General features: G+C 70.2%; 99 protein-coding genes, 2 tRNA genes and 2 pseudogenes (1 of these 103 only partly in view). 58 read left to right on the top strand and 45 right to left on the bottom strand.

The genetic code is table 11. The features are described 5' to 3' along the window. Positions 1-939, top strand: the 3' portion of a protein-coding gene (locus tag AB0I69_RS42335; RefSeq protein ID WP_363101127.1) for an aldehyde dehydrogenase family protein. Its footprint begins 525 nt before the window's first position; 939 of the gene's 1,464 nt are visible here — the last part of the coding sequence; its start codon lies beyond the left edge, outside the window; it ends in the stop codon at positions 937-939. Between the two features lie 13 nt (positions 940-952). Here AB0I69_RS42335 and AB0I69_RS42330 read toward each other — a convergent pair whose 3' ends face one another. Then, positions 953-1,390 (bottom strand): SMI1/KNR4 family protein, encoded by a 438-nt coding sequence (locus tag AB0I69_RS42330; protein ID WP_363101126.1) that lies wholly within the window; start codon positions 1,388-1,390, stop codon positions 953-955. Between the two features lie 20 nt (positions 1,391-1,410). After that, positions 1,411-1,803, bottom strand: coding sequence for a nitroreductase/quinone reductase family protein (locus tag AB0I69_RS42325; RefSeq protein WP_363101125.1), 393 nt, complete (start codon positions 1,801-1,803; stop codon positions 1,411-1,413). A gap of 51 nt (positions 1,804-1,854) precedes the next feature. Between AB0I69_RS42325 and AB0I69_RS42320 the strand changes: the two genes are divergently transcribed. Then, positions 1,855-2,676, top strand: coding sequence for an endonuclease/exonuclease/phosphatase family protein (locus tag AB0I69_RS42320; RefSeq protein WP_363101124.1), 822 nt, complete (start codon positions 1,855-1,857; stop codon positions 2,674-2,676). Between the two features lie 35 nt (positions 2,677-2,711). On the opposite strand, the gene AB0I69_RS42315 is transcribed toward AB0I69_RS42320, so the two are convergent. Beyond that, entirely contained in the window at positions 2,712-4,241 is a 1,530-nt protein-coding gene (locus AB0I69_RS42315) for a CehA/McbA family metallohydrolase (protein ID WP_363101123.1), read from the bottom strand. Positions 4,242-4,513: 272 nt separating this feature from the next. On the opposite strand from AB0I69_RS42315, the gene AB0I69_RS42310 reads away from it, so the two are divergent. Both AB0I69_RS42310 and AB0I69_RS42305 read left to right on the top strand, forming a co-directional pair. Further along, positions 4,514-7,099, top strand: coding sequence for a bifunctional FO biosynthesis protein CofGH (locus AB0I69_RS42310; protein WP_363101122.1), 2,586 nt, complete (start codon positions 4,514-4,516; stop codon positions 7,097-7,099). An 80-nt stretch (positions 7,100-7,179) separates the two neighbouring features. Next, positions 7,180-7,740: a hypothetical protein gene (locus AB0I69_RS42305; RefSeq protein ID WP_363101121.1), complete on the top strand. Its 561-nt coding sequence runs from the start codon at positions 7,180-7,182 to the stop codon at positions 7,738-7,740. Here AB0I69_RS42305 and AB0I69_RS42300 read toward each other — a convergent pair. Continuing rightward, the gene (locus AB0I69_RS42300) at positions 7,733-8,233 is read right to left on the bottom strand and encodes a DUF2165 domain-containing protein (RefSeq protein ID WP_363101120.1); all 501 of its coding nucleotides are present in this window, start codon (positions 8,231-8,233) and stop codon (positions 7,733-7,735) included. The two genes, AB0I69_RS42305 and AB0I69_RS42300, sit on opposite strands and share 8 nt — an antisense overlap. After that, the gene (locus tag AB0I69_RS42295) at positions 8,230-8,946 is read right to left on the bottom strand and encodes a class I SAM-dependent methyltransferase (RefSeq protein WP_363101119.1); all 717 of its coding nucleotides are present in this window, start codon (positions 8,944-8,946) and stop codon (positions 8,230-8,232) included. Before AB0I69_RS42295 ends, AB0I69_RS42300 begins: the two co-directional genes overlap by 4 nt. 60 nt (positions 8,947-9,006) lie before the next feature. Between AB0I69_RS42295 and AB0I69_RS42290 the strand changes: the two are divergent. Further along, a pseudogene (locus AB0I69_RS42290) lies at positions 9,007-9,353 on the top strand (ATP-binding protein); the annotation flags it as partial. Between the two features lie 857 nt (positions 9,354-10,210). Continuing rightward, a complete protein-coding gene (locus AB0I69_RS42285; RefSeq protein WP_363101118.1) occupies positions 10,211-11,329 on the top strand; it encodes an ADP-ribosylglycohydrolase family protein in 1,119 nt (372 codons plus the stop codon). Positions 11,330-11,346: 17 nt separating this feature from the next. Here AB0I69_RS42285 and AB0I69_RS42280 read toward each other — a convergent pair whose 3' ends face one another. Continuing rightward, positions 11,347-12,930: a sodium:solute symporter family protein gene (locus AB0I69_RS42280; protein WP_363101117.1), complete on the bottom strand. Its 1,584-nt coding sequence runs from the start codon at positions 12,928-12,930 to the stop codon at positions 11,347-11,349. 135 nt (positions 12,931-13,065) lie between these two features. Beyond that, positions 13,066-13,854: an SDR family oxidoreductase gene (locus tag AB0I69_RS42275; RefSeq protein ID WP_363101116.1), complete on the bottom strand. Its 789-nt coding sequence runs from the start codon at positions 13,852-13,854 to the stop codon at positions 13,066-13,068. A gap of 81 nt (positions 13,855-13,935) precedes the next feature. On the opposite strand from AB0I69_RS42275, the gene AB0I69_RS42270 reads away from it, so the two are divergent. Beyond that, positions 13,936-14,775, top strand: coding sequence for a hypothetical protein (locus tag AB0I69_RS42270; protein WP_363101115.1), 840 nt, complete (start codon positions 13,936-13,938; stop codon positions 14,773-14,775). On the opposite strand, the gene AB0I69_RS42265 is transcribed toward AB0I69_RS42270, so the two are convergent. Further along, positions 14,776-16,632, bottom strand: coding sequence for an MFS transporter (locus tag AB0I69_RS42265; RefSeq protein ID WP_363101114.1), 1,857 nt, complete (start codon positions 16,630-16,632; stop codon positions 14,776-14,778). A 186-nt stretch (positions 16,633-16,818) separates the two neighbouring features. Beyond that, a complete protein-coding gene (locus tag AB0I69_RS42260) occupies positions 16,819-19,446 on the bottom strand; it encodes a D-alanyl-D-alanine carboxypeptidase (protein WP_363101153.1) in 2,628 nt (875 codons plus the stop codon). Positions 19,447-19,725: 279 nt separating this feature from the next. Between AB0I69_RS42260 and AB0I69_RS42255 the strand changes: the two genes are divergently transcribed. From AB0I69_RS42255 to AB0I69_RS42245, 3 genes are all read left to right on the top strand, one after another. Further along, positions 19,726-20,478: a GPP34 family phosphoprotein gene (locus AB0I69_RS42255; protein WP_317880987.1), complete on the top strand. Its 753-nt coding sequence runs from the start codon at positions 19,726-19,728 to the stop codon at positions 20,476-20,478. 378 nt (positions 20,479-20,856) lie between these two features. Beyond that, entirely contained in the window at positions 20,857-21,714 is an 858-nt protein-coding gene (locus tag AB0I69_RS42250) for a helix-turn-helix transcriptional regulator (protein ID WP_363101113.1), read from the top strand. 243 nt (positions 21,715-21,957) lie between these two features. Next, positions 21,958-22,167, top strand: a complete 210-nt coding sequence (locus AB0I69_RS42245; protein ID WP_363101112.1) for a DUF397 domain-containing protein — start codon at positions 21,958-21,960, stop codon at positions 22,165-22,167. A 179-nt stretch (positions 22,168-22,346) separates the two neighbouring features. Here the strand turns inward: AB0I69_RS42245 and AB0I69_RS42240 are convergent, their stop codons facing one another. The 3 genes from AB0I69_RS42240 to AB0I69_RS42230 form a co-directional block, all read right to left on the bottom strand. Further along, positions 22,347-23,207 carry a MerR family transcriptional regulator gene (locus tag AB0I69_RS42240; RefSeq protein WP_363101111.1) on the bottom strand — a complete coding sequence of 287 codons (861 nt, stop codon included), beginning with the start codon at positions 23,205-23,207 and terminating at the stop codon, positions 22,347-22,349. An 80-nt stretch (positions 23,208-23,287) separates the two neighbouring features. Continuing rightward, entirely contained in the window at positions 23,288-23,791 is a 504-nt protein-coding gene (locus AB0I69_RS42235) for a glutathione peroxidase (protein ID WP_363101110.1), read from the bottom strand. Positions 23,792-23,861: 70 nt separating this feature from the next. Next, positions 23,862-24,827, bottom strand: coding sequence for a winged helix-turn-helix domain-containing protein (locus AB0I69_RS42230; RefSeq protein WP_363101109.1), 966 nt, complete (start codon positions 24,825-24,827; stop codon positions 23,862-23,864). A gap of 73 nt (positions 24,828-24,900) precedes the next feature. Between AB0I69_RS42230 and AB0I69_RS42225 the strand changes: the two genes are divergently transcribed. From AB0I69_RS42225 to AB0I69_RS42195, 7 genes are all read left to right on the top strand, one after another. After that, on the top strand, positions 24,901-26,094 hold the full coding sequence (locus AB0I69_RS42225; protein WP_363101108.1) for an MFS transporter: 1,194 nt from the start codon (positions 24,901-24,903) through the stop codon (positions 26,092-26,094). Positions 26,095-26,256: 162 nt separating this feature from the next. Next, a complete protein-coding gene (locus tag AB0I69_RS42220; RefSeq protein WP_363101107.1) occupies positions 26,257-27,462 on the top strand; it encodes a M23 family metallopeptidase in 1,206 nt (401 codons plus the stop codon). A 140-nt stretch (positions 27,463-27,602) separates the two neighbouring features. Next, on the top strand, positions 27,603-28,733 hold the full coding sequence (locus AB0I69_RS42215; RefSeq protein WP_363101106.1) for a GNAT family N-acetyltransferase: 1,131 nt from the start codon (positions 27,603-27,605) through the stop codon (positions 28,731-28,733). 539 nt (positions 28,734-29,272) lie between these two features. After that, positions 29,273-30,382: a DUF475 domain-containing protein gene (locus AB0I69_RS42210; RefSeq protein WP_363101105.1), complete on the top strand. Its 1,110-nt coding sequence runs from the start codon at positions 29,273-29,275 to the stop codon at positions 30,380-30,382. 240 nt (positions 30,383-30,622) lie between these two features. After that, on the top strand, positions 30,623-30,991 hold the full coding sequence (locus tag AB0I69_RS42205) for a type II toxin-antitoxin system RelE/ParE family toxin (protein ID WP_363101104.1): 369 nt from the start codon (positions 30,623-30,625) through the stop codon (positions 30,989-30,991). Further along, on the top strand, positions 30,991-31,314 hold the full coding sequence (locus AB0I69_RS42200) for a helix-turn-helix transcriptional regulator (protein WP_363101103.1): 324 nt from the start codon (positions 30,991-30,993) through the stop codon (positions 31,312-31,314). The genes AB0I69_RS42205 and AB0I69_RS42200 overlap by 1 nt, the downstream gene beginning before the upstream one ends. A gap of 288 nt (positions 31,315-31,602) precedes the next feature. Further along, positions 31,603-32,115 carry a DUF6087 family protein gene (locus AB0I69_RS42195; RefSeq protein ID WP_363101102.1) on the top strand — a complete coding sequence of 171 codons (513 nt, stop codon included), beginning with the start codon at positions 31,603-31,605 and terminating at the stop codon, positions 32,113-32,115. A 59-nt stretch (positions 32,116-32,174) separates the two neighbouring features. Here AB0I69_RS42195 and AB0I69_RS42190 read toward each other — a convergent pair whose 3' ends face one another. The 4 genes from AB0I69_RS42190 to AB0I69_RS42175 form a co-directional block, all read right to left on the bottom strand. Next, the gene (locus AB0I69_RS42190) at positions 32,175-32,435 is read right to left on the bottom strand and encodes a hypothetical protein (protein ID WP_363101101.1); all 261 of its coding nucleotides are present in this window, start codon (positions 32,433-32,435) and stop codon (positions 32,175-32,177) included. A 147-nt stretch (positions 32,436-32,582) separates the two neighbouring features. Beyond that, positions 32,583-32,658 (bottom strand) — tRNA-Arg (locus AB0I69_RS42185). A 178-nt stretch (positions 32,659-32,836) separates the two neighbouring features. Further along, a complete protein-coding gene (locus tag AB0I69_RS42180; protein WP_363101100.1) occupies positions 32,837-34,525 on the bottom strand; it encodes an IclR family transcriptional regulator C-terminal domain-containing protein in 1,689 nt (562 codons plus the stop codon). A gap of 111 nt (positions 34,526-34,636) precedes the next feature. Then, on the bottom strand, positions 34,637-35,920 hold the full coding sequence (locus AB0I69_RS42175) for a M6 family metalloprotease domain-containing protein (protein ID WP_363101099.1): 1,284 nt from the start codon (positions 35,918-35,920) through the stop codon (positions 34,637-34,639). 284 nt (positions 35,921-36,204) lie between these two features. Here AB0I69_RS42175 and AB0I69_RS42170 point away from each other — a divergent pair, with 284 nt between their 5' ends. Together AB0I69_RS42170 and AB0I69_RS42165 are read left to right on the top strand one after the other, a co-directional pair. Then, a complete protein-coding gene (locus AB0I69_RS42170; protein WP_363101098.1) occupies positions 36,205-36,852 on the top strand; it encodes a TetR/AcrR family transcriptional regulator in 648 nt (215 codons plus the stop codon). Between the two features lie 131 nt (positions 36,853-36,983). After that, complete coding sequence (locus AB0I69_RS42165; RefSeq protein ID WP_363101097.1) at positions 36,984-38,573, top strand: MFS transporter; 1,590 nt, start codon at positions 36,984-36,986, stop codon at positions 38,571-38,573. A gap of 112 nt (positions 38,574-38,685) precedes the next feature. Here the strand turns inward: AB0I69_RS42165 and AB0I69_RS42160 are convergent, their stop codons facing one another. Continuing rightward, positions 38,686-39,213 (bottom strand): MarR family transcriptional regulator, encoded by a 528-nt coding sequence (locus tag AB0I69_RS42160; protein WP_363101096.1) that lies wholly within the window; start codon positions 39,211-39,213, stop codon positions 38,686-38,688. A 97-nt stretch (positions 39,214-39,310) separates the two neighbouring features. Here AB0I69_RS42160 and AB0I69_RS42155 point away from each other — a divergent pair, with 97 nt between their 5' ends. Next, on the top strand, positions 39,311-40,114 hold the full coding sequence (locus tag AB0I69_RS42155; RefSeq protein ID WP_363101095.1) for a class III extradiol ring-cleavage dioxygenase: 804 nt from the start codon (positions 39,311-39,313) through the stop codon (positions 40,112-40,114). Between the two features lie 21 nt (positions 40,115-40,135). On the opposite strand, the gene AB0I69_RS42150 is transcribed toward AB0I69_RS42155, so the two are convergent. After that, positions 40,136-40,666, bottom strand: a complete 531-nt coding sequence (locus tag AB0I69_RS42150; RefSeq protein ID WP_363101094.1) for an N-acetyltransferase family protein — start codon at positions 40,664-40,666, stop codon at positions 40,136-40,138. 193 nt (positions 40,667-40,859) lie between these two features. Here AB0I69_RS42150 and AB0I69_RS42145 point away from each other — a divergent pair, with 193 nt between their 5' ends. Continuing rightward, positions 40,860-41,858 (top strand): sigma-70 family RNA polymerase sigma factor, encoded by a 999-nt coding sequence (locus AB0I69_RS42145; protein ID WP_363101093.1) that lies wholly within the window; start codon positions 40,860-40,862, stop codon positions 41,856-41,858. Positions 41,859-42,456: 598 nt separating this feature from the next. Further along, entirely contained in the window at positions 42,457-43,092 is a 636-nt protein-coding gene (locus tag AB0I69_RS42140; protein ID WP_363101152.1) for a TetR family transcriptional regulator, read from the top strand. Between the two features lie 43 nt (positions 43,093-43,135). Here the strand turns inward: AB0I69_RS42140 and AB0I69_RS42135 are convergent, their stop codons facing one another. Beyond that, positions 43,136-44,104, bottom strand: coding sequence for a YafY family protein (locus AB0I69_RS42135; RefSeq protein WP_363101092.1), 969 nt, complete (start codon positions 44,102-44,104; stop codon positions 43,136-43,138). Positions 44,105-44,166: 62 nt separating this feature from the next. On the opposite strand from AB0I69_RS42135, the gene AB0I69_RS42130 reads away from it, so the two are divergent. The 6 genes from AB0I69_RS42130 (at position 44,167) to AB0I69_RS42105 (ending at position 50,380) form a co-directional block, all read left to right on the top strand. Then, the gene (locus AB0I69_RS42130) at positions 44,167-45,747 is read left to right on the top strand and encodes an MFS transporter (RefSeq protein ID WP_363101091.1); all 1,581 of its coding nucleotides are present in this window, start codon (positions 44,167-44,169) and stop codon (positions 45,745-45,747) included. After that, positions 45,744-45,875, top strand: coding sequence for a hypothetical protein (locus tag AB0I69_RS42125; protein ID WP_363101090.1), 132 nt, complete (start codon positions 45,744-45,746; stop codon positions 45,873-45,875). The genes AB0I69_RS42130 and AB0I69_RS42125 overlap by 4 nt, the downstream gene beginning before the upstream one ends. A 152-nt stretch (positions 45,876-46,027) precedes the next feature. After that, on the top strand, positions 46,028-46,789 hold the full coding sequence (locus AB0I69_RS42120) for a DeoR/GlpR family DNA-binding transcription regulator (RefSeq protein WP_363101089.1): 762 nt from the start codon (positions 46,028-46,030) through the stop codon (positions 46,787-46,789). Continuing rightward, positions 46,786-47,733, top strand: coding sequence for a 1-phosphofructokinase (gene pfkB / locus AB0I69_RS42115; protein ID WP_363101088.1), 948 nt, complete (start codon positions 46,786-46,788; stop codon positions 47,731-47,733). The genes AB0I69_RS42120 and pfkB overlap by 4 nt, the downstream gene beginning before the upstream one ends. A 265-nt stretch (positions 47,734-47,998) precedes the next feature. Then, entirely contained in the window at positions 47,999-50,032 is a 2,034-nt protein-coding gene (locus AB0I69_RS42110; RefSeq protein WP_363101087.1) for a fructose-specific PTS transporter subunit EIIC, read from the top strand. Positions 50,033-50,125: 93 nt separating this feature from the next. Next, complete coding sequence (locus tag AB0I69_RS42105) at positions 50,126-50,380, top strand: hypothetical protein (RefSeq protein ID WP_363101086.1); 255 nt, start codon at positions 50,126-50,128, stop codon at positions 50,378-50,380. A gap of 22 nt (positions 50,381-50,402) precedes the next feature. On the opposite strand, the gene AB0I69_RS42100 is transcribed toward AB0I69_RS42105, so the two are convergent. From AB0I69_RS42100 to AB0I69_RS42085, 4 genes are all read right to left on the bottom strand, one after another. Next, a complete protein-coding gene (locus AB0I69_RS42100) occupies positions 50,403-51,149 on the bottom strand; it encodes a DUF6227 family protein (protein WP_363101085.1) in 747 nt (248 codons plus the stop codon). A gap of 157 nt (positions 51,150-51,306) precedes the next feature. Further along, positions 51,307-52,533: an Ig-like domain-containing protein gene (locus AB0I69_RS42095; protein ID WP_363101084.1), complete on the bottom strand. Its 1,227-nt coding sequence runs from the start codon at positions 52,531-52,533 to the stop codon at positions 51,307-51,309. Positions 52,534-52,741: 208 nt separating this feature from the next. After that, positions 52,742-53,770: a P1 family peptidase gene (locus AB0I69_RS42090; RefSeq protein WP_363101083.1), complete on the bottom strand. Its 1,029-nt coding sequence runs from the start codon at positions 53,768-53,770 to the stop codon at positions 52,742-52,744. Positions 53,771-53,898: 128 nt separating this feature from the next. Next, complete coding sequence (locus tag AB0I69_RS42085; protein WP_363101082.1) at positions 53,899-55,122, bottom strand: low temperature requirement protein A; 1,224 nt, start codon at positions 55,120-55,122, stop codon at positions 53,899-53,901. Between the two features lie 49 nt (positions 55,123-55,171). Here AB0I69_RS42085 and AB0I69_RS42080 point away from each other — a divergent pair, with 49 nt between their 5' ends. Next, positions 55,172-55,351 carry a hypothetical protein gene (locus tag AB0I69_RS42080; protein ID WP_363101081.1) on the top strand — a complete coding sequence of 60 codons (180 nt, stop codon included), beginning with the start codon at positions 55,172-55,174 and terminating at the stop codon, positions 55,349-55,351. A gap of 26 nt (positions 55,352-55,377) precedes the next feature. Here the strand turns inward: AB0I69_RS42080 and mscL are convergent, their stop codons facing one another. The 6 genes from mscL to AB0I69_RS42050 all read right to left on the bottom strand — a co-directional run bounded on the left by mscL (position 55,378) and on the right by AB0I69_RS42050 (position 61,139). Then, positions 55,378-55,839, bottom strand: a complete 462-nt coding sequence (gene mscL / locus AB0I69_RS42075) for a large conductance mechanosensitive channel protein MscL (RefSeq protein WP_363101080.1) — start codon at positions 55,837-55,839, stop codon at positions 55,378-55,380. Between the two features lie 159 nt (positions 55,840-55,998). Further along, positions 55,999-56,544, bottom strand: coding sequence for a hypothetical protein (locus tag AB0I69_RS42070; RefSeq protein ID WP_363101079.1), 546 nt, complete (start codon positions 56,542-56,544; stop codon positions 55,999-56,001). A 147-nt stretch (positions 56,545-56,691) separates the two neighbouring features. Beyond that, complete coding sequence (locus tag AB0I69_RS42065; RefSeq protein ID WP_363101078.1) at positions 56,692-57,525, bottom strand: S-methyl-5'-thioadenosine phosphorylase; 834 nt, start codon at positions 57,523-57,525, stop codon at positions 56,692-56,694. A 99-nt stretch (positions 57,526-57,624) separates the two neighbouring features. Continuing rightward, positions 57,625-57,951: an FmdB family zinc ribbon protein gene (locus AB0I69_RS42060; protein WP_363101077.1), complete on the bottom strand. Its 327-nt coding sequence runs from the start codon at positions 57,949-57,951 to the stop codon at positions 57,625-57,627. 69 nt (positions 57,952-58,020) lie between these two features. Further along, the gene (locus tag AB0I69_RS42055) at positions 58,021-59,286 is read right to left on the bottom strand and encodes an MFS transporter (protein ID WP_363101076.1); all 1,266 of its coding nucleotides are present in this window, start codon (positions 59,284-59,286) and stop codon (positions 58,021-58,023) included. A 272-nt stretch (positions 59,287-59,558) separates the two neighbouring features. After that, a complete protein-coding gene (locus AB0I69_RS42050; RefSeq protein ID WP_363101075.1) occupies positions 59,559-61,139 on the bottom strand; it encodes a potassium/proton antiporter in 1,581 nt (526 codons plus the stop codon). A gap of 194 nt (positions 61,140-61,333) precedes the next feature. Here AB0I69_RS42050 and AB0I69_RS42045 point away from each other — a divergent pair, with 194 nt between their 5' ends. Further along, on the top strand, positions 61,334-64,084 hold the full coding sequence (locus AB0I69_RS42045; protein WP_363101074.1) for a penicillin acylase family protein: 2,751 nt from the start codon (positions 61,334-61,336) through the stop codon (positions 64,082-64,084). A 48-nt stretch (positions 64,085-64,132) separates the two neighbouring features. Here the strand turns inward: AB0I69_RS42045 and AB0I69_RS42040 are convergent, their stop codons facing one another. After that, entirely contained in the window at positions 64,133-64,753 is a 621-nt protein-coding gene (locus AB0I69_RS42040) for a 5-formyltetrahydrofolate cyclo-ligase (RefSeq protein ID WP_363101073.1), read from the bottom strand. Positions 64,754-64,846: 93 nt separating this feature from the next. Here AB0I69_RS42040 and galU point away from each other — a divergent pair, with 93 nt between their 5' ends. From galU to AB0I69_RS42005, 7 genes are all read left to right on the top strand, one after another. Continuing rightward, positions 64,847-65,749, top strand: coding sequence for a UTP--glucose-1-phosphate uridylyltransferase GalU (gene galU / locus AB0I69_RS42035; RefSeq protein ID WP_363101072.1), 903 nt, complete (start codon positions 64,847-64,849; stop codon positions 65,747-65,749). A gap of 5 nt (positions 65,750-65,754) precedes the next feature. Continuing rightward, positions 65,755-67,077 (top strand): gephyrin-like molybdotransferase Glp, encoded by a 1,323-nt coding sequence (glp, locus tag AB0I69_RS42030; RefSeq protein WP_363101071.1) that lies wholly within the window; start codon positions 65,755-65,757, stop codon positions 67,075-67,077. A 62-nt stretch (positions 67,078-67,139) separates the two neighbouring features. Next, complete coding sequence (gene moaC / locus AB0I69_RS42025; RefSeq protein WP_363101070.1) at positions 67,140-67,652, top strand: cyclic pyranopterin monophosphate synthase MoaC; 513 nt, start codon at positions 67,140-67,142, stop codon at positions 67,650-67,652. Beyond that, positions 67,649-68,179, top strand: coding sequence for a MogA/MoaB family molybdenum cofactor biosynthesis protein (locus AB0I69_RS42020; protein WP_363101069.1), 531 nt, complete (start codon positions 67,649-67,651; stop codon positions 68,177-68,179). Before moaC ends, AB0I69_RS42020 begins: the two co-directional genes overlap by 4 nt. A gap of 20 nt (positions 68,180-68,199) precedes the next feature. Then, on the top strand, positions 68,200-68,814 hold the full coding sequence (locus AB0I69_RS42015; RefSeq protein WP_363101068.1) for a GNAT family protein: 615 nt from the start codon (positions 68,200-68,202) through the stop codon (positions 68,812-68,814). 192 nt (positions 68,815-69,006) lie between these two features. Beyond that, positions 69,007-70,260, top strand: coding sequence for a gephyrin-like molybdotransferase receptor GlpR (gene glpR / locus AB0I69_RS42010; RefSeq protein ID WP_363101067.1), 1,254 nt, complete (start codon positions 69,007-69,009; stop codon positions 70,258-70,260). A gap of 61 nt (positions 70,261-70,321) precedes the next feature. Beyond that, positions 70,322-70,398: transfer RNA gene (locus AB0I69_RS42005), tRNA-Ala, on the top strand. A 228-nt stretch (positions 70,399-70,626) separates the two neighbouring features. Here the strand turns inward: AB0I69_RS42005 and AB0I69_RS42000 are convergent. Together AB0I69_RS42000 and AB0I69_RS41995 are read right to left on the bottom strand one after the other, a co-directional pair. Further along, on the bottom strand, positions 70,627-72,453 hold the full coding sequence (locus AB0I69_RS42000; protein ID WP_363101066.1) for a hypothetical protein: 1,827 nt from the start codon (positions 72,451-72,453) through the stop codon (positions 70,627-70,629). Continuing rightward, positions 72,450-73,376, bottom strand: a complete 927-nt coding sequence (locus tag AB0I69_RS41995; protein WP_363101065.1) for a hypothetical protein — start codon at positions 73,374-73,376, stop codon at positions 72,450-72,452. Before AB0I69_RS41995 ends, AB0I69_RS42000 begins: the two co-directional genes overlap by 4 nt. Positions 73,377-73,451: 75 nt before the next feature. Between AB0I69_RS41995 and AB0I69_RS41990 the strand changes: the two genes are divergently transcribed. Next, positions 73,452-73,814, top strand: a complete 363-nt coding sequence (locus tag AB0I69_RS41990) for a helix-turn-helix transcriptional regulator (protein WP_363101064.1) — start codon at positions 73,452-73,454, stop codon at positions 73,812-73,814. 170 nt (positions 73,815-73,984) lie between these two features. Here the strand turns inward: AB0I69_RS41990 and AB0I69_RS41985 are convergent, their stop codons facing one another. Beyond that, positions 73,985-74,524 (bottom strand): hypothetical protein, encoded by a 540-nt coding sequence (locus AB0I69_RS41985; RefSeq protein ID WP_363101063.1) that lies wholly within the window; start codon positions 74,522-74,524, stop codon positions 73,985-73,987. A gap of 326 nt (positions 74,525-74,850) precedes the next feature. On the opposite strand from AB0I69_RS41985, the gene AB0I69_RS41980 reads away from it, so the two are divergent. Together AB0I69_RS41980 and AB0I69_RS41975 are read left to right on the top strand one after the other, a co-directional pair. Then, the gene (locus AB0I69_RS41980) at positions 74,851-75,198 is read left to right on the top strand and encodes a hypothetical protein (RefSeq protein ID WP_363101062.1); all 348 of its coding nucleotides are present in this window, start codon (positions 74,851-74,853) and stop codon (positions 75,196-75,198) included. Continuing rightward, complete coding sequence (locus AB0I69_RS41975) at positions 75,191-77,797, top strand: caspase family protein (RefSeq protein WP_363101061.1); 2,607 nt, start codon at positions 75,191-75,193, stop codon at positions 77,795-77,797. The genes AB0I69_RS41980 and AB0I69_RS41975 overlap by 8 nt, the downstream gene beginning before the upstream one ends. A 420-nt stretch (positions 77,798-78,217) precedes the next feature. Here the strand turns inward: AB0I69_RS41975 and AB0I69_RS41970 are convergent, their stop codons facing one another. Continuing rightward, complete coding sequence (locus AB0I69_RS41970) at positions 78,218-79,057, bottom strand: AAC(3) family N-acetyltransferase (RefSeq protein ID WP_363101060.1); 840 nt, start codon at positions 79,055-79,057, stop codon at positions 78,218-78,220. Continuing rightward, positions 79,054-80,208, bottom strand: a complete 1,155-nt coding sequence (locus tag AB0I69_RS41965) for a hypothetical protein (RefSeq protein WP_363101059.1) — start codon at positions 80,206-80,208, stop codon at positions 79,054-79,056. The genes AB0I69_RS41970 and AB0I69_RS41965 overlap by 4 nt, the downstream gene beginning before the upstream one ends. Positions 80,209-80,349: 141 nt before the next feature. Between AB0I69_RS41965 and AB0I69_RS41960 the strand changes: the two genes are divergently transcribed. The 5 genes from AB0I69_RS41960 to AB0I69_RS41940 all read left to right on the top strand — a co-directional run bounded on the left by AB0I69_RS41960 (position 80,350) and on the right by AB0I69_RS41940 (position 87,138). Beyond that, on the top strand, positions 80,350-80,775 hold the full coding sequence (locus AB0I69_RS41960; protein WP_363101058.1) for a hypothetical protein: 426 nt from the start codon (positions 80,350-80,352) through the stop codon (positions 80,773-80,775). Positions 80,776-80,923: 148 nt separating this feature from the next. Then, on the top strand, positions 80,924-81,832 hold the full coding sequence (locus AB0I69_RS41955; protein WP_363101057.1) for a MoxR family ATPase: 909 nt from the start codon (positions 80,924-80,926) through the stop codon (positions 81,830-81,832). Then, positions 81,829-83,031: a hypothetical protein gene (locus AB0I69_RS41950; RefSeq protein ID WP_363101056.1), complete on the top strand. Its 1,203-nt coding sequence runs from the start codon at positions 81,829-81,831 to the stop codon at positions 83,029-83,031. Before AB0I69_RS41955 ends, AB0I69_RS41950 begins: the two co-directional genes overlap by 4 nt. Further along, positions 83,028-85,892, top strand: coding sequence for a hypothetical protein (locus AB0I69_RS41945; RefSeq protein ID WP_363101055.1), 2,865 nt, complete (start codon positions 83,028-83,030; stop codon positions 85,890-85,892). The genes AB0I69_RS41950 and AB0I69_RS41945 overlap by 4 nt, the downstream gene beginning before the upstream one ends. 28 nt (positions 85,893-85,920) lie before the next feature. After that, positions 85,921-87,138 (top strand): toll/interleukin-1 receptor domain-containing protein, encoded by a 1,218-nt coding sequence (locus AB0I69_RS41940; RefSeq protein ID WP_363101054.1) that lies wholly within the window; start codon positions 85,921-85,923, stop codon positions 87,136-87,138. A gap of 57 nt (positions 87,139-87,195) precedes the next feature. Here the strand turns inward: AB0I69_RS41940 and fxsT are convergent, their stop codons facing one another. The 6 genes from fxsT to fxsA form a co-directional block, all read right to left on the bottom strand. After that, entirely contained in the window at positions 87,196-91,188 is a 3,993-nt protein-coding gene (fxsT, locus tag AB0I69_RS41935) for an FxSxx-COOH system tetratricopeptide repeat protein (RefSeq protein ID WP_363101053.1), read from the bottom strand. Then, positions 91,185-92,354, bottom strand: a complete 1,170-nt coding sequence (gene fsxC / locus AB0I69_RS41930; protein ID WP_363101052.1) for an FxsC protein — start codon at positions 92,352-92,354, stop codon at positions 91,185-91,187. The genes fxsT and fsxC overlap by 4 nt, the downstream gene beginning before the upstream one ends. Positions 92,355-92,594: 240 nt before the next feature. Next, on the bottom strand, positions 92,595-93,368 hold the full coding sequence (locus AB0I69_RS41925) for an HEXXH motif-containing putative peptide modification protein (protein ID WP_363101051.1): 774 nt from the start codon (positions 93,366-93,368) through the stop codon (positions 92,595-92,597). Then, the gene (locus tag AB0I69_RS41920) at positions 93,346-93,939 is read right to left on the bottom strand and encodes a hypothetical protein (RefSeq protein WP_363101050.1); all 594 of its coding nucleotides are present in this window, start codon (positions 93,937-93,939) and stop codon (positions 93,346-93,348) included. The genes AB0I69_RS41925 and AB0I69_RS41920 overlap by 23 nt, the downstream gene beginning before the upstream one ends. Beyond that, positions 93,936-95,084 carry an FxsB family cyclophane-forming radical SAM/SPASM peptide maturase gene (locus AB0I69_RS41915; protein WP_363101049.1) on the bottom strand — a complete coding sequence of 383 codons (1,149 nt, stop codon included), beginning with the start codon at positions 95,082-95,084 and terminating at the stop codon, positions 93,936-93,938. The genes AB0I69_RS41920 and AB0I69_RS41915 overlap by 4 nt, the downstream gene beginning before the upstream one ends. Positions 95,085-95,127: 43 nt before the next feature. After that, the gene (gene fxsA, locus AB0I69_RS41910) at positions 95,128-95,307 is read right to left on the bottom strand and encodes an FxSxx-COOH cyclophane-containing RiPP peptide (RefSeq protein WP_363101048.1); all 180 of its coding nucleotides are present in this window, start codon (positions 95,305-95,307) and stop codon (positions 95,128-95,130) included. A 372-nt stretch (positions 95,308-95,679) separates the two neighbouring features. On the opposite strand from fxsA, the gene AB0I69_RS41905 reads away from it, so the two are divergent. The 3 genes from AB0I69_RS41905 to AB0I69_RS41895 all read left to right on the top strand — a co-directional run bounded on the left by AB0I69_RS41905 (position 95,680) and on the right by AB0I69_RS41895 (position 98,688). Then, on the top strand, positions 95,680-96,615 hold the full coding sequence (locus AB0I69_RS41905) for a DUF4231 domain-containing protein (protein ID WP_363101047.1): 936 nt from the start codon (positions 95,680-95,682) through the stop codon (positions 96,613-96,615). A 127-nt stretch (positions 96,616-96,742) separates the two neighbouring features. Further along, entirely contained in the window at positions 96,743-98,017 is a 1,275-nt protein-coding gene (locus AB0I69_RS41900; RefSeq protein WP_363101046.1) for a sensor domain-containing protein, read from the top strand. Continuing rightward, positions 98,017-98,688, top strand: a complete 672-nt coding sequence (locus tag AB0I69_RS41895) for a response regulator transcription factor (RefSeq protein WP_363101045.1) — start codon at positions 98,017-98,019, stop codon at positions 98,686-98,688. The genes AB0I69_RS41900 and AB0I69_RS41895 overlap by 1 nt, the downstream gene beginning before the upstream one ends. Positions 98,689-98,701: 13 nt before the next feature. On the opposite strand, the gene AB0I69_RS41890 is transcribed toward AB0I69_RS41895, so the two are convergent. Beyond that, positions 98,702-99,178, bottom strand: coding sequence for a GNAT family N-acetyltransferase (locus AB0I69_RS41890; RefSeq protein WP_363101044.1), 477 nt, complete (start codon positions 99,176-99,178; stop codon positions 98,702-98,704). Positions 99,179-99,246: 68 nt separating this feature from the next. On the opposite strand from AB0I69_RS41890, the gene AB0I69_RS41885 reads away from it, so the two are divergent. After that, positions 99,247-100,050, top strand: coding sequence for an exodeoxyribonuclease III (locus AB0I69_RS41885; RefSeq protein WP_363101043.1), 804 nt, complete (start codon positions 99,247-99,249; stop codon positions 100,048-100,050). Here AB0I69_RS41885 and AB0I69_RS41880 read toward each other — a convergent pair. After that, positions 100,038-100,682, bottom strand: a complete 645-nt coding sequence (locus AB0I69_RS41880; RefSeq protein ID WP_363101151.1) for a MerR family transcriptional regulator — start codon at positions 100,680-100,682, stop codon at positions 100,038-100,040. The two genes, AB0I69_RS41885 and AB0I69_RS41880, sit on opposite strands and share 13 nt — an antisense overlap. 183 nt (positions 100,683-100,865) lie before the next feature. Between AB0I69_RS41880 and AB0I69_RS41875 the strand changes: the two genes are divergently transcribed. The 4 genes from AB0I69_RS41875 (at position 100,866) to AB0I69_RS41860 (ending at position 104,461) form a co-directional block, all read left to right on the top strand. Further along, complete coding sequence (locus AB0I69_RS41875) at positions 100,866-102,386, top strand: NAD(P)/FAD-dependent oxidoreductase (protein WP_363101042.1); 1,521 nt, start codon at positions 100,866-100,868, stop codon at positions 102,384-102,386. Then, positions 102,383-103,318: an alpha/beta hydrolase gene (locus AB0I69_RS41870; protein ID WP_363101041.1), complete on the top strand. Its 936-nt coding sequence runs from the start codon at positions 102,383-102,385 to the stop codon at positions 103,316-103,318. The genes AB0I69_RS41875 and AB0I69_RS41870 overlap by 4 nt, the downstream gene beginning before the upstream one ends. Next, complete coding sequence (locus tag AB0I69_RS41865; RefSeq protein ID WP_363101040.1) at positions 103,315-104,202, top strand: SDR family oxidoreductase; 888 nt, start codon at positions 103,315-103,317, stop codon at positions 104,200-104,202. Before AB0I69_RS41870 ends, AB0I69_RS41865 begins: the two co-directional genes overlap by 4 nt. Before the next feature lie 88 nt (positions 104,203-104,290). Beyond that, positions 104,291-104,461 (top strand): hypothetical protein, encoded by a 171-nt coding sequence (locus tag AB0I69_RS41860; protein ID WP_363101039.1) that lies wholly within the window; start codon positions 104,291-104,293, stop codon positions 104,459-104,461. A gap of 125 nt (positions 104,462-104,586) precedes the next feature. Here the strand turns inward: AB0I69_RS41860 and AB0I69_RS41855 are convergent, their stop codons facing one another. Next, complete coding sequence (locus AB0I69_RS41855; protein ID WP_363101038.1) at positions 104,587-107,838, bottom strand: S41 family peptidase; 3,252 nt, start codon at positions 107,836-107,838, stop codon at positions 104,587-104,589. Between the two features lie 166 nt (positions 107,839-108,004). Here AB0I69_RS41855 and AB0I69_RS41850 point away from each other — a divergent pair, with 166 nt between their 5' ends. Together AB0I69_RS41850 and AB0I69_RS41845 are read left to right on the top strand one after the other, a co-directional pair. Beyond that, positions 108,005-108,613 (top strand): TetR/AcrR family transcriptional regulator, encoded by a 609-nt coding sequence (locus AB0I69_RS41850; protein ID WP_363101037.1) that lies wholly within the window; start codon positions 108,005-108,007, stop codon positions 108,611-108,613. Between the two features lie 122 nt (positions 108,614-108,735). After that, complete coding sequence (locus AB0I69_RS41845; RefSeq protein WP_363101036.1) at positions 108,736-110,958, top strand: MMPL family transporter; 2,223 nt, start codon at positions 108,736-108,738, stop codon at positions 110,956-110,958. Between the two features lie 84 nt (positions 110,959-111,042). Here AB0I69_RS41845 and AB0I69_RS41840 read toward each other — a convergent pair. Then, positions 111,043-111,462 (bottom strand): annotated as a pseudogene (locus AB0I69_RS41840) (amino acid ABC transporter substrate-binding protein); the annotation flags it as partial. A 76-nt stretch (positions 111,463-111,538) separates the two neighbouring features. Between AB0I69_RS41840 and AB0I69_RS41835 the strand changes: the two are divergent. From AB0I69_RS41835 to AB0I69_RS41825, 3 genes are all read left to right on the top strand, one after another. Beyond that, positions 111,539-112,093: an isochorismatase family protein gene (locus AB0I69_RS41835; RefSeq protein ID WP_363101035.1), complete on the top strand. Its 555-nt coding sequence runs from the start codon at positions 111,539-111,541 to the stop codon at positions 112,091-112,093. Between the two features lie 846 nt (positions 112,094-112,939). Beyond that, entirely contained in the window at positions 112,940-113,446 is a 507-nt protein-coding gene (locus AB0I69_RS41830; protein WP_363101150.1) for a YbaK/EbsC family protein, read from the top strand. Then, positions 113,443-114,222 carry a DMT family transporter gene (locus AB0I69_RS41825; RefSeq protein ID WP_363101034.1) on the top strand — a complete coding sequence of 260 codons (780 nt, stop codon included), beginning with the start codon at positions 113,443-113,445 and terminating at the stop codon, positions 114,220-114,222. Before AB0I69_RS41830 ends, AB0I69_RS41825 begins: the two co-directional genes overlap by 4 nt. Positions 114,223-114,441 lie beyond the last annotated feature (219 nt).

Genomic DNA, 114,441 nt, shown 5'->3' with positions numbered 1-114,441 from the left:
CTCGCCATGGGCAACACGGTGGTGGTGAAACCGGCCCCGCAGGATCCGCTGTCCGTCTACCGCATGGCGGAGGCGCTGGAGGCGGCCGGGGTGCCGCGCGGGGTCGTGAACGTCGTCAACGGGCAGTCCGTGGAGGTCGGTGAGGCGGCGGTCGAGTCCGGTGACGTCGACATGGTCAGCTTCACCGGGTCCACGGCTGTCGGGCAGCGGATCGCCGAGGTGTGCGGGCGCGGTATGAAGCGGCAGTTGATGGAGCTGGGCGGGAAGGGGGCAGCTGTTGTCTTCGACGACGCGGATGTCGCCTCCGCCGTGTCCGGGATCGGGACGACCTTCTCCTTCTACAGCGGGCAGATCTGTACGGCGCCGACGCGGGTGCTGGCGCAGCGCGGTGTGTATGAGCGGGTCGTCGAGCAACTCGCCGGATACGCACGGGCGTTGAAGGTCGGTGATCCGCGCTCGCCGGACACGGTGGTCGGGCCGGTGATCTCCGCCGCGCACCGGGAGCGCGTCGAGTCGTACGTCGAACTCGGCCGGAAGGAAGGGGCGATCGTCGTCGCGGGTGGCGAACGGCCCTCCGACGGACCGGGGTTCCTCGTCGCGCCCACCGTCCTGGCCGACTGCGGCGCCGATATGCGGGTCGTCCGTGAGGAGATCTTCGGGCCGGTGGTCGTGGTCGTCCCCTTCGACGAGGAGGAGGAAGGGGTGGCCCTCGCCAACGACAGCGACTACGGCCTCATCGACTACGTCTGGTCGGGGGACGTGGCCCGGGCGTTCCGGGTGGCGCGGCTGCTGCGGGCCGGCGGGGTGGGGGTCAACACCGTGGGCCGCAACATGGAGGCGCCGTTCGGGGGGTTCAAGAAGAGCGGGGTCGGGCGGGACGTCGGGTCGTACGCGCTGCACGCGTACAGCGAGGTGCAGGCGATCGTGTGGCCGGGGTGAGACGCCGGGCCGGCTATCGGTACCAGTCGTCCCCCTCCGCCGTGAGCGAGCGGTCGAGGTAGTCCCGCAGGTCCCCGGCCACCCACCGGCGGCTGTCGTCCTCGTGCTCCCATACGAAGACGTCGGGCCGCTCGTCGGGAACGCGCACGAACGCGAACTGGTCGCCGCCGCCGTTGTCACCGAAGAACAGCAGCGGCTCGAACGGCATGTAGAGGTCGGCGAACGTCGGGTCCGACCAGAAGTGCAGGTTGTCCTCGACGATCCGTTCCAGGGGCCAGACGGTGTCGAGTCCGTAGGGGCCGCTGATGCCGTTCGTCTCCCCGAGCAGGTCCGCGAGCGCGGCGGGGAGTCGCCGCCCGAGCCTCCGCTCCGCCGCGCGGAGGGTCGGTGGGGCGACAGGTACGCCGAACTCGGTCTCGGAACAGGCCTGTTGGGCGGCGGCTTTCCACATGGGTGCAGGGTAGGCCGGGCTCAGTGCCGGAGATCCACCCGCACCGTCAACAGGCTCGACCCCATCGCCTTCACCGCCGCGCTGTTGAAGCGGGGCAGGGTGCGCAGGCGGGCCTGGGGGTCGTCGTCGGGGAGCAGGTGCGCGGTGCCGGTGTGCCAGCGGCCCATGATCCGTACCCGTACCTCCGGGTTCGCCTTGATGTTGCGGACGTACTGGGAGAGCTCCCCGAACTCCGAGACCAGCCAGAAGGTGTCGCCGACCCGGCGTCCGCCGAGCGGGGTGCGGCGCGGCTTGCCGGAGACGCGGCCGGTGGTCTCCAGGACGGTCTGGGTGGGGAGGCGTCGCGTGACCGAGTTCAGCAGGCGCTGGAATCTCGTGACATTGCGGTACTTGGACTCGGGGGTGTTCGGCATCGGTTTCCGGATCTCCTGTCGGCTGGCCGCGTCGTGGACTTCAATGATCCCGTGCGCGTCGTGACGTGGAACCTGTGGTGGCGGTACGGGCCCTGGGAGGCCCGGCAGAAGGCGATTCTTGCCGTGTTGCGGGAACTGCGCCCCGATGTCGTCGGGTTGCAGGAGGTGTGGGACACCGGGGGCGCCGGCGGTGAGAACCTCGCCGCGTGGCTCGCCTCGGAACTCGGTATGCACTGGACCTGGGGAGCCTCTCACGATCCCGGGTTCTGGCAGCGGCGCCTCGGCGACCCCACCGTCGGCATCGGCAACGCCGTCCTCAGCCGCTGGCCCATCGCCGAGCAGGCCGTGCTGCCGCTGCCGCCGGGTGATGGAGACGGCGGTCGGCTCGCGCTCTACGCGGGGCTGGACGCGCCGGGCCACCGAATCCCCTTCTTCACCGTCCACCTCTCCTCCGCCACCGACGCCTCGGCCGTACGGTGCCAACAGGTCACCGCACTCGCGGAGTTCGTCGCCGAGCACCGTGGCGACGGCCCCTTCCCGTCCGTCGTCACCGGCGACTTCAACGCCTGGCCCGACTCGGACGAGGTGCGGCTCTTCGGGGGGTACAGGACCGCGCCGGCCGTGGGTGGTCAAGTCCTCATCGACGCCTGGGACTTCGCCGAGCCGGGGGCGCCCTCAGCTACCTGGGACCTCGCGAATCCCTACGTGGCGGGCACGTTCGGGCCGAGTGTTCGTATCGACTACGTCTTCGTCGAGCCGACCGGGAAGGGCGGGCTCGGCCATGTACGGGGCGTACGGCGGGCCGGGTACGGGCCGGTCGACGGGGTGTGGCCGACCGACCACGCGGCCGTTGTCGTCGATCTGAGCGCCTAGTTCACCGGTTCACCGCTCGGCTTCACGGCTCGGCTTCACCGCTTGGCTTCGCCCAGGAAGATCGGGTTCGTGAACGCGGCCAGCGCCCCCGGCACCGGTCCCGCCGCCGTCTCGTGCCTCAACTCGGCCCGTACGTAAGCCGCGTAGGAGGCGGTCGTGTGCCACTCGACGGCCCCCGCCCCGGAGACGGACAGCGGATCGCTGGTGAACAGCACCCCCTGGTCGGTCACGAAGCGGACCGTGCAGCGCGGGGCGCCGGTGGCTTCCAGCCGTACCGTGACCGGCGTGTCCGCATCCACCTTCAACCGCTCGCCGATTCCCGCGTGTTCGGCCCGCCCGCCGGATGCGGTGAAGGAGAGGGTGAGGTTCCTGGACTCGGCGACGTAGGAACGGCCCGCGCGGATGCCGTCCTGGATCGCCTCCCTCGTCAAGTCCTCGGCCAGGACCACGGTTTGGGGCAGGCCGATCGCGTCCGGGTCGCGGTGGGCGTCGCTGTTGCCCATCGCCGGAAGCCACTCCCGGTTCTCCCGCACGGACGCCACCAGCGTCGCGTCCCAGGACGCCAGGGCGACCTCGTCGTCGGGCGTGTAGGGGCCGTTCCACACCTCCACGGCGTCCGCCTCGCCGAAGCCGAACTTCCAGGCGCAGCCGATGCAGGTGGCGTGCGGATGGGCGGGCACGACCAGGCCGCCGGCCCGCCGGATCTCGCGGGCGAACCGTCCGAAGCGGTTGTCGCGCGCCCGGTAGCGCCAGTCGACGAAGGTGCCGGGCTCGGTGCCGAGGGCGACGACGTGACCGTTCCTCGTCGTCACCTCCTCGCCCAGCATGATCAGCAGGTCGTCGCCCGCCTCCGAGGCCCAATGGGCGTGCGAGGACTGGGTGTTGTGCTCGGACGAGTTGATGAAGTCCAGGCCGGCCGCGCGCGCCAGCGCCGCGATCTCGGCGGGGGTGCGGCGCCCGTCCGAGTACCAGGAGTGCATGTGGCAGTCACCCCGGTACCAGGCCCGCCCCCGCCCCTTCGCCCGCTCCGGCGGGTACACCGGCGTCGGGGCGACGCCCGGTTCGCCGTAGGTGAGCGTGATCGTGAGCTCGTACGACAGTCCCTGCGGGGACACCGTGTAGGGGCCCAGCGCGATGTGCCACGTGCCTTCGCGCACCGGGCCGGGGAGGTAGCCGGGCGTCGCGTCGTCGACCCGGATGAAGAACTCCGTGCGCGCCCCGCCCGACCAGCCCCGGAAACCCCGGCCGCCCAGGCCCGTGCCGTGCTGGTCGAAGACGCCGATGTCGAGGGCGTTGCCCTGGGTGCCGGCCGGGACGGACGGCCTGTCGTACGTGTACGCCACCTTGAGCTCGCGGACCCCCGAGGGCACCTCGACAGGCACATACACATAGTCGGGCGAACCGGTCGGGAGCGTGCCCCGTACCGTCCGCGTCTCCTGGGCGCCGCTCGCCGGGGTCGCCGCACCGCTCGCGAAGGTCACGCTTCCCAAGGTAAGCGCGGCGGTGGCGCCCGTCACGATCAGTGCGCGTCTGCTGGTGCTGTTTCCGTGATCGTCGTCGCACATGCTGCTGCTCCCGGGGTGTCGTGAGTGACAGGGATGGCGCGGAGGTGAGCGGAGGTGACCTGTACGACTCTGATAGTCGGCTGTGAACTCCCGTGCAAGGAAAGGGAATCGGCGGGTGTCGGGAAACCGGAGTCGGCATGGGAGGAGGGCGGAACTGGTACGGGCGAGGAGGGAGTGCTCCCACTGCCAGTGACACCGTGTAACGACCTGCCCGGCCGGAACGAATCGGGCGCCCCTCTTTGGCCTGATCAGACCGATCGTATGCTCGAAGGATGACGACTCCCGCGAGCTCCGGAACCGGCCCGACCGAGAACTCCATGCGTCGCGCCCTCAAACGCGCCCGTGACGGCGTCGCCCTCGACGTGACGGAAGCGGCGGTGCTGCTTCAAGCCCGCGGCGAGGCCCTCGACGACCTCACCGCCTCGGCCGCCCGGGTGCGCGACGCGGGCCTGGAGGCGGCCGGCCGCCCCGGCGTGATCACGTACTCGAAGAGCGTCTTCATCCCCCTCACCCGCCTCTGCCGCGACAAGTGCCACTACTGCACCTTCGTCACCGTCCCCGGCAAGCTCCGCCGCGCCGGCCACGGCATGTTCATGTCCCCGGACGAGGTCCTCGACATCGCGCGCAAGGGCGCCGAACTCGGCTGCAAGGAAGCCCTGATCACCCTCGGCGACAAGCCCGAGGACCGCTGGCCGGAGGCGCGCGAGTGGCTCGACGCGCACGGCTACGACGACACGATCGCCTACGTCCGCGCCATCTCCATCCGCATCCTGGAGGAGACGGGCCTGCTGCCCCACCTCAACCCCGGCGTGATGACCTGGACGGACTTCCAGCGCCTCAAGCCGGTCGCCCCGTCCATGGGCATGATGCTGGAGACGACCGCGACCCGCCTCTGGTCCGAGCCGGGCGGCCCGCACTACGGCTCGCCGGACAAGGAGCCCGCCGTACGCCTGCGCGTGCTGGAGGACGCGGGCCGGTCCTCGGTCCCCTTCACCTCGGGCATCCTGATCGGCATCGGCGAGACGTACGAGGAGCGCGCGGACTCCCTCTTCGCACTCCGCAAGATCTCGCGGTCCTACCACGGCATCCAGGAACTGATCATCCAGAACTTCCGCGCCAAGCCGGACACGGCGATGCGCGGCATGCCGGACGCGGAACTGGACGAACTGGTGGCGACGGTCGCGGTGGCGCGCCACATCATGGGCCCGGCGGCCTGCATCCAGGCACCCCCCAACCTCGTCGACTCCGAGTACAAGCGCCTGATCGGCGCGGGCATCGACGACTGGGGCGGGGTGTCGCCGCTGACGATCGACCACGTGAACCCCGAACGCCCCTGGCCGCAGATCGAGTTGCTGCGCGAACAGTCGGCAGAGGCGGGCTTCGAACTACGCGAACGCCTCTGCGTGTACCCGGAGTTCGTGGGCCGCGGCGAACCCTGGCTGGACCCACGCCTGCTGCCGCACGTACGGGCACTGGCGGACCCGGAGACAGGCCTGGCCCTCCCCGATGCGGTTGTGGAGGGCCACGCGTGGCAGGAACCGGAGGAGGCGTTCGTAGCGACGGGCCGGACGGATCTGCATGTGTCCATCGACACGGAGGGCCGTACGTCCGACCGCCGTGACGACTTCGACGAGGTCTACGGCGACTGGGCCGCCCTGCGCGAGGCGGCGGCACCCGGCATGGTCCCCGAGCGCATCGACACGGACGTACGGCAGGCACTGGCGACGGCGGCCGACGACCCCACTCGCCTCACCGACGCGGAGGCCCTCGCCCTGCTGCACGCGGACGGCCCGGCGCTGGACGCGCTGACGCGGATCGCGGACGACGTACGGAAGTCGGCGGTCGGCGACGACGTCACCTACATCGTCACTCGCAACATCAACTTCACCAACGTCTGCTACACGGGCTGCCGTTTCTGCGCCTTCGCGCAGCGCCGTACGGACGCGGACGCGTACACGCTCTCCCTGGACCAGGTGGCGGACCGCGCCCAACAGGCCTGGGAAGTCGGGGCAGTCGAGGTCTGCATGCAGGGCGGCATCCACCCCGACCTGCCCGGCACGGCGTACTTCGACATCGCGAAGGCGGTGAAGGAACGCGTGCCCGGCATGCACGTTCACGCCTTCTCCCCGATGGAAGTGGTCAACGGCGCGACGCGCACGGGCCTTTCCATCCGCGAGTGGCTGACGGCGGCGAAGGAAGCGGGCCTTGACACCATCCCCGGCACGGCGGCGGAGATCCTGGACGACGAGGTCCGCTGGGTCCTCACGAAGGGCAAGCTGCCGACGGCGACGTGGATCGAAGTCGTCACGACGGCACACGAGTTGGGCATCAGGTCGAGCTCGACGATGATGTACGGCCACGTGGACCAGCCGAGGCACTGGCTGGGCCACCTGCGGACGCTGGCGTCCATCCAGCAACAGACGGGCGGTTTCACCGAGTTCGTGACGCTGCCGTTCATCCACACGAACGCGCCGGTGTACTTGGCGGGGATCGCTCGCCCGGGCCCGACGATGCGGGACAACAGGGCGGTAGTGGCGATGGCGAGGTTGCTGCTCCACCCCCACATCCCCAACATCCAGACGAGCTGGGTGAAGTTGGGCTCGGAGGGCGCGGCGGAGATGCTGCGCTCCGGTGCGAACGACCTCGGCGGCACGCTGATGGAGGAGACGATCTCGCGGATGGCGGGTTCGTCGTACGGCTCGTACAAGTCGGTACGGGACCTGGTCGCCGTAGCGGAGCTGGCGGGCCGCCCGGCGCGACCGCGCACCACGCTGTACGGCGAGGTGTCGGAGGAGCGCCAGCGGGCGGCGGCGGTCTCGGACGGGCACCTGCCGGAGCTGCTGCCCGTGCTGGACTGAGGTCAGGGTGTGCGGATGGGGGCCGGTACGATGATCCGACCCCTGTTCGATAGGGATGTGGGGGCTGTGTAGCTGAGGAGATGCGTGCCGTGCCTGCCTCGAAGGTCTGGGTGACCGGTCTGACGGTGGGAGCGGTCGCCGCGGTCACGGTTCTGGCCGTCCAGGCCAACAAGGGGCCGCACCCGAAGGCGTCCGCCGCCCGCCCGAGCGCCTCGGTGTCCGCGCACGCGTCCACGTCCCCGAAGCCGCACGCGACGACGGCCGCGGTACCGGCCTCCTCCGGTACCGGCCGACGCATCGTCTACGCCGTCGGCCAGAAACGCGTCTGGCTGGTCGACGCGAGCGACAAGGCGGCCCGCACATTCCCGGTCTGGCCGGGCACGGTGAGCCCCGACCCCGGCAAGTACACGGTGTCCGTCCGCAAGGACGCCACGACGGGCTCCGACGGCGTCCAGATCGAGAACATCGTCTACTTCGCCACCAAGTCCGGCCTCAACATCGCCTTCTCCAACGCGGTGGACGGCTCCTCGCCCCCGCCGGCGGCCGGAAAGCAGACCGGCGGAGTACGGATGGGCAAGGCGGACGGGGCGGCGCTGTGGACGTTCGGCACGACGAGCACCAAAGTCATAGTGGTCAAGTAGCGGACCGGTCCGCCGTCAGCTGCACGACGACCAGCACGACCCCGCTGAGCAGGAACACCCGCGTCGCCGCCTCCAGACCGTTCCAGTCCTTCGACTGCCACATCGAGAACCACTCACCGCCGATCGCGATGAACCCGGCCCCGAACAACACCATGAGCATGAGCAGCCCGTACGTGGAGAAGCGCCGCGCCCGCTCGTCGTCACGCCGAACCCACAGCCAGGTCCCGTAGACCAGCACGAGCGCGGCAAGCGTCTCCCACACGATGAGCACGACGTAGGCGGCGTCCTGCAGCCCCTTACTGGTCACCGCCCGCCACATCAGATCGTCGTCCTTGAACGTCGTGTCCATGGCCAACACATGCTGCACGAACTGCTGGTTGGTCCCGAAGTCGGTGATGTTCCCGAAGGCGACGAGGGCGATGTAGAGGGCGACGGTGGCGGTGAGGAGGGTGGCGGCGAGGGTGGCTGCGGTGCGGGGCGTGGGGGTGGTCATGACAGTTTCCTTCCCCGCGTGTGGGGGATGCTCACCGCTCGAATCAACAGGGTGTCCGCGGTGCGCGGCCCCTCGGTGGTCGACGGCAGCACGTCGACGCTGATGCCCGTGAACCCGGCCTCGCCAAGGATCTTCCCCCAGACGTGCTCCTGGAGCACCCAGCGGCGCAACGTGCTCGCTTGCCCCTCCGGGGTCTTCGCCGGAACGGCGACGGCCACGACGTCCGGCTGCGCGGGGGCGCCGCCCAGGTAGTGCGCGAGAGTGGAGAACACCAGTCGTCCGCCCGGCCTGAGGGCGGCGGCCACCGTCGACAGCAGCTCGGGCGGATCGGTGAAGTCGAGTGCGCCGAAGACGCTGTACAGCACGTCGTAGGTGCCGGCCGTCGCCCGCAGATGCGACACGGCGTCGGACGACACGATGCGCAGGCGCGGGGCGAGGTGGTCGAACAGATCGAGAGCCATCTCGCACTGCGCCGGGGAAGCATCGACAGCGACGACCTGTGCGGGCCGGTGATGCACGGTGAGGTGGGCGGCATGCCGGGCGGCCCCGGCGCCGAGGTCTCCGACGGTCAGTCCGGATAGCCCACCCAGCACTTCCGGGCCGGGACCGCTGTCCTGGCTCCAGTTCCAGTGGAAGGTGCCGGGGACCGCGCGGTCGTGCTCGGCGCGGGTGCGGCCGTAATGGTGCCAGAGGTCTGAGGGGGTGGTCGTCACCCGGACCATCCTGGCGAGCAGAGTCCGGCGTTGTGCCGATTCAGGGGGACTCTCACCCACGTCGCCGAACTTGGCGCGAACGCCGTCGTGCACGGGCGGGTGTTGGGCCGCGACTTCAGGCTGGCGCTACGGCTCGACGCCTATGCACGCTCCGTATCGAGGTGACGGACGCTCGGGGCGACCAGGTCCCCCATGTCTCGAACTCGGCCTCGGTGTACGCGGAATCTGGGCGCGGGCTGCTGCTCGTGGCCGCGTATGCAGACCGTTGGGGTGTTGATGATGAGGTCTGTCACCGGTTGCCGTTGGGCCACTCGCTTCTTTGTCAGTGTCGGGCTTCCGCGGCCCGAGTAAAGGGCGCTCCCTGCGGTCGCGTCGGCTGCGCCGATTGCGCTGCGCTCCACCCTTGACTCGGTCCGCTCCAGCCCGTTGGAGAAGCGAGCGAGCGGCCCGGAGGAACGGGTGGCCGAGGCATGAATTCCCTTGCCTGTACTGCGTTGCGGGCCGGGGTGGAGGGACGCGTCAGCCTCTCGCCTGCACGCCGCCTCGGCTCAGCGGCCAACCGCGAGTGGGCGGGTGAGTGAGTGCGTGCGTGGGTGGGTGGGGGTGCTGGAAGGTGTGTGGGTCAGACTAACCACTGACCTGTCCCATGACTGGTTAGAAATGACCCCAGCCTTTCAGGTCTGTAGGGAGAGGGGCTGGGGTGGGGTGGTCCGGAAAGTGTGACACTTCCGCTTCGACTGTCACACTTCCACGGACCGGGTACCCCGGGGGGCGCCTCAGGGCCGGGGGAGCGGGGATGTGATCGTGTCCTGTCCGTCGGCGCCCGCCACCCGCCGGGCCTCCAGCCACCCCTCTTCACTCCCCACGCCCCACTCGCCGTTGGCCGCTGAGCCGGCCCGGCGTGCTGGCGAGACGCTGACGCGCCCCCGAACACCGGCCAAGAACGCAGTACAGGCAAGGGAGTTCATGGCTGGGCCCCCCATTCCTCCGGGCCGCTCGCTCGCTTCTGAAACGGGCTGGAGCGGACCGAGTCAAGGGTGGAGCGCAGCGCAATCGGCGTAGCCGACGCGACCGTAGGGAGCGCCCTTTACTCGGGCCGTGGAAGCCCGACACTGGCCAAGAAGCGAGTGGCCCAACGGTGCTGTCGAAAACGCAGGCCGGTCCAACTCCCCGCATACCGATCCACCCCCTCAACCCACCGTCCCCGTTCGATTACAGTGCTGAACTGACTCGTACGTACGGACGGAGCCCTGAGGAGGTCTTGGTGAGTACGGCAGCCGGGGCCGTCTGGGGCCGGGTCGAGCAGCAGGACTTTCGGAGTCGGGTGCGGGGGACCCTGCTGGGGGCCGCCGTGGGGGATGCTCTCGGCGCGCCCGTCGACCTGTTGGCGATCGACGAGATCCGGGAGGGCTACGGCGCGGAAGGCGTCGTAGATCTCGTCTTCGGGTATGGGCGGCGCGGCGCCGTCACGCATCTCACGCAGCTCACCCTCTTCACCGTCGACGGGCTGATCCGGGCGCAGGTCAGACGGGATACCGGTGCCTGGCATCCGCCCACCGACCTGCACCGGGCGTATCTGCGGTGGGCCGCGACCCAGCACGACTGGGGGCCCGACGAGCGTCGTAAGGATGACGGGTGGCTTGCGCGGGAGGAGTGGCTCTATGCGCGGCGCGATCCAACTCGGGCCTGTTTGTTGGGGTTTGGGGACGAGCGGATGGGGACCCTCGACGCTCCCAAGAATCCCGGTGAGGCGGGGGGCGAGGCCGTCGCCCGGTCCGCGCCGTTCGGGCTGCTCGTGGGGTGGGAGCCGCAGCTGGTGATGCAGCTTGCCGTGGAGTGTGCCGCGCAGACTCATGGGCATCCGGTCGGGTATCTGTCCGCCGGTGCCTACGCCGTCATCGTGCACGGGCTGGCCCGGGGGGAGAGTCTCGACGGCGCTGTGCAGCGGGCGCTCGCCCTGCTTGCCGTCCGGCCCGGGCATCAGCCGGTCTCCGACGGGCTGCAGCGTGCTCTCGGTGCCGTACGGCAGGGGATGCCCACCTCCGGCCGGGTCGAGGAACTCGTGGGGGAGGGGACCGCGGAAGGAGCGCTCGCGGGTGCCGTCTACTGCGCGCTCGTCGGCGAGGACGTACGGCACGGGTTGTGTCTGGCCGTGAACCAGGGCGGGCCCTCCGGTGTCGCCGGGGCGCTCACCGGTGGGCTGCTCGGGGCCCTGCACGGCGAGACGGCCCTCCCGCCGGCCTGGTTGGCCGAACTGGAGGGCCGTCCCACGTTGCTCGTTCTCGCGGACGACTTCGCGGTGGAGATGACCCAGGGGCCCGCGTTGCACGGGCCGGCCGGGTCGTCCCCGGGCTGGATCGCCCGGTATCCGCGAGGCGCCTAGCCGCAGTGGGCAGTCGGCTATGGCTGGCTGCCCACCACGTCGTCGCCCGCGCCCGCCTGTGCCTGCGCGGGTACCGCGGCTGCCGCTGCCTCGCCGTCGTCGTCTCCGCCGCCGTTGATCTTCTCGATCAGCGCGTCTCGTTCCGGGGTGTCCTCGGGCTTCACGTAGCCGATGAGGATGTAGAGGACGAGGGAGACCGCGAGCGGTATCGATACCTGGTACTGGAGTGGGACTCCGCCGTCGACCTCCCAGTTGATCGGGTAGTTGACCAGCCAGAAGGCGAACAGGCCCGCCGCCCAGCTTGTCAGTGCCGCCGTGGGGCCGGACTTGCGGAAGGGGCGGAGCAGACCCAGCATCATCGGGATCGCGATCGGGCCCATGAGACCCGCGACCCATTTGATGACGACGGTGATGATGTCCTTGAACGTGGGCGAGTTGATCTGCGTCGCCACCGCCATCGACAGGCCGAGGAAGACGACCGTCGTCACGCGGGCCGCGATGAGCCCCGAACGGTCGTTCCAGGCACGGGCTTTGGAGGATACGACCGGTGCCACGTCACGGGTGAAGACGGCCGCGATCGCGTTGGCGTCCGACGAGCACATCGCCATCGTGTGGGAGAAGAAGCCGACGACCACCAGGCCCAACAGGCCGTGCGGCAGCAGTTGTTCGGTCATCAGGCCGTACGCGTCGGAGCCGTCCGGCTTCTGTGCGTGGACCAGGAGCGGTGACATCCACATGGGGAAGAACAGGACCGTGGGCCAGATGAGCCACAGCGCCGCCGACAGGCGGGCCGAACGCTCGGCCTCGTAGGGGCTCTTGGTGGCCATGTAGCGCTGGGCCTGGTTGAGCATGCCGCCGTTGTACTCGAAGAGCTTGATGAAGAGGAACGCGAGGAGGAAGACCGTGCCGTAGGGGCCGACGAGCGGTTTGCCGTGGCCCTGGAGGGCCGGTTCGTCCCAGGCGCCGAGGAAGCTGATGCCCTTGTCGTTCAACTTCAGTACGACGGCGACGAACATGGAGACGCCGGCCAGCAACTGGATGATGAACTGGCCGAGTTCGGTCAGCGCGTCCGCCCACAGGCCGCCGATCGTGCAGTAGACGGCCGTGATCGCGCCGGTGATGAGGATGCCCTGGTTCAGGGACACACCTGTGAAGACGGACAACAGGGTTGCGATCGCTGCCCACTTGGCTGCCACGTCCACGATCTTCAGCAGCATCCCGGACCAGGCGAGTGCCTGTTGGGTCTTCAGGTTGTAGCGGTTCTTCAAGTACTCAAGGGGGGACGCCACATGGAGCCGTGAGCGCAGCCGGTTGATGCGCGGCGCGAACAGCTTGGAGCCGATGGCGATGCCCAGCGCGATCGGGAACGACCAGGTGATGAAGGACGTGACGCCGTAGGTGTAGGCGATGCCCGCGTACCCGGTGAACATCACCGCGCTGTAGCCCGACATGTGGTGCGAGATGCCGGACAGCCACCAGGGCATCTTTCCGCCGGCCGTGAAGAAGTCGCTCACGTTGTCGACGCGCTTGTGCGACCACACGCCGATCGCCACCATCACGCCGAAATAGCCGATGAGCACGGCCCAGTCGAGCCCGTTCATATGCGCCCTCCCACGATTGAGCCGGTTCAGCCCGGGGCTCATCGTGGGCGGTCGCGCGTGAGCACGACAAGTAAGCGCACGGTCAAGGGGGAGTAAAATCGTTCGGATTGATGTTCTTGGTTCATCTATGTGAACTCATCGCATCAGCTCCCCGGCGTTGACCAGCAACGACTGTCCCGTGATCGCTCGTGCCCGTTCCGACGCCAGGAACACCGCCGCGTCCGCCACGTCCCCGTCCGTCGCCAGCTCCGGAAGCGCCATCCGGTCCGACAGCCGCTTCAGGACCTCCGCCTCCGGCACCTTCTCCGTGTGCGCGGTGAACTGCACGTACGCCTCCACCGGCGGGCCCCACATCCACCCCGGCAGCACGGTGTTCACCCGGATCCGGTACGGCCCCAACTCCCTTGCCAGCGAGTACATCGCGCTCGTCAGCGCCCCCTTCGACGCCGCGTACGCAGCCTGCCGCACCTGTGAGGGCGCGGCGACGGCCGACTGCGTCCCGATGAAGACGACCGAGCCGCCGCCCACCTCCTTCAGCGCCGGCAGACAGGCCCGCGTCATCTTCAGCGTCCCCAGCAGGTTCACGTCGATCACCGACTGCCAGGTGGCGAAGTCCGCGTCCTCGACCCCGCCGAAGTAGCTGTCCCACGCGGCGACTTGGACCACCGCGTCGACCCGCCCGAACCGCTCCCGCGCCACCGCCACGAGCGCCTCGCACTGCCCCTCGTCCGTGATGTCCGTCGCCCGGTACGCCGTATGCGCCCCGTCCGGATCGATCTCGGCGGCCGACTTGGCGAGATTCGCCTCCGTCCGCGCGCCGAGGACGGCGTTTCCCCCATCCCGTACGACGGCCGCGGCGACCTGGTGGCCGAGTCCGGCCCCGACCCCCGAGACGACGACGGTCTTGCCCGCGAGCAGTGACATCCGATCCCTCCCGGGGTCTGGCGGTTTATCTGACGGGGCGTCAGAGTATGGGCGACCGGCGGAGGACGGAAGGGGAGCGACGTGAGCGAGGAAACCCGAAGCGACGAGTACGCCGAACTGGCCGCCGTAGGACCGTACGGAGTCCGGCCAGGACACGCGCTCATCACCATGGTCGAACCGCATCCGGGCCACGAGTACGCCTACAACCGCTGGTACGAGGACGACCACTACTACGCCGGCGCGATGGCCATGCCCTGGATGTACGCCGGCCGCCGCTGGGTCGCCACCCGTGACCTCCAACTCCTGCGCTCTCCCGAGAAGTCGGCGGTCGCCCAGCCCGTCACCGCCGGCTGCTACCTCTCCACGTACTGGGTCACCGAGGGCCGCTACGACGACCACATGAAGTGGACCGTCGGCATCAACAAGCGGCTCAACCGCGACGGCCGGGTCTATCAGGACCGCACGCACGTCTTCACCGCGTTCCAGGACCACGAGGCGACCGTCTACCGCGACGGCGCGGCCGGGCCGAGGGACTTCCACGCCCTCGACCACCCTTACGCCGGGCTGGTGTTGGAGGTCATCGACAGCGAATCGGCCGGGCAGCGCGCCGAGTTGCTGGAGTGGCTGCGCTCCCGGCACCTGCCCAAGCGGCTCGTCGGGTCTCCGGCCGCGATGGTGACCGTGTTCCGGCCGACCCCGCTGCCGGGCGACCGTATGACCTACGTCAAGCAGGTCGAGGGGGTCGATACGCGGCTGACCTTGCTGTGGTTCCTGGAGGCGGATCCGCGCGACTGCTGGGAGCAGTACTTCACGGACATGGAAGCGCCGGTGAGTGAATCGGGCCTGGGGCGGGTGGAGTTGGTGGCGCCGTTCATCCCCACGGTGCCGGGCACGGACAAGTACGTGGACCGGCTCCGCTGACTACTTCAGTTCATCCGGACACGGAGTGCCCCGCGGCAACTGGTACGGCGCCGCCAGCCGATACGTCCCCGTCTTCGGGGCCAGCAGCATCGTCCACTTGTCGCCCTTGGAGTCCTCTTCCGTCTCCATCAGGCACCCGTTGAGGTTGTCGTACGTCTTCGGCGTGCCCTCGGCACGATGCTTGGACGCGTCGGTCTCCTGGGGAGCCTTGAGGCTCTTGCCCTTCGCGTCGACGATGCTCAGCCACGGCGAGTACGGGATGCGGATGAGGATCCGGCCCTTCTTCTTCACCTCGATGGTCAACTCGCCCTGCTCGGCCCGGTCCACGACCGCGTTCGGCTCGGCGAGCGGCGCCGGGTCGGTGACCTGGAACAGTTGCCAGTTGGCGTCGCCCCAGACCTGCTTCAGATACGGCATCCCCCGCTGCACCAGGGCCCGTTCGCGCTCGCCGCCGTCGCCGTCCGGTTCGTCCTTGGGCAGGACGACGTAGTGCACGGCCCAACGCTGGAGCCACTCGTGGTAGTTGGCCGAGTTGAGCGTGTCGTCGTAGAAGAGGGGGTTGCGCTCCATGTCGGCCTGGCGGTTCCAGCCGCGCGCGAGGTTGACGTACGGCGCGAGTGCGGAGGCCTCGATGTGGGAGCGGGCCGGGACGACCTCGACCCGGCCGCGCTCGGCGCCGACCTCCTGGAGTTCGTTGACGAGCGGGGCGAGTTCGTGCGACCAGGACGCGGCCGGGGCGGTGTTGATGACGTCGTCGACCGACTTGAAGCCGATCCACCCGGTGAAGCCGACGAAGGCCAGCACGATCGTGTACCACTTGCGCGAGCGCGGCACCGCGAAGGGGAGCGCGGCGATCAGGGCCACCCCGGCGAACAGCATCGCCAGCCGGCTGATGTTCGAGCCGATCTGCGAGCTGACCAGCCAGACCAGGATGACCCCGATGCTGTACACGGCCGCCGTGATCCGTACGGTCGTCCAGTCGCGCGGCACCAGGAAGTAGACGAGGACCCCGGACATCAGCGGCAGGATCACCGAGCCGAACGTCATCGGCTGCGTGCCGGAGAACGGGAACAGCCAGGCCGACACGGCCACCACGGCCGCGGGCGCGAGGCCGAGAGCCCAGGCGCCGGGGCGGCGCTTCTGCAGGAACAGGGCTACGGCGACCAGGCCCACGAACAGTCCGGCCACCGGCGACGACATGGTCGCGAGCGCCGCCAGCGGGGCCGCGCACAGGGCCTTCGCCCAGCGTTTGTAGCGCCAGCGGTAGGGCCAGCAGAAGACGACGGCCACCGCGCCGAGCCCGAACACCATGCCCAGGCCGTACGTCACCCGGCCCGACGCCGCGTTGCACAGCAGCGCGAAGACACCCGCGAGCGAGGCCCACAGTGGGTTCCGCACCGAGCGGCTGCGGATCAGGATCATGGTGAGCAGGCCCGCCGAGATCGTCCCGGCGATCATCATCGTCGTACGGACACCGAGCACCGACATCAGATACGGCGACACCACGCTGTACGACACCGGGTGCATGCCCCCGTACCAGGCGAGGTTGTACGCCGAGTCCGGGTGCCGGCCGACGAACTCCGCCCAGGCGTCCTGCGCCGCGAGATCGCCACCACTGTTCGCGAACGTGAAGAACCAGACGATGTGGAGGACGCCGGAGAGGAGCGTGAGGCCGATGACCGGGTGGCGGAGGAAGGGGGCGCGGAGACGGTCGACGAGCTGAGCCCACCGAGCGCTGCGGGAGCCTGCGCTAGCTGTCTCGTCGTCGTCCGTGCAGTGTGCGGGCAGCTGTATTCGCGGGCCGGCTACCGGGCCCGGATCGGCATCGTCGGCACGTGTCGGCTCCGCTGTGGCCACCTGAAGGCACTCCCCGTGTCCCGTCTTCTGTTCTCGGCCGCGTCCTGTCCCGTTCCCGGCCTGTTCGACGCCGCGTCTCCCTGACCGGCGACGTGCCCCGATTCGCGACGCTAGCACGCGTCCCGCCGGCGGGCTCCCGGGTGGGGGCCCGCAGACGGGACGCGGTGACGTGCATCGCCTTGTGGGTCAGCCGAGGCGGGTCAGCTTGGCGGTCAGGGCCGGTTCCGCGAGGTCCTTCTGGAGGGCTACCGGCACCTTGACCGCATCGCCCGAACCGTCGCCCACGGTGAGCGTGCCCACCTTGGTGCCGGCCTTCGCGGTGTGCGGTACGGAGTCGGAGGCGAAGGACAGCTTCACCCTGAGGCCGGCCCAGCCGACCGCCGCGACGTCCTTGGTGACGACGACCGGCGTGTGACCGCCGAGCTGGTCGTCGACGTACCCGACCACGGTCCCCTTCTTCAGGATCTTCGCCGAGGTCATCGCGTCCTGCGCCGCGAGCATCGCCGTCTTGCTGACCGCGTTGACCGTGTCGATGATCGGCGCAGTGTGCTGGCCGAGGATCGCGCCGACGACGACGGCCGTCTCACCGCCGACCTCCTTGGTGGCCGCGAACAACAGGTTGCCGCCGGCCGCGGTGGTGGTGCCGGTCTTGATGCCGAGCGAGTTGTTGTACGGCACCAGGCGGTTGTAGTTGGTCCACTTCTTGCCGGACGGGTCGACCCAGCTCGGCAGCTTGGTGATGTCCATCAGGGCCTGGATCTTGACCAGTTGGTTGCCCAGCTTCACCTGGTCCTCGGCGGAGGAGACCGTGGTCTCCTTCAGGCCCGAGGCGTCGGTGTACGTCGTGTTCGTCATCCCCAGCGCCTTGGCGGTGTCGTTCATCTTCTTGATGAACGCCGCCTCGGAGCCCGCGTCCCAACGGGCAAGCAGACGCGCGATGTTGTTCGCCGACGGGATCATGATCGCCGAGAGCGCCTGCTTCTCGGTGAGGACGTCGCCCGCCTTCACGGTGTTGAGGGTGGACTCGCCGTCCTTGTCGTAGCCGCCCTCCTTCTCGGCGGTCGCGTCGACGGTGATCTTCTCGCCCTCCGCGCCCGACTTCAGCGGGTGGTCCTTGAGGACGATGTACGCCGTCATCGCCTTGGCTACGGACCCGATCGCGACCGGCGTCTGCTTGCCGAAGTTGCCCATCGTGCCGATGCCGTTGACGTCCATCCAGCCCTGGCCCTCGCTGGGCCACGGGAGGTCCACCTTGCTGCCGTCGAAGGTGTACGAGTCGTCGGCGGTGAGGGCGAGAGAGGGCGCGGGGAGCGGCCGTACGGCCTGTACTACTGCAAACACGATCGCCAGGAGGATGACCAGCGGGGTCCAGATCTTGACCCTGCGGATCGCCGTGCGGACCGGGGTCTCCGGGGGCGGCGGGGTGTTGGTCAGCTCGGCGAGGAGGTCCAGCGGGGGCTTCGGGGGGAGCGGTACCTGGGTGGTGCGCTCGGGGCCGACCTGGGCGACGGGGCGGGTGGCGTCCCGGCGGGGCTCGTCGAGGGGCTTCAGCGCGACGAATCTGCTGGTGCGCTCGGCCTCGGACTCGGGGGTCTTGGTGGCACCGCCGAGTTTGAGCATGGTGGTGGGCTGGTCGACCGCGGGCTTGGGCGGACGTGGGGCCTTGAAGACGGCGGTGGGCTGATCGACGGCCTCGGCTTCGCCGTCGGCCGCCTTCGTGTCCCCACCCGCACCGCCGGTGCGGGTCTCGTCGTCGGGTGCGGGTGGCCCCTTTGGGGCGGGCTCGTCGTCGGCGGCTTTCGGTTGTTCGTCGGTGTCGGTGTCGGCGATCTCCGCGTCCGCGTCCGCGTCGGCGGCGATCTCCGCGTCCGTGTCGCCTTCGGCGGCGGCTTCGGGCCCGGCGGCGGCCTCGGGTTCGGTGTCGTCGACCGCCTCACCCTCGGTCGCATCGTCGTCACCGTCGACCTCGACCTCGACCTCGGCCTCGGCCTCGGCGTCAGCCGCGTCAGCGGCCTCGTCGCCGCTCTCGGGCTGCTCGCCCGCGTCGGTCGCCTCGTCGGTCTCCTCGGCCGTCTCAGCGTCCGGAACGTCGGTCGCGGAGGTTTCCCCCGCATCCTCGGCTTCTGTGCCCTCAGTGGGCTCCTCAGCGTCCTCGTCCGCGGAAACTTCTCCTGTGCCGCCAGCGGACTCCTCGGCTTCTCCGGTTTCCTCGGCTTCCTCGGGGTCATCGGCGTCGGCAACCCGCTCAGAGTCGTCAGAACTCTCAGGGCTCTCAGAGCCCTCGGCTTCCGCAGCTTCCGCAGCCTCCGCAGCCTCCTCTGAGCCCTGGACCTCCTCCCCGTCCTGCTCGTTGGGCTCGCCCGACTCATCCTGCTCGCCCGGCTCATCCGACGTGGACACCCAAGCCGCCACAGCCGCCCGCAACCGCGCATCGCCCTCTTTGCCGCCCTTGGCGGAAGGGTTCTGCTCAGCGGTGGGCTCGGAATCACCGGAGTCGCTGCCCTCGGCGGACCCGCTGGACCCGCTGGACCCGCCGACCTCGCCGGCTCCACTCGACCTGTCGGCTCCACCCGCCCCGTCCGCCTCAGCCGTCTCCGACTTCAACTCCCGGATCGAGAAGACCTTCGTCGCCGTATCGACGCCCCCGCGCTGGGCCGTGGCCGGTGTCGTGTCCTCCCGGGCCACCGCCAACCGGGGATCGCGCGCGCCCCGGGCCTCGGGAACCGGACTCGCGCTCCCCGACGTCGGTTCTGCCGACGACTCGCGCTGCTTCGACCTGTCGGGGGACTCGCCCGCCACCGATGCCTCCTCCATGCGCCGCACGCGCTCAGCGTGCGTCAACCGAACCGACCGAGATAACCGAGTTAGTTACAAAATCAGCTGGAAAATCAGCTGGAAAATCTCTTACCCGCCGGCCGGACAGCGCATCAACACCACTGTCCGAACCATGTACCAGTGTCCTGTGTGCGGGCTTAACCCCTGCGGTAGACGAGAACGACATACCTGCTGGTTCCATCACGAAGCGGTCACGCACCCTCGACAGACCAATGTGAGAGGGGTCACCCTGTCATTCATCCACGCGGGGAGGCATGGATGGGCAGGAGCCGCAGAACTCTTCCGGAAGAGCTTCTACTGCTGGCATTGGACCCGGCCACGGGTACCACTGCACAGCCGCAGTCGCTCGACCTCGGTCTGGCCGGAGCGCAGCTAGTGGAGCTGGCGCTGGCCGGACGGATAGCCCCAGACGGGGATCGTATCGCCGTGGTGGTACCACGGCCGACCGGAGATCCGACTTTGGACTGCGCGTTGGAGTTGCTGCGAAGGCGTGGCGCTCCTGTACGTGCAGTGAACTGGATTGGCGGGCCCCGACTGGGACTTCGCCAGACCTACCTCTCGCATCTGGAGCGGTGCGGCATGGTGCATGCCGTGGCGGGACAGATGTGCGGGGTGCTGCCGACGACTCGCTATCAGGCGACGGACAACGAGATCAGCCGTGAGATCAGGGGCCGACTCGATTCCGCGATCCGCACCGGCGTACCGCCGGACCCGCGGACAGCCGCGCTCGCCGCACTGGCGCACGCGGTCGGTCTGGGCAAACACCTGTATCCGGGTAATGAGGGACGCTCGTCCCGCTCCCGGCTGCGGGACCTGATCAGGCACGACCCCATGGGCGGTCTCGTGGCGCACGCCGTGATGGACGTCCAGAACGGTGTGGCGGCACAGCCACGTCGTAGCCCGGCCCCGGCCGGCCGTCAGGCCGTGCCCGGATCCAGGCCACCGGAACCGGCTCGTGGTGTTCCGATGCAGCCGCACCGCGGCACCATGGCGCGCGCCGTGGCTCACTGAGCCGCAGTCCCACGGCACACGCCCGCATCAGTCACGACAGGACCGCACCACCGCACCATCGAAGTACCGCACCACCGCAGTACCGGCACCACACGCAGTACCGCCGCACCGCCAGTCCCCAAGACCCGGTTCGGGAGCCGCTGGTCCGAGCGGGGTGGAGTAGACGTAACGTCTCTCCACCCCGCTCGGCCGCATCTACGGACGCTTTCGGCAACCGGAATCTGGCTCGTACCTGCCGCATATCCACCGTTTCCCAGCGGTAGAAACCACCTTGGTGGCAGTCTGCTCAACAGCAGATACGCAAAGTGGCAAGCAGTGAGCGGCAAGTAGCAGTAAGCAGTGGCAAGTAGAGGCATGCAGCCGGAGGTGCACGTTCCCGTGGCGTCAAGTGTCAATCCCACCGTCAGGCGACGCCGGTTGGGCCAGGAGTTGCGTCGGCTCCGAGAGCTCAAGGGCATGACGGCCGAAGAGGTCGCAGAGCGGCTGCTGGTGTCGCAGTCGAAGATCAGCCGGCTGGAGAACGGCCGGCGCAGCATCAGCCAGCGTGACGTCCGCGACCTGTGCGGGGTCTACGAGGTCGAGGACGTCCGGATCGTCGACTCGCTGATGCAGATGGCCAAGGACTCGCGCCAGCAGGGCTGGTGGCACTCCTTCGGCGACATCCCGTACAGCGTCTACATCGGGCTGGAGACGGACGCGGCGAGTCTGCGCGTCTACGATCCGCAGGTCGTCCCGGGCCTGTTGCAGACCCGGCAGTACGCCGAGGCGCTGATCGCGGGGGCGTTGCCGGAGACCGCCTCGGCCGATGTGGAGAAGCGGGTCCAGGTGCGGCTGCGCCGGCAGGAGCGCATCTCCGCCCCGGAGAACCCGTTGCGGCTGTGGACGGTGATGGACGAGTCCGCGGTGCGCCGGGTGGTCGGCAACCGGTCCCTGATGCGGGACCAGTTGGAGCATCTCGTCGAGCAGTCCCAACTGCCGCACGTGACCGTGCAGGTGATCCCGTTCGACATGGGCGCCCATCCCGGGCTCAACGGGCAGTACGCGATCCTGGAGTTCCCCGACGCGGCGGACTCCAGCGTCGTCTACATCGAGGGCGTCACCAGCGACCTGTACCTGGAGAAGGCGAACGACGTCCAGAAGTACAGCGTGATGTACGAGCACTTGAGGGCGCAGGCCCTGAACGTGGACCAGTCGCGGCAGTTCATCGCGGACATCGCGAAGGAATACGCGCGCTGAAGAGGCCCCTCCGGCGGAAGGCGCCGCAGACTACACCTTCCGCCGGGCGGGATGGAAGACACCAGGGGTATATGCCACCCGGTCGAGTGAATGGCCGCTTCGCCCACCGATGTTGGCGAGTAGCGTCGATCACGCCATCGAGCAACGCACGTTGGCGCAAACCGTGTTGTGCGTCCGAAGGGTTCGTGGTCGGACGTGACGCGCGGTGACAGCAACTCATCAACTGGCATAACCGGAGCAAAAATGGCAATTCGTCAGGGCGCCACGGACACGTGGACCAAGTCCTCGTACTCCACCGGGAACGGCGCGTGCGTCGAGATCAAGTCACCGGTTCTCGCGGCCATGGCTGTGCGGGACTCCAAGGTTTCCGGGGGACCGACGCTGGCCTTCCCCGCGGACTCGTGGAACGCCTTCGTGGCGGACGTCGCCCGGGGGGCGCACGACCTTCACTGATGCGGCTGAGTCACCTTTTACAACTCCATAAGCAGCACATGCAGTTCAGGCATGACACGCAGTTCACGCACCCCATGCGGTGCGTGCGGCAGAAGCACCAAAGGAAGAGCCCTCTCGACTGGCCCGCCGTCCTGGCCGAGGGGGCTCGGCTTCTGCCCGCAACTCCCGCTCGCGGCGCCTCACTCCACCGGGAACGCCACGTCGCACACCGGGTCCTCGGGCCCCGCCGCCTCCCAGTCCGCGAAGTACACCTCACGGCACGGCCCGGCATACCGCAGCCCCTGCCCGGCGACCCACCGCTCCACCGCCTCGAACGCGGCCAGGATCTGCGGATGCGCCACCTGCGCCTTGGTGATCCGGGCGTACGCCAGCCGCCGGGCCGGTTCCACCCGCACCGCCGTCTGCCAGGCCCGCCCCTGCCGCGCCGCCCAGGCGCGTGCCGCCGCCTCGTCCGCGACCGGTACGCAGGACTCGGCAGGACCGTCGCTCTCCATGGACACCTCGGAGTGGTAGACGACGAACGGCGCGGCGCTCACGCCCCCGCACTCCTTCGCCGCCGCCTCCAGGCGCCCCAGCGAGGCCCCGATCCAGGCCGGCAACTCGTCCGCGAGGGTGTGCCGGGTCTCGGTGATCAGCACCTGTTCCGGTACCTCGACCGTCTCGACCACGAACTTTCCGTACATCTCGGAGCTCCTCCCCGACAGTCGTGCACGGAGGTACTCGGCGAGCGTGCGCTGCCCGGCGAACCGGGTCTCGACATCCGTCCAGTACGCGGCGAGGAGATCGGCGGCGTCCGTCCCGTCGGCCTCCACCACCGAGGCGATCCGGGCCAGCGGCATGTCCAACTGCCGTAGCAGCGCCACGAGTCGGGCCCGCTCGACCTGGTCGGCGCGGTAGTAGCGGTAGCCGCTGACCTCGTCGACGTGAGCCGGGCACAGCAGCCCGAGCCGGTCGTACAGCCGCAGCGCCTTGGCCGAAAGCCGTGCCCGCGCCGCGAACGCGCCGATGGTCAGCAGGTCGTCGTCGTCCATCTCGGCCATCCTCCGTCACCGGGCGGTCTCTGTCCGCCCGGCGACAAGGACGCTCAGCCCTGCCCCAGGGGCAAGGTCAACAGCCGTGGTCAGGCGACGGCGGTCTCCACCGCCGCCACGACCTCCGCCGACTCCGGCTCGGTCTGCGGGGAGAAGCGGGCCACGACCGTGCCGTCACGGCCGATCAGGAACTTCTCGAAGTTCCAGCGGATGTCACCGGTGTGGCCCTCGCCGTCCGCGAAGCCGACGAGACGGTCGTACAGCTCGTGCCGGCCGTCCCCGTTGACCTCGACCTTCTCGGTCAGCGGGAAGGTCACGCCGTACGTCGCCGAGCAGAACTCGGCGATCTCCTCGGCGCTGCCGGGCTCCTGCCCGAGGAACTGGTTGCAGGGCACGCCCAGCACGGTGAAGCCCTGCTCCGCGTACCGCTCCTGGAGCCGCTCAAGGCCCGTGTACTGGGGGGTCAGCCCGCACTTGGAGGCCACGTTCACCACGAGGACGGCCTTGCCCGCGTACTGCGAGAGGTCCGCCGAGCCGCCCTTGAGCGACCCGATCTCGACACCGAGGGGACCCGTGTTCTCTGTAGTCGTCATAACCGGATGCTAACTCCGGTAAATGTCGTTCTCCCCACGGGCCCATGAGCCTTCGCACTTGCAGGTGTGCTTACAGGCCGACGGCCTTCACCACGACCTCCCCGGCCGCCGTCCGCGAGTACAGCACCGAACGCCCCGCCCGGCGCCGCTCCACCAGCCCCGCGTCCAGCAGCACCCGCAGATGTCGGCCCACCGAACCGAGCCCCTGCCCGGTCACGGCGGTCAGTTGGCTGGTGCTCATCGGGGCGCCGAGCAGCATCAGCACGCCCGCCCGCGCGGGACCCAGCAGCGCCCCCAGGCTCGCGGGGACGGCCCGTGAGTCGTGGTCGGCGAGGGCACCCGAACACGTGTAGACGATGGCGTAGCGGTCCGGCTCCTCCCACGACAGCCACCCGCCCTTGGGCGTGACCGGCACGAAGACCAGTTCCGCGCCGGAGATCTCCCGCGGCGGATACTCGTGCAGATTGACCTGGAGCCGGTTCTCCCCGAGCCACCGCGTCCGCCCCGGCCGCAGCGCGTCCACCACGGCCGCCCAGCCGCCCTGGCTCACCTGTGCGGTCCGCGCGACGACATCGGCCTCCAGCACGCGCCGGCGCCGCTCCCAGGACGGCCGTACGGTCTCCTCCCACACGTACTCCAGGAGCCGGGCCGCCCGCTCGGGCAGGTCGTCGCGCTCCAGGGCGGCGGGGAGCGGTCCGGCGAGGGAGACCACGAGGTGCGCCCGCGCGTCGGCGGGAGGCACCGCCCGCACCCGTGCGACGGCCGCTTCGAACGGCTCCCGGTCCCTCGGTGTGGGCGAGAGGAAGTCGGCTATCCAGGACCGCCCGAGCCCCGACCGCACCAGCAGCCCGGTGACCGGATCGTCCGCCAACAGCCCCCGGTATCCCGGGAGATGCTCCTGCAGCCACACCTGTTCACCGGGATGCGCGGCCACCCCCAGGTGGAGCAGTTTGAGTGCGGCGAAGGTCTCGGCGAACGGCGACAGCACGAACCGGCTCCGGGCGAGGGTGTCGGCGTTGAGCTGCCACCACCCCATGACCGTCACCCCCGATGTTTCGCGTCCACGCGAAAGAATACGACCCCCGCGCGGACCCCCGCAGACTCCGCTGATGCGCAGCTACCGCGAGCTCTTCCGCACCCCTGAGTACACCCCGTTCTTCTTCTCCTTCGCCGCCCAGACCGCGGCCCTGACGATCAGCGGGCTGGCGCTCGCCACGCTGGTCTACCGGGCGACCGCCTCGCCCCTGCTGTCGGCCGTGAGCATGTTCGGGCCGCAGCTCGCCCAGATGCTCGGCGCGACCTTCTTCCTGTCGGGCGCCGACCGCCTGCCCCCACGGGTCACCCTGTCGGGCATCAACTCCGCGTTCGCCGTCTGTACGGCCCTGCTGGCACTGCCCGGCCTGCCGCTCGGGGCGGTCTTCGGCATCGTGTTCCTGCAGGGCCTGATCGCCTCGATGGGCGGCGGGGTGAGCGGCGGTCTGCTGAACGAGATCCTGACCAAGGACGGCTACCTGCTGGGCCGTTCGGTGTTCAACATGGCCTCCGGGCTGATGCAGGTCACCGGTTTCGCGCTGGGCGGCGCCCTGCTGACCCTCCTGTCCCCGCGCGTCTGCCTGCTCCTGTCGGCGGCGCTGTACGCGATCACGGCCCTCGTCATCCGCCTGGGCCTGACCGCCCGCCCGCCCCGCTCCGCGGGCCGCCCGTCCGTCGCCGCGACCTGGCGCACGAACGCCCTCCTGTGGTCCTCCCGCCCCCGCCGCCTCACCTACCTGGGCCTGTGGGTCCCCAACGGCCTGGTCGTCGGCTGCGAATCCCTCTACGTCTCCTACGACTCCGGGTCCGCCGGCGCGCTGTTCGCGAGCGCGGCGCTGGGCATGTTCGTCGGCGACCTGACCCTCGGCCGCTTCGTACCGCCCGCCCTGCGCTCCCGCCTGGACATCCCGCTCCGGCTCCTGTTGGCCACGCCGTACCTGTTCTTCGCGCTGCGGCCCGGGATGCCCTGGGCGGCGATCGCCGCGTGCGTCGCCTCTATCGGCTTCGGCGCCTCCCTCGTCCTTCAGGAACGCCTGATGGAACTCACCCCCGACGAACTCGCGGGCCACGCCCAGGGGTTGCGCTCCGCAGGCATGCTCACCATGCAGGGCCTGAGCGCGGCCGTCGCGGGCACGCTGGCCCAACTGACCTCGCCGGGAACGGCGATGACCCTGATGGCGGCGGCATCGGCCGCGGTGACACTGACGCTGGCGGCGCTCGCCCGAGAGGGACGACGGAAGGTCCCCGAGGTGCAAACGGCCCAGGGCTGAGGTGAGTCGGGGCGCCCGGCCGGGCGGACGACAGCCGACCGTGCCGGGTGGCTGAGAACCGTGCCGGTCGGGCGAACCGTGCCGGGCGTCCTCCCGTCTTCCCTACGCCGGCCGCGTCCCCGCGTCGGCCGTCGCATCGGCACGCACGCCGAGGGAGCCCCGTTGACGCCTGAGACGCCAGAGACGCCTGAGCCGTCGCCACCCCAACCGCCCGAGACCCACGCCCTGTTGAGGTTCCTCACGGCAGCCCCGGAGGAGCGGCCCCGGCTCGCCCCGCGCGTGGCGGAGGCGGTCGGCGCCGACACCCTGGAACGGATCGTCCGGGCGACACTGGCCCGGACCGGCCGGCCCGTCACGGTGGCGGACAGCCCCGACGGCCTGATCGTGACCGGCGAAGAAGGCGGTCAGGTGCGCGCCTGGGCCCGCACGGCGCCGGACGGCGAACTCACCGCCCTGTACCTCGAAGGCACCCGCTACACCCCGCCTCGCAGGCGCCGCCCGCCGTACGCCCTGCTGCTCCCTCTCCTCGTCCTCTGGAACGCCGTCGCCCTCTGGACGGCCCCCGACCGCACCGCCTGGCTCACCGACCTGACGATCCTCGCCGTCTGCTGCGTCCTCGCCGAGGGCCTCGGTGCCCCCGCCCAACAGCCACGCCTCCCGCGCCGCACGGTCGAGGCGGCAGTCGTCGTAGCCGCCCTCGTCTCCGCGCCCCGGCTGTCCGAACTACCGCCGGGCCACGGCCTGTTGGGCCTTGCGGGCGCAGCCGTACTCCTCCTGGCGCTCGTCGTGGTGGTCGCCGTCGCGCGGACGCACACCTGGCGCGCGCCGCTCTCCCAGCCGTTGAGGTTCCCGCTGGAGGGCGTGTGGTACGTCGTCCAGGGCGGTGGCCGGCCCCTCAACCACCACGTCCGGATCCCCGAACAGCGGGGCGCGGTCGACCTGGTGGGGCTGGGCCGCTACGGCACCCGTACGCGTGCCGACCACGAGCCGACCGCGTACGCCGCCTACGGTCGCGCCGTACGTTCCCCGTGCGACGGACGCGTGATCTCCGCCGAGGACTCGATCGAGGACCAGCGGCCGGACGCGGGTGGCCGCCTCCGCTACCAACCCCTGTACGGGAACCACGTGTTCATCGACACCGGCCGGGAGATCGTCAAACTGGCCCATCTGCGGGCCGGTTCACTGACGGTGAGCCGGGGGGACGTTGTCCACGCGGGTCAACTCCTCGGTGAGACGGGCAATTCGGGCAACACCTCCGAGCCGCATCTCCATCTCCATGCGGAACGCGACGGGGTTGGCCTGGACCTTCGCTTCTCGGGAGTCGCGGGACGGCTGTACCGGGGACGGGTGATCCGTACTTTTCCGTAGCCGGAGGCATCCTTGACAGCGTGCGTACTGTTTCGCGACGTTTGAGCCCTGCCGAACTGTTCGTGTCTCGTCGTACCTTGGGATACGTAGGCAGGACGCGGACGACGCGTCGTGGGGGAAATGTGGGGGGACGGTCGCCCATGCGATCCATGCGATCCGCCGGCAAGGCGGACATCACGATCCACAGACCGGAGGAGCTCACCACCACGCTCCGCCAGGCCTGGCACAAGGCGATGGACGAGTCGCCGGACTACGCGAACCCTTTTCTGGCACCGGAGTTCGCGGACGGCGTCGGCCGCCACCGCGGCGGCGCGCAGGTGGCGGTTCTGCACGAGGGCGGGGAGCCGGTCGGCTTCTTCCCGTACGAGCGCAACCACGTCGGCGTCGGCCGGGCCATCGGCCTCGGCCTCTCCGACTGCCAGGCCCTGGTCCACCGCCCCGGAGTCACCTGGGACGTCCAGCAACTCCTGCGGGCCTGCGGCCTGTCGGTCTTCGAGTTCGACCATCTCGTCGAGGAACAACAGCCGTTCGGCCGCCACGTCACCGGCACCTTCGGGTCCCCGGTGATCGACCTCAAGGACGGCGACGGCGAGGTCCCCTACGCCGAGTGGCTGCGCGCCGCCTACCCGGGCATCGCCAAGACGACCCTGAAGAAGGAACGCCGCCTCGGCCGCGACCTCGGCGAGATGCGCTTCGTCTACGACGAGCGCGACCCCGAGGTGCTGCACACGCTGATGCGCTGGAAGTCCGCCCAGTACCGCAGGACCGGCCGCATGGACCGCTTCGCGCGCCCCTGGATCGTGGACCTGGTGGACCACCTCTTCCATGTCCGCGAGGAACACTTCACCGGCATCCTGTCGGTCCTCTACGCCGGTGACCGCCCGGTGGCGGCCCACTTCGGACCGACGTCCCGCACCCTGTTCGCGGCCTGGTTCACGGCATACGACCCCGAACTCCGGTATTACTCACCGGGGTTGATCATGCACCTCAGGATGGCCGAGGAGGCGGGCCGGCACGGCGTACGCCTCATGGACCTGGGCCGCGGCGACAAGGAGTGGAAGGACTGGCTCAAGACCCGCGAACTGCGCGTCGGCGAGGGCTTCGCCACCCGCCCCCACCCGGTGGCGGCGGCCCACCGCCTGTGGCGCCGCCCGGTCCGCGGCCTGCGCAACACGGTCCTGGCCCACCCGTCCCTGCGCGACCCGGCGGACCGCCTCCTCAAAACGGTGGGCACGCTGCGTACGACGGGCCGGACGACACCGAAGAAGTGACGATGCGGCAACATCCCCTCGGTCGCGTGATCCGGCGGGCGTAGTACTGGACGCAGTACTCGATCCCGTACCGAAGGGGCCGTCGCCGGATGCAGGGGAGCGACGGGGGAGCCGTCGGCCAAAGCCCTTCCGCGTCCGCGAGTTCGACGCCGCCCCACCCGGTCGTGAGCCTCGGCGCGGACGCCGACGAACGCGGGCTGCTGCCCGGCGGCCCACCGTTCCCCCTCCGCGGGGTGGACCTCCGCGCGGACGCGGACCGAGCCCGTCACCATCACCGCGGAGACGATGCCGACGAAGGAGAGCACGCACGCCCACGCGACGGCGTCCGCGTCCAGCTCTCCCTGACCCGCGGGACGCCTCCCGCGAACCTACGGCGACGGTCACCGCCCCCGACTGTCCCGCCGCCCCGACGGATACCCGCCCCGATGACGCCCCCGACACCCGCACGACAGGCGACCGTGGTAGACAACGCCGATGATGGTCAGGGCTGTTGATGCCCGGCCCGCGGGCGACCGCGCGACAACAGGAAGGGGCAACCCGTGCTTCTGAAGACCTTCCGCTGGTCGTTCGCGGTCACCGCGCTCGGCCTGGCCCTGGGAGTCTGGTACGGCGGCTGGACGGCGTTCGGAGTCATCGCGATCCTGGCCGTCCTGGAGATCTCGCTGTCCTTCGACAACGCGGTGGTCAACGCCGGGATCCTGAAGAAGATGTCCGCCTTCTGGCAGAAGATCTTCCTCACGGTGGGCGTCCTGATCGCCGTCTTCGGCATGCGCCTCGCCTTCCCGGTCGTGATCGTCGCGATCACGGCGAAGAAGAACCCGATCGACGCGGTCGACCTGGCGCTGACCGACAAGGACCGCTACGAACAGCTGGTCACCGACGCCCACCCGTCGATCGCGGCCTTCGGCGGCATGTTCCTCCTCATGATCTTCCTGGACTTCATCTTCGAGGACCGTGACATCAAGTGGCTGGGCTGGCTGGAACGCCCCCTGGCCAGACTCGGCAAGGTCGACATGCTGTCGGTCTGCATCGCCCTGATCGTCCTGCTGATCACGTCGTTCACCTTCGCCACCCACGCCCACCAGCACGGCGGAGCGCACGCGGACAAGGCCCAGACGGTTCTGATCTCCGGCATCGCGGGCCTGATCACGTACATGATCGTCGGCGGACTCTCCGGCTACTTCGAGGACCGCCTGGAGGCGGAGGAGGAACAGGAACGGGAGAGCAACCGCTCGGCGGTAGTCCTGGCGGGCCAGGCGGCATTCTTCATGTTCCTGTACCTGGAAGTCCTGGACGCCTCGTTCTCCTTCGACGGCGTGATCGGCGCGTTCGCCATCACCAACGACATCGTGCTGATGGCACTGGGCCTGGGCATCGGCGCGATGTACGTCCGCTCCCTGACGGTCTACCTGGTCCGCCAGGGCACGCTCGACGACTACGTGTACCTGGAGCACGGCGCCCACTACGCGATCGGCGCCCTGGCCGTGATCCTCATGGTCACCATCCAGTACCAGATCAACGAGGTCATCACCGGCCTGGTCGGCGTGGTCCTGATCGGCTGGTCGTTCTGGTCGTCGGTGCGGCGGAACCGGGCGGTTGCGGAGGCGGAGGGGGCGGCTGCGCCTGCGGATACGGCGAGGGTTCCCTAGCTGGCGGGCTGCCGGACCAGCACGTCGAGTTGCCGCGCGACCCGGTCCAGGGGCTCTATGCCCCCGCTCGGTGCGCCACAGGGCGGTGACACCTTCGAAGGACGCCACGACGAGGTCCGCGAGCCTTGCTCCCTGGCGGACCGCACGGTTCCGCGGGGCGCACTCTCCGATACGCCGACCTTGGCCCTGAGAGGCCCGTGAAGTTGCCGTATGTAATTGGAGGCATATACCGTTGATTGCATGACGGAGCGGTGGGAGATTGAGATCGAACCCGAGGTTCGGGACTGGCTGGAACTGCTCCCGTTCCGCCTCTACCGGCGGGTGGAGGACAAGACGGACCGTCTCTTGGACGAGCCGACGACGCTTGGTGAGCCGTACTCGCGTCACCTGGGTGGCAAGCTGCGTGAGCTGCGCTTCGAGTTGGATGGTGAGGCCGTGCGCATCCCGTACTGGCTCGCCTCCGGGCAGCGGATTGTTCTGTTGACGGTGTTCCGTAAGACGAGGATGCGTGAGGCTGCGGAAGTCGAGCGTGCGCATCAGGCACAGAAGGTCTGCGAGACGGAGCACGGCCGGGCCGAGCACACCTACGATCGGGGCAAGGAGAATTGATGAATCACAGCACGTGGAGGACACGCCGGACCCGGCAGCTCGCGGGTGAGACGGTGGAGTACGACCAGGAGTACGTCGACGCGCGGTTGGCCGGCGATCTCGGGCAGGCGGTCTACGACCGTCGGATCGAACTCGCACTCTCCCAGGCCGTACTGGCCGAACGGGCCGGGATGACGCAGCCTCAGGTGTCCCGAATGGAGGGCGGCGACACCGTGCCCACTCTCCCGCTGTTGCGACGCCTGGCCAAGGCTCTGGACGGCACGCTGAACCTTGCCATCGACGAGGGTGACTCCCGCGTCACCTTCACCCCGCACGCCGCCTGAAACCGAGCCGCCGGTTGACGCCGGTCCGGCCGGCACGTTCGTACTGGACAACGTCACTGGTTCCTGCGCTGTACTTGTTCCCGCAGACAACCACTGGCAGGTCCGGGCGACCCGCGCCATCCTTGGGACGCGGTCGAGTCGGCAGTCGCCACCGCGGGGCGTACGGCTCACCGAACCGCGCGGCATGCGGCGTCACGGTCTCCCGCGACGAACAGGCGATCTGGCTCGACAACCCGGACGGACGCCCGTCGTGGCCGCTGCCCTCCTGAAACGGCCACCGCCGACGATATGGACGACGAACCGCTGAAGGACTGGGCGGAACGCCGTGACGCGAAGATCGGCTGGCTTCGTGCCGTGCCCGTAGTCTCCGGCGACGGCCCGAGAGCTTCCCATCTACATCCCGAGGCAACGGCGATCCTCTCCCCGCAAGCATCGCAAGCCCCCGGCGCTCAGGTAATACAACGACGACGGCTCCGGGGCCGCAGCTTCGCCGGGCCCGTGATTCACCGTAATCCAGTGACTGCCCGTCACTGGGCGAGCGACGAGTCTGGATGTGTTGCGGCAGGTCACCGAGACGCCGGGTGTACCCGGGGTGTGGGGGACTGCCGTGACGTCATCAGCGGTCGGCGCTCGTCCGCAGACAGGGGGCTGCGGCCTTCACCGAGGACGCTACGTTCACCGACTCGTCCATCGGCTCCACCGGCGACATGGTGGTGGTGCAGTTGGCGCTGCAGGGAACGCACCTCGGCCCGCAGGCACGCTGCCGCCGACCGGCAAGCGGATCGACGCACCGTGCTGTGATGTCTTCGAGCTGGTCGACGGCAAGATCAGGCGGTTCGACTGCTCCCCCGAAGGCGCGATCATCCCGGCGCCGCGCTGGAGCACTGAGCGCATCTGCGAGTGCACGGGGCAGCCCGCGTGACCGCGTACGAAGTCCCCGCGATTCCCGTACGGCGGCCCGCGTGCGTCCTGAGTACGCGGAGGAACACATGCGAGCGGCAGTACTCCGTGAGCTGACCGGCGGCCTCGGGCGCAGTGAGTTCGTGCAGGTAGTCGATGACCAGGACGAGGTTGTCGTGGGATTCGTCGAGTTCGGACAGCAGCATGTCCACCAGGGGCATAGAGGTCCGACGTCCAGACCTGCGCACACAGACCCGCTACCGGCCGAGCCGTCCCCGTCGCTCACGCAAAACGGCCCCGGACACGCGGTCCGAGGCCGAACAGAGCGCTTTCCTGGGGGAGAAACCCCAGGTCAGCAGCATAATGCATGGTGCCCCCGGCAGGATTCGAACCTGCGACACCCGCTTTAGGAGAGCGGTGCTCTATCCCCTGAGCTACGAAGGCGGGACGGATCGCCCCGGAAGGCGGTCCAGGACAGGGTAGCGGATTTGCGGAGTCGGTTCGGTGGGGGAGGGCAAGGCAGAGGCGGACAAGGCAGAGCGAGGCAAGGCAGAGCGAGGCAAGGCAGAGCCAGGCAAGGCAGAGCCAGGGGAGCCAGGGGAGACAGGGGCGGGCGCCGAGCTCAGACCCCCGACACCCGTGTGAAGCGCCCCGCCACCCTCAGATCCCCCTCGATGTCGCTCGCCGTCGCCGTCAGTTCGGGGAGGGTGTCCCGGACGTACTCCTCGGCCGTGCGGCCGGCCACATGTGTTGCCGTGTTCAGGGCGGCGACCACCCGGCCCGTGCGGTCGCGGATCGGGACGGCGATCGAGCGGAGGCCCGCCTCCAACTCCTCGTCCACCAGGGCGTAGCCCTGCGAGCGGACCGTCTCCAGGGCGTTCGCCAGCGCCGTTGGATCCGTCAGGGTGTGCGGGGTCAGGGGGTGCGGATCGGCGAGGGCCTGCCGTACCGGTGTCGGGTCGGCGTCGGACAGGAGTGCGCGGCCCAGTGCCGTCGCGTACGCCGGGAAGCGGGTGCCGACCGCGATGTTCACGCTCATCACGTGGCTCGTGGCGACCCGGGCCGTGTACTGGATGTCCCGGCCCACCAGGATCGCCAGGGACGCCGACTCGTGGATGCGGGCCGCGAGGGCGGTGAGGTGCGGGGTCGCGAGGGACGGCAGCGAGGTGCGCGACAGGGGTGGGAAGCCCAGGGACAGGACCCGGGGGGTCAGTGCGAAGCGGCGGTCGCCGGACGGGGTCACCAGGCCCAGGTGTTCGTACGTGATCAGGGCTCTGCGGGCCGTTGCCCGCGCCAGCCCCGTCGCCTGGGCGACCTCCGTCAGGGTCAGTTCGGCGCGGCCCTCGCCGAAGGCGGTCAGGACCGTCAGTCCGCGGGCCAGGGACTCGACGAACTCCCGGCCCAGTTCCTGCTTCGACGCCCCCGTCCAGGTCGCGAGTCCGGAGGGGGCGGCGACGGACTCGACCCGTAGGGCCTCGCGCAGATCGTCCGCCAGGTCCTCCTCCATCGTCCGTACCGCCGAACGCAGCCTGGGCAGAAGGGAGTTCCGCAGATCCTCCGCCGTGTGCCGGCTCGTATGGCTCACGACGCTCGCCACGCACGCGATCCCGCCGGTACGGGGGTCCCGTACGGGCACGGACACCGCCACCAGCCCCGGTTCGATCAACTGGTCGTCCAGCGCCCAGCCGTCCTGGCGTGCCTGTACGGCGCGCCGCTCGAAGTCGGGCGGCTCCGGCGACGGACGTACGGGAACGGCCGGAAAGCCCTCGTCCGTCGGGTCCGCCGAGCGGCGTTCCCGCCAGCGTCGCCAGTCCGCGTCCGTCCACTCCGTCGCGAACAGCGGTCCTGGCGCGGTGCGTTCGGCCGGCAGCAGGTCGCCGATGCGGAAGCTGAGGGACATGGCGCGGCGGCGGGTCGCCTGGTGGATGAAGCGGATGCCGTCCCGGTCGGGCACCGCCAACGACACCGACTCGTCCAGCTCGTCGGCGAGGGCGTCCGCGCGGGCGTCCAGTACGGACGGCAGGCGCAGGGCGGCCAGGTAGGCGTTGCCCAGTTCCATGATCCGCGGGGTGAGAACCGTGTCCCGGCCGTCGAGACGGACGTACCCCATGCGGGCGAGCGTCGCGGTGATCCGGTCGACGGTGGAACGGGCGAGGCCGGTGGCCCGTTCGAGTCCGCTGAGGCTCAACGTGCCGCCCGCGTCGGTCAGTTGCCGCAGCACCGCGACCCCGCGGATCAGCGGGGCGACCGCCTCGGCGGGTACGGCGGCGGCAGGGTCGACCAGCGTGGTGTCAGGGGCGTCAGTGGGCATCGATTCTCCGGTACGGCGATCTCGGCAGCCCTACGGTAAGCCCGCGCCCACCGTCCCCTCTGCCCGGCGAGTGCCCTTCGGCCAGGCTCTCCTGGCGCGTCCGGGTCACCCCTAGCGCGTCCGCGTCACCGTCACCCGGTAGTTCCCCGCGGCGTCCGTCCCGGTGACCGCGACCCGGATTCCCTTCCCCGGGTCGTTGAAGCTCTCGCCCGCCGTGAACGGCGCGTCCGACAGTTCCGCTTGGACGTTGGGGCTCCGGGTGCAGCCCCCGCTGTCGCGGTGCGCGTCGTACACCTTCACCGGGCCCAGGCCCGTGTCCACGTCGGCCTCGACCTTGTAGATGAGGACGCCCGGGCGGCACACCGCCTCGTCGTTGCCCTCGTGCGTCCGCACCTCCAGGGCGTAGCCCGTCCGTCGGGAGAGCGGGACGAAGATCAGCCTCGCGCCGTCGGTGCCGGGCCGTTCCAGCGGGGTCAGGGTGTACTCCGAAGTGCCCCTGGTCATCGCGCAGTTCACCTGGGACGGGTCCAGCCAGCCGAGCTTCCACTTGTGCCAGCCGAGGAGGTCGTTGTCGGCGCCCCAGTCCTCGCTCATGATGTCCCAGTGGCCGACCGCGCCGCCGCCCTCCTGGGTGTAGAGGTCGGGCAGGCCGAAGACGTGGCCGTTCTCGTGGGGGAGGACGCGGTAGCCGGTCTGGGAGTAGGTGCCGGAGCCGTCGTCCTGACGGGAGTACACGAAGGAGGCGTTCGAGACCGGGACGCCGTCCGCCACCGGGGCTTCCGTGTTGCCGGCGAACGTCACCGACAGGACCGTGTCCAGGGCGGAGGGGCCCGCGTTCGGGGTGACCAGGACGTTCAGGAGGTCGTACTGGCGGAAGTCCACGGTCGGGTCCGCCGCGGTCACGATGTCCTGGACGAGCTGCCGGTACCCGGGGTCGAAGGGCGCGCCGCGCTCTATGCCGTAGGACCTGAAGGGCTTGGGCATGCGCAGCCAGTGGTCGATCGGGGTTTCGGGGCGGTAGTCGAGGCGGCCGTAGGAGCTGGCGGCGAACCACTCCTGGGTCTTGGGGAAGAACTCGTGGTAGCGGTCCACGGCGGTGCCCTGGCCGGGGGCGTCGGAGAAGTCGACCATCAGGGTCAGGGCGTGGACCGTGCCGGTGGAGCGGGAGTAGCCGCCGGGGGTGGGGATGCCCTCGGACATCTGGACGTCGAGGGGGCCGTTGATCATGCAGGGGCCGAGTGCGGAGGTGCGGGCGAGCGCGACCGGGCCCGCCGCCGTCATGGCGCCCGGGGTGAGGTGTCCGGTGCCGGCCGAGGTGCTGACCGCGAGGGTCAGGACGGTCACGGACGCGAGGGCGGCCACGCGGCGCGGGCGTATCCGACGGCTGGGCTGCATGCAGGGACCCTTCGCGCCAACGGCAGCCGCCGGTCTCCGGCTGCACCCTTTCGATCACCCTGTGTCGTGCGGTGCGAGGGCGCGCGCTGGAGGAGACCGACCGTGTGGTTCTGGTCGGTGGGCGCTGGCGAAGGGCCCAAACGGGATGTGACCCAGGTCACATCAAATAGGTCGTCGGGCGGGAAATAACCGGGGACCGTTTCCCCGTTTAGCCATGTGTCCGAGCGAAACGGGGAGTCCGTCCCCGGATCGCCACCCGTAACCCGTGACTCAAGGAGTTCGCCGTGACGACCGCGATGACCCCCGTACAGCGAAAGGTGACCCGGCCGCGCGCCGACGCTTTGCGCAACCGGGAGCGGATCGTCACCGCCGCCCGCGAGATGTTCGTCGAGTTCGGCCCCGATGTGCCGCTCGACGAGATCGCCCGCCGGGCCGGCGTCGGCAACGCCACGCTCTACCGCAACTTCCCGGACCGCGACGCCCTCGTCCGCGAGGTCGTGGTCTCGGTCATGGACCGTACGGCGGAGGCCGCGGAGCAGGCGCTCGCGGAGACCGGCGACGCCTTCGCCGCTCTGGAGCGCTTCGTGCACGTGTCCGCCGACGAGCGGATCAGCGCACTGTGCCCGATGATCTCCAGCACCTTCGACCAGTTCCACCCGGATCTGGAAGCCTCGCGCGAGAGGGTCGAGCAGCTCATCGACGAGATCATGGAGCGGGCCAGGAGGGCCGGACAGCTCCGGACCGACGTGGGTGTCGGCGATCTGATGGTCGCCGTGGCCCAGCTCAGCCGGCCCCCGGCCGGCACCGGTTGCCTCAGCGCCGACCGCTTCGTACACCGACACCTGCAGCTGTTCCTGGACGGACTGCGGGCCCCGGCCCGCTCGGTCCTGCCCGGCACGGCCGCGACCATGGAGGATCTCCGGCAGCCCTGACCGATTAGTTCAGCGCCGATTAGTTCCGAGCGTCACGCCAGTCCCAACAACAAGCTCCGGCTCTCGTCGTCGTAGACGAGCCGTCCCCGATCACGTTCTTCTTCCGTGTTTTTCCGTCACGAAGTCCCGAAGTGGGTACCACCATGTCTGAATCAGCCCGAAGCGCCCCAGGCGCTCTCGACAAGGGCGACAAGGCCACGCAGGCCGCCGCCGAGCACGAAGCCCATTCCAACCGCTGGAAGGCGCTCGCGTTCATCGCGCTCGCCCAGCTGATGGTCGTGCTCGACGCGACCATCGTGAACATCGCCCTTCCGTCCGCCCAGACCGACCTGGGCATCTCCGACGGCAACCGGCAGTGGGTCGTCACGGCCTACGCCCTCGCCTTCGGTGGACTCCTCCTCTTCGGCGGCCGTATAGCCGACCTGTGGGGGCGCAAGCGCGCCTTCGTCGTCGGTCTGACCGGCTTCGCCGCCGCATCCGCGCTCGGCGGTCTCGCCACCTCCGGCGCCATGATGTTCGGCGCCCGTGCCCTCCAGGGTGCGTTCGGCGCCCTGCTCGCGCCCGCCGCGCTCTCCCTGCTCGCCGTGATGTTCACGGACGCCAAGGAGCGTGCCAAGGCGTTCGGTATCTACGGCGCGATCGCCGGTGGCGGCGGCGCCGTCGGCTTCATCCTCGGCGGTGTGCTGACCGAGTACCTGGACTGGCGCTGGACGTTCTTCGTGAACATCCCGTTCGCGATCATCGCCGCGCTCGGCGCGTACTTCGTCATCCGCGAGCCGGCGGGCGGCCGCAACCGCAACCCGCTCGACATCCCGGGCGTGCTCCTGTCGACCCTCGGCCTGGTCTCGCTCGTCTACGGCTTCACCCGCGCCGAGTCCAACGGCTGGGGCGACTCCTCGACCATCGCGCTCTTCATCGCGTCGGCCGTCCTGCTGGTCTCGTTCGTCATCGTCGAGGCCAAGGTCAAGGCCCCGCTGCTGCCGCTGCGCGTGATCACCGACCGCAACCGCGGCGGTATCTACCTCTCGCTCGGCATCGCCATCATCGCGATGTTCGGCACGTTCCTGTTCCTCACCTACTACCTGCAGGTCGTGAAGGGCTTCTCGCCCATCAAGACCGGCTTCGCCTTCATGCCGATGATCGTGGGCATGATGGTCGGCTCGACCCAGATCGGCACCCGCCTGATGACCCGCCTGCCGGCCCGCCTGCTCATGGGCCCCGGCTTCCTGGTCGCCGCGGTCGGCATGCTCCTGATGACGCAGCTGGAGATCGGCTCGTCGTACGCCTCGATCATCCTGCCCGCGATGCTGCTGCTCGGTCTCGGCATGGGTACGGCGTTCATGCCCGCCATGTCCCTGGCCACCCTGGGCGTCGAGCCCCGAGACGCGGGTGTCGCCTCCGCGATGGTCAACACCTCGCAGCAGGTGGGCGGCGCGATCGGTACGGCCCTGCTGAACACGATCGCCGCGTCCGCGACGACCGCGTACATCAAGGACCACATCGCCGGTGCGGGTACCTCCAAGACCCAGCAGCAGCTCGTCGCGCTGCAGGGCCAGGTGCACGGCTACACCAACGCCATCTGGTTCGCCGTCGGCATGCTGGTGGCGGCCTCGGTGATCGTCGGGGTCCTCGTCAACGCCGGCAAGCAGGGTTCCGACCCGGTCACCGCCTCCGGTGACGACGTCGAGGACGAGTTCAAGATCCCGGTCGTCGCCCACTGACGACGCCCGATCCGGTCGTACCCCCTTCGCACCATCCGTACGTACGGGGAAGGGGACGCCCCGTACGTACGACTCCCAGGAACTGCCCTGGTTCTCGCCTGAGTTGAGCGGCTCAGCGGAGCCAGGGCAGGTCCGCACCCGCTTCGTTCGGCTGAAGTCCCTCGGCGACGATCTCCATGATCTCGCCGAGGGACTTCTGCTGTTCCGGGCTCAGCCGCTCGAACAACGCCTGCCGTACGGCGGCCACATGGCCCGGCGCGGTCCGGCTGAGCACGCCGTAGCCCTCGTCGGTCAGCACCGCGAACTGGCCGCGCTTGTCGGAGGGGCAGTCCTCGCGGCGCACCCACCCGTTCTTCTCCAGCCGCGCGATCGCGTGCGAGAGACGGGAGCGGGTGATCTTCGCGTTCATGGCCAGCTCGGTCATCCGCAGCCGGCGGCGCGGGGCCTCGGCGAGCTGGACGAGAAGGCCGTAGTAGATGTGCGGCATGCCCGCGTCGCGCTGGAGCTGGCGGTCGAGGTGGTCCTCCAGCAGGGTGCTGGCGTGCATGTAGAAGCGCCAGACGCGCTGTTCCTCGATGGTGAGCCAGCGGGCTTCGTCAGCGGGTGCCGCTTCGTCAGCGGGCGCGGGTGCCGTGTTCATGCGTTCCACTGTACGAGAGCTCTCCTTGAAGGTTAAACAAGTGAGGCGTAAGCTCTTCACAGGGAATTTGAGAGTTCAAGCATGGGGAGTGACCGTCATGTCCACCGCCGCACCGGAGCGCATGCCCGCCCTCTACCTCAGCCACGGCGCCCCGCCCCTCGCGGACGACCCGATCTGGCCCGGCGAGCTCGCCGCCTGGTCCGCCGACCTCCCCCGCCCCAAGGCGATCCTCATGGTCTCCGCCCACTGGGAGGAGGCCCCCCTCGCCCTCGGCGCGGTCGACCCCGTCCCCCTGGTCTACGACTTCTGGGGCTTCCCCGAGCACTACTACCAGGTCCGCTACGACGCCCCGGGCGCCCCCGAACTCGCCGAGTCCGTACGGAAGTTGCTGCGCGCCCCGGGCATCCCCGTGCAGGACGTCCCGGACCGCGGCCTCGACCACGGGGCGTACGTTCCGCTCGTCGAGATGTTCCCGGCCGCCGACGTCCCGGTCCTCCAGGTCTCCATGCCGACCCTCGACCCGGCCAAGCTGATGGACATCGGCCGCAAGCTCGCCCCGCTGCGCGACGAGGGCGTACTGATCGTCGGCTCCGGCTTCTTCACCCACAACCTGGCCGCACTGCGCCACACCGGCGGGGGAGTGCCCACCTGGTCCTCCGAGTTCGACGACTGGGGCAGGCAGGCGCTGGAGTCCCGCGACTGGGACGGCCTGCTGGACTTCCTCCACAAGGCCCCGGCCGGGCGCTACGCCCACCCGCGCACCGAGCACTTCGCCCCGCTGTTCGTCACCCTGGGCGCGGCGGACGCGGGCGGCGAGCTGGACACTCCCGAGGCCCTGAACCCCTCCGTGATCGACGGGTTCTGGATGGGGATGGCGAAGCGCTCGGTGCAGTTCGGCTGAGGCTCTCCGCTGTTCGCGGAGCTACAACTCCTTCTCGTACCAGGCGACGTCCCAGTAGCGGCCGAACTTGCGGCCCACCTCGCGGAGGGTGCCGACATGCCGGAAGCCGAAGCGTTCATGCAGCCGCGTGGACGCTTCGTTGGGCTGTGCGATACCCGCGTACGCCCGGTGCACGTCCTCGGCCGCCAGCGCCTCGAACAGGGCCCTGTAGAGCAGCGTTCCGATGCCGCGGCCGCCCGCGTCCGGGGCGAGGTAGATCGTGACCGCGACGGAGGTCGAGTAGGCGGGCCTGTCCCGGTAAGGGCTGGATGTGGCGTAGCCGAGGATTCGCTGTGAGTTCCCTTGGAAGGTCCCGTCCACGGCAACCTTCAGGCGGTATGGCCCGTCTTCAGGGTGGGAGAGCAGCCAAGGGCGGCGCTCCTCCGGCGAGAAGACGGCGGTGTCGAAGGTGATCGGGGTCTCGCGTACGTAGTGGTTGTAGATGTCCGTGAGGGCGTCGAGGTCACTCTCGACTCCCGGCCTGACCTGCACCTCTGTATGTTCCGACAGCATCGTTACCCCCTTGTGGCCGGACAGGGTACTGCAAGATCAGAAAAATAGGGGAGCGGGTTGGGAATTCTGTCCGGATTCCAGTCGTTGTTTCCATCAGATGCAGGGCACACGAGAAGAGTCACAAGACGAGTGCCGAAGCATCACAGGAACACCTGACGAACACCTGCTGACCCACCATCGCAAGGGAGCACGCATGGCAACCCGTGCCGTCGCCCGTCGTAAGTCCGCCTCCGGCGAGACCTCCGGCGTGGCGCGCAGTGTTCGCGCCCATGGCGGCGAGATCGCCGACCGCGACCTGGTCGGCATGTATCTCGACGAAATAGCGCGCACACCGCTGCTCGACGCCGCCAAGGAAGTCGAGCTTTCGCAGACCATCGAAGCGGGCGTGTTCGCGCGCCAGGTCCTTGAGGGCGAGGAGGAGTCCCAGGCGGACGCCACCCGCGCCGAGCTTGAGGCCCTGGTCGCCGAAGGGGAGCGTGCCAAGGACGTCTTCATCCGGTCCAACCTCCGTCTGGTCGTGGCCGTGGCCCGCCGCTACCCCCGTAGCGGACTGCCCCTCCTCGACCTGATCCAGGAGGGCAACGCGGGCCTGGTGCGCGCGGTCGAGAAGTTCGACTACCGCAAGGGCTTCAAGTTCTCGACGTACGCGACCTGGTGGATCCGCCAGGCCATCACCCGGTCGATCGCCGACCAGTCCCGGACCATCCGGCTGCCCGTCCACCTGGTGGAGGAGCTGGGCCGGATCCGCCGGGTGCAGCGCGAGTTCAACCGCAAGAACGGGCGGGAGCCCGAGCACGCGGAGATCGCCGCCGAGCTGGACACCACCCCGGAGCGCGTGACGAACGTCCTGGACTGGGCCCGCGACCCGGTCTCGCTGAACATGTCGGTGGACGACGACGGGGACACCCAGTTCGGCGACCTGCTCGAAGACACCTCCGCGGTCTCTCCCGAACAGTCCGTCATGACCCTGCTGCGCAGCGAGGAACTGGACGACCTGATCGGCCGCCTCGACCAGCGCACGGCCTCCATCATCAAGATGCGGTACGGCATGGAGGACGGCCGGGAGCGCACGCTCACCGAGGTCGGCAAGGAGCACGGTCTGACGCGCGAGCGGATCCGCCAGATCGAGAAGCACGCACTGCTGGAACTGAAGAAGCTGGCCAGCCAGACCGGCTTCGACGCGGCGGCGTAGGCGGCAGTGAGCGCGGCGGGAGCGTTGCCGGGGACGTGAGTCCCCGGCCTCCGACCCGATGGACTCGGTGCACCCCGTGTGCCCCGGTGGACGCGGGGGCGCATACGGCTTTGGTATGTGCGGGCGGCGTACGCCGGGTGGCGGGAGGCCGCGCAAACATGGCCGTGGAACGCCGCTTCAACCTGACAGGCCCTGGGAACAAGACTTCAGGGCCCAGGAGTTCGGGTCCGCGGCCATGCCCGAGACCCCCCTGAGCCAAGTCCCGACGCAAATCCCCCCCCCGGCGCCGGGACTTTCCCGAGCCGGGCTTCGGTGCCTGTCCCCCCAGGCGCCGGGGCCCGGCTCCTTTTCGTCCGCGGGACGGGAATCCGTTGCGGGGATGATGGAGGCGGCCGTGCGCTGGGTGTGGGCAGGCTGGGATGGCGGGGCACCCCGTACCTGAACCCCGGGGTGGCCCGCCGAATGGCAGATTGTGCCACAGAGGCATAGCCTGCCGGGTGTGAGCAGCCCCACCCCAGCACCGGATTCCCGTCCCGCCTCTCCCTCTGCCCCCTCCGCACCGCTCTCGCTGACCGAGCGGCGCAAGGCCGAGACCCGGATGGAGATCGCCCGGGCGGCGGCCGGACTCTTCGCGAAACACGGGCTACGGGCCACCCGCGCCGAGGACATCGCCCAGACCGTCGGCATCGCCCCCCGCACCTTCTACCGCTACTTCGCGACCAAGGAAGAGGCCGTCGCCCCGCTCTACGCGGCCGGTGCCGAGCGCTGGGCGGAGGCGGTGCGCGCGGCCCCGCCCGCACTGTCGGTGCCGGAGGCCCTGGAACACGGGGTGCGCCACACGCTGACCCCCGGGGTGGGCGTCTCCATGAACTCCTGGGCGTGGGTCCGTACCCTGATCGGCCTGGCGGAGTCCAGCCCCGGCCTGCGGAGGGTGTGGGCGGAGGTCTGCCAGGCGTCGGAACGGACCCTGGGCGAGGTGCTGGTGGAACGGATGATCAAGGGCGACCACACCCTCGCCGACCAGACCCTGTCCGTGGCCTCCCTGACCTCCCCGGAGCTGCGCTTCGCCGCCGCCGTTGCAAGTGCCGCCGTACGCACGGCTGTTGAGGGATGGGCGTCCGGGAAGGAACAGCCGGGCTCGGTGGCCGGACCGGCGGAGTCGGCACTGCGGAACCTGCGGGTGCTGCGGGACTTTCCCTGGGGGGAGTTGGGGGCGGCGCGGGGCGCGGTGTGAGGTGCGTGGGGTGCGAGGGGTGTGTCCCTGAGGGTGATGGGGCTCACGCGCCGCCGGCCGCCCGACTGAGCCGTTCCCCCAACTCCCTTACGCACCGCACCAGTTCCTCCGGCTCCTGCACCGTGAACTCGTACTCCAGCATGGCCAGCCGGACGGCCAGCCAGTGCACCGCGTCGCCGGTCGTGGCCCGCAGCCGGCAGGTGTGCGTGTCGAGGGGCTCGGGTGTGCCGAGCCAGGCGGGGATGCGGGCCGCGACGACATCGGCGGGCGCGGCGAAGGTCACGGTGAACTCGTATGTCTCCTGCCGCCGGTACATCGACTGCCGCAGGTACTCCGCGGCGCTTCCCGTGGGCAACTCGCGCGGGGTGAACCGCGCTCCCGTGGCGACGGGCCGGCTCACCCGGTCGACCCGGAACGTCCGCCAGTCCTCGCGGTCGAGGTCGTAGGCGACGAGGTACCAGCGCCGCCCGGTCGACACGAGCCGGTACGGCTCCGTCACGCGCCGGGACTCGGTGCCGTCGCCGGCGCGGTAGGCGAACCGCAGCCGCTCCCGCCCGGCCACCGTCGAGGCCATCACGGTCAGCGTCTCGGGCGCGATGCTCGCCCCGTCGCCACTGGTCAGCGGGGTCGTGGCGGCCTGGAGCGTGGCGACCCGGTGCCGCAGGCGCGACGGCAGCACCTGTTCCAGCTTGGCCAACGCCCGTACGGACGCCTCGTCCACGCCCTCGACCGCGTGCCCGGCGCCCGCGCGCAGCCCGACCGCGATGGCCACCGCCTCCTCGTCGTCCAGCACCAGCGGCGGCATCGCCTTGCCCGCGACGAGCCGGTAGCCGCCGTCGGCCCCCAGCGTCGCCTGCACCGGGTAGCCGAGTTCGCGCAGCCGGTCGATGTCCCGCCGGACGGTACGCCGGGACACCCCGAGCCGGTCGGCCAGCTCGCCGCCGGGCCACTCGCGGGGCGTCTGGAGGAGGGAGAGGAGCTGGAGGAGCCGGGCCGGGGTGTCCGTCGTCATGGGTTCGAGGATGCCGTAGAACTAGGACACGATCTGACCTAATGGGGTCGTAGCTTCAAGCCATGACCTCCACCGAAACCCTTGTGGACAGCCCGGCCCCCGCAGTCCCCGTGACCGCCGCGGCCGACCGGCGGCGCTGGTTCGCCCTCGCGATCGTGATGACCGCGGCCTTCATGGACCTCGTCGACGTCACGATCGTCAACGTCGCGATCCCGTCGATCCAGCGGGACGCGGGCGCATCCTTCAGCCAGATCCAGTGGATAACGGCCGGTTACGCGCTCGCCTTCGCCGCCGGACTCATCACCGGCGGGCGGCTCGGCGACATCCACGGCCGCAAGCGGCTGTTCCTCGTCGGGATCGGCGGCTTCACGCTCGCGTCGGCGCTGTGCGGCTTCGCCGCGAACCCGGAGATGCTGGTCGCCTCGCGCATCCTGCAGGGCGGGATGGCGGCCATGATGGTGCCGCAGGTCCTCTCCATCGTGCACGCGACCTTCCCGGCGCACGAGCGGGGCAAGGTGTTCGGCCTGTTCGGCGCGATCGTGGGGCTCGGGGCCGTCTCCGGACCGCTGCTCGGCGCCCTGCTGACGGAGTGGAACCTGTTCGGTCTCGAATGGCGCCCGATCTTCCTCATCAACCTGCCCGTCGGCATCGCGGGCCTGATCCTCGGCAGCCGCTTCATCACCGAGTCGAAGGCCCCGCGCGCCCTGAAACTGGACCTGGTGGGCGTCGCCCTGGTCACGCTCGGCCTGCTGATGCTGCTCTACCCGCTCACCCGAGGTGACGAACTGGGCTGGCCCGCCTGGGGGTTCGTGTCGATGTCCGGATCGATCGGTGTCTTCGTCGGGCTGGTGGCGTACGAGAAGCGGAAGGCCGCGCAGGACGGTTCCCCGCTCGTCGAACTGTCCCTGTTCGAGGTGAAGAGCTTCGCGGCCGGTATCGCCGTGCAGACCGTCTTCGGCATCGCGCTCGGCATCTTCTTCCTCGTCTGGACGCTGTACATGCAGATCGGGCTGGGCTGGAGCCCGCTGCGGGCGGGGCTGACCGGCGTACCGTTCTCGATCGCCGTCTCGGTGGCGGCCGGCCTGTCCGTGCAGAAGCTGGTGCCGCGCCTCGGCGGACGCAACGTGCTCCAGACCGGTGCGCTGGTGATGGCCGCGGGCGTGCTGCTCTACCTCTGGGAGGCGGACCGGTACCAACTGGCCATCGCCTCCTGGCAGATGGCACTGCCGCTCGTCGTGATGGGCGTCGGCATGGGCCTGATCTTCGCCCCGCTGACCGACACGATCCTCTCCGAGGTACCACGCGAACACGCGGGCTCCGCGTCCGGCCTCATCAACACCGTCCAGCAGATGGGCAACGCGCTGGGGCTCGGGCTGGTGTCGGTGGTCTTCTTCGGGTCGATCGGCGACCGGTTGACGCCGGCCGAGGTGGGGCCGGCGTTCGTGAACGCGTTTCAGCATGCGCTGGGATGGGTGGCGGCGGTGATGGGCGTGATCTTCCTGCTGATGTTCGCGCTGCCGGGGCGGGCGGCGGGGCGGGTGACCGAGGTGGCGACCGAGAATGCGGCCAAGGAGACAGCCAAGGAGACAGCCAAGGAGACAGCCAAGGAGACAGCCAAGGAGGCTGCCCTGAACGGGAGTTGACGCCCTCCGTCGACGTACGACAGCGCCCCGCCCTAAAGCAGTACGGGGGCGGGGCGCTCGACGCGAAGCGCCGGATGATGGCGTACGCCGGTGGTCACGGGGAGGTGAAGGACCTGCGCCACAGCTGACCGCACACCGCACACCACAAGCCACCCTCCCCAAAAAGATCCATCTGCCCGTTCATGTCCACCTGATGCCCGAACCTGTTTACTTTCCGGAAATCCGGGCGTAGCCTCCGAGCGAAACCACAAGTTCGGGCACTGGTCGGAGGCGAACGGACATGTACGCACCGGAGCGGCAGCAGGAGATTCTCCGGCTGGCCCGTGACGGCGGCCGGGTGGACGTGGTGTCGCTGGCCGAGGAGTTCCAGGTCACGGCGGAGACGATCCGCCGGGATCTGAAGACCCTCGACCGAGCGGGCCTGCTGCGCCGGGTGCACGGCGGGGCCATACCGGCCGGGCGGCTCGACTTCGAGCCGGACCTCGCCGAGCGCGAGTCGACGGCGGCCGACGAGAAGGACCGCATCGCCAAGGCGGCCCTCGCCGAGCTGCCGATCCAGGGCACGGTGATCCTCGACGCCGGTACGACGATCGCCCGCCTCGCGGGCATCATCCCGCTGGAGGCCGAGCTGACCGTCGTCACGCACTCCCTGCCCATCGCGGCCCGCCTCGCGGACCACCCGGGCATGCAGCTCCACCTCGTCGGGGGGCGCGTGCGGCACCGTACGCGCGCCGCCGTCGACGCCTGGGCGCTGCGGGCGTACGGCGAGATCCGCGCCGACGTCGTGTTCGTGGCGGCCAACGGCTTCTCCGCCGAGCACGGGCTGACCACGCCCGACCTCGCCGAGGCCGCGGTGAAGCGCGCGGCGATGACCGCCGCTCGCCGGGTGGTGCTGCTGGCCGACTCCGCCAAGCACGGCCAGGAACACTTCGCCCGCTTCGGCGCCCTGAGCGATGTGGACCTCCTGATCACCGACAGCGGGCTGAGCCCAGAAGACGCCACCGCCATGGAGCGCGGCGGCATGGAAGTAGTGCGCGCATGATCCTCACGGTCACCCCGAACCCGTCCCTCGACCGCACTTACGAGGTCCCCTCCCTCGACCGCGGCGAGGTCATACGGGCCACCGGCGAACGCATGGACCCGGGCGGCAAGGGCGTCAACGTCTCCCGAGCGGTCGCCGCCGCGGGCCGTCGTACCGTTGCCGTCCTGCCCTTGGGCGGCGCTCCGGGCGCGCTGGTCGCCAGCCTCCTCGACGCGCAGGGCATCGAGGTCGCGCCGGTCCCGGTCGCCGGGGCCACCCGCTCGAACATCGCCCTCGCCGAGGCGGACGGCGTCCTGACGAAGATCAACGCACCCGGTCCCGAACTGACCGCCGCCGAACAGGAGTTGCTCCTGGAGACCGTGCGGCAGCAGTCCCGTGACGCCGACTGGATCGCCTGCTGCGGCAGCCTGCCGCGCGGCCTCGCGCCGTCCTGGTACGCCGAGTTGGTCGCCCGCGCGCATGCTGCCGGCGTCCGCATCGCACTGGACACCTCCGGCCCCGCGCTCATCGAGGCCCTGCGCGAACGCCCGGACGTGGTGAAGCCCAACGCCGAGGAACTCGCGGAGGCCGTCTCCCGCCCCCTCGCGACCGTCGGCGACGCGGTCAAAGCAGCGGAAGAACTACGGGAGTTGGGCGCCGGCGCGGTGCTCGCCAGTCTGGGCGCCGACGGGCAACTGCTGGTGGACGGCTCCGGTGCCTGGTACGGCAGGGCGCGCGTCGACGTCGTACGCAGCAATGTCGGCGCGGGGGACTCCTCGCTGGCCGGCTTCCTGATCGCCGGCGGCAGCGGCCCGGAGGCGCTCGCCTCGGCGGTCGCCCACGGCGCGGCGGCCGTCCAGCTGCCCGGCAGCGTGATGCCCACCCCGGCCGACCTCGACCCGGCCGCGGTGACCGTCACGGCCGACGTCCCGGTGGACCTCGTACTGACGGAGCCGGTGGCATGAACGTTTCCACGGCCTCCAAGGCGCCCCCGGAACCGGCCATGAAGCGGCGGAACTGCCCGTTAACCGCCGCGGCCGAAGGGAGGCGGGGCATCCCGAGCCGCCCTGTCGCCCGGTGGGGGCGAGGTTTCCCCGGCCTCGCCTCCACCACCTTCATCACCTCCACCAGCTCCACCACCTGCAGTCCCTGCGAAATATCCCGCTTCACCCCCGTCCCCACCCCCGCCCACGGCACCACCCGGGCGATACGCGTGCGAAGGAGCCCGCGATGAGCGAGATGATCACCGCGGACCTGGTCGACCTCGACCTGTCCGCCGATACCAAAGAGGCGGCGGCACGTGCCCTCGCCGAGCGCATGGTCGCCCAGGGCCGGGTCACCGACCTCGACGGCTTCCTCGCCGACGTGGCCGCCCGCGAGGCGCAGATGCCGACCGGCCTGGACGGCGGCATCGGCATCCCGCACTGCCGCAGCGAGTACGTCACCGAGCCGTCGCTCGCCTTCGGGCGCAGCGCCGAGGGTGTCGACTTCGGCGCCCCCGACGGCCCCGCCGACCTGATCTTCCTGATCGCCGCTCCGGCCGGCGCCGACGACGCGCATCTGACGATCCTCTCCGCACTGGCCCGGCAGCTGATGAACGCCGAGTTCACGTCCGCACTGCGGTCGGTGGGCGACGCGGAGAGCGCGGCGGCGCTGATCCGCGGCGACGAGCCCGAGGGCGGCACAGACTCCGCCGCGACGCCGGTGGCGGCCTCCGCCGGCGCCGCGGCGGGCAGTACCGCGGCGGACGACGGTGACGCGCAGCCGTTCCGTATCGTCGCCGTCACCTCCTGCCCGACCGGCATCGCGCACACCTACATGGCGGCCGAGTCGCTGGAGAACGCGGGCCGCGAGGCCGGTGTCGACCTCGTCGTGGAGACGCAGGGCTCGGCCGGTTTCACCCGGCTCGACCCGGCGGTGATCGCGGCGGCGGACGCCGTGATCTTCGCGCACGACGTGCCCGTACGGGACAAGGACCGCTTCGCCGGCAAGCCGACCGTCGACGTCGGCGTGAAGGCGGGCATCAACCGCCCCGCCGAGCTGATCACCGAGGTCCGCGGCAAGGCGGAGCGCGGCGAGGTGACAGCCGGTTCGGGCGCCGCCACCCCCGTCGAGCGCGGTGGTGACGCGGGCGAGGGCTACGGCTCCATGCTCCGCAAGTGGCTGATGTCCGGCGTCAGTTACATGGTCCCGTTCGTCGCGGCCGGCGGTCTGCTGATCGCCCTCGGCTTCGCGATCGGCGGCTACGAGATCAAGTCCGCGCCCTCGGTCATGCAGCACTTCGTGTGGACGCAGACCGACAGCTGGGCCGCGCTGATGTTCCAGATCGGCGCCGTCGCCTTCGGCTTCCTGGTCCCGGTCCTTGCCGGCTACATCGCCTACGGCATGGCGGACCGGCCCGGTCTGGTGCCCGGCTTCGTCGGCGGCATGATCGCCTCCACCATCAACGCGGGCTTCCTCGGCGGCCTGGCCGCCGGTCTGCTCGCCGGTGGTGTGGTGCTGGCGATCCAGAAGGTGAAGATCCCCAAGGCGGTTCGCGGGATCATGCCCGTGGTGGTGATCCCCCTGATCTCCTCGGCGATCGTCGGGTTCCTGATGTTCGTGGTCATCGGCAAACCGATCGCCTCCGCGCAGAAGGGCATGACCGACTGGCTCAACGGCCTCAGCGGCTCGAACGCCATCCTGCTGGGCGCCCTGCTCGGCCTGATGATGTGCTTCGACCTCGGCGGCCCGGTCAACAAGGTCGCGTACACCTTCGCCACCGCCGGTATCGCGGTCGCGAGCCCCAGTGACTCCGCGATGAAGATCATGGCGGCGGTCATGGCGGCCGGTATGGTCCCGCCGCTGGCGATGGCCCTGGCCACGACCGTGCGCGGCAAGCTCTTCACCGAGACCGAGCGCGAGAACGGCAAGGCCGCCTGGGTCCTGGGCGCCTCCTTCATCTCCGAGGGCGCGATCCCGTTCGCGGCGGCCGACCCGCTGCGCGTCATCCCGTCCTCGATGGTGGGCGGCGCGATCACCGGCGCCCTGTCGATGGCCTTCGGCGCGACCCTGCGCGCCCCGCACGGCGGCATCTTCGTGGTCCCGCTGATCGGCAACCCGTTCCTCTACCTGATCGCCATCGCGGTCGGCATGTGCGTCACCACCACCCTGGTCGTCGTACTGAAGGGAATGCGCAAGCTGGCCGCCGGCACTACGGCCCCCGGGGCGCCGGAGGACATATCCGCGCCGACGGCGGACGCGAAGCAGCCCGTCGCCGCCTAGCCTCTTTTGGGCCGCCGTGAGTTGTTCACGGCAACTGCGAGATACGTCACGGTCCGGGACCACGGTCCCGGACCGTGGTGTCTACTGGAACGCATGCCTGAGCACGTCACGATCCTCCAGCTGACCGGTGTGGCCGTCCTCGCCCTGGCGAGCGTCGCCTGGGTGTTCGGCCTGACGCGGATCCTGCGCCGCTCCCTCGCCGAGCCCACCGTGTGGCACGCGGCCCACCCGATGTACGGCCTCCCGTACCAGCGTGACACCGCCCCTCACCTGGAGTCCGTCGAACTGACCCCGGCGGAGAGGGACGCCTTCGCGGGTCTGGTACGACAGCTCAGCGACGGGCGCTGAGGCGGGTCTTGGGGTTCAGGCCTCAGAAGACCTGCGCCGCGCGGCGCTCCATCGCATCCCGGGCCGCGTCCTCGCTGACGTACACCTCACACATGTGACGGCCGTCCGGTGTCGCCGTGTGCTCGACCTCCCACAGGGAGATCTCCGCGCCGTCGTGCAGCAGGAACGCGTGCTCGTAGAGCGAGAAGCACAACGCGGCACGGCCCGCTCGGAACGGGCGGCCGAAGGCCTGCGTGATCTGGTGCGCGAACGCCGTCTCCAGCAGCGCGGTCGTCTCCGCGTCCGGCCGGTCGCTGTTCTCCGCCCGGCGCAATAAGCGGCGCGCGTGGTCCGCGGAGTCGTCCGACAGATACGCGTGCCGGGGCTCCGGGACCGGCGACAGGTGCACCATCACCGGGAGTTCGAAGTCCGGGGTGTCCGGCGGCAGCGGCAGACGCGCGGTCGCGGTGCGCAACTCGTCCTCGTCGACGTACACCTCGTGCTGGGTGTCACGGCCCAGCACGGTGTTGTGGACGAGCTCCCAGAGGGTGAGCGCCGAGCCGTCGGCGAGCAGCCACGTGTGCCGGTACGTCTCCCGGTGCAGGCCCGCGCTGTGGTGCGCGGAGTGCAGCGAACTGTCGTGCGCCAGCGCGCAGTCGAGACGCCGTATCGTCTCGTCCGGCAGCTCGAAGGAGTTCAGGGCACGGCCGAGGAGTCGCGCGAGGTGCTCCTCCGGAGACTCGGGCGACTCGGGTTGTTCGTACGCTGCCGTGTCGTACGGAACGCTCAAGGCTTCTCCCGGCGTTGCTGCATGTCACCTTGTGGGTGCATACCGTAGCCCCTCGGTCGGACATCATTCCTGTGAACCGAGAAAACGTATGCCCGGAAAACGCGCGGGCCGCGCAAGATGTTCCCGCGCGGCCCGAAGTTCCGTCAAAACCCGCCGGTCAGGCGGCACTTCCGGCGGTCCACTCGCTCCACCCGAGGTTCCAGCCGTTGAGCCCGTTGTCCGGGGCGACCGTCTTGTCGGGGGAGTTCTTCACGATCACGACGTCCCCGATGAGCGAATTGTCGTAGAACCACTTGGCGTTCGTCGCGCCCTGCGCGCCCTGTACGTCCGCGAGCCCGACACAGCCGTGGCTGGTGCCCGTCTGACCGAAGGGCGGGTTGGACTTGCTGTACCAGTAGTTGCCGTGGATGAACGTCCCCGACGTGGTCAGCCGCATCGCGTGCGGCACGTCCGGGATGTCGTACTCGCCGCCCAGGCCGACCGTCTGGCTGTTCATCCGCGTCTGCGTGAACTTCTCCGAGATCACCATCTGGCCGTTGTACGTGGTGTGTTCCGGGCTGCCCGAGGAGATCGGCAGCGACTTGAAGGTCTGTCCGTCCCGTACGACCGTCATGGTCTGCGTGTTGACGTCGACAGTGGACACCTGCGACCGGCCGATGGTGAACGTCACGGTCTTCTTCTGCACGCCGTAGACGCCGTTCGCGCCCTGCACGCCGTCCAGGTCGATCTTCATCGTGACCTTGGAACCGGCCTTCCAGTAGTCCTGGGGCCGGAAGTCGAGCCGCTGCGCGCCGAACCAGTGCCCCACGACCTGCTGCCCGCTGCTGGACGTGACCGTGATGTGCGACTGGACGGCCTTCTTGTCGCTGATCACCTTGTCGAAGTTGAACGACACCGGCATCCCCACGCCGACCGTCGTCCCGTTGTCCGGGGTGTACGTCCCGATGAAGCTGTTGCTCGAAGTCACCGTCGTGAAGATGGAGTTGGCGGCGGCGGTCTTGCCGCTGGAGTCCTTGGCGGTGGCCGATATCTGGTACTTGGTCCCGCGCTCCAGCTGCTCCTTCGGCTTCCAGTTGCCCCCGTCGGCGGATATCGCGCCGTCCACGGCCTGCCCCGACCCGGCGACCGTCATCTTCACGTCGGTCAGCTTGCCGTCGCTGACCTGCACGCCGGTCGCGTTGATGGACGCGTTCGTCGAGCCGTCCTTGGCGGAGATGGTGATCTTCGCGGTGGACGTCTTGGCGGTCGTGTTGCTGCCGCCCTTGTTGTCGGTGTTGGCATCCGCGCTGGCGTTGCCGCCGCACGCGCTGAGGGTGAGGGTGCCGACCACCAGGGCGGCGATGGCCCCCAGTACGCGCCGCGCTGCTATGTCCGGCGTTGTCACGGGCTGCTCCAGGTTCGTGTGGTGTGCGTGATCCGCTGTGATGCGTGGACAAAGAGGGGCCTCGGCCCTGCGCGGGTTCCCCGCGTTCCCCATGGACGCCGTCCGGTGACAGAACCGGGACATATGCGGGGGTGGGCTGCGTTCCGGGCCAGGGTGGAGGGGTGCGCCGGCGTCTCTGGTCAGGAATGGCCCCCGTTCCAGAGGGTGCCTACCGTCTCCCGTACAACTCCTCGTACGACGGCCACGTCCCGCCCGGACCGTCCACCGGCTCCGCGGCGCGTACCGCGCGCACGATCGCGCGGGTCACGACGTCCGCGCCTGCCGCGAGGACGGCGTTGAGGGCGAGGGGGTTCTCGGCGTCGAGCGGGCGGGCCCCGGTGGCGAGCGTGAACACCGTGTCCCCGTCGTTCAGCAGGTGCACCGGACGTACGGCGCGTGCGATGCCGTCGTGTGCCGTGCCGGCCAGCTTCTGCGCCTGTGCCTTGGTGAGGTCGGCGTCCGTGGCGACCACCACGAGGGTGGTGTTCAGCGGGGGAGGCGTGTTCTTCGCGGCGGCCTCGGCGAGGCGCAGGCAGGCCGCCTCGTGGACGCGCTGCTCGGGATACTGCGCGCGTCCCTGGAACAACTCCCCGTACAGGACACCCGTTTCGGGGTCCGTCACCGACCCCGCCGCGTTGGCCACCACCAGCGCGGCCACCGTGATCCCCGACTCCAGCACGGTGCTCGCTGTTCCGATTCCGCCCTTCAGCGGCCCGACCACGGCTCCCGTACCGGCGCCCACGCATCCCTCGCGCACCCGCACCCCGGGCCCGCTGATCGCGGCGGCCTCGACCGCGGCCCGCCCGGTGGCCGCGTCCGGCCTGGCCCGGAAGTCCCCGCCCCGCCCCAGGTCGAAGACACAGGCCGCGGGTACTACAGGGACAACATGCAGCGGATCGACGCCGACGCGCACTCCGCGGCCCTGCTCCTCCAGCCAGGCCATCACCCCGGACGCGGCGTCCAGCCCGTACGCGCTGCCGCCGGTCAGCACGATCGCGTCGACCCGCTGCACCAGGTTGCGCGGATCGAGCGCGTCGGTCTCCTTGGTGCCGGGCCCGCCGCCGCGCACATCCACGGCGGCCACCGCCCCGCCCTCCGGCGCGAGCACGACGGTGGTACCGGTGAGCCACCCGCCGCCCGAACGCGTCGCATGCCCCACCCGCACCCCGGCCACGTCCGTCAATGCGTCAACTGTCATGGGGCTCAGTCTTGCCCAACGCGCGGCCGATCCGGGGACGGCCGACGCGGCGCGCGCCACTGATCCGGCGATGGTCGGCCCAGCTTGGGCGACTGTTTCGGCACTGGCCAACTGGGCGTTGCCGGCGCTCAGCTCACCAGCCGTGTCGCCTCGGCCCTGTCCTCCCCGGCGGCAGCCATGCGTGCCGTAAGCGTCACGCCGACCGCCACCGTCAGCGCCGACACCAGGCCCGCCGCGAGCACCGCCCAGCGGCCCAGGAAGGTGCAGCAGATCACCAGCAACGCCGCCACGGGGAGCACCAGTTGCTGGGTGATGCCCACCTTGTAGTGGCGGGCGTGCAGCGCCCAGACGCTGAGCAGGTACAGCGCCGTCGGTAGGGTCACCGCGGCGGAGGCGGCGAGTGTGGAGATGTGGGCCTTGCCGACCGCCTGTGTGACCGCCACCTCCAGGCCCGCGCCGATCGTGGCCGCCGAGGCGAAGATCAGGTAGTGGCCGTAACCCCACAGGAACGCCTGCTGGTTGGACCGAAGGTGCCCGTGGATCGGCACCACGAAGTAGATCCACCAGGCGGCGAACACGATCAGCAGTCCGCCCGCGGCGATGGGCAGCAACTCGCCCAGCGCGGCGTGCTCGTCCACCCCCGACTTCACGGCGACCGTGGCCGCCGCGATCGTCTCGCCCAACACGATGATCGTGAACAGCCCGTACCGTTCCGAGATGTGGTGCGGATGCCACGGCGTAGGGAAGTCTTTCTCCGCGTAGCGCGGCACGCTCAGCTCGGCGATCACCATCACGAGGAACACCCAGCCGCGGGCCGGTTCCGGCAGGACCACCAGGCCGGTCCAGCCGACCATGCAGAGAAGCACGCCGCCCGCGTACCGCAATGCCATCGTCCGCTCCGGGCCGTCCGCGTCCTTGGCGGCCCGCAGCCACTGCGCGGCCATCGCCAGCCGCATGATCACGTAGCCGAGCCATACGACCAGGTAGTCGTGCTGCTGGAAGGCCCGCGAGACCCCGGCCGCGAGGACCAGGACGCCGGCGATCTGCACCAGGGTGACGACCCGGTACAGCACATCGTCGTTGTCGTAGGCCGAGGCGAACCAGGAGAAGTTCATCCAGGCCCACCAGATCGAGAAGAACTGCATCGCGTAGTTCAGGACGCCCTGGCCCGTATGCCCCTCCGCGACGGCGTGCGCCAGCTGGACGCCCACCTGCGCGATGGCCACGACGAAACACAGGTCGAAGAACAGCTCCAGCGGCGAGGCGACCCGATGCGGTTCGTCGCGGCCTCGGGCGATGAGCGGGCGCAGGGGCCGAAGGGGGCGCGGGGGTCTGTGAGTCTCGGACGTCATGGGGCCAAGCACAGCAGATATCGTCCGCCGCTGGCCGTACCCTGGAGCTATGAGTACCACCCCCGCCGCTCCCGAACCGCGTGATCCGAAGCCCGCGCTGGTCTTCGACGACCCCTTGAGCCGGCCGTCCTCGGACGACACGGACCGTGGGTGGGGCGAGCGGCCCGAGGGCGACAGCGCCGCCGATCTCAAGCGCTTCCTCGACGAGAAGCCGCCCCACCACATCTGAGCTGTCGGTCACGCCCGAGCCGTCGGCTACGGCTCCCGGTGTCCCTCGCCGCGCTGCGCGACGAGCGCGTCGCGGATCTCCTTGAGCACCTCCAGCTCGGTGATCTCGATGACCTCCTGCGTGCCCTCCTTGGCCTTCCGCTGGGCCTCCGACCGAGCCAGGTACTTCGACATCGGCAGGACCATCAGGAAGTAGACGACCGCCGCGGTGATCACGAAGCTGAGGGCGGCTCCCAGGACGGAGCCCCACATCAGCTGGATGCCCTTGTCGCCCGAGCAACTGCTGCTCAGACACGAGCTGTAGGTGTCCAGGTTCTGTGTGCCGATCGCCCCGACGAGCGGGTTGATGATCCCCTTCACCACCGAGTTGACGATGTTCGTGAAGGCGGCGCCGATGACGACCGCGACTGCCAGATCGACGACGTTCCCGCGTGTCAGAAAGGACTTGAAGCCCTGCCAGACGCTCGGTTCCTTCTTCTTCTCGCTCAACTCGGAGCCTCTTCTCGCACGTGCACGGTGTGGAACGAACAGCTCCGCAACCTACGTCAAGGCCCGGCCGCCCTGTCCAATTCGGTAACTCGAACGAGGGACTTGACACGAATTCGCACAGGCGACGGAGGGCGCGGCTCACGAAACGGAGGGCGCGGCTCAGCACAGTGTCACCGCCAGCCGTGCCGTCGCGCTCGCACCGGCCAGCCGCGCCGCCGTGCTGCGCGGCACCGAGAGCACCACCAACGCCCCACTGCCGTCCGCCTCTTCGAGCGGCTCGGGCACCTTCGTCACCCGCGCCCCGCGCGCGACCACCCGGGCGTCACCGCCGGTCGCGGACTCCTCGGCGGCGATCACGTCGACCCGGTCGCCGGACCGCAACAGCCGGACCGTGCCGGCGTCGGCGATCCGCACCGGCGCCGACACCCACTCGACCGCCCGGCGCTGCCGTACCGGATCGGCCACCGGATGCCCGCGGGGCCGCTCGCTGTGGCGTGCCTCCGCCGCATCACGCGGGCCCGCCGCCACGAGCGCGACCGCGGTCACCGCGAGCCCGACGGCCACGGCCCGCCGCCGATGCCGTAGCAACCGACGCAGTCGATACCACCCGCCGCGCACCCGCACGGGCGCGAAGTGCGGCACCTCGCACGTGGCCGGAGCATCGGTGCCCAACGGGCGCGGAAAGGACGGAGGGGAGAGGGACATGTGGACCACCACCTGCGACGAGGGATCGGCTTGCGGTCCCACGATGCGGCAATCCGCCGAGGCCCGCCGGAGCCCGTGTGCTACCCGCCGGTTGTGGACAACTCCCTCACCCGAACGGGAAGTTCCGCACCTCCCGCGCTCTCTCGGCTACGGCAGCTCGAACCCCGGATCCATCCCGCCCAGCGCGTTCGCGCACAGGCAGTCCCGCGCCCCGCTCTCCGGCAGCGCGGCCACCGCGTCGAACAGCACGCCCCGCAGCCGGTCCACGTTGGCCGCGAACACCTGCAGCACCTCGTCGTGGGAGACGCCCTCGCCGGTCTCCGCGCCCGCGTCGAGATCGGTGACCAGGGTCAACGAGGAGTAGCAGAGCTCCAGTTCACGGGCGAGCGGCGCCTCGGGGTGGCCGGTCATGCCGACCACCGACCAGCCCTGCGCCTGGTGCCACAGGGATTCGGCGCGGGTCGAGAAGCGCGGACCCTCGACCACCACGAGCGTGCCGCCGTCCACCGCCTCCCAGTCCTGCCCGCGCGCCGCCTTCAGGGCGGCTGCCCGGCCGGTCGGGCAGTAGGGATCGGCCAGGGACACGTGCACCACGTTCGGCACCGTGCCGTCGGGCAGCGGGAGTCCGTCGAAGTAGGTGGCCACCCGGGACTTCGTACGGTCCACGAGCTGGTCCGGTACCAGCAGGGTGCCCGGCCCGTACTCCGGGCGCAGCCCGCCCACCGCGCACGGGCCGAGGACCTGGCGCACGCCGACGGAGCGCAACGCCCACAGGTTCGCCCGGTAGTTGATGCGGTGCGGTGGCAGATGGTGGCCGCGCCCGTGCCGGGGCAGGAAGGCGACCCGTCGACCGGCGATCTCGCCGAGGAAGAGGGAGTCGCTGGGCGGCCCGTAGGGGGTGTCCACCTGGATCTCGGTCACGTCGTCGAGGAACGAGTAGAAGCCTGACCCGCCGATTACGCCGATCTCTGCGTTCGCCATGACCAGCACACTAGCCGCCGCCGAAATGGCGCAGGAACCGGCTCCGAAAACACCGAAGACCCTGTCGTCGTACGACGACAGGGTCCCGCGAGAAAAAACCTACGCGGCGGAGCTGTTGCTGGACGAGGAGCCCGAACTCGACGACTTCGACTTGGAGTCCGAGGACGAGGTCGAGGTCGACGGGGTGGTCGGCTTCGAGTCCGAGGACGTCGACGGCTTCGCGGTGGCCGGCGAGCTGCTCGACGAGGAGCCGCGGCTGTCGTTCCGGTAGAAGCCGGAGCCCTTGAAGACAATGCCGACGGCGGAGAACACCTTCTTCAGGCGGCCACCGCAGTTGGGGCACTCGGTCAGGGCGTCGTCGGTGAACTTCTGCACCGCCTCAAGGCCCTCGCCGCACTCGGTGCACTGATACTGGTAGGTCGGCACTGTGTCTTCCTCCTGGCACTCTCACTCAATGAGTGCTAACGAGCGTCCATACTGACGTATTCCCGGGGATCAGTCCACTGCCACCGGCACGCGGTGACCGACGCCACGTGCCACGGTGCGGCTGCGGGGCCGGGTCGCGAGGCGTGACCGGAGGGCCACCAGGGTTCCCAGGGCGAGCACCGTACCGGCCATCGGGACCAGGAAACCGGCGCCGCCCCACAGGCGGTCCTCCAGTTGTCCGGCGACGGTGACGGCGACGGCCTGGCCGAGTGCGACCGCGCCGGTCAGCCAGGTGAAGGCCTCGGTGCGGGCGCCGGCCGGGACGAGCCCCTCGACCAGGGTGTAGCCGGTGATCAGGGCGGGCGCGATGCACATGCCGACCAGGAGACCGAGGGCGGCCAGGAGCAGCACCGAGTGGGCGGTCCACAGGGCGGACGCGGTCAGTGCGAGGGCGGCGTAGCCGACGAGGAGGCGGCGCTGCGGGGCGACCTTCCAGGCGACGGCACCGCAGACGACCCCGGAGAGCATGTTGCCGGCGGCGAACGTGCCGTAGAGGACGCCGTTGAGGCCGGGTTCGCCGATCGACTCGGTGAAGGCGGCCAGGGAGACCTGCATCCCGCCGAAGACGGAACCGATGCCCAGGAAGGTCGCGATCAGTACGCGCACCCCGGGGATGCCCAGTGCGGAAACGTGCTCCACGCGTGCGTGCCCGGCGGTGACGGTCACCGTGGGCTGGGTGCTCTTCCGGGCGGCGAACAGCAGGCCGCCGATCAGGGTGAGCCCTGCCTCCGTGATCAGGCCCGCGGCCGGGTTCACGGCGGTGCACAGGGCGGTCGCCAGCAGGGGGCCGAAGACGAAGGTCAGCTCGTCCGTGACGGACTCGAAGGCCGCGGCGGTGCTCAGCAGCGGGGAGTCCTGGAGCTTGACGGCCCAGCGGGCGCGCACCATGGGCCCGATCTGCGGCACCGAGGCGCCGGTCGGCAGGGCCGCCACGAACAGTGCCCACAGGGGCGCGTGGCCGAGCGCGAGGGCCGTGAACGTGAGGCCCGAGAGGGTGTGCACCAGGACGCCGGGGAGCAGGACGGCCCGTTGTCCGTGGCGGTCGGCCAGTCGTCCGCTGTAGGGCGCGAACAGGGCCATGGAGACGCCGGTGACGGCCGCGGCGGCGCCCGCCGCGCCGTAGGAGCCGGTGGTGTGCTGTACGAGCAGCACGATGGAGATGGTGAGCATCGCGAACGGCTGGCGTGCCGCGAAGCCGGGGAGCAGGAACGTCCAGGCGCCGCGCGTGCGCAGCAGCTGCCCGTATCCGGGGCGGGAGGTGACCGTGGATGCCACGGCCCGTGCCTTTCTGCCACCTGGTAGCGCGCCCCGTGCGGGGGGAGCCGAGCACTGTCCTCTTGCGCGGAACTGCGGTAGATACCGGTGCCCACTGCGGAGGAGGGATTCGGCCGCCATACGGTCGCGCCAGCACTGCGTCAGGCAGAGTTGGTTCGATCAGAATGTGCCTTCATCGTACAGGTGATGAAGCCTGGTGAGCCTGTGAAAACGGGCACCACGCGCGCGTTCACCTGCGATTGGTGAACATGTGAACCGTACGAAACATGCCCTTAATGACCGGCGCCGGTGGTGTCCGTGCCCAGCCACCCGGCCAGCTTGCCGCCGTGGCCCACCGCGCGCAGCCGCTGTTCCGCCGCGTCCCGGACGGGGTCCGTGGTGACGACGAGGAGTTCGTCGCCGCGCCGCAGGACCGTCGTGGGCAGCGGGACAAACGATTTTCCGTCGCGTACGACGAGGGTGACGGCGGCCCCGGCCGGCAGCCTCAGCTCGTTGACCTCGACGCCGTGCATCTTCGACTCGGCGGGGATCGCGACGGACAGCAGATGCCCGCGCAGTCGCTCCAGGGGCGCCGATTCGACGCCCAGGTCGGCGGCCTCCGAGCCCTCGCCGAGCCGCAGCTTGCGGGCCAGCCAGGGCAGCGTCGGCCCCTGGACGAGGGTGTAGACGACGACCAGGACGAAGACGATGTTGAAGACGCGGCGGCTGCCGGAGACGCCGTTCACCATGGGGATGGTCGCCAGGATGATGGGGACGGCGCCGCGCAGCCCGGCCCAGGACATGAGGGTCTGTTCCTGCCAGGGCACCCGGAACGGCGTGAGGCTGAGCACCACGCTGAGCGGCCGGGCCACCATCGTCAGCACCAGGCCGATGAGGAGCGCGGGCCAGACGTCGTCCCCCAGCTCGTGCGGGGTGACCAGCAGGCCGAGCAGGACGAACATGCCGATCTGGGCGATCCAGCCGAGCCCCTCGGCGAAGCCGCGCGTCGCGGGCCAGTGGGGCAGCTTGGCGTTGCCGAGCATCATCGAGGCGAGATAGACCGCCAGGAAGCCGCTGCCGTGCGCCAGTGCGCCCGCGGCGTACGCGGTGACCGCGATGGCCATGACGGCGATCGGGTAGAGACCGGAGGCGGGCAGCGCCACGTGCCGGATCCCGAACGAGCCGAGCCAGCCCACCGCGAGGCCCATGGCCGCGCCGATGGCCAGCTCCAGGGCTATCTCGCCCACCAGCACGTACCAGTGCTCGACCGGGCCCGCCGTGGAGAAGGCGACGACCAGGATGACCACCGGGGCGTCGTTGAAGCCGGACTCGGCCTCCAAGGTGCCCGTCACGCGCGCGGGGAGGGGGATTCGGCGCAGGACGGAGAACACCGCCGCCGCGTCCGTCGAGGACACCACCGCCCCGATGATGAACGCCTGCCGCCACTCCAGGCCGACCAGATAGTGCGCGCCCGCTGCCGTGACGCCGACGCTCACCGCCACCCCCACCAGTGCCAGCGTGGCGGCGGACGACAGGACCGGCCCGACCTCCTTCCACTTCGTGCCGAGGCCGCCCTCGGCCAGGATCACGACCAGGGCCGCGTACCCGATGACCTGGGTCAGCTCGGCGTTGTCGAAGTGGATGTCGCCGATGCCGTCCTGGCCCATGGCGACGCCGATCCCCAGGTACACGAGCAGGCTGGGGAGCCCGCTGCGCGAGGAGATCCGGACCGCCGCGACGGCGACGAGCAGGACGAGCGAGCAGACGAGCAGGAGCTGGTCGAGGTGGTGGACAGTCAGTGGCCTTCCCTTCCTCGGCTGACGCGCGTACAGGGCGGCAGCACATGTACAGGGGACGCGAGGCTGCGGCGCCATGCATCCAAGTACTTCGTTACCTTACCTAACTCTTGACGCTTTCTTGACACTTCTCCAGGCAAGATCGAACGCCCGTCCGCGCCGGTACCCGACTCCGCGTCAAGTCGCCCGGGACCCTGCGCCTATGGTTGCTCCAGCGCTCAGTCAAAAGCACAGCCCGCCCTGCCGCTCGCGTTAGGACAGCAAGGACAGCGATGCCCCCCAACACCACCGCCTCATCGGGTCATAAGCCCGGCAAGTCCGGCAGGAAAAAGGGGCGCAAAGCCCGTCTTCTGGTGCTCGTCCTGGTAATGGCCATCATCGGGGGCATCGCCTACGGCGCGTACTGGTCCATCAGTACGGTCCGCGCCTCCCTTCCGCAGACCACGGGCTCGATCACGCTCGACGGCCTCTCCGGCCCCGTCGACGTCAAGCGTGACAGCTACGGCATCCCGCAGATCTACGCGTCCTCCGACGCGGACCTGTTCATGGCGCAGGGCTACGTCCAGGCGCAGGACCGGTTCTACGAGATGGACGTGCGCCGGCACATGACCGCCGGGCGGCTGTCCGAGATGTTCGGCAAGAGCTCGGTCAAGGACGACGAGTTCCTGCGCACCCTGGGCTGGGACCGGGTGGCTCAGAAGGAGTACGACACCACGCTGTCGGCCTCCACGAAGAAGTACCTCCAGGCGTACGCCAAGGGAGTCAACGCCTACCTTCAGGGCAAGGACGGCAAGGACATCTCCCTGGAGTACGCGGCCCTCGGTTTCGAGAACGACTACAAGCCCGAGAAGTGGACCCCGGTCGACTCGGTCGCGTGGCTCAAGGCGATGGCCTGGGACCTGCGCGGCAACATGAAGGACGAGATCGACCGCGCCCTGATGACCAGCCGCCTCGGCCCCCAGCAGATCGCGGACCTGTACCCGGACTACCCGTACAGCCGCAACCAGCCGATCGTCACCGAGGGCGAGTACGACGAGTACACCAAGACCTTCAACGGCGGCGACAGCTCCTCCAGCTCGTCCACGAGCGGCACGACGGGCTCCTCGTCGTCCTCGTCCGGCTCGGCCCTCACAAGCCAGCTCGCGGGCCTCTCGAACGTCCTGGACGACCTCCCGACGGCCGTCGGCGTGAACGGCCAGGGCATCGGCTCCAACTCCTGGGTCGTCGCCGGGAAGAACACCATCACCGGCAAGCCCCTCCTGGCCAACGATCCACACCTGGAGGCGTCGCTGCCGTCCGTCTGGTACCAGATGGGCCTGCACTGCCGCACGGTCTCCAGCAAGTGCCAGTACGACGTCAGCGGCTACACCTTCGCGGGCATGCCCGGCGTCGTCATCGGCCACAACCAGGACATCGCCTGGGGCATGACCAACTCCGGGGTCGACGTCACCGACCTCTACCTGGAGAAGCTCTCCGGCGACGGCTACCTGTCCGACGGCACGACGAAGCCCTTCACGACCCGCACGGAGACCATCAAGGTCGCCGGCGGCGCGTCCAAGAAGATCGTCGTCCGGGAGACCGGCAACGGACCGCTGGTGTCCGACCGCGACGACGAACTCGTGAAGGTCGGCAAGAAGGCCACCGTCGACACCGCGGCCCCCGACAGAGGCGACGGCTACGGCATCTCCCTGCGCTGGACCGCCGAGGACCCGGGCACCACCATGGACGCCGTCTTCGCCATCGACAAGGCGTCCGACTGGAGCGAGTTCCGCTCCGCGTCCGCGAAGTTCGACGTGCCCTCGCAGAACCTCGTCTACGCCGACACCAAGAACAACATCGGCTACACGCTGCCCGGCAAGATCCCCGTGCGCGGGAAGGGCGACGGCTCGCTGCCCGTGCCCGGCTGGGACTCCAAGTACGACTGGACCGGCTACATCCCGCAGGCCGCCCTGCCGTACGAGTACAACCCGAAGCGCGGCTACATCGTCACCGCCAACCAGGCCGTGATCGACAAGGACAAGTACCCCTACACGCTCACCACGGACTGGGGCTACGGCACCCGCAGCCAGCGCATCACCGATCTGATCCAGTCGAAGATCGACGGCGGCGGCAAGATCTCCACCGACGACATGCGGCAGATGCAGCTCGACGACAGCAGTGAGATCGCCAAGCTGCTCGTGCCCAAGCTGCTGAAGATCGACGAGCCCGACCCGGACGTGCGCGAGGCGCAGAAGCTCCTGGAGGGCTGGGACTACACCCAGGACGCCGACTCGGCGGCGGCCGCCTACTTCAACTCGGTGTGGCGCAACATCCTCAAGCTCGCCTTCGGCAACAAGCTGCCCAAGGAGCTGCGGGTCGAGGGCCAGTGCCTGTACGTGACACCTGTCGACACCACCGGTCCCGCCGACGAGGACACCCAGAAGGTGCGCGAGTGCGGCGAGCGTGATGCCGACGCGGCCCAACCCGACGGCGGCGACCGCTGGTTCGAGGTCGTCCGCAAGCTCATGGACGACCCCACCAACGACTGGTGGAAGACCCCCAAGTCGGGCAACCGCCCAGGGGCGAGCAACATGAACCAGCTGTTCAAGCGCGCCATGATCGACGCCCGCTGGGAGCTGACCGCCAAGCTCGGCAAGGACATCGACACCTGGAGCTGGGGCCGGCTGCACCGCCTGTTCCTGAAGAACCAGACCCTGGGCACCGAGGGCCCCGCCATCGTCCAGTACGTCCTCAACCGCGGCCCCTGGAAGCTCAGCGGCGGCGAGGCCACGGTCAACGCGACCGGCTGGAACGCGGCCGGCGGCTACGGAGTCGTCTGGGTGCCGTCGATTCGCATGGTGGTCAACCTCGACGACTTCGACAAGTCCAAGTGGATCAACCTCACCGGAGCCTCCGGACACGCCTTCAGCGCGCACTACACCGACCAGACCGGCAAGTGGGTCAACGGCGAGCTGCTGCCGTGGTCGTTCTCGTCGAAGGCGGTCGACGGCAGTACGAGCGACACCCTGGTGCTGAAACCGTGAGCCGCTGACCCTCTCGAATGGCCCTCCACGCACGCGTGGAGGGCCATTTCAGTTCCCCGGGAACCGGTGCACACCGCTCGGTGTCACCGCCGCCCGCACCGGCCGGTCGTGCGCCTCCGCAGGCACGTGCCCGACGACCTCGGAGTCGTACAACAGCACCACCAGCGCGGGATGTACGCCCGTCCGCTCCAGCCGCGCCAGCACGCGGTCGTACGACCCTCCGCCGCGCCCCAGGCGCATCCCGCGCCGGTCGACCGCCAGGCCGGGCAGCAGGACGACGTCGGCGGCGGTCACGGCGTCCGGGCCGAGCCGCTCCCCGGAGGGCTCGAACAGGGCCATCTTTCCGCCGTGTTGGACCCGCGCGAGCGAGCCCTCGCCGTCGTAGGCGCCCCAGTCCAGGTCGTTGTCCGGGAGCAGCGCGGGGAGCAGGACGTCGACGTCCCGCGCGCGGAGTGCGTCCAGGAGCGGGAGCGTCCCGGGTTCGCTCCCGACGGAGACGTACGCCGCCACCGTGCGCGCGTGCGCCAACTCGGGCAGCCCGAGCGCGCGATCCGCGAGCGCGACGGCGGCTTCCCGCACGTCATCGGCCGTCAATCTGTTCCTCACCGCGAGGAACTCTCGTCGCAACATTCGCTTGTCAGGCTCGGCTTCACGTCCTAGGTGACGCACAGGTCCCACCCGTATCCTTCCTAATGCGCTCATATGAGAGCGTTTTAATCGGAGCCACAGATTCTGCACAAAGGCACCGGATAAGGTTCGGGCATGACTCAGTCGCACCCCAGGATCAGCAAGGCTGTCATTCCCGCAGCCGGTCTCGGCACCCGGTTCCTGCCGGCCACGAAAGCAACTCCCAAGGAGATGCTGCCGGTCGTGGACAAGCCCGCGATCCAGTACGTGGTCGAAGAGGCCGTGTCGGCTGGGCTCGACGACGTCCTCATGATCACCGGACGCAACAAGCGCCCCCTTGAGGACCACTTCGACCGCAACTACGAGCTCGAATCCGCCCTCCAGAAGAAGGGCGACGCGAGCCGCCTCGCCAAGGTCCAGGAGTCCAGCGACCTCGCGACCATGCACTACGTCCGCCAGGGCGACCCCAAGGGCCTCGGCCACGCCGTGCTGTGCGCTGCCCCGCACGTCGGCCACGAGCCCTTCGCCGTCCTCCTCGGGGACGACCTGATCGACCCCCGTGACCCGCTCCTCGCGCGCATGGTCGAGGTCCAGGAGCTGCACGGCGGCAGCGTCGTCGCGCTCATGGAGGTCGAGCCCGAGCAGATCCACCTCTACGGCTCCGCGGCCGTCGAGGCCACCGCGGACGCCGACGTCGTCAAGGTGACCGGCCTGGTCGAGAAGCCGGACGCGGCCGACGCCCCGTCGAACTACGCGATCATCGGCCGCTACGTCCTCGACCCCCACATCTTCGACATACTGCGCAAGACCGAGCCCGGCCGCGGCGGCGAGATCCAACTCACCGACGCCCTCCAGCAGTTGGCCACGGACGAGAAGGTCGGCGGCCCCGTGCACGGCGTCGTCTTCAAGGGCCGCCGCTATGACACCGGCGACCGGGGCGACTATCTGCGTGCCATTGTCAGACTCGCGTGCGAACGTGAAGACCTGGGCCCGGACTTCCGCGCCTGGCTTCGCAGTTACGTAGCCGAGGAGATGTAGCAACGTTGAGCACCGCCGCGAACCGCACCACAGGACCGGACCACCTCTGGTCGGTGGACGAGCACCTGGAGGACATCCTCGCGACCGTCCGCCCCCTGGAACCCATCGAGCTGCAACTGCTCGACGCCCAGGGCTGCGTCCTGGTCGAGGACATCACGGTGCCGGTCTCGCTCCCGCCCTTCGACAACAGCTCGATGGACGGGTACGCGGTGCGGGTCACGGACGTCGCGGGCGCGAGCGAGGAGTTCCCCGCCGTCCTGACGGTGATCGGTGACGTAGCGGCGGGCCAGTCCGAGCGGTTCCATGTGGGCCCCGGCGAGACCGCCCGCATCATGACCGGCGCCCCCCTCCCGCCCGGCGCCGAGGCCGTCGTCCCCGTGGAGTGGACCGACGGAGGCCTCGGAGGCGGCCCGGTCACCGGCATGCGAGCCCGCAGCCAGGCCCCCGAGGGCGCCGGCGGGCACGTGAACGTGTACCGCTCGGCGGAGGCACGCGCACACGTGCGCGCGAAGGGCAGCGACGTGAAGGCGGGCGACCGCGCCCTGGACGCCGGCACCGTCCTCGGCCCGCCGCAGATCGCCCTGCTCGCCGCGATCGGCCGCGGCACCGTCCGCGTACGCCCACGCCCGCGCGTGGTCGTTATGTCCACCGGCAGCGAACTCGTCCAGCCCGACGAGCAGTTGGGCGACGGCCAGATCTACGACTCGAACAGCTTCGCCCTCACCGCCGCCGCCCGCGACGCCGGAGCCATCGCCTACCGGGTCGGCGCCGTCACCGACGACGCCGAGACCCTCCGCTCCACCATCGAGGACCAGCTCGTCCGCGCCGACCTCATGGTCACCACCGGCGGCGTGAGCGTCGGGGCGTACGACGTCGTCAAGGAGGCCCTGTCCTCCGTCGGGGACGAGGACGAGGAGGGCGCCGGGATCGACTTCCGCAAGCTCGCCATGCAGCCCGGCAAACCCCAGGGCTTCGGCTCCATCGGCCCCGACCACATCCCGCTGCTCGCCCTCCCCGGCAACCCGGTGTCGTCGTACGTCTCCTTCGAGTTGTTCGTCCGGCCCGCGATCCGCACCCTGATGGGCCTCGACGACGTCCACCGCCCGACGACGCGCGCCACCCTCACCGCGGACAAGGTGCTGACCTCCCCGAAGGGCCGCAGACAGTTCCTGCGCGGGACGTACGCCGACGGCGAGGTGACCCCTGTGGGCGGCGCCGGATCGCACCTGGTCGCGGCCCTCGCGCTCGCCGACGCGCTGATCGTCGTCCCCGAGGACGTCGAGTCCGTGGAGCCCGGCACCGAGGTCGAAGTGGTCCTGCTCGGCTGAGCAGTGCTGGTTGGCGGTACCGTGTCGCGCACAACACGCCCGGACCGGGAGCGCCACACAGCATGACTGAGCCTTTCCGGGGGGAAACCCCTGGACCCCCTGCGCAAGAACGCCTCACGCACATCGACGACGCGGGCGCCGCCCGGATGGTCGACGTGTCCGCGAAGGACGTGACCGCGCGCACCGCCACCGCCAGCGGACGCGTCCTCGTCTCGCCCCGCGTGGTCGAACTGCTGCGCGGCGAGGGGGTCCCCAAGGGCGACGCCCTGGCCACCGCCCGCATCGCGGGGATCATGGGCGCCAAACGCACCCCGGACCTGATCCCGCTCTGCCACCCGTTGTCGGTGTCGGGTGTGAAACTGGACCTGTCGGTCGCGGACGACGCCGTACGGATCCGGGCCACCGTGAAGACGACGGACCGCACGGGCGTCGAGATGGAGGCCCTCACCGCGGTCTCCGTCGCCGCGCTCACCGTGATCGACATGGTCAAGGCGGTCGACAAGGGAGCGGTCATCACGGACGTGCGCGTGGAGGAGAAGACGGGCGGCAAGTCGGGCGACTGGAGCCGGACATGACGCCCGACAGCACTGTGCCCGCGCAGTACCGGGCTCTGGTGGTCACCGCCTCCAACCGCGCCGCCTCCGGGGTCTACGAGGACAAGGGCGGCCCGCTGATCGCCGACGGCCTCAAGGGCTTCGGCTTCGCGGTCGAGGGCCCGCAGGTGGTCCCCGACGGCGACCCGGTGGAGGCCGCCCTGCGAGCCGCCGTAGCGGCCGGTTACGACGCCGTCGTCACCACCGGCGGCACCGGCGTCTCGCCCACCGACCGCACCCCCGAGGCGACCCGCGCGGTGATCGACTACGAGGTGCCGGGCATCGCCGAGGCCATCCGGGCGTTCGGCCGGGAGAAGGTGCCGACCGCGGCCCTGTCCCGCGGCCTGGCCGGAGTCGCCGGGGGCACACTGATCGTCAACCTGCCGGGTTCGACCGGCGGGGTGAAGGACGGCCTCGCCGTCCTGGAACCCCTGCTGGCGCACGCGGTAGACCAGATCCGAGGCGGCGATCACCCCAGACCCGCCGACACCAGTGGGGGTGTGAGCTGAACAGCCCATCCTGGCCCGCCGTGCTGGTGGACGGCGACATCGTCCTGAGGCCGATAAAACTCCGCGACCAGAGCGTCTGGCGCGAGGTCAACCGGCGCAACCGGGACTGGCTGCGCCCCTGGGAGGCGACGATTCCGCCCCCCACGCCCAGCGGGCCGATCGCACACCGGCCGACCTACCGGCAGATGGTCCGGCATCTCCGCTCCGAGGCGAACTCGGGCCGGATGCTGCCGTTCGTCATCGAGTACCAGGGGCGCCTGGTCGGGCAGTTGACGGTCGCCGGGATCACCTGGGGCTCCATGTGCTCGGGCCACATCGGTTACTGGGTGGACGAGTCGGTGGCCGGACGCGGAGTGATGCCGACGGCCGTGGCACTTGTCGTCGACCACTGTTTCCGGGCCGTGGGACTGCACCGCATCGAGGTCTGCATTCGCCCGGAGAACGGCCCCAGTCGCCGGGTCGTCGAGAAACTCGGATTCCGTGAGGAGGGGCTCAGGCCCCGTTATCTCCACATCGACGGCGCCTGGCGCGACCACCTCGTCTTCGCACTCACCGCGGAAGAGGTGCCCGAGGGGTTGCTGGCCCGCTGGCAGCGGGCACGCTCCCGGAGCACCCCGCACGACAATCCCGCATAGCCCAGAAGCTCGGAAATGGAATAAGTGTTCGAAAGTGATCGACGGATGACCGTCTTGGGGCAATGAATTCGCCAACTCGGCGGCCTGTTGATCGCATCCATCACAAAAAAAGCTCGAAATATCAGCCAGATCGTGCGACACACCGGCTCAATTGGCAGATGGCCTCACGCAAACCCCTCTACCGTGTGAGGCGTGAGCAGCAGCGGCCTCATCTACGCAGTCATTGTCGGGGCCTGGGCCGCCTACTTGGTGCCGATGTGGCTCCGTAGGCAGGACGAGCTGAACGAGGCCCGTCCGACGGAACGCTTCAGCACCGCCATCCGGCTGCTGTCCGGACGGGCGGGAATGGAGCGCCGGTACGCCAAGGACCTGCGGGCGCGCTCCACCGAGGAGGGGGAGACCGGCGCCGTCGTGCCGGACGCCGTCACCGACTCGGTGGACGTCCGGGCCTTCGCCATGCCCCCGGCCCGTCCCCAGGTACACGCGCCCGTCCGGCAGCAGAGCCAGGAGCGGCCGGAAGCGGCGCGAGAACCGGAGCGTGAAGCCGTGCGTGCGCCGGTTCGCGAACCGGCGCACGAGCACGCGGCCAAACCGGCCCCCCAGCAAGCCCCCGCGCCCGCCAAGGCATCCAAGTCCGGCTCCGCGCCTGCGCGCAAGCGCGTCCCCGTCGCGCGGCGCACGCCCGCCGAGGAGGCCGCGGCAGCGCGCGCCCGGCGTGTGAAGGTGCTCGCGCGCCGCAGGCGTACCACCGTGATGCTCTTCCTCGCCTTCACCCTCGGCGCGATCGTCGCGGCGGTCGGCGGGCTCGCCCTGCTGTGGGCGCCCGGCGTACCGGCGGTGCTGCTCAGCGGATACATCGCCTACCTGCGCTCCCAGGAACGCCGCCGCTTCGCCTACCAGATGGACCGGCGCCAGGCCGAGGTCGCCGCGCAGCGACTGCGGGAGCGTCAGCCGCGCAGGCGCGCGTCCGTGGACGCCGGCATTGACGACGCCGACGAGAGGCCCGAACCGGCGACGGACCCCGGGATGTCCGCGCTCGCCGCGGACCGCCGTGCCCTCGTCGAACAGACCGACCACGCCGAGTGGGTCGACCAGCAGCGCGAGCGGCAGCGTCGACCGGGCCAGGGCGACAGCTGGGACCCGGTACCAGTACCGCTGCCGACGTACGTCACCGCGCCCGTCGCGCCGCGCGCCACGTCCGACGTGGACCTCGGGGCGCCCGACGCGTGGAGTTCGGCCCGCTCCAGCTCCGTAGCACCGGAGCAGGAGGCCCAGCCCGCCGCACGGGACGAGGACGCGGAGGACCCGTCGGACGACAAACCGACGGCGGACGGCCGCACCGACGCCCGTCGCGCCGCCTCCGCCCGACGGGCCCGAGAGCGGGGCCGCACCCCCCTGTTCGACCAGTACGAGGACGGCGAGCGGCCCCGCGCGGCCAACGAGTGACCAGGCAAGGAACGGATTTCCAAGCACCCTGACGGGGATGCTAGAGTTTCACTCGTTGCAAGGGCCTGTGGCGCAGTCTGGTAGCGCACCTCGTTCGCATCGAGGGGGTCTGGGGTTCAAATCCCCACAGGTCCACCATGGGGCCGTTCACGAGTTAGCTCGTAGGCGGTTTACGAAATCCCGCCCGATCACTTTGATCGGGCGGGATTTCGTCGTTTCTGGGCTCGTTGGGAGGTCTGGGTGCGCACGTCGTGGCGTTGTGGCCGGCGTTGCGGGGGTTGTGGCAGGTGTACGGGCATGGCTGTGCACGCCGGCCTGGGGGGTCGGCGCGCGGTGGTCGGCTGTGGTTGTCGTGCGGGTCTGACGTCAGGTCATGCGCGGAGGCGGGTGGCGTCCGGTGAGGTATGCCGACGGGGCGATGGCCGGGCCGGTGTTCAGGGGCAGTGGGCCTGCGGCCTCGAAGTCGGCGTCGGTGAGTTCGTCGGGGCCGGCGCGTTCGGTGAGCCAGGTCTCCAGGACGGTCAGGTTGGCGACGGCGAGCATGACCGCGAGAAGGAGGGTCTGGGTGACCTGTCCGGGGGCGGGCCGGTGCTTGGGGTTGCCGATGTCGAGCGTCCCGCTCTTGAAACGGCCGTTGGCCCCCTCGTTATGGCTGCGAATAGGCCGATAAGTGTTCAGCCAGGGTGTATGCAGGTAGTGCACGTCCTGGCGGTACTTGGCCAGACGCCAGTCGGCCTTGGCGTCGGCGGGCACGGTGATGGAGCCCGCGCAGCACACCCGGGGCATCGCCTCTGCTGGCGGTGGCGCGAAGTGTTCGGCGTCAGGGATGTGGATGGTGGGGCGGGCCGCCGCGGGGAGGGTCCGGGCCGGAGGTTCGCTGAGGTTGATCACCCGGACGGGCATCGCCGAAGCGGCGGGGGTGCGGGGCCGCAGCCGGTCGCGGCGGAGGCAGTTGACCGTCGGGGAGGGGCCGGAGGCCGGGCAGTGGAGGCGGATCGCCCCGCGTGGGTCGGGTCCCTGCTTGAGTTTGAGGTGGTGCGGCTCGCGGGCTTCGATCTTCTCGCGGAGTTCGTCGCTGCGAAGCCGGACGGTGTCGTCGTCGGCGCCGGTGGTGGCGTGGATGAGCGGGGCGGGGGTGAGCGGGCACAGAAGCGATCCGTCGACGAGCGGGGCTCCTTGCCAACTGCCCTGCAGGCCGCGTTCCTTGACCTTGTAGTCCAGGGCGAGCCGGTAGCCGAGGCGCCGCACGGGGCTCTGGAAGGTGGGTGGGCTGCAACCGGTGTAGGCGCGGTCGGCGGCCAGGATCCCGGCGGGCAGGCCGAGTTCGGCGAGCTGGGTCAGGATCGTGACGGCGTTGGGCCCGGTGCGGACGGTGGGGGTGTCGAGTTCGAAGCCGAGGCACAGTTGGGGGTATGCCTTGGGCGGGTTGTCGTCATGGTCGCGGTGGTGGGCGGCGATGGCCAGGGTCGCGCTGTAGCCGAAGGTCTTCTCGCCGCTGCCACCCTTGAAATGCCAGCCTGCGGTGATCTCCACCGAGGCGGTGCCGCGCCGACGGCTGTCGGGGTGGGCCATGACGGGAACCGAGGTGGCGTCCACGCCGACGTCACCGTTCCAGCCGCGCAGGTGTCCGCGCTGGTGGGCCATGCGAACGGTGGCCAGGACCAGGCGGTTGGCCAGGGTCTGGAGGCGGGTGGCGGCGGTGCGTCCGTCTGGGCTGTCCCAGATCGCGGCGTGGAAGTCGGCATGGCGTTGGGGCAGTCGGGAGCGCCGGTCGTGGCGGACCGGGTCCAGGACGGTGGTGACGGTGTCCAGGCCCCGGTAGAGCCGTTTGCTGGAAGCGATACGCGCGGAGGGCCAGGAGGGAGGCCGGTCGGGGATGTTCAGCCAGCCACGTGCTCTGGGCTCGAGGCCGTAGTGCAGGATGCGCCAGGCATCGGCGACGGTGGCCCGGCCGGTGTAGTACGCCGACAGCAGCAGACCGGCCAGCACCACACGGGGGCGTACCCCCTTGGGACCAGGACGGTCCTTGAGGAGTTCTTCCAGCTCCTGGGGGATGCCGGAGCGGTCCAGGAGGGTCAGCAACTGGCCGACCTTGGAGTCGGGGATCTTCGCCGCCCCGCTCAGCGGCGGCTTGGGCCGCAGCCACCGGATCCGGATCTCCGGATCGTCGAGGACTTCCGGTCGGCGCATCATGGCCGGGGTCCGCGCAGCAGCGCGGCGGCCTGCTCGGGGCCGAGCGGAGGTACCCAGTGGAAGTAGGGAGCCAGGCCCGCAGCCGAGCGCATGCCCGCGGCATCCGCGACCAGGGCCGGATCGATCCGCTGCCGCAGCAGGTCCACGATCCACGTGGTCCGCAGCCGCCGCGCCGCCAGCGGGGGCAGGCCCTCGTGCGGCCGGTGGCGGGCGGGCCAGGAACTCACCAGGTTCTTCGCCGCCTCGACCTTGCGGCCGGGCCGGAACAGGTAGCCGTCCCCGGCGACCTGGGCGAGTTCGGCCAGCGTCTGCTCCCACCCGGAGCGACAGGCCACCAGCCGCCCCAGCCAGGGCACGTCGAGAACAATCATGCCCTGGGCGGTGACGCGCAGATCGCTGCCCCGTACGGCGGGCACTTCACCCGGGGCCAGGCCGCAGCCCGCAGTGAGCGCCATCAGCGCCAGCCCGTCCAGCCGAGCCCGGCCCGGCAGCAGCTCCACCCAGCTCCGCAACCGGTCCAACTCACCCAGTTCGTACGGTGGTTGGGGTCGGCGATCCGCGGCGATCCGGATCGGCGGGGCCTCCCCGCGCTGCACCCACACCAGCGCCTCCCGGGTGCGGCGCAGCCAGGTCCGGAAGGTCTGCGCCGTACTGCCCGGCCTGTCCCTGAGCCCACGCAGGATGAACGCGTCGATGGTCTCGGTCCGCATCCACAGCCCCGGATCGCGCGGCAGACCGGTGCTGTCGGCCCACACGGCGAGTCGGCCCACCACATGCAGCAGATGCCCCGCCTCGTAACACGTGGCCGGGGCCGCCGCCGTGACGGTGGCCCTCACCTGGTCCGCGACCGGCCCCCACCGCTCCGGCGGCAGGCGGGGGCGGTAGCGGCGGATACGGGCGGAGACCTGCGAGTTCAGCGTCACGGACCAATCCCACCGGCTGGTCAAGCAGCCAGTGAAGGGATTGAAGCCGATCTTCACGTAAAGGAGTGCATCAGCATGGTCGGAGGCATGGCCCGGCGAACACCGCCGCGCGAGCTTGCCCGCGATCCGGAAACCTGGCCCCACGCCGAGCTCACCGACCCCGGCGCCGCCGCTGTCCAGCACATCGCCCGCGCCCTCGCTGCGACCATGGCCGAAAGGAGGCTCAGCCTGCGTGCTCTCGCGGATACCTCCGGGGTGAACCGGCAGGCCATCGCGGATCTGTTGGGCGGGAAGTCCTGGCCGGACATCGCCACCGTGGCCCGCCTCGGGGATGCCCTCGGAACCCCGCTGTGGCCTCAAATGGCCGTCTTCGAAGGGAAGATGAGTCATGAAGCCTCAATCCCTGCCCGAACCAGTGCGATAGGCGATCGGGCATGACGATTTCGCGGCTCCACCCGCCGAGCGCTGTACGACTCGAATACGCTCGGACACGCGTTGAGCCACCTGATGGGAGCTCGCGTGCCGGCACCGCCGATCGGTTACCAGGCCACCGGCGGTGCCGACCCTCTCCTTCAGCCCGCCCTTCCGGACGGCGAAGGAGTCTGTGTTCAGCCCTCCCCGGCCGCCCCCTCTCCAGCCACCCTGGCGGCATGGGCCGAGGCGATCGCGAACCAACCCGTGGGCCCCTCGACGACGTGTCCCTCGTCCACCAGCTTCTTCAGGCGGCCCCGAGCCGTCTCCACCCGTGCCGGAGTGGAGACATCCTCACCGATCGCTGCTGCGATATGCCGTGCCCGCATGGCCTTCCCAGCAGTAGCCAGTACCGACAGCATCCGCCGGCGGCCTTCCTCCCAACTGGTCGGCCCCACCGGGCCGAAAGCCGGTTCGGGGCCCTGCGCGGATCCAGGCGCCGCGGCTGGGTCGCCACCCTGAGCACCTGCCTCGTCCGCCGGAGCCTCAGGCCCGCCCGCTCCCTCGGCATCTGGAGGCAGTGAATCGAGCGTCTCCCGCGTGAGCGCCAGCACACGTAGCCGTTCCTCGGCCGTCGCCATCCGCTGGTGAATCGTGCCGACTTCCTCGTGCAACGCGGCCAACGTGGCACTGACGGCGGCCTCTTCCCGCTTCAAACGCTCATACAACGACGCCACGATCAGCTCCCGGCTCCTGGCAGCACCCTGAAAACCCCCAGCGCTTCCGCCGGAGCCTCCACCACACCGTAGGAGCCACAGCCGCAAGATCGCACGAGCTGTCCGCCAAAGACCGCAAAGGACAACTCCCGCCCGCACACTGCCCCTTGAAGCGCACCGCAGGGACACGTGCAGACCACCGCCATGCATGATCGCCTCTTCCTCAGGGCGGGCCGCAGCCCGGGGGCGTGGGGGTGTCGTGTGTGGCCTGTGCGATTCCATCCACGTCAGGTCTGTTTCCTGGAACGATGTCGGCTTAGCGCCGAAGCCGATCAGACGGGGGACCTGTGCCGCCCAAAGGGGATTCACATACACCAGACGGGATCGAACTGGCGGTCTCCGACCCGTCGTCGCTCTCATCGCTGCACAACTTGATGCGGGGGCAGTCCGGGGTCGATGTAGCGATGGCGCCCCCGACGCCGGGGCCGGGCGAGCTCGGATCCTTGGAGGTGCTGGTAGTGCTCGCCAGCAGCACCGGGGTGGTGGGGGCGATCAAGACGCTGCCGGACTTCATCCGCTCGCGGCGCGCCAATTTCCGGATCGAGACGACCGTCAAGGGGCAGCCGTTCGTCCTGGACGCGACCAACGCGGATGATCAGGTCATGGCGATTCTGGAGCGGCTGCTCGATGACTGACGCGGGCCTGTTGCGCGACTATTCGCGCTCGCGGGCGGTGCTGATCGGCGCATCGGAGTACGACCACTTGCCATCGGCGCCGGCGGCCGCCAACAGCCTGAAGCGGATGGAGGGGCTGTTGCGCAACCCGCTGCTGTGCGGCTGGCCGAAACAGCGGGTTGAGGTACTGCGCGAGCCCCAGCGGCGCGACGGCCTGCCCGACCAGCTGATGAAGGCGTTCGAGGGAGTCGAGGACGTCGCCCTGTTCTACTTCGTGGGACACGGCCAGCTATACGAGGACGAACTGTGCCTGGCGCTACGGGAATCGCCCAAGTCCGGTGCGCGATGCACGACCGTCGGACTCCCGTTCTCCGATGTGCGTGCCGCGCTGCGTGCATGCGACGCGCAGACGAAGATCGTGATTCTCGACTGCTGCTTCTCTGGCGTTGTGACGTGGCCCGAGCACAGTCTGGCGACCACGTCCACGGATGTGATTGACAGAACGCTCGGAACAGGCGCAATCACGATGGCCGCCAGCGGTGCGTACCGGACCGCCGGGTTCGAACCCGGCCCGCACGCGGTCAAGCCGCAGACCTACTTCACCAAATACCTGATCGACGTGATCGAACAGGGTCTGCCCGGTTATCCCGACGGCCTGCCGCTGGGCGCCATCTACGCTCGGGCGGCCGACGCGCTCGCCGACGACCATCGACCGGAGCCAACCCGGTCCGTCCGGCACGACGCGGATCGCTTCATCCTGGCCCGAAACCGGGCCGAGCCCGTTGCACCCCCAGCGGCCCTGCCGGGAGCGCGCTCCGCAGTTCCCTCGCCGGCACTTGACCCAGAGCGCGAACAGCTGATCGACCGTGCCGTGAGGATCGCCTGCTCCCTCAACGATGGAACGGGGCGAGATTCAATACTCACCGAGAGCGCCGAGATTGTCGCCGCGGCGAATCCCGGCCGTGCTGAGGAGATCGTCAGCTACATCGACGACCTGGAGTATCGAGACCTCGTACTTGTCTCGTTGGCCCTGGTCTCTCCTGGCCGAGCCGAGGAGATCATCCAACGCGAGCGCATACCGATCGAGCGTGCATGGGTAATGTTGGAACTGGCCAAGGGGTTGATCGACCGCGATCCCGGCCACGCGCAGAGGCTGGTCGACCAAGCCGAACTGCTCCTCGCCCAGATTTCCAGTGACTCTCGAGCCCCGACCCTTCCCCTCCAGACAATTACTCTCTCCGTGCGCGCCCGCCTGCTGATATCAGCGGACCTCCCGCAGGCGACCAAATTGATCGAGCGCGTGCTGCAGATCCCCTTAGATCCGGAGCACCTCGACGAACAGACTTCGGTACTGATCGACCTTGCCACATCAGTGGTTGTCGTTAGCGCCCAGTACGCCGGACGCCTGATCGACCGCGTGGAATACTTCCTCCGCGAGGATGACTCCGCCCCCGATCAGCGGGCCATGAGAATGGCCACGACCGCCAGCACCGTGGCCCGCATCGACCCGGATCGCGCCACCCGGCTCATGAGCTCCGCCGAGACAGCCGCCCGGAAACACGCGACCACCCCCTACTATCTGAGCCAGGTGCCCACTCGGCTGGCACAGATCGCCAAGGCAGGCCGCAGCGCTGACCCGCAATGCGCCGAACGCCTCGTGGACCTCGCTGAGCAGACCGCCTTGAACATCAGCGAACAGAAGGAACGAAATCGGGCGCTACGCCTCCTCGCCGAAGAGGTGGCGAAGGTCGATCCCCACCGAGCCGGACGGATCACCCAAACGGTCTGGACCTTGGGTCCGCGCCAGGTTGAGGAACTCGCCCGGATCACTGATCCGGTCAGGCGAGTTAAGACCCTCGTGTGGATGGCTCATGAAGCCGCTGCAACAAACCCCGGGCAAGCCCGACGATGGCTCGACGATGCCTATCGGACCGTTCTCGACACCAAACAGTGGCGGACACGCATACGCCTCGAATTCAAATACCGGCCCCTATCGTGGCGAAGCGAGCTCATGGCAACCGTCGCGCGAGAGGCGGCTGCCGTCGACTCGGAACTCGCAGCGCGGGCCGCCCAGTATGTCGTGGATGAGGTCCACATGAACGAAAATGCGAGCGTGCTCGCAGATTGCGCCAGCGAAATCGCTGCCGCGGACCCAGAGCAGGCCGCCTTGCTCGTCGACCGCGCAGAGGCGCAAACGTCTACATCCAGCGTTTTTGGACTGGATAGAATCGGGAAGGCCCTTCTGAGAATCGCCCCAGAATTTGCGGAATCCGATCTAGCGCGATTCGAACGCATGGTCCTCCGCGCGCAGAGTGCATTTTACGGAGTGTCGCCAGAAAACCGTGCGGCGACGTCCGGGTCGCATTGGAATGAGTTCGCCACCACGCTGGCTGCGAACTCACCGGACGCCGCTGAGGAGATCGCTGATAAACTCCATGGAGAATCTCGTGATGAAATGTTGCGCGCCATTCTCCCCGCGTTCACCGAGACGGATCCTGGCCGGGCCGAGCGGATTGCCAGCGCCATCACCGACGACTTGCGGAGGAACATGGCGCTGCGGGAGCTTGCGAGCTCGATCGTCGAGCAGGCCAGAGGCATGGTGGACGAGAACTCCACGTAACGCCTTGCCCTCCCGTCCCCGAGCGCGGCATCGGGTCCAGCCAGGCACGGCGCCGCGAGCTTGGTGACGCCAGCCTCGGTCCAGAGCCCGCGGGTGACGCCTCATGGCGCGGGAGATTCACAGCTCGGCTGCCTCTACCGGAGCGACCGTACGTACTTTCAGGGATCCCCCGATCCCACATCGAGGAGAATGCCAACACGGGCCCGTGCACCTTGAACGGGCTGGTGGGGAACGATCACATCGCGATCGGGGAAAGATCTTCAACAGCCGACAACGCCACAGGTCAGCCCCACTCGTGAACACCCCACACCGCAGCAAACCGTTCGTGACCCAGGTCGAGAACGGATCACGAGATCCCGTCCAGCTCATCGAGTTGGGCGGGATCTCGTCGTTGTGCGGCTTGATCCGGTGCCGAACTGCCTAGCGCCTGCTGCCCGGTCGGTGTTCGATCAGCCACTTCGACGCGTACGCCACCGCGGGGGCGAGGTCGAGGAGCAGGCAGTCGGCGGCTCCCACCCGGCCGCGGGTCACCGGACGTTCCGGCAGGGACGCGTAGGAGTCGCCCAGCGTCGGGAAGACCGACGCGTCGAAGTCCACGTCGCGGTAGCGGTGCCAGCGGCGTCCTCGTGGGCCGTCGGTGACCGCGCAGCCGTAGAGGCGGGTGCTCTGGGCCGGTACGCGGTACTCGGCCAAGTGGAAGGCCGTGCAGACGGAGAAGTCCACGCCCAGCAGCAGGATGCGGGCGTCCAGTTCCTCCAGGCGGGCCAGGGGGGAGGCCTCGCCCAGGTGGCAGTCCAGGGCGTGCCCGGCGGTGATCCGTGCGGCGGCCGGACCCAGTGCGGCGAACGAACTCTGCGGGTGGCCGCTGCGCAGCGCCCCGGGGCGGATGCGGACCTCCTCCGGCAGGAGGCCGACTCCGTAGCTCGGCGTGCGCTCGGGGTCGAAGGGCGGCAGGGTCGCGCGCAGCCGGGGCCACTGCTTCGCCGGTACGGCATAGCCGCGCGTGACGGGCCAGCGGGAGGGGTCGGAGTTGTCGGGGGTCTGCGTGTAGACGACGAGGGTGCCGTCCGCGCCGAGCGCCTCCAGCAGGGAGTCGGCGACGGCCCGCGCACCGCCGTGCACCGGCCCGATGGCGCCCAGGGACGCGTGCACGAGAACGGTGTCCCCGGGCCGGACTCCCAACGCGCGCAACTGGGCGACGAGTTCGTCCGGACCGAGCGGCGCGGACGGGGCGTGGGGTCGGGCGATGCCGGTGGTCATCGCAGGGCTTCCTGCGGGACGCCGACGGGTCGCCGCGCGGTGGCGTGCCGGAGGTCGACGACCGGGTGCGGGTCGTCCCGCGGTACGTCGACGACCCGGCGCAGTTCCTCCGGTGGCAGTGCGGTCCACAGCAGCCGTAGGTCGTGGCGGACGGCGGAGGCCACGGGTCTTCCCGGGGTGTTCGTGTCGTCCAGGAACTCGCGGAGTCCGATGTCCCCGCCCCTGGCCATGGTGTACGGCGGGACGGAGTGCCGGGACAGCACCAGCGCCCCCGGACCGGTGTTTCCGGTCTGCCCGGTCGCGAACAGGTGTCGTACGTCGTGGAAGTGGCGCTCCTGGAGGCTGCCGACGTCGATCACGGGGGCGTTCTCCGGTACGGGAGTGCCCTGGCGCAGGGTGAGCGGGACGGCGGCACGGTCGTGGACCAGGACGTGGGCGGCGGCGTACAGCAGGGTCTGTTCGTCTTCGGTGGCGCCGCCCTTGCCGCCGAGCCGTTCGAGGACGTCCGCCCGTCGGGCCGGGGGCAGTGTCCGTACCAGGTCGTCCAGGGCGGTCACGACGTCGGGCGACGGGAGGGTGCCGTAGACCCCGAAATGGCCGGGTGTCAGGTGGGACAGGAGGCGGTCGAGGCAGCGGGCGAGGAGGTTCGTCTCCGCGGTCACGGTGGGCTTGGGCAGGGCGTTGACCCAGCAGCCGAGGGAACCGGCGAGCACGATCTGGAGGTGGGGGGCGCGGTGGCCGGCCCCGGTCAGCCGGGACGCCATGCGCAGGGCCGGGAGGACGTAACTGAGCGCGCGGAGCGGGACGTTGGTGCTGGCGCCGTAGACGATCCGCAGTACCAGTGGGGCGTGGACGGCCTCGGCGACTGTCCGCAGCAGGGGGGCGAGGCCGTGGCGGGGGAGTGCCTGGAGGTAGCCCGAGCGTCTGGCCTCGGCTCCGATGACCGCGTTCAGGAGGTGCGGGCGCAGTCGGTTGACCTCGCCGGTCTCCTGCGCGTCGGCACACGGCGGAAGGGTGGCCAGTACACCGCGGACGTCTGTGTCGGTCAGGAGGTGGGGTTCCTTGCCAGGTCCCAGGACGGGCACCCCCCGCAGGATGGCAGTGAGGAGATTCGCCTGTTTCTTTCCCAGGGGCGGCACCCCTTCGAACATGTTGGGCATTGTACCCGGCAATTCGCCAATAAAGCCTGAACGGTTACGAGTTGATGGCCTGGATTGTGCCACGGCCGGGCGCCCGCGCTCGTGCGAAACTGGAAACCAGGCAGGTACGCAAGCCGCATACCGGGGGATGAGATGGAGCCCGTGTACCGCTATGCCGTCAGCTACGCGCACGGCATGGACGAGGCCTGGGTCGCGAGATTCCTGGACGAGCTGAGACGCCGTCTGGAGACCCCGGACCGGCCGCGTTTCGAGCGCCTCGTCCCACCGCCTCTCCCGCCCGGCGGACGGGAGGGGGCGTACGGCGTCGCGACGGCGCACATCGTGCTCGCGCTGTGCAGCCCGGCGTACTTGAACGAGGGTCCCGCCCAGCACGACTGGGCGGTGCTGGCGCTGCGCCGGAGTCTGGGGCAGGCCCGCACCGGAGTCACCCCGCAGACGGCCCTGCCCCTGGTCTGGGAGCCGGTCGACCGGCGGCTGCCGGGCCCGGTCGCGACGGCCGACGACTTCTCCGCGGACCAGCTGCCCGAGGTCCGGATACGGCATCGGCTCCACGGCTGACGGTCTCCGGAAGTGCGCGGTACGTCCGGCCGCTTCGGGAGAACCACGCTGTCGGCCATATTCGTCGAGCGAGTAGTGGCCGTACGCCCCATGGGGAAGAGTGCAACGGGGTGCGGTGCGTGGGAGCCGTGGGCTGAGGATGGGGGCAGTGGGCTTGATCAAGCTTTTCGACCCGGCTGAGGAGACTTACCGGCCTGCGGGGAACGGCCGTACGCCGGCCCCCGGCACGGCCCGCCTCGACGACCAGGTCTACCTCTTCGACGACCGGACCGTTCTCGCCGTCAACGTCGCGCTGGCGTCCGGCCGTCCCCTGCTCGTGCTCGGCCCGCCGGGCTCGGGCAAGTCGGCGCTCGCCCCGAACGTGGCACGGCTGATGGGCTTCCGCTACTACGCCGAGGTGGTCACCGCCCGCACCGAACCGCATGAGCTGCTGTGGCGTGAGGAAGCGTTCCGCCAGCTCAACGACGCCACGCAGGGCACGCTCCAGGCCCCCGGTTCGCGCGACTACTTCCGGCCCGGACCCCTGTGGAAGGCACTTGATCCCGCCGTGGACGAGGAGGGCCCGCCCGCGTCGCACGACCGCTCCGCGGTGGTCCTGATCGACGAGATCGACAAGGCCGACCCCGATGTCCCGGACGCCCTCCTCGATCCGCTCAACAACCTCCGCTTCGTGGGCCCCGACCGCCGTACGGTGACGGCTGCCGAGGGGACGGGCCCACCCCTGGTGGTGATCACGAGCAACGAGGAACGCGAGCTGTCCGCCGCCTTCCTGCGCCGCTGCATCCAGCTGAGGCTGGAGCCGCCGGACCGCGAACACCTCCTGAAAGTCGCCCGGTTGCACATGGGGGACGACTACGACGAGGCGCTCACCGTCGAGTTGGCCGACCTGTTCGAGAACGAGTCGGGCGCGACCCGGCCGACGGCGAGCACCGCCGAGTTCCTGGACACCCTGAGGGCCTGTCGCCAGCTGGGCCTGACGGCCGCGTCGCCGGAGTGGCGGGCCGTCGCGGGCCTCGCCATGGTGAAGAACTCCTCCGACCCGTTCTCCTACACATGAACCGGAGCCCGGCCCCGCTGGGGGATCTGCTGCGGACGGCCCGGGTCCTGGGGGTGTCCGACCCGGACGGCCTGACCACGCTGGCCGCGGCCCTGGGACTGTCCCTGCCCTCCGCCGGCCGTACCCCGCTCACGCGCGCGAACGCCCCGTCCGACGGCCCCGGCCGCCGTACCGCGGGCCCGGTACGGCCGTCCCGGGGCGGCGAGGGTACGACGGCCCGCGCGAGCCGCCCGGGTACCGGCACCCGATCCGCCGACCGGGCCGACGGCCGGGACGCACCGTCCGGGCCCGGTACCGGCGACGCCGCCGCCCCGGGGCCGTACCACCGGACCCCGGACCCGCCCGTGAGCCCGCCCGAGCCCGTCCCCGGCCCGGACACCCGGTCGGCCACCGGCGGTTCGCTGCTCCTGATCCGCGCCGCGCGCCCGGCACCGACCACGGAGGCGGAACAGCCGCTGTGGCGCGAGACCGATCCGTCCGCTCCACCGGACGACGGCACCGACGAACTCCTCGGCCACACCGAGGCGTTCGACATGCCCTGGCCCACCGCGCTGCCACGCCCCGCCCCGCCCTGGAACCCGCGGACCGAGCGGGCCGTCTTCCTCGCGCTGGCCGGCACGTCCATGACCGGACGCGCGGTCGACCACCCCCGGCTGGTGGACCTGGTCGTGCGCATTCTCGCCGGTGGCCAGGTCGCCCGGCCCCGGGTGCCCTACCGGCAGCGGACCACCACCCGGGCCGGAGCGCTGCTGCTGATCGACCGCGGCGAGTCGATGCGGCCGTTCCGGCACGACCAGGAGTGGATCACCCGGCTCGCGGCCCGCATCCTGCCGCCGGGCGGACTGCGCGTGCTGGACCTGCGCATCGCCCAGGGCGTCAGCCGCGACCGGGGCCGCACCTGGCAACCCCACCCGGTGCCGCCGCACGGACAGCCGGTGCTCCTGCTCTCCGACCTCGGGCACCTGCAACCGCCGTCGCCCGGCCGCCACCAGTCCTCGCCGGCCGGCTGGCTGCCGTATCTGCGGCGGCTGCGGGAAGCGGGCAACCCCGTCGTCTGTCTCACGCCCTATCCCGCCGAGGAGTACCCGGCGGCCGTGCGGCGGACGGTCGCACTGGTTCCGCTGGACCGCCGGGTGTCCGTACGGCTCGCGCAGACCGCGGCCCGCCAGGACTCGCGCCGGGCCGGGCAGCGGCGATGACGGCGGCACTTGAGCGCGGCGGCGCGTTCCAGCTGATCGCGGAGGAGCGCCGGCACCGGCCCGCCGTCGTACGGCTGGCCCGGTCGCTGTGCCTGGCCGCGCAGGCGGAGCCGTACTTTCTGAGGAGTGCACGCCTCCGCTTCGCCCCGGACAGCAGCGCAGGCCTGGAGGCCAGGCTGTACTTCTCACCGCTCGTGGAGGCCGCCGACAGCCGCGCGCTGGTGCTGTACCCGGAGGTCAGCGCCGAGTTACGGCGGGAGCTGTACGACCACGACCTGGACCTGCTCGGCTCGGTCCGCGACTTCACCCTCGCCGCCCACCGGAGCGCACCGCCCCTGGTCCGCGGTTTCGAGGAACTGCTGTGGTCGGCGACCATCGGCCCGCCACCCGCCGAGGCCGAGGTCGAACGGACCCTGACCCCGCTCTTCCGGCAGGTGCTCGCCGAGGGCGCCGCGGCGGCCGAGGCCAGCCGCTGGATCCTGCGCTTCCTTCCCCGACTGCCGGAAGCCGTACGGGAGTCGCTGCCCGCCTGGCGGCTCCAGGTGATGGCGGCGGAGCGGCTGGGCATGGAGCCGCCGCGCGGCCTGCTGGCCCGGGCCGACGCCGACGAGGTGCGGACCGTGCGGGCACTGGTCCACACCGAGGTGGACATCGGCGTCCGGGCCTGGGCGGACGGCCTGGTCCTGAGCCGGCCCCCGGAGCGGGGCGCCCTGGTCTGCGGGGCGAGCGGGGCGGGCCGCGTACAACTGCGGCTGCGCGGCGCGCTGCCCGGCGCCCAGTGGCACGAACTGGACCTGCACGACGGCGAGCACACCGCCCTGCGCGTCGGCGTGGCCGCCGAGGTCCGCACCGACGGCACGCTGCTGGCCGCGCAGGCGGAGCTGGGCGGCACCCTGCTGTGCGCACGGGCGGGCCACCGGGCGGCGGTCGCGACGACCGCGGACGGCCGGACCGTGCTGCGCATCGACGACGGCGAGTCCGTGCTCGCGGTCGAACTGCCCGAGCAGCCGCGGCTGCTCGGGGTGGCGGACGCCGGTCCCGCGGCCACGGCGGTGGTGAGCCGCAAGGGACTCCACGTGGTGACGACGGCCGTGGACGGCACGGCCGACGCCGTACTGCACCCGCTGTCGGTGCAGCCGACGGCCGTGGGCTGGTCCCGGACACCGGAACGCGAGGTGCTGTGCCTCGCCACCGCGAACGACGTCCTCCTCGTCGACGACGGCGACCCCGGCCGGACGCTGGGCACACTGTGGCATCCCGCGCCGGTGGTACACCTCTGGTCCTCGGTCCGGGCCGGCCTCGTGGCCGTCGCGGACGCGGACGGCGGCGTGACGATCCACAACCTGTCCGGGACGACCCCGGCCGTTGGTCCCGCACGGTGGCAACAGGGTCCCTGGGGCGGGGTCACGGCTCTGTGCGGGGACCCGTGGTCGGGGGCGGTGGTCTGGGGCACTTCGGACGGGCGGGTGTACGGGGTGGGGGATTCCTCGTTCGGGGGACCGGGCGGGGTGGCGGGGGCCGTGTCGGAAGCCGCGGCCGGTGACTCCGGCAGCTCCGGTGGCACGGCCGGTGCCGTCGCCCTGCTGGGTACGCTGCCCGCGCCGGCGTCCTCACTCGCGCTGCTCTCCGACGCCGGGCTGGTCGTGGCCGCGGACGGAGGGGACCGGCTGCTGCGGCTGGCCTGGCCGGGGGGCGGGCCGGTGACGGCGGTGCCGATGCCCTTCCGGGTGCGGGAGGTCCATCCGGCGGCGGGCGGGCTGCTGCTGGTGGCGGGGCACGGCGGTGAGGTGGAGATCCGCGCGGAGGACGGCCGGACCCATCTGCTCACCCCGGGTCCCGTGCCCGCCCCGCCCGACGGGGAGGGACCCGGCTGGCTCCGGGACAGCGTCGGGGTGGTGCTGTCGGCGCGTGACGCCGTACTGCCGGCCGGCATCCGGCGCTGGGGCATCGGGCACGTCTGTCTGCCCGCCTCCCTGCCACCGGACTCGGAGGAGTTCGCCACGCTGCTGGCACGCGCCCGCGAGCAGGGACTGCGCGTACTGGCGGAACTGGCGCCCCCGGACGAGGACTCCCCGCACGGCGAACTGCTCAGGCGGGCCTACGACCTGCTGGAGGAACCGGTCGACGGACTCCGGCTCACCGGCACGGCCCGGTGGCCCGCGTCCCTGCTCACCCGCCTGCGTCATCTGCTGGACGCCTACCCACAGGCGGCGGTCGTCGCGACAGGCACCCCTCACCTCGCACTCGGCACCGGCCGCCTCACCCTGACCGCGCCCCCGGAGCCCGCGCCCACCCCGGGCCCGCCCGGTCGACCCGAGGCCGCGATCCCCGGCACCGCCCCGCTCGCCCCGTACGGCACCTGGTTCCTCCCGGACGGGCTCCCGCACCCGCAGGCCTGCCTGCTCCTGGCCCTGCCGGGCTGCCTCGAAGTCCCCGCCTCGGTCCTGGCTCCGGCAGGCCGGGCGTCCTCGGCGCTACGCCCCCTGCTCGCGGCCCGCGCCGCCCAACTGCCCCTGCGCCACGGCGGAGTGGAGCGACCGCCCACCGGCGCCGCGCAGGTGACCGCCGTCCGCCGGGACCACGCCGGGCAGGCCGTCCTGTGCCTGACCAGTACGGCCGACGTCCCGGTCACCGCCAGGGTGCCGCTGCCGGAGGCGACCGCCGCAGCCGAGCTGATCGAGATCGCCCACGACGCTCCGGGCCACCCGTCCGACGCCCCACCGCCGGTCCTGCGGCCGGATCCCGACGGCCTGGTCACGGTCGAGCTCGACGCGGGCCGCACGCGCTGGTTCCGGATCCGCACAGCCGCCCACCCGCCGCCGGACGGGGCCACCGACCCCTTCGCCCCGCCCGCCGGCTGACATGCCACGGTTCAGTACGAGGAGTCCCATGCCCGGTCCCCATGTCTTCCTCAGCCGCAGCGAACCCGTGGGCTGCACCTGCAACTGCTGGCCGGCCCGCCGCGCCATGGAGGAACTGCTGCAACAGGAGGGCTGCGAGCCGGTCGTCGTGGACCGCGGGACCCTGGTGCCGGGACAGGACTGGATGGAGGCCATCTCCGACGGCATGGGCAACGCCCACGGCATGCTCCTGATCGTGTCGAGCCACGCCCTGAAGTCCGAGCATGTGCAGAACGAGCTGGCCATGGCGGAACTCCGCAACCGGCACGACGGTTTCCCGGTGATCCTGCTGATGCTGCCGGAAGTGACCCTGGACGCGCTGGAGAAGAGCGGGCTCGGGTCGCTCAGCCCGAACCGACGGCAGACGGTGGAGTGGCCGGGGGAGGACGACATCGAATCCGTACGACGCGACATAAGACCCCAACTCGACCTGATGAGTGCCGAGTTGAGCGGCGCCAAGGTGCATCACCGGGTGGTCCACCATCTGCGGGAGGTGGATCCGCAGAGCCTGGGCCGGGCCGGCGCGACACTGGGGGTTCCGGTCGAGACGCTGTCCCCGCTGATGCGCCACCGGCTCGCCTCGGGGCTCCTGACCGAACGGCCGAGCGAGCCCGTGACCGACCCCCTGCGCGCGGCCCTCACCGAACTGCTGCCCCTGTCCGGCCCGGACGCCTCGCGGGAACTCATCCAGCTGAGCGTGACCCACGCCCGGGTTCCCGTGGCGGAGGCGGACCGGATGCGCGGGGTGCTCGGCACCGGCTCCCCCAGGGTCGCGGTGCTGCCCGCGCTCTCCACGGACACGGCACGCCGGTACATCCACCGGGCCAGTGAACAGCCGCTGCCCTGGGACCACTTCGTCGTCACGCTCACCGCGGGCGCCGGTGTCCTGGGCGATCTGGTGCAGCGCATCGAAGAGGAACTGCTGGAGGAGTTCGACATCCACGACGAGGAGGAGCTGCACGAGCACGAGCACGACTTCGGCCCGGTGGTCGTGATCGTCCCGCATCCCCCGGACGCCGACCTGGTCAGGGCGCTCGACACGGCGTACCCGGTGGGGCTGCTGTTCCTGTTCGTGGTGGACGGCGAACTGCTCGGCACCACCGGGACGCACACCCGCCTGGAGGGCCTGCCCGCCTGGCGGGAGGAGGAGATGAACCGGACGGTGCGGCGGTTCGTGCGCAGATACGGAACGACGCTGAGCAACTGACCCGGCGCGCGCTGACCGCCCCGGCACTGGCTCGGGGCGGTCACTCGCGCTGTCGGATCAGGTCGGCGGCATCTCCAGGTCGAAGTCGATCCGTTGCCGGTCGCTCATCACCCGGAAGGTGGGATGGCCCGGGCCGAACTCCCGCTCGGCGGCCCGCGTCGCCTCACGGACACTCTGGTGGGCGTCGTCGCCCATCAGGCTGCGGTCCAGGGCGACGTTGTACTCCGCGCAGAGCACCCGTGGGTGATGGTCGCGGTAGAGGGCGCGATAGGCCTCGCGAGCCTCCTCGTCCTGGGCCAGCGCCTCTTCGTGGCGGCCGAGCGCGGACAGCACGCCGGCCCGGTTGGAGCGGCAGGCGACGGTGGCGGGATGGGAGGCGCCCAGTCGCCCGACGAGGAGCGGGAGCGTCTCGTCGGCGAGTTCCATGGCGCGCTCGGTCTCCCCGCGGTTCCTGAGGATGGCCACCAGGTTCGTCGCGGCCGCCAGGGTGAACGGGTGGTCGGGGCCGAGACGCTCGCGGTAGCGCTCGAAGTTCTCCTTCCCGAGGTCCACCGCCTCCGATCCCCGGATCGGATCGACCAGCGCCAGGGCGAGCAGGTCACAGGCGAGATTGGCGGCGCACGACATGGTGTCGGGGTGTGCCTCGCCGTAGCGCTTCCGGTACACGTTCAAGGTGGACCGCGTCAGGGCCTCCGCCTCGGCGTAGTGGCCGAGGCGGCGCTGGGTCACCGCGAGGGACGCGTCCGTGCGCAGCACGTCGTTGGACTGCTCGCTCTTCTGGAGGGTGACGAACCGCCTGCGGATCTCGATGAGCAGGTCGAGAGAGCCCTGGTAGTCGCCCGTCTCCCGGCGGTCCAGCGCGACACTTCCCCCGAAGGCCCAGGTGAGCACGTGCTGAAGCCCCAGTGCCTGCCGGGACCTCTGATAGGTCTCGGTCGCACGTTCGAGGGCTTGCGAGGTCTGGCCGACCAGGAGGAGCGAGACACCGAGGTTGTTCGCGGCCCGGAGAGTGTCCTCGTGATCCACGCCGAAGTGGGGGCTGTTCAGGTACAGCTCGTAGGTCCTGAGGTCCTCGTCGTACGCCTCCTGGTAGCGGCCCAGGCCACGCAGGTCGGCGCCGTAGTTGCGGGCCGTCACCAGGGTGTAGCCGTCGTCCTCACCGAGCTGCGCGCGCTGACGCCGCAGTGTGTCGGCGTCCAGGGTGTGGGCCTCCTGGTAACGGCCCAGGGAGCGCAACGGGTTGGCCACCTGGGCGGCCAGCCGCAGCCGGAGGTGGTGGTCCGCGCCGAGCGACTCCGTCCAGGCGTCGAGCGCCTTCTGCCCCAGCGCGGCGGCGGCCCGGTGGTCGCCGATCCGCCACTGGTTGCGGACCTGGCGGATGACCCACTCGCACACCCGCGCATCGGTGTTGAACAGCGCTTCCGAGGGCTCCAGATGAGGCAGTAGCTCCGCGAACCGCTGCTGGACCGCGGCACTGTCCTCCGCGGAGGCAGCCGAGGGCAGAGCCCCCGCCAGCACGAGTTGTGCCTGGTGCCGCGTCCGCTCCTCGCGCTCGGGGTCCTCCCCGAGCCATTCGCGCACCGCGGCCTGGACCAGTCGATGGACCTGGATGGAGCCGCTCTGCTGGTCCACCGTGGCCAGCGCGTACCGCCCGAGGTCACGGATCAGGAATCCCATCACCATGGGGTCGAGCACGGATTCGTCGTCGGTCTCCTCGGCGAGCCGGTTGCGCATGGCGTCGCTGTAGAGGAGCGAGTGGGCGATCGGCTCGGGAGAGAGGAAGGCGCAGAGTCCGAGGAGCCGGACCGCCGCGGGCCGTTCGTTGCCGAGCCGGTCGACGGTCAGCCGCCAGACCGCCAGGAGGGATTCCTGCTGGCTGTCCCCGCTGTCTCCGCTTCCGCTCAGAACCGAGCCGACCCGGCTGTTGACCTGCTCCAGGTAGGTGTCCAGGGGCATGGCCGTCTGCCGCAGCCAGGCCGTCGCGAGCTCCATGGCCATGGGGAAGTCGCCGAGCGTCTCGGCGATCCGGTCGGCGTCGTCCACGGACAGCCCGTCCACCCTGCGGCGCAACAGGGCGATGCTCTCGGACCTGTTGAAGGCGTCGACCTCCAGGGCGACCTGGTTCTCCTCGTGCGGCGAACGCCGGGCGGTGAGGATGACGTGCCCCGGCCCCTCGGCGGGAAGGTACCGTTCCACCGTCGTGTCTCCCTCGTCCCAGTCCTGGGTCTCGCCGTTCGTGCCCCGGCTCTCGGTGATGTTGTCGAAAACCAACAACCAGCGACCGTGATCGCCGTTTTTAAGCGCGGTCATGGTCGCCTGGGCACGTTCGTCGACCGTGTCGCCCGGAATTCCGAGTTCCAGCCCCAGCTCCGCGAGGAGTCGCGGAAGGCGGTTCGGCTGTTCCGCCGGGATCCAGTGCACGAGGTCGTACTGGGCTCCGTACCTGTGGACGTACTCCTGCGCGATCTGGGTCTTTCCGATCCCGCCGAGGCCGTAGAGGAAGACTTTGCCCACCGGCGTGTCGGAACGCAGCGATTCGGCGCTCAGTTCGGACCGCAGCCGGTCCAGCTGTACGTCGCGGCCGGTGAAGGCGTTGTTGCGGCGGGGCACGTTGAAGATCCGGGGGGCCCGGCCCGGATAGGTGAGGTCCTCGCTGACGGCGGAAGCCGGTGCCTTGAGGTCGAGCAGGCCGAAGACCTTGCTGAGCACCTGCCCGGCGGGTGTGTCCACCAGCGTGAATCCCGGCAGCCCGCGCAGCGCCGGCTCCGGCTGGTGCTCCCGCGTACGCAGTCCGATGATCCTGGGCCCTTCGGGGGCCGCGGCCAGGGCGCGTACCTCGTCGGCGACCGGCGTGGTGGCGAAGTCGGGCGAGAGCAGCGCGATGACCACGTCGGCTCCGTCCGCCGGGCCGTTGGCCAGGGGCATGGACGGGCTGCTTCCGTGCAGTGCCACGGCGATGCCCGCGGCCTGCAGCTGGGCCGCGATCCACTCCGCCCAGGCGCCGTCGCGCAGCGCGTAGTCGACGCGCACCCGGGGCACGAGGCGGCCGCCGGGTACCGGTACCCGCTGGAAGCGGGAGAGCAGCTGCCTGCGCACCGGTTCCTCGACCGGCCGCAGGGCCGTCACCCGTCCGTCCGTGATCACCGAGGTCAGACGTTCGTAGGCGCCCAGCAGCGAGGCGGGCTGGCGAGGCGTGTCCGCGACCGTGGCCAGGACCTCTTCGTATGCGAAGAACGGCTTATAGGGAATCTCCACCGCGCCCCAGTACCCGTCGGGGTCGGCGGCCCGTGGGGTGTCCTTCAGAAACTCCTGGAAGCGCTGACGGGCGTGCCCCCGGCTGACCGCGAGCTTCTCCTGCTCGGCGTCCTCCACCCGCATGGGCACGGGGAGGATCCGGACGTGCGGGACGGTGCGTCGTACGTTCGCCGCCACGCTGGCACTGCCGTCCACCGACTGGGTGTTCAGCGTGAAGCAGTCGACCAGCACGTCCGGCATGGACATGGTGGTGATGCCGGAGGTGTCGCTCCAGCCGGTCCGGCTGTCGATCAGGGCGTAGTCGTAGTTGCGCCGGATGTCCTCGCGCAGGGCGTGGAGGAAGTCCGCGCCGCCCCGGCGGTCGTAGAAGCCCTTCCAGTCGTACGTGTTGATCTTCTCCGAGTATTCGGGGGTCTGCCGTCCCGGGGAGACGAAGTCGACGTAGCCGCCGCTGTCGAAGTTCCACGCGAGGGTGGAGGCGAAGCGCTCCACGCGGGCGTACTGGCCGTAGTCGTCGTCGGCGGGCCTCGGCCTGGCCAGGTCGAACTCGCGGACGAGCTCGATGACACCGTTAGTGGAACTGAGTTCCGGGTCACCGAGGAAGGGAGCGAAGTAGCGGTGCAGGCCCGGCGCCTCCAGGTCCCAGTCCATGGCCAGTACACGTTTTCCGTTGCTGGCGAGGATCCAGGCCACGTTCGCGAGGGCCATGGTGCGACCGGTTCCGCCCTTGAACGAGTAGAACGTGACGATCGTGCCGGGCTCGCGGGTGCCGGCGTCACCCGAGTCGAACATCATGAGGAATACCTTCCGAGCAGGGGACACTTGTGGAGGCTTTCGGGCGGCATTGTCGGTGACCGAACGGCTTCCACTGACTTGAGCGCCTCGTTCTGGAGGCGGATGAGGACCTTGCGCAGGGAGGAGGTGAAACTCTCTGCGTCCGGCAGTCCCCAGTGGTCGTACTCGCTGCGCTGACCGCGCATCAGGGGGAGCGCGTGGTCGAGGAGTTCGTCGAGGGTGACCGCCTGTTCGGCCGATTCCGTGTCGTCGCGGGACCTCGGTTCGAGCGCCGTGGTCGCCTCGGGACTTCGCTCGTCCACGGCCGTCAGCAGCCGGCGTTTCTCCCGCCGCATGGCCACCCACGCGTCCACCAGGAGTACGACGAGTTGCTCGGGGTCCTCTTCCCGGCTGATCCGGTCGACGGTCGCCTCGTCCAGCGGCAGCACGGTCGCGGTGAAGTCCAGGGCGGTGGCGGTGTTCTTCACCAGGGAGACCAGGGCCTCGTGTTCCCCCGGAGCGTAAGGAGACCAGTGCAGGGCCGTCTTCCCGTAGTACTGGCTGGAGTGCCGCTCCTCGGGCAGGTCGTCCTCGGCAGCGGACGCCACGACGAAACTGACCGTCTGGCCGCCGGCGGGAGTAGGCGCGCCCAGAGGGGAATGGCTGCCGGTCGCATCGAATCCGTGCACCTCGGGAAGCTGTTCCGCGGCTACGACGATGCGGTCGGCGGTGGCCCTCAACACCTCTTCGTAGTCGGCCCGGTAGCGTGCCTTCAACCGCAGCAGATGCAGCAGCCCGTCGCGCCGGTAGGCCTGGGACCGTGCGCCGAGGGGCGGGTACGGGAGGACGGCGTCCAGCGCGTGCGCGGGGTCGGGCTCCCACATGACGGGGACGACCGCGTCCGCGCTGCGCCCGGTCCTGGACCGCTGCATGTTGAGCCGCCGCTGGAAGTAGGACAGCTCGGCCCGGCAGTACGACTGGCTGAAGTAGCGTGGTGAGTACAGCACGACCAGCACTGTCGACCGGCACAGCCCCGACACGTCAGGCGACTGCGGCTTCCCACGGACACCCACGGCTTCCGGTGAGCGTCCCGTGCGCTCGGCGACGACCCGGCAGAGGTCGTGGAAGAACGACGCGACCCACTCCTCGTCGACGGTGCGAACGTGACTCAGGTAGAAGTGGCTCACGATGGCTCCATTGCGACGCGGACGGATCGGCCGACGGGCCGAGCGGTCGCGGAGCACACACCGCGCGACTCGTCACCACCGGCACCACGTCGATGTTTGTTCCGGACATGGTGAAAACCTGGTGGTGCGACCGTGCCGCGCGACCTCGCCGCTCCGTGTGCGCTCGCGGCCTGCCGCCGCGCCGTCGCGTTTCCGCAGTGCCACCGCGTCCTCATGTATCAGCCCGCCCCTGGTGTCGTTTCATCGCCGTCTTCCCGCCACACCCGGCGGACCACGGGCCAGGTCCGCCGCGCCCTGCACAGCGGAAGAAGCTCCGCGCCTTCGCGTCACGTTCGGAGCCTCTCGCGACAGCACCCGAACGGATGAGGTGCCGAGGGGGCGGGCAGAGGGCAGTGAGTGCATGGGAAAGCCGCAGCGCGCCGCCTCGTCCACCGTGTCCGCCACGACCTGCCGACCGTAGTGGTGCAACCGTGCTCGCGCGGCTCGGGCCCCTCTACCGCTCAGTTCCTGAAGGCGACGGCTCCAGAACTCCAGGAGCGCCAGACGGGCATGGGTTCCCGTGAGCACGGACCCGACGGGGCGGGCGTCCTCCCTCCAGCCGACCTGTTGCAGGGTGCGGTCCTCGGGATCCGTGAGATCGGTCAGATCGGCGAGGGCCCCGAAAGCGATGTGCGCGGTCTCGTGCACCACCGTCTCGGCCGGCCGCACGGGGTCCGTGGTGAAGGAGACCGCGATCGCCCCGTAGGCCTCCCGTGCCGAGGAACTCACCCCCCGCCCGGTCCACGGTGGCCGCAGCGGCACCAGCGCCGTCCACAGGGCGGCGCAGGCGGCGGCACGTTCCGGGAGCAGGCGGGTCACCACGTCCCAGGCCGAGGCCACCGACAGCTGCCACGCGTGCAGTTCCCCAGATGTCTGGCGGGGCAGCACCGGATGGCCGTGCGCGTCCCGGTAGGGGTCGGTGTCCTCCAGGATCACCGACAACGGCGGTGCGTCACCCGGAGGCCCGGCGATCATGTGCCGCGGTGCGAGCCGTGTCGTGGGCGGCCGGTCCGTCCCGCTCGCCCAGGGCCGGCGACCACCCGCCCGGGTCCAGGACGTCACCCCGCAGGCAGGCCTCCCGCACGCCCCCGGCCAGCCGGACGCCGCCCCACGTGGGCAGCCAGACCAGGGAGCCGGGTGCCGGGAGGGCGAGGTGCGGGCGCAGTCCGGCTCGTAACGCGGCGGCGGCCGCCAGACCGGTCAGCCCGGCGCACTCAGGACTCGCGCGGACGGCGGGACGCGGGTCGTTCAGGTCCCGCAGGCAACGGCCCAGCCACACACCGACATGAGGATGGAGCAGTACGTCCTCGAAGGCCCGGACGTCCGCCTCACGGGCCCGGACGCACCACTCCCAGGCCGCCGCCCCCCAGGACTCCCAGAACTCCGGTGCGCTGCTCCGGGCCGTGTCCGCCACGCTCATCAGCATCAGCAGGCGCCGGGAGACCTGGCCGTCCCGCAGGACCCGTAAGGCGGTCGGGGACGGGTGGCAGCCCGCCAGGCTCGCGAAGTCCTCGACGGTCATCCGCAGGGTCGCCGGGGCCGTCACGACGCGTTCCCCAGCTGGATGGTGTCGGCCACGACACGGTCCCGGATCCGGGTGGTGAGCACGCGCAGGTCAGCGCAGTACACGCTGGCGTTGGCGAAGCCGGTGCGCGGGTGGAAGCGGTGGGCGCGCAGTCCGCCGCCGCACAGGCGCACGACCTCACAACCGCGGCAGACGTCGGCGAGCGCCGCCAGGCCCCCGCGGCGGGCATCGGCCACTACCGGGTGCCGCGCGGCGGCGTCGAAGTCGTCGGCGAAGATGTCGAGCCCGGTGGCCGCACCGCCGTCCCTGGTGGCCTTCAGCGAGTCGGACAACTCGATCGTCCCGTCGCTCTCCACCACGAGGAAGTCCGTGTCGGCCAGTCCCGTGCTCTCCGAACGCACGGCACCGCCGAGTGCGAGGTCCATGAGGTCCTCGAACAGGCGGATCCCGGTCTCCTGACGCGGTGCCGTGTACCACCTTTCGAACACTTCCAGGAGCCAGTTCGCGTACGGTGTGCGATTCGGGTCGTGGCCGGGCGGCGGGTGTTCCCAGGTGGCGTGCGGCAGCAGGAAGTTGATGGCCGGCGGCTCGTGCGCGAGCAGGGACTCGAAGACGCGGAGCGGCGGATTGGCGAGGTCGACGGTGCACAGCAGGCCGGCGAACAGGGCCTTGTTCTCGGGCCTCCGCAAGAGTTCCAATCCCCTCTGGACGGAGGCGTGGCTGCCTCGCCCGTTCCTGCCGCGCCTGTGACGGTCGTTGGCCTCGCGACCGCCGTCAAGACTGACGCCCACCGACACCCCGTGTCGGCGGAACAGGTCCATCCATAGGGGATTCAGAAGTGTCGCATTGCTCTGCACGGAGAGTACACACTCGGCGGTGCCGTGCAGCTCCCGCTTCAGGACTTCTAGAAGATGTTCGATTCGGGACAGGCCTGCGAGTAAGGGTTCGCCCCCGTGCAGGGTCACCCGAACCCGAGGCAGGGCGTGACGCCTGGCGTGCTCGGCGATGCGGCGGGCCAGTTGGTCCGCGGTCCCGGTCGCCATGACGGACGGTTTGCGCCGCCAGGTGTGATCAAGGGCCTCGTAGACGTAGCAGTAGTCGCACGCCAGATTGCACGGTTGGGCAACCTTGACTATCCACTCGACGAAGGGGTTCGCATCACGCACGTGTCACCTCCTGCCACGCGGTCCCCCGCTGTCTGCGAACCCGTCAGAGTGCCGACTGGAACATGGACACGTCCACCGCGCGATGCTGCAGAGTGTCCCGGCGAACCCTTCGTATGGACAGGCCCAGAGCGTTCATTGGCAGCTCGTCCAGATCTACGTTCGCGGAACCGCTGAGGTTCACCACGTCAAAGTCGATCTCCACGTCAGTCGCTGACGTCTCCATAAACCCCCCGTGCTCCTCGCCCCGCGGACCTCGGCCGTTGTCCAGAACCCCGCGGATGTCAACCTGCGTCGGGCCGCAACCGGGCGCACGGGGCGCCGAGTTGCGGTAGAGGTGGCACTGTTCGGTTCTCGTCTTCAGGGAAGCACACCGATCAACCAAGGGCCAGCACGCAGGGGCCCGTCGGCTCGGGAGCGGCTCGATCTCGTCGGCACTGGCCTCAAGTCCTCTCGGGCGACGCGGTGTTGGCACCTGTACAACTCCAAGTCACCATGAGTCTTCCCCTTCATGACGAGGTGACCCATGACGGCGGCCACACCTGGGCAAAACGTTCCAGCGCCGCGAACGACGATAGGAAACAGCGACCTGCCACCGTTGTTCCGCTCCAACGACGAGTGGGCGCTGAACCGGCAGAGCGAGGCATTCCGGGCCACCATGGCCGAGTTGGCACTCCTGCTCGTGGCGACGGTCTGCGCCACTCTGGCCGACCACTTCAACAGCCATGTCCTCACAGGCCTGTCGGCCCTGCTGTACGGGCTCACCGTGGTCACCGGCGTGGTCATCCAGCGGCGCCGGGCACGCGCCCACTGGCAGGCGCACCGCGATGCCGCCGAGACCGTCAAGTCGCTGGCGTGGCAGTACATGGTGCACGGCGGTCCGTTCGACCCGGGAGTGCCTGACCCGGACGGGCTGTTCAACCAGCAACTGGAGGAACGGCTACGCGCGTTGCGCCGCATCGGCTGGCAGGAGCCCGCCCACGGCCCCGGCGCGGCACCGGACACGAACACGGCCCCGGTGCCGGCCCGCAACACCCTGTGGGATCCGGCCAGTCGTCACGAGCCCGACGATCCGCGCCACCCGCAGATCACCCGCGCCATGCGCGCGGTGCGCGACAAGCCGTTCGCCGTCAGGAAGGACATCTACCTGCGCGACCGGGTCCTGGACCAGCTCGGCTGGTACGGCGGCCGGGCCGTCCAGGCCCGCCGCTCCGCCGCCGTCTGGTCCTCACTGACCGCGCTGCTGACCCTGCTGGCCCTGGTCGCCGCGGTGGCCAGGAGCGCGGGCATCGCCAGCGGCTGGGACCTCAGCGGCCTGCTCGCCGCCTCGGCCGCGACCGGCGTCGCCTGGCTGGAGACACGACGCCACCACCCGCTGTCGTACGCCCACGCACTGGTGCGGGAGGGACTGGAGACCCAGCGGGCCGTCCTGACCAGAAGCGTGCCCGAGGAACTGTGGCCCCAGGCCGTGGCCGACACCGAACACCTGATGCTGCCGCAACACACCGACTGGCTGGCGCGGTTCGGGGGGTGACACCTCGGGTCGGGGTTCCTGACGGGGTTCCCCCTCGCCTCCCTCCGGGCAGGTATGGCTGTCCCCACCTCCGCCTCGCCCCCTGGACCCATGTCCGGCAACTGCCCCGCCTTCTACGGTGATCGGCATGCGTACTCTCTGGCAGGCCCTGGCGAGGCCCGGTTTCCTGTGGTCGGTGTGGCCCTGGCGGGCTGTGCTGTACCTCGGGAGCGGGGCGGTGGCCGGGGTCGTCGTGCTGGTGCTGATGCTGGCCGGGGTGGTCGGCGGGAGTGCGCTGGCCGTCGTGCTCGTGGGGATACCGCTGCTCGTGCTCACCGCGCTCGCCGGGATTCCCGTCGCCGTGGCCGAGCGGTACCGGCTGCGGATCGTCGACCGGGAGCCGGTGCCGGGGCCGCATCGGGTGCCGGTCGAGCCGGGGTTGCGCCGGTGGCTGGCAACACGGCTGCGGGAGCAGGCGACTTGGCGGGAGCTGGCTTACACGCTGCTGTTCGCGGTGGTGCTGTGGCCGCTCGACGCGTTCGCGGTCGTCCTCGGGCTCGGCGCCCCGCTGGCCATGCTGGGGACGCCCGCGCTGATGGGCGACGGCGAGGTGAAGGTGCTCAAGCTGTGGACGGTCACCACCTGGCCGTCCGCCGCCGGCGTCGCCCTGCTCGGGCTTGTGCTGCTGGCGCCCGGGCTCTACGCCCTCGGGGGCGTGGCCGGGGCGCGGGCCGAGCTGACACGGCTTCTGCTGGCGCCCGGGGAACGGGACTTGGGGCGGCGGGTCGTCGAACTTGCCCGGTCCCGTGGGCGGTTGGTGGACGCCTTCGAGGCCGAGCGGCGGCGGATCGAGCGCGACCTGCACGACGGGGCCCAGCAGCGGCTCGTCGCCCTCACCGTGACGCTCGGCCTGGCCCGGCTGGACGCCCCGCCCGGCCCCCTCGCCGACCAACTCGCCAAGGCCCATGACGAGGCCGGGCAGGCACTCGCCGAACTGCGCGAGCTGATCCACGGCATCCACCCCCAAGTGCTGGTGGACTACGGCCTCGAAGCCGCCGTCGCCGACGCCGCCGACCGGTGTGCCGTACCGGTGGATCTCGAACTGGAGCTGGCCGGGCGGCTTCCGTCGGCCGTCGAGGCCACCGCCTACTTCGTCGTCTGCGAGGCCCTCGCCAACGTCGACAGGCACAGCGGGGCCGCGCGGGCCGGGGTGCGGGGCGAACACCGGGACGGGCGGCTGGTGTTGGAGGTGCGCGACGACGGGTGCGGGGGTGCGGACGCCGGGCGGGGGAGCGGGCTGACCGGGCTCGGGGACCGGTTGTCAGTGCTGGATGGGAGACTTTCGGTGTCTAGCCCGGTGGGGGGTCCGACGGTGCTGCGGGTGGACATTCCGTGCGGTGCGGAGGGGGAGCGGGGGGATTGATGGACCGGTGGCCGGAGGGGGAGTCGGCGTTGCGCGTCGTGCTGGCCGAGGACAGTGTGCTGCTGCGGGACGGGATCGTCGCGCTGCTCACCCGGTTCGGGCACGAGGTGGTGGCCGCGGTCGGGGACGCGGACGCGCTGGTGGCCGCCGTCGCAGAGCACGCGCCCGACATCGTGGTGACGGACGTGCGGATGCCGCCGGGCTTCCAGGACGAGGGGCTGCACGCGGCGGTGCGGCTGCGGGCGGAGCGGCCCGGGCTGCCGGTGCTGGTGCTCAGCCAGTACGTGCAGCGGGCGTACGCGGCCGAGCTCCTCGACTCCGGTGACGGCACCGGCGTCGGCTATCTCCTCAAGGACCGGGTCGGCCAGGTCGAGGAGTTCGTGGACGCGCTGCGCGAGGTCGCGGCCGGGGGCACGGTCGTAGACCCGGAAGTCGTACGGCAGTTGCTGCGCCGGCGCCGTGATCCGCTGGCCCGGCTGACCCCGCGCGAGCGGGAGGTGCTGGGGCTGGTCGCGCAGGGGAGGTCCAACGGCGCGATAGCCCGCGAGCTGGTGGTCACCGAGGCCGCCGTCGGCAAGCACATAGGCAGCATCCTCGCCAAGCTGGACCTGCCGCCCGCGGACGACGTGCACCGCAGGGTGCTGGCCGTGCTCGCCTACCTGAGGAGCTGAAGCGCGCCCACGGTCACAGGGCCTTCGCGAAGCACCGGCTGTCGTTGTGGAAGCGGTAGTAGCCGAACTTCACGCAGGGCTCGTAGCCGCTGGACGTGTAGAGGGCGATGGCCTCCGGCTGCTTGGTGCCCGTCTCCAGGACCATGCGGGTGCGGCCGGCGGTGCGGGCGTTCTCCTCCAGGGCGGCCAGCATGCGGCGGGCGAGGCCCAGGCCGCGTGCCTGCTCGATCACGTACATCCGCTTGAGTTCGGCGTCGCCGTCCTCGTTGCCCTCGCCGTTCGCGTCCTGGGCGCGCCAGCCGCCGGTGGCGACGGGATCGTCGTGCTCGTCGTACGCGATCAGGTACAAGCCGTTCGGCGGTTCGAAGTCGGACGGGTCCAGGGTCGTGGCGTCTCCGCCGTCGCCGTAGCGGGCGTGGTACTCCTCCTGGACCTGGTCGCTCAGCTTGACGGCGTCGGGGTGGTCGAACGGGACGGGTCGTATATTCATGCCAAGTATCGTACTTCTATGCGCAGGGAGGATCTGGACTCCGTCCAGTGTGCCGGTATCGTGCCGGAGTGCTCACTGTGACCTCTGCCAATGTGAACGGACTGCGGGCCGCCGCGAAGAAGGGCTTCGTGGAGTGGCTCGCCGGGACCTCCGCCGATGTGCTCTGCCTCCAGGAGGTGCGAGCCGAGCCGCAGCAGCTGCCGGAGCACGTCCGGGCCCCCGAGGGCTGGCACGTCGTGCACGCCCCGGCCGCCGCCAAGGGGCGCGCGGGCGTCTCCCTCTACACCCGCCGCGAGCCGGACCGCGTCCAGGTCGGCTTCGGGTCGGCCGAGTTCGACGGGAGCGGCCGGTACGTCGAGGCCGACCTCCCCGGGGTCACGGTCGCCAGCCTCTACCTGCCCTCCGGCGAGGTCGGCACCGAGCGGCAGGACGAGAAGATCCGCTTCATGGGCGAGTTCCTCGTGTACCTGAAGGGGCTGCGCGAGCGGGCCGCCGCCGACGGGCGCGAGGTCGTCGTCTGCGGCGACTGGAACATCGCCCACCAGCCGGCCGACCTCAAGAACTGGCGCGCCAACCAGAAGAACTCCGGGTTCCTGCCGGAGGAGCGCGAGTGGCTGAGCAGCGTCTTCGACGCGGAGGACGGGGCGTACGTCGATGTCGTACGGGCCCTGCATCCGGACGTGGAGGGGCCGTACTCCTGGTGGTCGTACCGGGGGCGGGCCTTCGACAACGACAGCGGATGGCGCATCGACTATCACGTCTCGACGCCCGGCCTCGCCGCCAAGGCCGTCAAGGGGCACGTCGAGCGGGCGGCCACGCATGAACAGCGCTGGTCGGACCACGCGCCGGTGACGGTGGTCTACGACCTCTGAGGCTCCGGGCCGCCGCCTTGTTGCAGTCGGCGGTCCATCGCCATCGACAGTTCCGCCTCCACGACGCTCTTCGCCAGCGGTCGTAGGCGTTGCAGGTCCTCCGCCGTGCGGCCCTGTGCCAGCACCATGGCCGTGAAGAGTTCGGCGAGGGCGTCGGTGTGCTCGCGGACGCGGCGGCCCGCGTTGAGGACGTCGGCGAGGGGGATGCCCTCGCGGACCAGCGCGGCCGTGACGTCGAGGAGGCGGCGGCTGATGTGGACGATCTCACCGCCGTCGGTGCCCAGGTAGCCGAGTTCGAGCGACGCGGCGAAGTTCTCCGGGGTGGCCTGGTCGCCGAAGTAGTCGGCGAGGGCCTCCGGGGTGAGCCGGACCGGGGTCTCCTCGGTGGGCGCGCCCAGGCCCAGCAGCTCGCCCACGTTGCGGCCGTGGTCGAAGGCCTCGGCGAGTTCCGCGATGCCGTTGAGGGTGTGGCCGCGCTCCAGCAGCGCCGAGATCGTGCGCAGGCGGGCCAGGTGCGTCTCGTCGTACCAGGCGATACGGCCCTCCCGGCGCGGCGGGTGGATGAGTTTGCGCTCACGGTAGAAGCGCAGGGTGCGCACCGTGATGCCGGCCTCCGCGGCCAACTCCTCCATGCGGTACTCGCGCTTCTCCGCTTGTTCCGCCCGTTCTGCCTTCTCCGCCACGCCCGCACCCTACGTCGTACCCTCAGTAACTTTCCTCGTACCGCCCCCTACCCATGAGTACGGAGCTGCCTTACGCTCCGATTGCGCCAGTGTTCACTGGCGTGGTCGCATGGTCGTATGGAAGGGCACGGGATGACCGAACACGAGCATGTGCGGGTGGCGGTGATCGGGTCCGGGTTCGGCGGGCTGGGGGCCGCGGTGCGGCTGCGGCGCGAGGGCGTCACCGACTTCGTCGTCCTGGAGCGCGCCGACAGCGTGGGCGGGACCTGGCGGGACAACAGCTATCCCGGCTGCGCCTGCGACGTACCGTCCCATCTGTACTCGTTCTCCTTCGCGCCGAACGCCGACTGGCCGCGCACCTTCTCCGGGCAGGACCACATCCGCGCCTACCTGGAGCACGTCACGGACGTCTTCCGGCTCCGGCCCCACATCCGCTTCAACTCCGAGGTCAAGATGATGACTTGGGACGCGGAGCGGCTGTGCTGGGACATCGAGACCAGCAACGGTTCGTACTCCGCGGACCTCGTCGTCTCCGCCACCGGACCGCTGTCCGACCCCAAGGTCCCGGACGTCCCGGGGCTCGACTCCTTCCCCGGCAAGGTCTTCCACTCCGCCCGCTGGGACCACGACTACGACCTGCGCGGCAAGCGCGTCGCCATGGTCGGCACCGGCGCCTCCGCGATCCAGATCGTGCCGTCGATCCAGCCCGAGGTGGAGCGCCTCACCCTCTTCCAGCGCACCCCGCCCTGGGTCATGCCCCGCGTCGACCGTCCCATCAGCGACGCCGAACGCGCCGTGCACCGCGCGCTGCCCTTCACTACCCGGGCCCGCCGCGGACTCCTGTGGGGCATAAGGGAGTTGCAGACCCAGGCGTTCACCAAACGGCCGGGCGAACTGGTTCTGGTGGAGCAGTTGGCGAAGCGGAACATGGCCCGCGCCATCAAGGACCCGGCCCTGCGCGCCAGACTCACCCCGGACTACCGCATCGGCTGCAAGCGCGTCCTGCTCTCCAGCACCTACTATCCCGCCCTCGCCCAGCCCAACGTCGACGTCGTGGCGAGCGGGCTGAGCGAGGTCCGCGGTTCGACCGTCGTCGCCGCCGACGGCACCACGGCCGAGGTCGACGCGATCGTCTTCGGCACGGGCTTCCACGTCACGGACATGCCGATCGCCGAACGGGTCGTCGGCGCGGACGGGCGGACGCTCGCCGAGGCGTGGCAGGGCGGAATGCAGGCGCTGCGCGGCTCCTCCGCGGCCGGCTTCCCGAACTGGATGACCATCATCGGGCCCAACACCGGCCTCGGGACGTCCTCCATGATCCTCATGATCGAGTCCCAGCTGAACTATCTCGCCGACTACATGCGGCAGTTGGACGTACTGGGCGGCCGAGTCGCCCTCGACGCCCGGCCCGGCGCCGTGACCGCGTGGAACCGGCGCGTGCAGGAACGTATGAAGCGGACCGTGTGGAACACCGGCGGCTGCACCAGCTGGTATCTCGACGCCGCCGGGCGCAACACCACCATCTGGCCCGGTACGACGGCCGAGTTCCGCAAGGTCACCCGACGCGTGGATCTCTCGGAGTACGAGGTGGTGAGGGCTTCGGTCGGCAAGAAGACGGAGCAGGCGGAGCAGGCGGAGGTGGCGAGCGCGTGAGCCGTCTGATGCACGTCTCGTCCGGGCCCTACGCCCCGCCCGTCGCCGCCCGCGAACTGACCGTCGCCTCGGCCGACGGCTCCCGGCTGCACGTCGAGGTGCACGGACCCGACGCCGCGCCCGCCGTCGTCCTCGCGCACGGCTGGTCCTGCTCCACGGCCTTCTGGGCCGCGCAGATACGGGACCTGTCCGTCGACCACCGCGTCATCGCCTACGACCAGCGGGGGCACGGGCGCAGTCCGGCGGCCGTCGCGCACAGTACCGACGCGCTCGCCGACGACCTCGAAGCCGTACTGGAGGAGACGCTCGCGCCCGGGGAGAAGGCCGTGATCGCGGGGCACTCCATGGGCGGGATGACCGTGTTCGCGGCTGCCGGACGGGCGCGGTTCCGGGAGCACGCGGTGGCCGTCCTGCTGTGCAGTACGGGCAGTTCGCGGCTGGTCGCCGAATCGCTCGTGGTGCCGTTGCGGGCCGGGCGGACGCGGACCTGGCTGACCCGGAAGGTCCTCGGCACCCGGGCGCCGCTCGGACCGGTCACACCGGCCGCTCGGCGGATCCTCAAGTACGGGACGATGGGCCCCGGTTCGGCACCGCACATGGTCGAGGCGTGCGCGCGGATCGTGCACGCGTGTCCGCGGACGGTGCGGTACGCGTGGTCGCGGGTTCTCGACACGCTCGATCTCGACGGCGGCGTACGGGAGTTGGCGGTGCCGACGGCCGTCGTCGTCGGTACGGCGGACCGGATGACGCCACCGGTGCACGCGCGGGCGCTGGTCGCCGCGCTGCCGAACTGCATTGGAATCACCGAACTTCCCGGGCTCGGCCATATGACACCCGTCGAGGCGCCGGAGCTGGTCAGCACGAAGGTCCGTGAACTGGCCGCCACCTATGTGGAGTTCGGCCCGATCGATCAGGTCAAGGAGGGCGCATGAGCAGCAGGGCGAGCCTGGAGGGTCAGGTCGCGGTCGTGACCGGGGCCGCGCGGGGTGTCGGCGAGTTGCTCGCCCGCAAGCTCTCCGCGCGCGGTGCGAAAGTGGCGTTGGTCGGGCTGGAGCCGGACGCGCTCAAGCAGGTCTCCGAGCGGCTGCACACCGACAGCGACCACTGGTACGCCGACGTGACGGACCACGAGGCGATGGCGCGGGTCGCGGCCGAGGTCAAGGAGCGGTTCGGGAAGGTCGACATCGTCGTCGCCAACGCGGGCGTCGCGAACGGCGGGCCCTTTCTGGACTCCGACCCGGTCGCGTGGCGGCGGGTGATCGAGGTCAATCTGATCGGGTCCGCGGTGACCGCGCGGGCGTTTCTGCCGGTGCTGATGGAGAGCCGGGGGTATCTGCTGCAGATCGCCTCGCTGGCCGCGATCACGCCCGCGCCGATGATGACCGCGTACTGCGCGTCCAAGTCGGGCGTTGAGGCGTACGCGCACAGTCTGCGGGCCGAGGTCGGCTACAAGGGTGTGCGGGTCGGCGTCGGGTATCTGTCGTGGACCGACACGGACATGGTGCGCGGGGCCGATCAGGACGCGGTCATGCGGGAGTTGCGGGAGCGGTTGCCCTGGCCGGCCAACAAGACGTATCCGCTGGGGCCGGCCGTGGACCGGATCGTCGCCGGGATCGAGCGGCGGTCGAGTCATGTGTACGGGCAGTGGTGGCTGCGGGGGATGCAGGGCGTGCGCGGGTATCTGCCGGGGGTCATCGGGTCGGTGGGGCAGCGGGAGATGCGGCGGTTCGGGTCTCGGTTGGAGGGGATGCGATCTGGGCTTGTCGGTGCAGGTGGGGCGGCGGATGAGCAGGCTCGCGCTACGGACCGTAACTGATCGAAATGCGAGCTTTGTTCTGGCGTGTGAATCTGGTCGAGGCCCGGCAAAGGGCCGATCCCCTCACCCGCTACGGGAGTGAACCCACATGGGTATGAAGGACCAGTTCCAGGACAAGGCGAAGGACCTCGCGGACAAGGCCAAGGACAAGATGGGCCAGGGTCAGGATGAGGCGTCCGAGCGGGGCGCTCAGCGGGACGAGGCGTCTGAGCGCGTGCAGCGTGAACAGGACGGGATGGACCAGGACTACGACGTTTAGTCGCAGCCTGTTTGCGTGGGGCGCCCTGTGTTTTGGGGCGCCCTACGTTTCGTTGTTGGGTGCGGGGCCGGTGGGGGCTGGGCGCGCAGTTCCCCGCGCCCCTAGGGGAACTGCCCCTCTGTCTCTCAAGAACGGGGCGGGAGTTTGGGTCTTGAGCGGTCCGGGACGTCGTTGTAGTTCGGCGGGGTTGCCGCCGGGTGGATGGTCAGTAGGTCCAGGGCCAGTTTGATGGCGTCGTCCAACTGCGCATGTCTCCCCTCTGCCCAGTCCAGAGGGGTGCGCAGGATCTCCAAGTCCGGGGTCACGCCCCTGTTTTCCACTGACCAGCCGTATGCGTCGAACCAGGCCGCGTTCATCGGGACCGTGATCACCGTGCCGTCGCCCAGTTGGTGGCGGCCGGTCATGCCGACCACTCCGCCCCAGGTGCGTTGGCCCACCACCGGGCCGAGTTTGAGGAGTTTGAAGGCGGCCGTGATCATGTCGCCGTCCGACGAAGTCGCCTCGTCTGCCAACGCGACTACCGGACCCCTTGGGGCGTTTGACGCGTACGACACCGGTTGGGCGTTGCGGGTCAGGTCCCAGCCGAGGATCGTGCGGGTGAGTTTCTCGACGACCAGCTCGCTGATGTGCCCGCCCGCGTTGCCCCGTACGTCCACGATGAGGGCGGGGCGGGACACCTCCAGGCGCAGGTCGCGGTTGAACTGGGCCCAGCCGGAGCCGCCCATGTCGGGGATGTGGAGGTAGCCGCAGTGGCCGCCGCTCAACTCCCGTACCACCGCCCGGCGTTTGGCCACCCAGTCCTGGTAGCGGAGGGGGCGTTCGTCGATGAGGGGGACGACGGCGACGCGGCGGGCCCTGCCTTCGCCCTCCGTCGGGGTGAATGTCAGCTCCACTGTTGTGCCGCCTGCGCCTGCCAACAGGGGGTAAGGGCCTGTCAGTTCGTCCACCGGGCGGCCGTCGACGTGGGTCAGGATCGCGCCCTCGCGGATGCCCGTGCCGGCCAGCGGGGAGCGGGCCTTGGAGTCGGAGGACTCGCCGGGGAGGATGCGGGTGACTGTCCAACCTCCTTCCCTGTGAACGAAGTTGGCGCCCAGCAGGCCCTGGCGGCGCTGGTAGTGGGGCGGGCCCTCGTTGCGGCGGGACGCGGTGACATAGGCGTGGGACGTGCCCAACTCGCCCAGTACCTCGCGTAGCAGGTCCGCGAAGTCGTCGGGGGACGCCACCCGTTCGACCAGCGGGCGGTACTGGTCGAGGACCGCGGTCCAGTCGATGCCGCACATCTGCGGATCCCAGTAGTACGCGCGGATCAGGCGGCCCGCCTCCTCGTACGACTGGCGCCACTCGGCGGGCGGGTCGACCTCGTGGAGGATGCGGCGGAGGTCGATCCAGACCGTCGAGTCGCTGTCGCCGGACTCCGTCGAAGGGACCGCGCGCAGTTCGTCCTCGTCGACCACGACCAGCCGGGTGCCGTCTCCGCTCACCGCGAACCAGTCCAGGTGGTCCACGAGTTCGGACTTCTTCGCCTTGCTGATGTTGAAGTATTCGAGGGTCGGCCGGCCGCTCGTGTCGTCCGGGTTGGCGAAGGTCTCGCCCAGCGCGCCCGAGATCGGCCAGCGCAGCCAGACCAGGCCGCCGCCCGAAACCGGGTACAGCGCCGAGTACTTGGAGGCCGAGACCGGGAACGGGGTCACCCTGCTCTCCAGGCCCTCCACCTCCACCGTCACCGCGCCGTCCGCGCCCTCGTCCTCCGCCGGGTCCAGGCCTCCGGCGGCCGGGCGGCCCTCGGGGTTCAACGCGAAGGGGGAGGGGGTCGCGGAGGAGAGGGGGACGAGGTAGGGGCGGCAGCCGAGCGGGAAGGACAGGTCGCCGGTGTGGACGTCGTACACCGGGTCGAAGCCGCGCCAGGAGAGGAAGGCGAGATAGCGGCCGTCCCTCGTGAAGACCGGATTCTCGTCCTCGAAGCGGCCGTTGGTGACGTCGACGATCAGACGGTCCTTTATGCGGGCCATCTTGATCTGGCGGAGGCTGCGGCCGATGCCCGGGTGGGACCAGGTCAGCCAGGTGCCGTCGGGGGAGAAGGCGAGGTCGCGGACGGGCCCGTTGATCGAGCAGATCAGCTCGGTCACCTCGCCTCCCCCAGACTCCGTCCGGGAGGTGCCCCCAGAGTCCTCCGTCGCGTCCAGCAGGAGTAGTCGTCCGTCGTGGGCCGCGATGGCGAGGCGCTCGCCGGCCGTGTCCGAGACCAGTTCCAGGACGCGGCCCACCTCGCCGGAGGCGAGTCGGCGGGGCTCGCGGTCGCCGGTGGCGCGGGGCAGGTAGGCGATCTCGATCGCGTCCTCGCCGTCCGCGTCCGTGACGTAGGCGACCTGTCCGCCGGAGCCGAGCATCTCCGGGAGGCGGACCCGTACGCCCGGGGTGTCCGTGATGGTGCGGGCGGGGCCGTCGCGGTGGGTCAGCCAGTACAGGCTGCCGCGGACGACTACGGCGCTCGCCCGGCCCGTCTCGTCGACCGAGATGCCGTCGACGTGCTGGGCGGCGGGTACTTGGTACGTACGGCGGCCCGCGCGCGGCCCGCTCAGGTGGACGTCGAGCTTGCGTGGGACCGAGGCCGCCGACAGGTCGTCGACGATCCACAGGTCACCGGCGCACTGGTACACGACCCGGGTGCCGTCGCTGGCCGCGTGCCGGGCGTAGAAGGCGTCGTGGTCGGTGTGGCGGCGCAGGTCGGAGCCGTCGTAGGAACAGGAGTAGAGGTTGCCGATGCCCTCGTGGTCGGAGAGGAAGGCGATGCGGCCGTCGACGAACATCGGGGAGTGCAGGTGGCCTTCGAGGTCGGCGAGCAGACGGCGGCCGTGCAGCCAGAGGCGGCCCATCGCGCCGCCGCGGTAGCGCTTCCAGGCGGCCGGTTCGTGCGGCGGGGTGCCGGTCAGGAGGAGGGTCTGGCGTTCGCCGTCGACGTCGGCGAGCTGGATGTCGGAGACCGGGCCCCAGGGGAGCCGGCCGCCGGGGTCGCCGTCGGTGGGGACCTTGTGGGCCCAGGTGAAGTACGAGAACGGCTCGCCGTGCGAGGCCACGGCGAGGATGTCGCCCTCAGGGGTCCAGCCGCAGACCTGGGTGTCGGCGCTGCCCCAGTACGTCAGCCGGCGCCCGGGACCGCCCTCGACCGGCGCGATATGGATCTCCGGGACCAGGCTCCGCCAGCTCGTGTACGCGATGTGGCGGCCGTCGGGCGAGAAGCGGGGGTGGCCGACCTTGGTGCGGTCGACGGTGAGCCGCCAGGCGCGGCCCCTGCCGTCGAGAGGGGACAGCCAGAGGTCGTCCTCGGCCACGAAGCTCAGGAGGTCGCCACTGAGGTGCGGCAGGCGCAGATAGCTCACGTCCCTATGCTTTTCCGGGGGATGGACCGGAGCAACTTATGAAAAATCTCCGGCGGTGACTCAGCACACGTACGAAACGGTTTCGTTTCTTTGGTGAGTGCGCTACATTCATGACGTACGAAGCAGGTACGAAACCGTGTCGTTCGGAATCGGAGAGGTGAGTGGCATGACTGAGGTCGCAACGGCGCGTCGCAGTCGCATCACACCCGAGCGTGAGGCCGAGCTGTACGCGGCCGTGCTCGACCTGCTCCGGGAAGTCGGCTACGACGCCCTCACCATGGACGCCGTGGCGGCCCGCACCAAGTCCAGCAAGGCGACCCTCTACCGCCAGTGGGGCGGCAAGGCCGAGCTGGTGGCCAAAGCGGTGCGGCACAACAAGCCCGGCGCCTCGGCCGCCGCCGTCAACACCGGTTCGCTCAGGGGCGACTTCCACGCCCTCACGATGCGGTCGGACGACTGCGAGATGGAGCAGAACTCCGCGCTCATGCGGGGCCTGGCCATGGCGATGCACGGCAGCCCGGACCTCCTCAAGGCGTTCCGGGAACACCTCGTCGAACCCGAGATGGCGGAGTTCCAGACGGTGCTCCAGCGGGCGATCGACCGGGGTGAGATCCGTGCCGACAACCCGGCGATCGAGTACATCGTGCACATGATGATCGGCGGGTTCGCCGCCCGCACCATGATCGACGAGCAGCCGCCCACCCAGGCCTTCCTGCTGTCGTACATCGACGCCGTGGTGCTCCCCGCACTGGGCGCACCGGTACCCACCACCTGAACAACCCACAGCACGCCCACCTGACGTAACCGCTCACGTCGTCGGGCAGATCAGCCGTGTCCCCAACCGGTCGATCACCCCTGCCCCGAAGAACCCCACGACCTGACCGGGAGTACGCCCTCGTGGCCACGTTCCTCTACAAAGTAGGCCGGCTCGCCTTCAGGCGACGGCACTACGTCGCCCTCCTGTGGATCGCACTGCTGACACTCGCCGGAGTCGGCGCGGCCAGCGCGCCCGCAGCTGGCGCCTCCTCCTTCTCCGTACCGGGAACCGAGGCCCAGAAGGCCTTCGACCTGCTGGAACAGCGCTTCCCCGGGATGAGCGCCGACGGCGCCACCGCCCGGGTCGTCTTCAAGGCCCCGGCCGGCGAGAAGCTCGACACCGGCGCCAACAGGGCCACCGTCGAGAAGACCGTCAAGGACCTAGGCGACGGCTCCGAGGTCGTCTCGGTCGCCGACCCCTTCAAGGGCAAGGCCGTCAGCAAGGACGGCACAATCGCCTACGCGTCCGTGAAGTACAAGGTCTCCGGCATGGAGCTGAAGGACGCGTCGAAGGACGCCCTCAAGGAGACCGCGCAGCAGGCTCGGGCTTCCGGACTGACCGTGGAGGTCGGCGGTGACGCGCTCACCGCGACCCCCGAGACGGGCTCGACGGAGATCATCGGCATAGCGATAGCCGCCGTGGTCCTCGTCATCACCTTCGGTTCGCTGCTGGCGGCCGGATTCCCGCTGCTCACCGCCCTGATCGGGGTAGGCATCGGCGTCTCGACGATCACGGCCCTGGCCAGCGCCCTCGACCTGGGCACCACCACCTCCACCCTCGCGATGATGATCGGCCTCGCGGTCGGCATCGACTACGCCCTGTTCATCGTCTCCCGCTACCGGGCCGAACTGGCCGAGGGCCGCGAACGCGAGGACGCGGCCGGACGGGCCGTCGGCACGGCCGGCTCGGCGGTCGTGTTCGCGGGCCTGACGGTGGTCATCGCGCTCGTCGGCCTGGCCGTCGTCAACATCCCGATGCTGACGAAGATGGGTGTCGCAGCGGCGGGCACGGTCGCCATCGCGGTCCTCATCGCGCTGACCCTGATCCCGGCCCTCCTCGGCTACGGCGGCAAGAAGATCAAGCCCACCGGCCAGAAGAGCAAGCTCCTGGGTGGCGGACGTGCGGCCTCGGCCGAGAAGGCGTCCCGCCCGAACATGGGCACCCGCTGGGCGAGCTTCGTCGTACGACGCCCCCTGGCCGTCCTCCTCCTCGGCGTGATCGGACTCGGCGCGGCGGCGATCCCCGCGGCCTCGCTCGAACTGGGCCTGCCCGACGACGGTTCGCAGCCCACCTCCACCACCCAGCGCAGGGCCTACGACCTCCTGTCCGACGGCTTCGGCGCCGGCTTCAACGGCCCGCTGATGGTCGTCGTGGACGCGAAGGACAGCAAGACCCCGAAGGCCGACGTCACCACGGTCACCGACAAGATCAAGGCCCTCAAGGACGTCAGCACGGTCACCCCGGCGACGTTCAACAAGGACGGCGACACCGCGACGATCACCGTCGTCCCGGACTCCAAGCCGTCGTCCGTCACGACCGAGGACCTCGTCCACGGCATCCGTGACGCGGGCACCCGGATCAAGACGGACACCGACTCGACCGTCCTGGTCACCGGCACCACCGCGATGAACATCGACGTCTCGCAGAAACTGAACGACGCCCTGATCCCGTACCTGATCCTGGTAGTGGGCCTGGCGTTCCTGCTCCTGATCGTGGTCTTCCGCTCGATCCTGGTCCCGCTGAAGGCGGCCCTGGGCTTCCTCCTGTCCGTCATGGCGGCGCTCGGCGCGGTCGTCGCGGTCTTCCAGTGGGGCTGGCTGTCGGGCCTGATGGGCGTCGAGGAAACCGGCCCCGTCATGTCGATGATGCCGATCTTCATGGTCGGCGTCGTCTTCGGACTGGCCATGGACTACGAGGTGTTCCTCGTGACCCGCATACGCGAGGCCCACGTCCACGGCGAGAAGCCGAGCCAGGCGATCGTCACGGGCTTCAAGCACAGCGCCCGGGTCGTGACCGCGGCGGCCGTCATCATGATCGCCGTGTTCTCCGGCTTCATCAGCTCCAGCGAATCCATGATCAAGATGATCGGCTTCGGCCTCGCCATCGCCGTCTTCTTCGACGCGTTCGTCGTCCGCATGGCGATCGTCCCGGCGGTGCTCGCCCTGCTGGGCAAGCGGGCGTGGTGGCTGCCGAAGTGGCTGAACCGGATACTGCCGAACGTGGACGTCGAGGGCGAGGGCCTGCGCAAGCTGGACTCCAAGGACACCGACCCCGACGAGGACCGCGAGCTGGTACGCGCCTGACCCCTGGTCACGGCATCAGTGGACCCCGGCCCGATCTCTCGGCGCCGGGGTCCACCCCTCACCCGGTGTGAAGCCCCCGGAAACGACCGCGTCGTACCCCTCGAAGGCGACGAAGGAGGGCGCTTCGCCCAGCCGCTCGGGCAGATAACGCAGGAACGGCACCGAGGCACCGTCGACCCCCAACAATGCGCCCCATTCGGCGAACTCCGGCTGCCCGGCCGGAGCACCGACCACAACCTCCCCGAGCCGCCGATCCCGCCGATCCCGCCGAACGGACCGAACGGACCGAACGGACCGAACGAGCGACACCGCCGGCTCTGGATGCCCACCAGCAGAAGCAGCACTGTCGCACGACGATCGACAAGCTCCTCACACGGCCGCGGGAGTGAGCGCGTGCATGTCGAACTCGACGACGGAACCGCCGCGAGGGACAAGGCAGTGCCGCTGAACGCGCACCCCGGACGCCCAATAGCCACTCGGATCGGCCGCTACGGCGATCCGACGGGGATGTGACATCTCCCGTCCATCGATCCCCGGACTTGCTCACCCGCGTCTCGACCGGTCGATAACCTCCCGGGGTATGACCACTCTGTCCGAACGTCCCCACACTGCTCTGCTGTTGATCGACGTGCAGGTCGGCGTCGTCGCCGATGCGTACGCGCGTGACGCGATCGTCGCCAACATCGCCGGGCTCGTCGACAGGGCACGCGAGGAAGGCGTGCCGGTCGTCTGGGTCCAGCACTTCGACGAGAACGTGCCGCAGGGGAGCGAGGCCTGGCAGTACGTCCCGGAGCTGACCCGCCGCGATCCGGAACCCCTCGTACCCAAGAGCTACCCCGACTCCTTCGAGGACACGACCTTGGAACAGGTACTGGCCGAAGCCCGGGTCGGACGCCTGGTGGTGGCCGGCGCATCCACCGACGCCTGCATCCGGTCCACGATGCACGGCGCCTTCGTACGCGGCTACGACGTGACACTCGTCAGCGACGGCCACACCACGTCGGACTTGAGCCGGTGGGGTGCGCCGCCGCCGGAGCAGGTCATCGCCCACACGAACCTGTACTGGAAGTACCACGAGGCGCCGGGGCGTACGGCTGCTGTCGCCCAGGCAAAAGAAGTGACGTTCGGAAACTGATCCCGAGTTGTGAAGTGGCTGTTGGGCCACTCGCTTCTTGGTCAGTGTCGGGCTTCCGCGGCCCGAGCAAAGGGCGCTCCCTGCGGTCGCGTCGGCTGCGCCGATTCCGCTGCGCTCCACCCTTGACTCGGTCCGCTCCAGCCCGTTTGAGAAGCGAGCGAGCGGCCCGGAGGAACGGGTGGCCGAGCCATGAACTCCCTTGCCTGTACTGCGTTCTTGGCCGGGGTGGAGGGACGCGTCAGCGTCTCGCCGGCACGCCGCCTCGGCTCAGCGGCCAACCGCGAGTGGGTGAGTGCGTGAGCGCGTGCGTGCGTGGGTGGGGGTGCTGGAAGGTGTGTGGGTCAGACTAACCCCATGACTGGTTAGAAATTACCCCACACCGCAGAGAGTGGTGGGTGCGGAAATGTGCTGCCCGACGCGCTCGCCCCACCGGCCGCCAGTCGCCACCGGCCGCCGGCGGCCGTCGGTGACCGGCCCGGAGGCTCCATCTATCCATCCTCCATCCCGCTTGTTGCGGGTGTCCCCACTCGCCGTTGGCCGCTGAGCCGGCCCGGCGTGCTGGCGAGGCGCGGGCGCGCTCCCGAACACCGGCCCGCAAGGCAGTGCAGGCAAGGGAGTTCATGGCTGGGCCACCCATCCCTCGGGGCCGCCCGCTCGCTTCTCAAACGGGATTGTGTGAGGCGAGTCAAGGGTGGAGCGCAGCGGAATCGGCGTAGCCGACGCGACCGCAGGGAGCGCCCTTTACTCGGCTCACTCAATCCCGACACTGGCAAAGAAGCGGGCGGTCCGACGGTCAGAACTCAGTCGCAGGCCCCGTACACCCACCGCTACCGTGCCCCCATGGCCATGAACAACACCGAAGACGAAAACTCCGGCGCCAACCCTCGATTCGCCGAGGCGCTAAGGGAGTTGGGGCTTGCGGACCTGCTCGGTCGTATTCGGCGGTTTCCGGATGCCACCCGTACCGCCGCCGAGGCCGCCGCCGCGATCGGGTGCGAGTTGAGTGAGATCTGTAAGTCCCTGATCTTCGCGGCGGACGGGGTTCCGGTGCTGGTGCTGATGGATGGGGCGTCCCGGGTGGATCTTGAGCTTGTTCGGCGGGAGCTCGGCGTCGAGAAGGTGACGCGGGCCAAGGCGGACGTCGTACGGGAGACGACCGGGTATGCCATCGGAGGCGTGCCGCCCTTCGGGCACCGTACGAAGACACGGGTGTTGGCTGATCGGTCGTTGCTCGCGCATGACGTGGTGTGGGCTGCCGCCGGTAATCCGCATGCCGTGTTTCCCATGGAGCCCAAGGAACTTGTCGCGCACGCCGGTGCCACTCTGGTGGATGTGCGCGAGCAGATCTCGTGACTCCGCAGGTCGCTGCCGCCGTCCTGCTCGCCGCCGTTACTCATGCTTGTTGGAACGCCCTTGCCCACCGCATCACGGACAAGCTGGTTGGGTTCACGCTCATTGCGGGCGGCGGGGTGGTCATCGGGCTGGCCATGGTGCCGTTCGCGGCCTTTCCGGCGGCTGCGGCGTGGCCGTATCTCGGTGCTTCCGCCGTCATCCATCTTGCGTACTACCTCCTGCTGATGAAGTCGTTCCGGCTCGGTGACTTCGGGCAGGCGTATCCCATCGCCCGCGGCACCGCACCGCTCGTCGTCACCGTCCTTGCCGCGGTCTTCGCGCACGAGGTTCCCGACGGGTGGGCCGCCGCGGGCATCGCGCTGTCGTGTGCGGGGCTGACCGGCGTCGCCCTGTGGGGGCTGCGCGGGAGTCGGCCCAACTGGGCTGCGATCGGGGCCGCGTTGGCGACGGGGCTGTCGATCGCGGCGTACACGGTGGTCGACGGACTCGGTGTCCGCGCCTCGGGGTCCTCGCTCGGGTACATCGCCTGGCTGATGGTCGTCGAGGGGTGGACGATCCCCGCGTACGCGCTGTATGTCCGTCGCGGTGAACTCCTGCCCGCGCTACGGCCGTTCGCCGCGGTGGGTCTCCTGGGCGCGGCCCTGTCCGTGACGGCGTACGGGCTCGTCCTGTGGGCCCAGACCCGCGCCGAACTCGCACCGATTGCCGCCCTGCGCGAGTCGTCAGTCAAGCCGTGTTCGTGCGGTAATAACTTCGCTAGTCAGAGGGCCGCCTGAGGCCATTCCGTACACCCCGACCTCGTCCCGCCAGGAGTCCTGGGCACGATCGAAGCCGGGGCGGGTGCATGTCGGTTGGCTGGATATGCGCGGTCGGGTGCGCGAATTGGGTGCGTCTTGGCTCGCTAGTGTCCTGAGTCGTTAGTTCGCTTGCGGTTGTAGGGTGGGTTGATGCCTGGCCCGAAGCCGTTGCCGCTGGAGTTGTCCGATCACGAACGC

Origin of the sequence: Streptomyces sp. NPDC050508 (assembly GCF_040655155.1) — a bacterium.
In the GTDB taxonomy this organism is placed as follows: Bacteria; Actinomycetota; Actinomycetes; order Streptomycetales; family Streptomycetaceae; genus Streptomyces.
Note: the sequence above shows the minus strand (reverse complement) of the source record. Positions and strands in the feature narration are given on the sequence as shown.

What these genes read in the sequence shown, in the direction of transcription:
- AB0I69_RS42330 (WP_363101126.1), bottom strand. Translation starts at nt 1,390, where the DNA reads ATGTGGAAAGCCGCCGCCCAACAGGCCTGTTCCGAGACCGAGTTCGGC.
- AB0I69_RS42325 (WP_363101125.1), bottom strand. Translation starts at nt 1,803, where the DNA reads ATGCCGAACACCCCCGAGTCCAAGTACCGCAATGTCACGAGATTCCAG.
- AB0I69_RS42315 (WP_363101123.1), bottom strand. Translation starts at nt 4,241, where the DNA reads ATGTGCGACGACGATCACGGAAACAGCACCAGCAGACGCGCACTGATC.
- AB0I69_RS42310 (WP_363101122.1), top strand. Translation starts at nt 4,514, where the DNA reads ATGACGACTCCCGCGAGCTCCGGAACCGGCCCGACCGAGAACTCCATG.
- AB0I69_RS42305 (WP_363101121.1), top strand. Translation starts at nt 7,180, where the DNA reads ATGCGTGCCGTGCCTGCCTCGAAGGTCTGGGTGACCGGTCTGACGGTG.
- AB0I69_RS42300 (WP_363101120.1), bottom strand. Translation starts at nt 8,233, where the DNA reads ATGACCACCCCCACGCCCCGCACCGCAGCCACCCTCGCCGCCACCCTC.
- AB0I69_RS42280 (WP_363101117.1), bottom strand. Translation starts at nt 12,930, where the DNA reads ATGAACGGGCTCGACTGGGCCGTGCTCATCGGCTATTTCGGCGTGATG.
- AB0I69_RS42275 (WP_363101116.1), bottom strand. Translation starts at nt 13,854, where the DNA reads ATGTCACTGCTCGCGGGCAAGACCGTCGTCGTCTCGGGGGTCGGGGCC.
- AB0I69_RS42260 (WP_363101153.1), bottom strand. Translation starts at nt 19,446, where the DNA reads ATGGAGGAGGCATCGGTGGCGGGCGAGTCCCCCGACAGGTCGAAGCAG.
- AB0I69_RS42255 (WP_317880987.1), top strand. Translation starts at nt 19,726, where the DNA reads ATGGGCAGGAGCCGCAGAACTCTTCCGGAAGAGCTTCTACTGCTGGCA.
- AB0I69_RS42245 (WP_363101112.1), top strand. Translation starts at nt 21,958, where the DNA reads ATGGCAATTCGTCAGGGCGCCACGGACACGTGGACCAAGTCCTCGTAC.
- AB0I69_RS42240 (WP_363101111.1), bottom strand. Translation starts at nt 23,207, where the DNA reads ATGGCCGAGATGGACGACGACGACCTGCTGACCATCGGCGCGTTCGCG.
- AB0I69_RS42235 (WP_363101110.1), bottom strand. Translation starts at nt 23,791, where the DNA reads ATGACGACTACAGAGAACACGGGTCCCCTCGGTGTCGAGATCGGGTCG.
- AB0I69_RS42230 (WP_363101109.1), bottom strand. Translation starts at nt 24,827, where the DNA reads ATGGGGTGGTGGCAGCTCAACGCCGACACCCTCGCCCGGAGCCGGTTC.
- AB0I69_RS42225 (WP_363101108.1), top strand. Translation starts at nt 24,901, where the DNA reads ATGCGCAGCTACCGCGAGCTCTTCCGCACCCCTGAGTACACCCCGTTC.
- AB0I69_RS42215 (WP_363101106.1), top strand. Translation starts at nt 27,603, where the DNA reads ATGCGATCCATGCGATCCGCCGGCAAGGCGGACATCACGATCCACAGA.
- AB0I69_RS42205 (WP_363101104.1), top strand. Translation starts at nt 30,623, where the DNA reads ATGACGGAGCGGTGGGAGATTGAGATCGAACCCGAGGTTCGGGACTGG.
- AB0I69_RS42200 (WP_363101103.1), top strand. Translation starts at nt 30,991, where the DNA reads ATGAATCACAGCACGTGGAGGACACGCCGGACCCGGCAGCTCGCGGGT.
- AB0I69_RS42195 (WP_363101102.1), top strand. Translation starts at nt 31,603, where the DNA reads ATGGACGACGAACCGCTGAAGGACTGGGCGGAACGCCGTGACGCGAAG.
- AB0I69_RS42190 (WP_363101101.1), bottom strand. Translation starts at nt 32,435, where the DNA reads ATGCCCCTGGTGGACATGCTGCTGTCCGAACTCGACGAATCCCACGAC.
- AB0I69_RS42180 (WP_363101100.1), bottom strand. Translation starts at nt 34,525, where the DNA reads ATGCCCACTGACGCCCCTGACACCACGCTGGTCGACCCTGCCGCCGCC.
- AB0I69_RS42175 (WP_363101099.1), bottom strand. Translation starts at nt 35,920, where the DNA reads ATGCAGCCCAGCCGTCGGATACGCCCGCGCCGCGTGGCCGCCCTCGCG.
- AB0I69_RS42160 (WP_363101096.1), bottom strand. Translation starts at nt 39,213, where the DNA reads ATGAACACGGCACCCGCGCCCGCTGACGAAGCGGCACCCGCTGACGAA.
- AB0I69_RS42155 (WP_363101095.1), top strand. Translation starts at nt 39,311, where the DNA reads ATGTCCACCGCCGCACCGGAGCGCATGCCCGCCCTCTACCTCAGCCAC.
- AB0I69_RS42150 (WP_363101094.1), bottom strand. Translation starts at nt 40,666, where the DNA reads ATGCTGTCGGAACATACAGAGGTGCAGGTCAGGCCGGGAGTCGAGAGT.
- AB0I69_RS42145 (WP_363101093.1), top strand. Translation starts at nt 40,860, where the DNA reads ATGGCAACCCGTGCCGTCGCCCGTCGTAAGTCCGCCTCCGGCGAGACC.
- AB0I69_RS42140 (WP_363101152.1), top strand. Translation starts at nt 42,457, where the DNA reads ATGGAGATCGCCCGGGCGGCGGCCGGACTCTTCGCGAAACACGGGCTA.
- AB0I69_RS42135 (WP_363101092.1), bottom strand. Translation starts at nt 44,104, where the DNA reads ATGACGACGGACACCCCGGCCCGGCTCCTCCAGCTCCTCTCCCTCCTC.
- AB0I69_RS42130 (WP_363101091.1), top strand. Translation starts at nt 44,167, where the DNA reads ATGACCTCCACCGAAACCCTTGTGGACAGCCCGGCCCCCGCAGTCCCC.
- AB0I69_RS42120 (WP_363101089.1), top strand. Translation starts at nt 46,028, where the DNA reads ATGTACGCACCGGAGCGGCAGCAGGAGATTCTCCGGCTGGCCCGTGAC.
- pfkB (WP_363101088.1), top strand. Translation starts at nt 46,786, where the DNA reads ATGATCCTCACGGTCACCCCGAACCCGTCCCTCGACCGCACTTACGAG.
- AB0I69_RS42110 (WP_363101087.1), top strand. Translation starts at nt 47,999, where the DNA reads ATGAGCGAGATGATCACCGCGGACCTGGTCGACCTCGACCTGTCCGCC.
- AB0I69_RS42105 (WP_363101086.1), top strand. Translation starts at nt 50,126, where the DNA reads ATGCCTGAGCACGTCACGATCCTCCAGCTGACCGGTGTGGCCGTCCTC.
- AB0I69_RS42090 (WP_363101083.1), bottom strand. Translation starts at nt 53,770, where the DNA reads ATGACAGTTGACGCATTGACGGACGTGGCCGGGGTGCGGGTGGGGCAT.
- AB0I69_RS42085 (WP_363101082.1), bottom strand. Translation starts at nt 55,122, where the DNA reads ATGACGTCCGAGACTCACAGACCCCCGCGCCCCCTTCGGCCCCTGCGC.
- AB0I69_RS42080 (WP_363101081.1), top strand. Translation starts at nt 55,172, where the DNA reads ATGAGTACCACCCCCGCCGCTCCCGAACCGCGTGATCCGAAGCCCGCG.
- AB0I69_RS42070 (WP_363101079.1), bottom strand. Translation starts at nt 56,544, where the DNA reads ATGTCCCTCTCCCCTCCGTCCTTTCCGCGCCCGTTGGGCACCGATGCT.
- AB0I69_RS42065 (WP_363101078.1), bottom strand. Translation starts at nt 57,525, where the DNA reads ATGGCGAACGCAGAGATCGGCGTAATCGGCGGGTCAGGCTTCTACTCG.
- AB0I69_RS42050 (WP_363101075.1), bottom strand. Translation starts at nt 61,139, where the DNA reads ATGGCGCCGCAGCCTCGCGTCCCCTGTACATGTGCTGCCGCCCTGTAC.
- AB0I69_RS42045 (WP_363101074.1), top strand. Translation starts at nt 61,334, where the DNA reads ATGCCCCCCAACACCACCGCCTCATCGGGTCATAAGCCCGGCAAGTCC.
- galU (WP_363101072.1), top strand. Translation starts at nt 64,847, where the DNA reads ATGACTCAGTCGCACCCCAGGATCAGCAAGGCTGTCATTCCCGCAGCC.
- moaC (WP_363101070.1), top strand. Translation starts at nt 67,140, where the DNA reads ATGACTGAGCCTTTCCGGGGGGAAACCCCTGGACCCCCTGCGCAAGAA.
- AB0I69_RS42020 (WP_363101069.1), top strand. Translation starts at nt 67,649, where the DNA reads ATGACGCCCGACAGCACTGTGCCCGCGCAGTACCGGGCTCTGGTGGTC.
- AB0I69_RS42000 (WP_363101066.1), bottom strand. Translation starts at nt 72,453, where the DNA reads ATGATGCGCCGACCGGAAGTCCTCGACGATCCGGAGATCCGGATCCGG.
- AB0I69_RS41990 (WP_363101064.1), top strand. Translation starts at nt 73,452, where the DNA reads ATGGTCGGAGGCATGGCCCGGCGAACACCGCCGCGCGAGCTTGCCCGC.
- AB0I69_RS41975 (WP_363101061.1), top strand. Translation starts at nt 75,191, where the DNA reads ATGACTGACGCGGGCCTGTTGCGCGACTATTCGCGCTCGCGGGCGGTG.
- AB0I69_RS41970 (WP_363101060.1), bottom strand. Translation starts at nt 79,057, where the DNA reads ATGACCACCGGCATCGCCCGACCCCACGCCCCGTCCGCGCCGCTCGGT.
- AB0I69_RS41965 (WP_363101059.1), bottom strand. Translation starts at nt 80,208, where the DNA reads ATGTTCGAAGGGGTGCCGCCCCTGGGAAAGAAACAGGCGAATCTCCTC.
- AB0I69_RS41960 (WP_363101058.1), top strand. Translation starts at nt 80,350, where the DNA reads ATGGAGCCCGTGTACCGCTATGCCGTCAGCTACGCGCACGGCATGGAC.
- AB0I69_RS41950 (WP_363101056.1), top strand. Translation starts at nt 81,829, where the DNA reads ATGAACCGGAGCCCGGCCCCGCTGGGGGATCTGCTGCGGACGGCCCGG.
- AB0I69_RS41945 (WP_363101055.1), top strand. Translation starts at nt 83,028, where the DNA reads ATGACGGCGGCACTTGAGCGCGGCGGCGCGTTCCAGCTGATCGCGGAG.
- AB0I69_RS41940 (WP_363101054.1), top strand. Translation starts at nt 85,921, where the DNA reads ATGCCCGGTCCCCATGTCTTCCTCAGCCGCAGCGAACCCGTGGGCTGC.
- fxsT (WP_363101053.1), bottom strand. Translation starts at nt 91,188, where the DNA reads ATGATGTTCGACTCGGGTGACGCCGGCACCCGCGAGCCCGGCACGATC.
- AB0I69_RS41925 (WP_363101051.1), bottom strand. Translation starts at nt 93,368, where the DNA reads ATGATCGCCGGGCCTCCGGGTGACGCACCGCCGTTGTCGGTGATCCTG.
- fxsA (WP_363101048.1), bottom strand. Translation starts at nt 95,307, where the DNA reads ATGGAGACGTCAGCGACTGACGTGGAGATCGACTTTGACGTGGTGAAC.
- AB0I69_RS41900 (WP_363101046.1), top strand. Translation starts at nt 96,743, where the DNA reads ATGCGTACTCTCTGGCAGGCCCTGGCGAGGCCCGGTTTCCTGTGGTCG.
- AB0I69_RS41895 (WP_363101045.1), top strand. Translation starts at nt 98,017, where the DNA reads ATGGACCGGTGGCCGGAGGGGGAGTCGGCGTTGCGCGTCGTGCTGGCC.
- AB0I69_RS41890 (WP_363101044.1), bottom strand. Translation starts at nt 99,178, where the DNA reads ATGAATATACGACCCGTCCCGTTCGACCACCCCGACGCCGTCAAGCTG.
- AB0I69_RS41880 (WP_363101151.1), bottom strand. Translation starts at nt 100,682, where the DNA reads ATGGAGGAGTTGGCCGCGGAGGCCGGCATCACGGTGCGCACCCTGCGC.
- AB0I69_RS41875 (WP_363101042.1), top strand. Translation starts at nt 100,866, where the DNA reads ATGACCGAACACGAGCATGTGCGGGTGGCGGTGATCGGGTCCGGGTTC.
- AB0I69_RS41865 (WP_363101040.1), top strand. Translation starts at nt 103,315, where the DNA reads ATGAGCAGCAGGGCGAGCCTGGAGGGTCAGGTCGCGGTCGTGACCGGG.
- AB0I69_RS41860 (WP_363101039.1), top strand. Translation starts at nt 104,291, where the DNA reads ATGGGTATGAAGGACCAGTTCCAGGACAAGGCGAAGGACCTCGCGGAC.
- AB0I69_RS41850 (WP_363101037.1), top strand. Translation starts at nt 108,005, where the DNA reads ATGACTGAGGTCGCAACGGCGCGTCGCAGTCGCATCACACCCGAGCGT.
- AB0I69_RS41835 (WP_363101035.1), top strand. Translation starts at nt 111,539, where the DNA reads ATGACCACTCTGTCCGAACGTCCCCACACTGCTCTGCTGTTGATCGAC.
- AB0I69_RS41830 (WP_363101150.1), top strand. Translation starts at nt 112,940, where the DNA reads ATGAACAACACCGAAGACGAAAACTCCGGCGCCAACCCTCGATTCGCC.